General features: G+C 74.4%; 71 protein-coding genes, 3 pseudogenes and 1 riboswitch (2 of these 75 only partly in view). Of the genes and pseudogenes, 33 read left to right on the top strand and 41 right to left on the bottom strand.

What is annotated here, in order from left to right; translation table 11 throughout:
- Together FHX73_RS45770 and FHX73_RS47730 are read right to left on the bottom strand one after the other, a co-directional pair.
- Window positions 1-6,888, bottom strand: the 5' end (the start) of a protein-coding gene (locus FHX73_RS45770) for a type I polyketide synthase (protein WP_246214144.1). 14,106 nt of this gene lie to the left of the window's left edge; only the first 6,888 of its 20,994 coding nucleotides appear in the window; it begins with the start codon at window positions 6,886-6,888; its stop codon lies off the left edge, out of view.
- A gap of 30 nt (window positions 6,889-6,918) precedes the next feature.
- Window positions 6,919-7,575 (bottom strand): annotated as a pseudogene (locus FHX73_RS47730) (beta-ketoacyl [acyl carrier protein] synthase domain-containing protein); the annotation flags it as partial.
- A gap of 803 nt (window positions 7,576-8,378) precedes the next feature.
- On the opposite strand from FHX73_RS47730, the gene FHX73_RS38225 reads away from it, so the two are divergent.
- The gene (locus tag FHX73_RS38225; protein ID WP_145910644.1) at window positions 8,379-9,125 is read left to right on the top strand and encodes a thioesterase II family protein; all 747 of its coding nucleotides are present in this window, start codon (window positions 8,379-8,381) and stop codon (window positions 9,123-9,125) included.
- A 90-nt stretch (window positions 9,126-9,215) separates the two neighbouring features.
- Here the strand turns inward: FHX73_RS38225 and FHX73_RS38220 are convergent, their stop codons facing one another.
- The 3 genes from FHX73_RS38220 to FHX73_RS38210 form a co-directional block, all read right to left on the bottom strand.
- Window positions 9,216-10,001 carry a thioesterase II family protein gene (locus FHX73_RS38220; protein ID WP_145910643.1) on the bottom strand — a complete coding sequence of 262 codons (786 nt, stop codon included), beginning with the start codon at window positions 9,999-10,001 and terminating at the stop codon, window positions 9,216-9,218.
- 90 nt (window positions 10,002-10,091) lie between these two features.
- On the bottom strand, window positions 10,092-11,588 hold the full coding sequence (locus FHX73_RS38215; protein ID WP_170305269.1) for an AfsR/SARP family transcriptional regulator: 1,497 nt from the start codon (window positions 11,586-11,588) through the stop codon (window positions 10,092-10,094).
- A 902-nt stretch (window positions 11,589-12,490) separates the two neighbouring features.
- Window positions 12,491-12,955, bottom strand: a complete 465-nt coding sequence (locus FHX73_RS38210) for a MarR family winged helix-turn-helix transcriptional regulator (protein WP_145910641.1) — start codon at window positions 12,953-12,955, stop codon at window positions 12,491-12,493.
- 83 nt (window positions 12,956-13,038) lie between these two features.
- Here FHX73_RS38210 and FHX73_RS38205 point away from each other — a divergent pair, with 83 nt between their 5' ends.
- Window positions 13,039-14,550, top strand: coding sequence for an FUSC family protein (locus tag FHX73_RS38205; protein WP_145910640.1), 1,512 nt, complete (start codon window positions 13,039-13,041; stop codon window positions 14,548-14,550).
- Between the two features lie 34 nt (window positions 14,551-14,584).
- On the opposite strand, the gene FHX73_RS38200 is transcribed toward FHX73_RS38205, so the two are convergent.
- Window positions 14,585-15,880 carry a cytochrome P450 gene (locus FHX73_RS38200; RefSeq protein WP_145910639.1) on the bottom strand — a complete coding sequence of 432 codons (1,296 nt, stop codon included), beginning with the start codon at window positions 15,878-15,880 and terminating at the stop codon, window positions 14,585-14,587.
- 149 nt (window positions 15,881-16,029) lie between these two features.
- The gene (locus tag FHX73_RS38195; RefSeq protein WP_145910638.1) at window positions 16,030-17,529 is read right to left on the bottom strand and encodes an aldehyde dehydrogenase; all 1,500 of its coding nucleotides are present in this window, start codon (window positions 17,527-17,529) and stop codon (window positions 16,030-16,032) included.
- A gap of 295 nt (window positions 17,530-17,824) precedes the next feature.
- Here FHX73_RS38195 and hemE point away from each other — a divergent pair, with 295 nt between their 5' ends.
- A complete protein-coding gene (gene hemE, locus FHX73_RS38190; protein WP_145910637.1) occupies window positions 17,825-18,940 on the top strand; it encodes a uroporphyrinogen decarboxylase in 1,116 nt (371 codons plus the stop codon).
- A 77-nt stretch (window positions 18,941-19,017) separates the two neighbouring features.
- Here hemE and FHX73_RS38185 read toward each other — a convergent pair whose 3' ends face one another.
- The 3 genes from FHX73_RS38185 to FHX73_RS38175 form a co-directional block, all read right to left on the bottom strand.
- On the bottom strand, window positions 19,018-20,292 hold the full coding sequence (locus FHX73_RS38185) for a cytochrome P450 (RefSeq protein ID WP_145910636.1): 1,275 nt from the start codon (window positions 20,290-20,292) through the stop codon (window positions 19,018-19,020).
- A gap of 1 nt (window position 20,293) precedes the next feature.
- Window positions 20,294-20,494 carry a ferredoxin gene (locus tag FHX73_RS38180; RefSeq protein WP_145910635.1) on the bottom strand — a complete coding sequence of 67 codons (201 nt, stop codon included), beginning with the start codon at window positions 20,492-20,494 and terminating at the stop codon, window positions 20,294-20,296.
- 381 nt (window positions 20,495-20,875) lie between these two features.
- Window positions 20,876-21,145: a hypothetical protein gene (locus FHX73_RS38175; protein ID WP_145910634.1), complete on the bottom strand. Its 270-nt coding sequence runs from the start codon at window positions 21,143-21,145 to the stop codon at window positions 20,876-20,878.
- A gap of 544 nt (window positions 21,146-21,689) precedes the next feature.
- On the opposite strand from FHX73_RS38175, the gene FHX73_RS38170 reads away from it, so the two are divergent.
- Together FHX73_RS38170 and FHX73_RS38165 are read left to right on the top strand one after the other, a co-directional pair.
- Entirely contained in the window at window positions 21,690-21,890 is a 201-nt protein-coding gene (locus FHX73_RS38170) for a ferredoxin (protein ID WP_145910633.1), read from the top strand.
- A gap of 1 nt (window position 21,891) precedes the next feature.
- A complete protein-coding gene (locus FHX73_RS38165) occupies window positions 21,892-23,163 on the top strand; it encodes a cytochrome P450 (protein WP_170305268.1) in 1,272 nt (423 codons plus the stop codon).
- Between the two features lie 59 nt (window positions 23,164-23,222).
- Here FHX73_RS38165 and FHX73_RS38160 read toward each other — a convergent pair whose 3' ends face one another.
- Together FHX73_RS38160 and FHX73_RS38155 are read right to left on the bottom strand one after the other, a co-directional pair.
- The gene (locus tag FHX73_RS38160; RefSeq protein ID WP_145910632.1) at window positions 23,223-23,882 is read right to left on the bottom strand and encodes a hypothetical protein; all 660 of its coding nucleotides are present in this window, start codon (window positions 23,880-23,882) and stop codon (window positions 23,223-23,225) included.
- A gap of 38 nt (window positions 23,883-23,920) precedes the next feature.
- Entirely contained in the window at window positions 23,921-24,988 is a 1,068-nt protein-coding gene (locus FHX73_RS38155) for a porin PorA family protein (protein ID WP_170305267.1), read from the bottom strand.
- A 317-nt stretch (window positions 24,989-25,305) separates the two neighbouring features.
- Here FHX73_RS38155 and FHX73_RS38150 point away from each other — a divergent pair, with 317 nt between their 5' ends.
- The 8 genes from FHX73_RS38150 to FHX73_RS38120 all read left to right on the top strand — a co-directional run bounded on the left by FHX73_RS38150 (window position 25,306) and on the right by FHX73_RS38120 (window position 36,744).
- Window positions 25,306-27,051, top strand: coding sequence for a prolyl oligopeptidase family serine peptidase (locus FHX73_RS38150; protein WP_145910630.1), 1,746 nt, complete (start codon window positions 25,306-25,308; stop codon window positions 27,049-27,051).
- A 59-nt stretch (window positions 27,052-27,110) separates the two neighbouring features.
- Window positions 27,111-27,266 (top strand): hypothetical protein, encoded by a 156-nt coding sequence (locus tag FHX73_RS45220; RefSeq protein WP_170305266.1) that lies wholly within the window; start codon window positions 27,111-27,113, stop codon window positions 27,264-27,266.
- A 170-nt stretch (window positions 27,267-27,436) separates the two neighbouring features.
- Window positions 27,437-29,434 (top strand): RiPP maturation radical SAM C-methyltransferase, encoded by a 1,998-nt coding sequence (locus FHX73_RS38145; RefSeq protein WP_145910629.1) that lies wholly within the window; start codon window positions 27,437-27,439, stop codon window positions 29,432-29,434.
- Entirely contained in the window at window positions 29,415-30,071 is a 657-nt protein-coding gene (locus FHX73_RS38140; RefSeq protein ID WP_145910628.1) for a DUF5825 family protein, read from the top strand. Before FHX73_RS38145 ends, FHX73_RS38140 begins: the two co-directional genes overlap by 20 nt.
- A gap of 73 nt (window positions 30,072-30,144) precedes the next feature.
- On the top strand, window positions 30,145-31,365 hold the full coding sequence (locus FHX73_RS38135) for a cytochrome P450 family protein (protein ID WP_145910627.1): 1,221 nt from the start codon (window positions 30,145-30,147) through the stop codon (window positions 31,363-31,365).
- A complete protein-coding gene (locus FHX73_RS38130) occupies window positions 31,358-32,647 on the top strand; it encodes an MFS transporter (RefSeq protein ID WP_211786461.1) in 1,290 nt (429 codons plus the stop codon). The genes FHX73_RS38135 and FHX73_RS38130 overlap by 8 nt, the downstream gene beginning before the upstream one ends.
- A gap of 134 nt (window positions 32,648-32,781) precedes the next feature.
- Window positions 32,782-34,074 carry an ATP-binding protein gene (locus FHX73_RS38125; RefSeq protein WP_145910626.1) on the top strand — a complete coding sequence of 431 codons (1,293 nt, stop codon included), beginning with the start codon at window positions 32,782-32,784 and terminating at the stop codon, window positions 34,072-34,074.
- Between the two features lie 84 nt (window positions 34,075-34,158).
- On the top strand, window positions 34,159-36,744 hold the full coding sequence (locus tag FHX73_RS38120) for a glutaminase domain-containing protein (protein ID WP_145910625.1): 2,586 nt from the start codon (window positions 34,159-34,161) through the stop codon (window positions 36,742-36,744).
- Window positions 36,745-36,784: 40 nt separating this feature from the next.
- Here the strand turns inward: FHX73_RS38120 and FHX73_RS38115 are convergent, their stop codons facing one another.
- From FHX73_RS38115 to FHX73_RS38090, 6 genes are all read right to left on the bottom strand, one after another.
- Window positions 36,785-38,569 carry a vWA domain-containing protein gene (locus FHX73_RS38115; RefSeq protein WP_145910624.1) on the bottom strand — a complete coding sequence of 595 codons (1,785 nt, stop codon included), beginning with the start codon at window positions 38,567-38,569 and terminating at the stop codon, window positions 36,785-36,787.
- A complete protein-coding gene (locus tag FHX73_RS38110) occupies window positions 38,566-39,627 on the bottom strand; it encodes an ATP-binding protein (RefSeq protein ID WP_145910623.1) in 1,062 nt (353 codons plus the stop codon). The genes FHX73_RS38115 and FHX73_RS38110 overlap by 4 nt, the downstream gene beginning before the upstream one ends.
- A gap of 87 nt (window positions 39,628-39,714) precedes the next feature.
- On the bottom strand, window positions 39,715-42,651 hold the full coding sequence (locus tag FHX73_RS45215; protein ID WP_170305265.1) for a bpX6 domain-containing protein: 2,937 nt from the start codon (window positions 42,649-42,651) through the stop codon (window positions 39,715-39,717).
- Window positions 42,648-44,354 carry a hypothetical protein gene (locus tag FHX73_RS38100; RefSeq protein WP_145910622.1) on the bottom strand — a complete coding sequence of 569 codons (1,707 nt, stop codon included), beginning with the start codon at window positions 44,352-44,354 and terminating at the stop codon, window positions 42,648-42,650. The genes FHX73_RS45215 and FHX73_RS38100 overlap by 4 nt, the downstream gene beginning before the upstream one ends.
- Window positions 44,351-44,806, bottom strand: a complete 456-nt coding sequence (locus tag FHX73_RS38095) for a bpX5 domain-containing protein (protein ID WP_145910621.1) — start codon at window positions 44,804-44,806, stop codon at window positions 44,351-44,353. Before FHX73_RS38095 ends, FHX73_RS38100 begins: the two co-directional genes overlap by 4 nt.
- Window positions 44,803-45,987: an AAA family ATPase gene (locus FHX73_RS38090; RefSeq protein WP_145910620.1), complete on the bottom strand. Its 1,185-nt coding sequence runs from the start codon at window positions 45,985-45,987 to the stop codon at window positions 44,803-44,805. Before FHX73_RS38090 ends, FHX73_RS38095 begins: the two co-directional genes overlap by 4 nt.
- A gap of 97 nt (window positions 45,988-46,084) precedes the next feature.
- On the opposite strand from FHX73_RS38090, the gene FHX73_RS38085 reads away from it, so the two are divergent.
- The 5 genes from FHX73_RS38085 to FHX73_RS38065 all read left to right on the top strand — a co-directional run bounded on the left by FHX73_RS38085 (window position 46,085) and on the right by FHX73_RS38065 (window position 52,656).
- Window positions 46,085-49,033 (top strand): AfsR/SARP family transcriptional regulator, encoded by a 2,949-nt coding sequence (locus FHX73_RS38085; protein WP_145910619.1) that lies wholly within the window; start codon window positions 46,085-46,087, stop codon window positions 49,031-49,033.
- A 152-nt stretch (window positions 49,034-49,185) separates the two neighbouring features.
- Window positions 49,186-50,052 carry an aldo/keto reductase gene (locus tag FHX73_RS38080; RefSeq protein ID WP_145910618.1) on the top strand — a complete coding sequence of 289 codons (867 nt, stop codon included), beginning with the start codon at window positions 49,186-49,188 and terminating at the stop codon, window positions 50,050-50,052.
- Window positions 50,053-50,280: 228 nt separating this feature from the next.
- The gene (locus FHX73_RS38075; RefSeq protein ID WP_145910617.1) at window positions 50,281-50,757 is read left to right on the top strand and encodes a hypothetical protein; all 477 of its coding nucleotides are present in this window, start codon (window positions 50,281-50,283) and stop codon (window positions 50,755-50,757) included.
- A gap of 25 nt (window positions 50,758-50,782) precedes the next feature.
- Window positions 50,783-52,390, top strand: coding sequence for a glycosyltransferase (locus tag FHX73_RS38070; protein ID WP_145910616.1), 1,608 nt, complete (start codon window positions 50,783-50,785; stop codon window positions 52,388-52,390).
- Window positions 52,387-52,656 (top strand): hypothetical protein, encoded by a 270-nt coding sequence (locus FHX73_RS38065; protein ID WP_145910615.1) that lies wholly within the window; start codon window positions 52,387-52,389, stop codon window positions 52,654-52,656. Before FHX73_RS38070 ends, FHX73_RS38065 begins: the two co-directional genes overlap by 4 nt.
- Window positions 52,657-52,679: 23 nt before the next feature.
- On the opposite strand, the gene FHX73_RS38060 is transcribed toward FHX73_RS38065, so the two are convergent.
- The 3 genes from FHX73_RS38060 to FHX73_RS38050 form a co-directional block, all read right to left on the bottom strand.
- Window positions 52,680-53,216 (bottom strand): DUF2716 domain-containing protein, encoded by a 537-nt coding sequence (locus tag FHX73_RS38060; RefSeq protein WP_145910614.1) that lies wholly within the window; start codon window positions 53,214-53,216, stop codon window positions 52,680-52,682.
- Between the two features lie 168 nt (window positions 53,217-53,384).
- Window positions 53,385-53,660: a hypothetical protein gene (locus FHX73_RS38055; RefSeq protein WP_145910613.1), complete on the bottom strand. Its 276-nt coding sequence runs from the start codon at window positions 53,658-53,660 to the stop codon at window positions 53,385-53,387.
- Between the two features lie 32 nt (window positions 53,661-53,692).
- Complete coding sequence (locus FHX73_RS38050) at window positions 53,693-54,127, bottom strand: ATP-binding protein (RefSeq protein ID WP_170305264.1); 435 nt, start codon at window positions 54,125-54,127, stop codon at window positions 53,693-53,695.
- A 277-nt stretch (window positions 54,128-54,404) separates the two neighbouring features.
- On the opposite strand from FHX73_RS38050, the gene FHX73_RS38045 reads away from it, so the two are divergent.
- The 3 genes from FHX73_RS38045 (at window position 54,405) to FHX73_RS38035 (ending at window position 55,778) form a co-directional block, all read left to right on the top strand.
- A complete protein-coding gene (locus FHX73_RS38045) occupies window positions 54,405-55,268 on the top strand; it encodes a helix-turn-helix domain-containing protein (RefSeq protein ID WP_145910611.1) in 864 nt (287 codons plus the stop codon).
- Window positions 55,269-55,285: 17 nt separating this feature from the next.
- Window positions 55,286-55,495: a DUF397 domain-containing protein gene (locus FHX73_RS38040; RefSeq protein ID WP_145910610.1), complete on the top strand. Its 210-nt coding sequence runs from the start codon at window positions 55,286-55,288 to the stop codon at window positions 55,493-55,495.
- 79 nt (window positions 55,496-55,574) lie between these two features.
- The gene (locus FHX73_RS38035) at window positions 55,575-55,778 is read left to right on the top strand and encodes a DUF397 domain-containing protein (RefSeq protein ID WP_145910609.1); all 204 of its coding nucleotides are present in this window, start codon (window positions 55,575-55,577) and stop codon (window positions 55,776-55,778) included.
- Between the two features lie 53 nt (window positions 55,779-55,831).
- On the opposite strand, the gene FHX73_RS45210 is transcribed toward FHX73_RS38035, so the two are convergent.
- On the bottom strand, window positions 55,832-56,149 hold the full coding sequence (locus FHX73_RS45210) for a hypothetical protein (RefSeq protein WP_170305263.1): 318 nt from the start codon (window positions 56,147-56,149) through the stop codon (window positions 55,832-55,834).
- A gap of 316 nt (window positions 56,150-56,465) precedes the next feature.
- Between FHX73_RS45210 and FHX73_RS38025 the strand changes: the two genes are divergently transcribed.
- Together FHX73_RS38025 and FHX73_RS38020 are read left to right on the top strand one after the other, a co-directional pair.
- Window positions 56,466-56,840, top strand: coding sequence for a hypothetical protein (locus FHX73_RS38025; protein ID WP_145910608.1), 375 nt, complete (start codon window positions 56,466-56,468; stop codon window positions 56,838-56,840).
- Window positions 56,841-56,888: 48 nt separating this feature from the next.
- Window positions 56,889-57,551: a hypothetical protein gene (locus FHX73_RS38020; RefSeq protein WP_145910607.1), complete on the top strand. Its 663-nt coding sequence runs from the start codon at window positions 56,889-56,891 to the stop codon at window positions 57,549-57,551.
- A 100-nt stretch (window positions 57,552-57,651) separates the two neighbouring features.
- Here FHX73_RS38020 and FHX73_RS38015 read toward each other — a convergent pair whose 3' ends face one another.
- The 6 genes from FHX73_RS38015 to FHX73_RS45205 form a co-directional block, all read right to left on the bottom strand.
- Complete coding sequence (locus FHX73_RS38015) at window positions 57,652-58,158, bottom strand: flavin reductase family protein (RefSeq protein WP_246214140.1); 507 nt, start codon at window positions 58,156-58,158, stop codon at window positions 57,652-57,654.
- Window positions 58,155-59,288 (bottom strand): LLM class flavin-dependent oxidoreductase, encoded by a 1,134-nt coding sequence (locus FHX73_RS38010; protein ID WP_145910605.1) that lies wholly within the window; start codon window positions 59,286-59,288, stop codon window positions 58,155-58,157. The genes FHX73_RS38015 and FHX73_RS38010 overlap by 4 nt, the downstream gene beginning before the upstream one ends.
- A gap of 15 nt (window positions 59,289-59,303) precedes the next feature.
- Window positions 59,304-60,374 carry an LLM class flavin-dependent oxidoreductase gene (locus FHX73_RS38005; protein ID WP_145910604.1) on the bottom strand — a complete coding sequence of 357 codons (1,071 nt, stop codon included), beginning with the start codon at window positions 60,372-60,374 and terminating at the stop codon, window positions 59,304-59,306.
- The gene (locus FHX73_RS38000; protein ID WP_145910603.1) at window positions 60,371-61,747 is read right to left on the bottom strand and encodes an NtaA/DmoA family FMN-dependent monooxygenase; all 1,377 of its coding nucleotides are present in this window, start codon (window positions 61,745-61,747) and stop codon (window positions 60,371-60,373) included. The genes FHX73_RS38005 and FHX73_RS38000 overlap by 4 nt, the downstream gene beginning before the upstream one ends.
- Window positions 61,744-63,015, bottom strand: a complete 1,272-nt coding sequence (locus FHX73_RS37995; RefSeq protein WP_145910602.1) for an LLM class flavin-dependent oxidoreductase — start codon at window positions 63,013-63,015, stop codon at window positions 61,744-61,746. Before FHX73_RS37995 ends, FHX73_RS38000 begins: the two co-directional genes overlap by 4 nt.
- Window positions 63,016-63,178: 163 nt before the next feature.
- Window positions 63,179-63,316: a putative leader peptide gene (locus FHX73_RS45205; RefSeq protein ID WP_170305262.1), complete on the bottom strand. Its 138-nt coding sequence runs from the start codon at window positions 63,314-63,316 to the stop codon at window positions 63,179-63,181.
- Window positions 63,317-63,346: 30 nt separating this feature from the next.
- Window positions 63,347-63,460: riboswitch (SAM riboswitch) on the bottom strand.
- A gap of 229 nt (window positions 63,461-63,689) precedes the next feature.
- On the opposite strand from FHX73_RS45205, the gene FHX73_RS37990 reads away from it, so the two are divergent.
- A complete protein-coding gene (locus FHX73_RS37990) occupies window positions 63,690-64,439 on the top strand; it encodes a GNAT family N-acetyltransferase (protein ID WP_145910601.1) in 750 nt (249 codons plus the stop codon).
- 2 nt (window positions 64,440-64,441) lie between these two features.
- Here the strand turns inward: FHX73_RS37990 and FHX73_RS37985 are convergent, their stop codons facing one another.
- The 5 genes from FHX73_RS37985 to ccrA all read right to left on the bottom strand — a co-directional run bounded on the left by FHX73_RS37985 (window position 64,442) and on the right by ccrA (window position 71,202).
- Window positions 64,442-65,515 (bottom strand): LLM class flavin-dependent oxidoreductase, encoded by a 1,074-nt coding sequence (locus tag FHX73_RS37985; RefSeq protein ID WP_145910600.1) that lies wholly within the window; start codon window positions 65,513-65,515, stop codon window positions 64,442-64,444.
- A 44-nt stretch (window positions 65,516-65,559) separates the two neighbouring features.
- A complete protein-coding gene (locus FHX73_RS37980; protein ID WP_145910599.1) occupies window positions 65,560-66,594 on the bottom strand; it encodes a beta-ketoacyl-ACP synthase 3 in 1,035 nt (344 codons plus the stop codon).
- Window positions 66,591-68,492: a fatty acyl-AMP ligase gene (locus FHX73_RS37975; protein ID WP_246214139.1), complete on the bottom strand. Its 1,902-nt coding sequence runs from the start codon at window positions 68,490-68,492 to the stop codon at window positions 66,591-66,593. The genes FHX73_RS37980 and FHX73_RS37975 overlap by 4 nt, the downstream gene beginning before the upstream one ends.
- A gap of 71 nt (window positions 68,493-68,563) precedes the next feature.
- Window positions 68,564-69,784, bottom strand: coding sequence for a cytochrome P450 (locus FHX73_RS37970; protein WP_145910598.1), 1,221 nt, complete (start codon window positions 69,782-69,784; stop codon window positions 68,564-68,566).
- A gap of 68 nt (window positions 69,785-69,852) precedes the next feature.
- The gene (gene ccrA, locus FHX73_RS37965; protein ID WP_145910597.1) at window positions 69,853-71,202 is read right to left on the bottom strand and encodes a crotonyl-CoA carboxylase/reductase; all 1,350 of its coding nucleotides are present in this window, start codon (window positions 71,200-71,202) and stop codon (window positions 69,853-69,855) included.
- 380 nt (window positions 71,203-71,582) lie between these two features.
- Between ccrA and FHX73_RS37960 the strand changes: the two genes are divergently transcribed.
- The 5 genes and pseudogenes from FHX73_RS37960 (at window position 71,583) to FHX73_RS37940 (ending at window position 98,485) form a co-directional block, all read left to right on the top strand.
- Complete coding sequence (locus tag FHX73_RS37960) at window positions 71,583-79,994, top strand: type I polyketide synthase (protein ID WP_145910596.1); 8,412 nt, start codon at window positions 71,583-71,585, stop codon at window positions 79,992-79,994.
- Between the two features lie 4 nt (window positions 79,995-79,998).
- A complete protein-coding gene (locus FHX73_RS37955; protein ID WP_145910595.1) occupies window positions 79,999-84,912 on the top strand; it encodes a type I polyketide synthase in 4,914 nt (1,637 codons plus the stop codon).
- 50 nt (window positions 84,913-84,962) lie between these two features.
- Window positions 84,963-93,303: pseudogene (locus tag FHX73_RS46840) on the top strand (type I polyketide synthase); the annotation flags it as partial.
- Between the two features lie 297 nt (window positions 93,304-93,600).
- Window positions 93,601-97,545 (top strand): annotated as a pseudogene (locus tag FHX73_RS37945) (type I polyketide synthase); the annotation flags it as partial.
- A 55-nt stretch (window positions 97,546-97,600) separates the two neighbouring features.
- Window positions 97,601-98,485 carry a TIGR03621 family F420-dependent LLM class oxidoreductase gene (locus FHX73_RS37940; protein WP_145910593.1) on the top strand — a complete coding sequence of 295 codons (885 nt, stop codon included), beginning with the start codon at window positions 97,601-97,603 and terminating at the stop codon, window positions 98,483-98,485.
- Between the two features lie 78 nt (window positions 98,486-98,563).
- Here FHX73_RS37940 and FHX73_RS37935 read toward each other — a convergent pair whose 3' ends face one another.
- Entirely contained in the window at window positions 98,564-99,436 is an 873-nt protein-coding gene (locus tag FHX73_RS37935; protein ID WP_145910592.1) for a TetR/AcrR family transcriptional regulator, read from the bottom strand.
- 175 nt (window positions 99,437-99,611) lie between these two features.
- On the opposite strand from FHX73_RS37935, the gene FHX73_RS37930 reads away from it, so the two are divergent.
- On the top strand, window positions 99,612-101,057 hold the full coding sequence (locus tag FHX73_RS37930; RefSeq protein ID WP_145910591.1) for an MFS transporter: 1,446 nt from the start codon (window positions 99,612-99,614) through the stop codon (window positions 101,055-101,057).
- A 107-nt stretch (window positions 101,058-101,164) separates the two neighbouring features.
- Window positions 101,165-102,295 (top strand): LLM class flavin-dependent oxidoreductase, encoded by a 1,131-nt coding sequence (locus FHX73_RS37925; RefSeq protein WP_246214138.1) that lies wholly within the window; start codon window positions 101,165-101,167, stop codon window positions 102,293-102,295.
- Here FHX73_RS37925 and FHX73_RS47430 read toward each other — a convergent pair.
- From FHX73_RS47430 to FHX73_RS37895, 6 genes are all read right to left on the bottom strand, one after another.
- The gene (locus tag FHX73_RS47430; protein WP_145910590.1) at window positions 102,241-105,024 is read right to left on the bottom strand and encodes an AAA family ATPase; all 2,784 of its coding nucleotides are present in this window, start codon (window positions 105,022-105,024) and stop codon (window positions 102,241-102,243) included. The two genes, FHX73_RS37925 and FHX73_RS47430, sit on opposite strands and share 55 nt — an antisense overlap.
- Window positions 105,025-105,156: 132 nt before the next feature.
- Complete coding sequence (locus tag FHX73_RS37915; protein ID WP_145910589.1) at window positions 105,157-105,930, bottom strand: thioesterase II family protein; 774 nt, start codon at window positions 105,928-105,930, stop codon at window positions 105,157-105,159.
- Complete coding sequence (locus tag FHX73_RS37910) at window positions 105,927-107,744, bottom strand: dipeptide ABC transporter ATP-binding protein (RefSeq protein ID WP_145910588.1); 1,818 nt, start codon at window positions 107,742-107,744, stop codon at window positions 105,927-105,929. The genes FHX73_RS37915 and FHX73_RS37910 overlap by 4 nt, the downstream gene beginning before the upstream one ends.
- Window positions 107,741-108,586, bottom strand: a complete 846-nt coding sequence (locus FHX73_RS37905) for an ABC transporter permease (RefSeq protein WP_246214137.1) — start codon at window positions 108,584-108,586, stop codon at window positions 107,741-107,743. Before FHX73_RS37905 ends, FHX73_RS37910 begins: the two co-directional genes overlap by 4 nt.
- A gap of 4 nt (window positions 108,587-108,590) precedes the next feature.
- Window positions 108,591-109,673, bottom strand: coding sequence for an ABC transporter permease (locus FHX73_RS37900; protein WP_246214136.1), 1,083 nt, complete (start codon window positions 109,671-109,673; stop codon window positions 108,591-108,593).
- Window positions 109,670-111,319, bottom strand: coding sequence for an ABC transporter substrate-binding protein (locus FHX73_RS37895; RefSeq protein WP_145910586.1), 1,650 nt, complete (start codon window positions 111,317-111,319; stop codon window positions 109,670-109,672). The genes FHX73_RS37900 and FHX73_RS37895 overlap by 4 nt, the downstream gene beginning before the upstream one ends.
- Before the next feature lie 136 nt (window positions 111,320-111,455).
- On the opposite strand from FHX73_RS37895, the gene FHX73_RS37890 reads away from it, so the two are divergent.
- Window positions 111,456-112,331 (top strand): LysR family transcriptional regulator, encoded by an 876-nt coding sequence (locus FHX73_RS37890; RefSeq protein ID WP_145910585.1) that lies wholly within the window; start codon window positions 111,456-111,458, stop codon window positions 112,329-112,331.
- Between the two features lie 22 nt (window positions 112,332-112,353).
- On the opposite strand, the gene FHX73_RS37885 is transcribed toward FHX73_RS37890, so the two are convergent.
- The gene (locus FHX73_RS37885) at window positions 112,354-113,559 is read right to left on the bottom strand and encodes an acyl-CoA dehydrogenase family protein (protein WP_211786460.1); all 1,206 of its coding nucleotides are present in this window, start codon (window positions 113,557-113,559) and stop codon (window positions 112,354-112,356) included.
- A gap of 694 nt (window positions 113,560-114,253) precedes the next feature.
- Between FHX73_RS37885 and rph the strand changes: the two genes are divergently transcribed.
- On the top strand, window positions 114,254-115,343 hold the 5' portion of the coding sequence (gene rph, locus FHX73_RS37880) for a rifamycin-inactivating phosphotransferase (protein WP_145910584.1). It continues 1,547 nt past the right edge of the window; the window shows 1,090 of its 2,637 coding nt (coding positions 1-1,090); its start codon is at window positions 114,254-114,256; its stop codon lies beyond the right edge, outside the window.

Here is a 115,343-nt window from a genome sequence, read left to right as displayed (position 1 = left end):
GAGCTGCCCGGCCGAAGCCTCACGCAGCGCCAACGACCGTGCCTGTAGCACCGGTTCGCCGACGCCGTCGAACGCCGTGACCGAGACCCCACCGGGCCCGGCCGCGAACGCCACTCGCAGCTGGCGGGCACCGCTCGCCAGCAGCCGCACGCCCGACCAGGCGAACGGCAGCTCCGTCCCACCACTGCCGGCGGCCAGGAGACCGTGCAGGGCAGCGTCGAGCAGAGCGGGGTGCAGACCGAACCCGGCTGCGTCGGAGTCGACGACCTGGGGCAGCTCGGCCTCGGCGTAGACGGTGTCCCCGGCACGCCAGGCCTGACCCAGGCCCTGGAACGCCGGACCGTAGTTGTAGCCGCGCTGGGCGAGCCTCGCGTAGGCGTCGTCGACCGGAACCGGCTCCGCACCGGCCGGAGGCCAGACGACCAGCGGAGTCGGGACGGGCTCACTGCCGGCCGGAGCCAACTCGCCAACCGCGTGGCGAACCCAACTCCCCTCCCCCTCGCGGGAGGAGACCATGACGGTTCGCCGGCCACTGGCGCCGTCGCTGTCGCCGACCTGGACTTGGAGCTGCACGCCACCGGTGGTGGGCAGGATCAGCGGTTCCTGGAGCGTCAGTTCTTCCAGCACGCCGCAGCCGGCCAGGTCACCGGCGTGGACCGCGAGGTCCACGAAGGCCGTGCCGGGCAGTAGGACCGTGCCGTACACCGCGTGGTCGGCCAGCCACGGCATCGCCGTCAGCGACAGACGACCCGTCAGGACCAAGCCATCGCCCTCGGCCAGCCACACGGCGGCCGCCAACAGCGGGTGGCCGACCCGCTGCTGACCAGCCGACGAGGCATCACCCCGGCCAACGGCGGCCTTCGGCCAGTAGTGCTGGCGCTGGAACGGGTAGGTCGGCAGAGCGACCTTGCTCGCTCCGGCGGTCACCGTGGCCCAGTCCACCTCGACACCAGCCGCGTACGCGCCGGCCAGCGCGGTCAGCCAGCGGCCACGGCCGCCATCGCCGCGCTGCAACGTGGCCGCCGCCACCAGATCCCCGTCGGCCTGCGCGATCGCCAGGCCCAGCACCGGGTGGGGGCTGACCTCCACGAAGACGCGGTGACCCTCCTCCACGAGTTCGGCGATGACCTCACCGAAGCGGACGGTCTGGCGCAGGTTCCGGTACCAGTAGCCGCCGTCCAACTCGGCTGTGTCCAGCACGCGGGCCTCAAGCGTCGAGTAGAACGGCACCGAACCGCTGGTCGCGACCAGTCCGGCCAGGTCCTCGGCCAGACGCTCCTGAACCGCCTCAACGTGCGCGGTGTGGGAGGCGTAATCGACCGCGATCCGCCGCGCGCCCCGATCCGCGTAGGCGTCCACGAACTCGGTGCACGCCTGCGCGGCACCGGCCACCACAACCTGCCTCGGGCCATTGACGGCCGCAACCGACAAGTTCTGGCCCCAGCGGGAGATCCACTCCCCTACCTCGTCCAACCCGGCAGGAACCGACACCATCCCGCCCGTGCCGGCCAGCCCAGCCAACGCCCGGCTGCGCAACGCCACAACCCGCGCGCCGTCCTCCAACGACAGCCCGCCCGCGACACATGCCGCAGCGATCTCGCCCTGACTGTGACCCGCCACCGCGCCCGGCTCCACGCCGTACGCCCGCCAGAGCTCGGCCAGGCTCACCACCACCGCCCACGACGCCGGCTGAACCACGTCCACCCGCGCCAACAGCGCCGCATCGCCCAGCACATCACGCAGTCGCCAGTCGACGAACGGCGCCAACGCCCGCTCACAGCGCTCCATCGCCGCCGCGAACACCGGCTCCTCGTCCCACAGTTGCAGGCCCATCCCGACCCACTGCGCACCCTGACCCGCGAACACGAACACCGGCCGCGACACCGAGCCGGCAACCCCGGTCACCACACCGGGCGCCTCGTGGCGCGTTGCGGCAGCGCCCAGAGCCTCCAGCAGCTGGTCACGGTCCTCGCCGACCACCGCCAGGCGGTGCGAGAAGCCCGTGGTCCGGGTGGCGGCCAGCGAGAACGCCACGTCCTTGGCCGCAACCTCCGGACGGGCCGTCAGGAACTCCGCCAGCCGGCCCGCCTGCGCGGCCAGCGCCGCATCGGACCGCGCCGACAGCACCCACGCCACCGGGCCCGGCTCAGGCTCCACAACATCCGAGACGGGGGCGTCCTCGGCGGCCTGCTCAAGAATGACGTGCACGTTGGTGCCGCTGATCCCGAAGCCCGACACACCCGCCCGACGCGGGCCAGTCCCCGTCGGCCACTCACGCGGCTCGGTCAACAACTCGACCGCCCCAGCCGACCAATCCACGTGCGAGGACGGAGCATCCACATTCAGCGTCTGCGGCAGCTTCCCGTGCCGCATCGCCTGCACCATCTTGATCACACCCGCCACACCCGCAGCCGCCTGCGTGTGACCGATGTTCGACTTCACCGAACCCAACAGCAGCGGCCGACCCTCCGGCCGGCCCTGCCCGTACGTCGCCAACAGCGCCTGCGCCTCGATCGGGTCACCCAACGCGGTGCCCGTGCCATGCGCCTCCACGACGTCAACATCGCCCGGCTGCAACCCAGCGCTCGTCAGCGCGGCCCGGATCACCCGCTGCTGCGACGGCCCGTTCGGCGCCGACAGGCCGTTACTCGCACCATCCTGGTTGACCGCACTACCCGCGACGACCGCCAACACCCGGTGCCCACGAGCCCGCGCATCCGACAACCGCTCCAGCACCAGCACACCGACGCCCTCGCCCCAACCGGTGCCGTCGGCCGCCTCCGCGAACGGCTTGCACCGGCCATCGGCAGCCAACCCCCGCTGCCGCGCGAACTCGGTGAACATCTCCGGGTTGGGCATGACCGTGACGCCACCGGCGAGCGCGATCCCGCACTCCCCGGAACGCAGCGCCTGCGCCGCAAGGTGAATCGCCGTCAGCGACGAGGAACACGCCGTGTCGATCGACACCGCCGGCCCCTGAAGCCCCAGCGAGTACGCCACTCGACCCGACGCCACACTCGCCGTCGTCCCGGTGATCCCGAAGCCGCCGGCACCGTCCTGCTCGCCAACTCGGTATCCCAGCGCGGTGATTCCTGCGTAGACGCCGGTGTCGCTGCCACGCAGCGAACCCGGAGCGATCCCCGCGTCCTCCAGAGCCTCCCAACACGTCTCCAGCAACAGTCGCTGCTGGGGATCCATCCCCAGCGCCTCACGCGGACTGATCCCGAAGAACTCCGCATCGAAATCGCCGGCGCCTTCGAGGAAACCGCCCACCCGGGCGAAGGGCGCGCCCGCAGCACCGGAGTCGGAGCCGTCCAGGCGCTCCAGGTCCCAGTCCCGGTTCGCCGGGAAGCCCGAGATCGCGTCTGTCCCTGCGGCGATCAACTCCCAGAAACCATCCGGGTCTTCGACTCCGCCCGGGAACCGGCACCCCATACCGACGATGACCACCGGCTCCTGCATCAGCGCGACCGCGGCAGGCGCTTCCCGCAGGACCTCCTGCTCACCGGTCAGTTGCTGCCGCAGGTAGGCGACCAGCGCTGTCGGTGTCGGGTGGTCGAACAGGACGGTGGCGGGCAACTGCAGTGCGGTGGCCGTCTTCAGCCGGTTGCGGAGGTCGAGCGCGCTGTAGGAGTCGAAGCCCTGCTCACGGAAGCTCCGGTCGGCGTCGACGTCCTGCGGGCCGTCATGACCGAGCACCTCGGCGGCGAGGGTCAGGACCAGACGGGCGAGCTGGCGTTCCCCGTCGGCCCCCGACGAGCCGGTGGCCTGGGCGCCATGGTTCCGAGCCGGCGTCACCTCGTGGCGTGATCCGCCCAGGATGGTGGACCGCAGCTCATCGGTGAGGTCCGCGATGACGACGGATGCGTGGTCGTGTCCCACGGTCCAGGCAAGTACCTCGGCCAGGCCGTCCGGGTCGGTGTGGCGCAGGCCGTCGACGGCTCCGGTGCCGGAACCGTGCCAGGCGATGGCGGTGGCCGAGCGGCCGGCTGCCCGGCGCAGGCTCACCAGCGCGTCGGCGAAGGCACTGTAGGCACGCTGGTCCGCGTCCTGGTCGACCCCGAGCTGGGCGGCGGCGTGGGAGATCACGACGAACGCCGACAGCTCGCGGTCGGCGGCATGCTCGTGCAGGCGGAGCAGCGCCTCGATGTCCTGGTCCGGTAGGGCGATGACCGCGGTGGCGTCCTGGGGCAGGTCCGTTCCCCGGACGACCTCGGCGCCCGCGGCCGTCAGCCATCGGGTGAGTGCCGCGGTGAGCGGGCCGTTGTCGTCACCGGTCAGCAGCACCTTGCCGGTCGGCTGCCACGGCAACCGTGACGTGTCGGCGTCGATGGGTGCGACGCGCACCTTCCTGGCGAACACGCCCGCCGGGCGCAGTGCCAGCCGGTCCTCGCTGTACTGGCCGCCGAGCACGGCGCGCAGCAGGCCTCGGGTGGTGGCGTCCCAGGCGCGGGGCAGGTCGAGGCAACCGCCGCGGCCGGCCGCCATCGACGGCCGGTCCCAGATCGCGGACTGCCGCAGGTCGCCGGGCTGGTCGGACAACTCGGCCCGTACTGCCTCGACCGTGGCGTTCCACACCGGGACGCCGTCGATGACCGGCTCGCCAGGAGGAAGGAAGGAGACCACGCCGACGGCCTCGGGGTAGCGCGTACCCAGCAGGGCACCGACCTGTGACAGGTCGGTCTGAAGACGGTGGACCACGCCGCCATCGGCGGACAGCGCCTCCGCCACCTCGGCGGCGACCCTCTCATCGGCGAACCCCGGGGGGACGACGATCAGCCAGTTACCGCTGACCGCCGGTCGGATGTCCGCGGTCACCGGTTCCCATGCCACGCGGTACAGCTGCGAGTTGAACTTCGCACGGCTGCGCTGCCGCTGCCGCAGGCCGGAGAGCGCCGGCAGCAGCGATTCGACCACCGAACGCTCGGCGGTCAGGCCGAGCACTCCGGCGAGTGCCTCGGCGTCATTGCTCTCGATCGCCTGCCAGAACTCGCCATCGGCCGAGCCGCCGTCGTGGTCGGCGGCGACGGTGGCCTTCGGCCAGTAGGGCTGGCGCTGGAACGGGTAGGTCGGCAGCGCGACCTTGCTCGCTCCGGCGGTCAGCCCCGCCCAGTCCACCTCAACACCGGCGGCGTACAGTCCGGCCAGCGCGCGCAACGCGGTCTCGGGCTCGTCCTGGCCGCCGCGCAACGCCGGCACCCAGGTACCCGCGTCGTCGTCCGCCATCGTCGACAGGGCGCCGTCCGGGCCCAACTCGGCGAACACGCCGATGCCCTGGGCCCGCATCGCCTCCACCACGTCGTGGTGGCGGACCGTGTCACGCACATGCGCCACCCAGTAGGCGGGGTCGGTCACATCCGCGCCCGGCGTCCCCGACACCAGCGGGATCCGCGGCTCGTGGCAAGTCACGCCATCAAGGACCTGGGCGAACTCCTCCAACATCGGATCCATCAACGGCGAGTGGAACGCGTGACTGACCCGCAGCCGGCGCGCCCGCCCGCCCTGGTCCCGCCACACGCCGGCCAGCTCGTCCACCACGGACTCGACACCCGAAATCACCGTCTGCCGCGCACTGTTGACCGCCGCGACCGCCACACCTTCACGCCCGGCAACCAGCTCCGCGACCTGCTCCGCCGACGCATCCAGGGCAGCCATCGCACCACCGGCCGGCAGCCCCTGCATCAAGCGGCCGCGTGCCGCCACCACCGCACACGCGTCCGCCAGATCCCACACCCCGGCCACATACGCCGCCGTGACCTCGCCGATCGAATGCCCCGCCACACACTGCGGGACCACACCCCACGAGGACCACAACCGGAACAGCGCCACCTGCACCGCGAACAAACCAGCCTGCGCGAACACCGTCTGGTCCAACTCCGGACCACCGGCCGCAATCACCTCACGCAACGACCCCGGCAGCAAACCGTCCAGGTGCGAGCACACCTCGTCAAACGCCTGCGCGAACACCGGGAACGCCTCGTACAACCCCAGGCCCATCCCCACACGCTGCGAGCCCTGCCCGGAGAAGACGACAGCGACCCGGCCATCACCAGCAGCACCGCTCACCACACCCGTGGCAGCCGCAGCCAGACCCTCCAACAGCTGCTCACGGTCCCGACCCACCACCGCCAGGCGGTGCGAGAACGACGTCGTGCGCGTCACCGCCAACGACAACGCCACATCCCGGACCGCAACCTCCGGCCGCTCCGCCACGAACTCCGCCAACCGACCCGCCTGCGCAGCCAACGCCACATCAGAACGAGCCGACAACACCCACGCCACCGGACCCGCAGACTCCGACTCATCCAGGACAGGGACGTCCAGGACTGGCGCCTCGCCGACCACCACGTGGCAGTTGGTGCCGCCCATCCCGAAGGAGCTGACTCCGGCGACGAGCGGCCGGTCGGCCTGCGGCCAGGGCGTGGTGCTGGTCTGGACCCGCAGGTTCAGCTCGTCGAGCGGGATCTGCGGGTTCGGCTCACGGAAGTTCAGGCTGGCCGGGATCTCGCGCCCGCGGATGGCCAGTGCGACCTTGAGGAAGCCGGCGATGCCCGCCGCGGATTCGAGGTGCCCGATGTTCGTCTTGACCGAGCCGACGGCCAGCGGGCCGTGCTCGCGACGGTCCTGCCCCAGCGCGGCGCCGAGCGCGGCCGCCTCGACCGGGTCGCCGACCCGGGTTCCGGTGCCGTGCAGCTCGACGTACTGCACGTCCGCCGGCTGGAGGCCCGCGAGCTGGTGGGCGCGCCGGATGACGGCTTCCTGCGCCGCGCTGCTCGGGACGGTCAGGCCGTCGCTGGCGCCGTCGCTGTTGACGGCGCTGCCGCGGATCACGCAGTACACGGGATCGCCGTCGGCCACCGCGCTCGACAGGGGCTTGAGGACGAGCACGCCGCCGCCCTCGCCGCGTGCGTAGCCGTTGGCGCGGGAGTCGAACGTGAAGCAGCGTCCGTCCGGCGAGAGGCCGCCGAACTTCGCCTCCTCGGCCGCCGTCTCCTGGCTGATGCTGAGCTTGACCCCGCCGACCAGGGCGCTGGTGCACTCCCCGCGGCGCAGGCTCTCGCAGGCCAGGTGGACGGCGACCAGCGAGGACGACTGGGCGGTGTCCACGGTCATGCTCGGGCCGCTCAGCCCGAGCGCGTAGGAGACCCGGTTGGCGATCATGCCGCGCTGCAGGCCGGTGTTGCTGTGGGCCGTGATCGCGTCCGTGCCGCGCCCGCGCAGCAGCGCGGCGTAGTCGTCGCGGTTGGCTCCGATGAAGACGCCGATCCGGTCGCCGCGGACGTCGCCGGGCACAATGCCGGCGTCCTCGAACGCCTCCCAGCTCAGTTCGAGCACCAGCCGCTGCTGGGGGTCCATCGCGGTGGCTTCGCGGGGGGAGATGCCGAAGAACTCGGCGTCGAACCGGTCGACGCTCTCCAGGTAGCCGCCGAAGGCGGTGCCGGGCAGGGCTTCGCCCGCGCGCGGCCGACCGATCTCCTCCCGGTCGGCCGGCACGCGCGTGATCGCGTCGCCGCCGGTGCGCAGGAGCTGCCAGAAGGCTGCGAGGTCCGGTGCCTTGGGCAGACGGCATGACATACCGATGACCGCGATCATCTCGTCCTGCGCAGGAAGTCGTTCAGCGCCTGGCATGTCCATCCGTCCCCTGCGAAGAAGGAAATTAGCGTTCTCAGAAGGCCGTGAGCCTGTTGAAGCTGTGAGCCTGTTACCGCCGGCACCGTCCGCCGTGGCGGTGCCTCTGTGCCCGGGTCAGTGCCGATGTGCGCGCCGACCGCACCGCGCTCGGTCCCGGTGCCGCGGCTCGCTCGCACCGGTCGGCAGGGGGCCTGACGTCCGGGAGGGACCTGTGCCGGGTGCTCCGGCGGCACTGACGCGAAGAGCGCCGCGCGCCGGTCGCCCTCGACCCAGCCGCGGCAACTCGCCCCCCAAGACACGCGGCAGGCTCACCGGCCGATCTTCCAGTCCCTCATGGGAGGAAGCTCACCACGTGGGCGGACGGCCCGAAAATGACGCCGTTCCACCAGGCGCCCATCGGGAGGCAACCAGGTCATCCAGGCTGGGTGCCGATTCGGACAGCCGGCGCACGCCCAGGTGGGCGGACATGAGGATCCGGGCGGTCAGCGCCCGGGAAGTGCGGAGTTCCCGGTGGATGGAATCCCGCCATCCGGTGGTTCGCTCGCCGGGCCTGTTATCGTGGCGGACCGCCCGTCAACAACGGGGCCCGGCACGTCTGCTGGGCGCCGTGCCGGTGTTCGCCGGGGCGTACGCCGCCGCCGGGACCGCCGCCGGCCGCACGGCTGACCGTCGTTTCCTGACGGTCCGTGGGATCGAACCACCTACTCACACCCAGGCCCGACGCCAGTACTAGCACTTGGAGTGGCATGTCCGTCCTGTCCGTCGACGATGATCTGTGGTGCCGCCGCTACCACCCGTCCCCCACGGCCACGGCCCGCCTGGTGTGCTTTCCGCACGCGGGCGGCTCGGCGCCGTTCTACCTGCCCGTCGCATCGGCGCTCAGCCCCGCTGTGGACGTCATCGCCATCCAGTACCCGGGGCGTCAGGAGCGGCGCGCGGAGCAGCCGTTGACGGATGTGGACTCGTTGGCCGACCGGATCCACGACCTCCTGGTGCGGCAACCGCCGCTTCCGGTCACGTTCTTCGGCCACAGCCTCGGCGCCACCATCGCCTTCGAGACGGTGCGGCGGCTGGAGGCCGGCGGCAGTCCGGTGGCGCACCTGTTCGCGTCCGGCCGCCGCGCCCCGTCCGCGCACCGCGACGCGGCCGGCGTCCATCTGCGGGACGACGACGGCATCCTGACCGAGGTGCGCCGCCTGAACGGCACGTCCGCGAGCGTCCTCGACGACCAGGAGCTGATGCGGGCCGCCCTGCCGTCCCTGCGTGCCGACTACCAGGCGGCCGAGACCTACCGGTGCGCCCCGGACGCGACCGTCGCCTGCCCGGTCACGGTCCTGACCGGCGACCGCGACCCGGAGACGACGCTGCCCGAGGCCCACGCCTGGGAGAAGCACACCACCGGTACGTGCACCGTCCGCACCTTCCCGGGCGGGCACTTCTTCATCACGGCGCACGTGAAGGAGATCAATGCCCTGCTCAAGGAGCACTTCTGACGGTTCGCCAGGCTAGCTGGCCAACACCGCTACCGCCTCCGCGATGCAGCGGGAGGCGGTAGCGGTAACGCTGACGGAGAACGACGCGGCTCAGCGGCGCAGGCCGGTCCCCGTCGTGGCGGCGAGGCGGTCGGACACTACCGACACGACCCCGGCGATCTCCTTGACCAGGTAGAAGTGCCCGCCGGGGAAGACCCGGAACTCGAAGGCGCCGTCCGGCGCCTGCTGCTCCCAGTCCCTGACCTCCTCGACGCCGGCCTCCCGGTCCCGGTCCCCGACGAGCGCGGTCACGGGGCAGCGCAACGGGTCGCCCGCGACGTAGCGGTAGCGCCCCACGGCCGCGTAGTCGCCGCGGAGCGTCGGCAGCACCATCTCCCGCACTTCCGGGTTCTCCATCGCCCGGGCCTGCGGGCCGCGCCGCGAGCGGATCTCCGCGATGATCCCCTCGTCGTCGAGCAGGTGGTGCGTCTCCTCGCGCAGGCGGGTGGGGGCGCGCCGGCCGGAGACGAACAGGTGCGCTGGCCGGCCCGGGTGGTCCCGCTGGAGGCGCTGGGCGACCTCGAAGGCGAGCACGGCGCCCATGCTGTGGCCGAACAGCGACAGCGGACGGTCCAGTGAGCCGGTCAGCGCGTGGGCGATGTGGTCCGCCAGGGTGGGGATGTCCTCGATGCAGGGCTCGGCCCGCCGGTCCTGGCGTCCGGGGTACTGCACCGCGAGGACGTCCACGGTCGGCGCCAGCGCTCGCGCCATCGGCAGGAAGAAGGGGGCGGAGGCGCCCGCGTGCGGGAAGCAGACCAGGCGGTTCACCGCCTGGTCCGCCGGGGCGAAGCGCCTGAGCCACAGGCTCTCGTCACCCAGTCCGTCGTCGATTCCCATCCGGTCCCTCCTGGCGTTCCTGGCGTTCCTGGCGTTCCTGGTGCTTCTGGTGCTTCTGGTCGATGTCCTGGGCTGAAGCGGGGGCGGGGTTCACGCGCCCTCCGGCAGCGCCGCCCAGCCGTGCGCGGCGTCCGAGGGCAGCAGGACGCTGACGGTGACCTCGACCACCGCGTTCTCCGGTATGCCGCCCCCGCGGCGGCTGATCCTCTCGATCAGCGGGGAGGAGTGCTGCCCGCTGATGCCGGCGAGCAGCCCGCGCAGTTTCTTGAGCTTGTCCGGGCCTCCGATGAGCATCTTCACCCGGTCCGGCCGGTGCGGCTGCGGGAGGAGTTCGAGCGCCTCCCAGGCACCGTCGCCGACCCGCTCGTACCGCACGCAGCACTCGGTGGCGCGCTTGGTCTCCTCGCCGACCCAGACCTGTCCCGCCGGTGCGGCGCTGGCCAGTTGGAGGCAGCGGCCGACGACGGCGCTGTCGAGGGCGCGCAGGGTGCCGTCGCCGGGGCGGTAGCTGTGGATCGCGTCGGTGGACACGACCGCGACCTTGACCACCGCCGGCGGGACCCCGCCGTCGGCGGCGTCGCGGACGGACCGGACCCGGCCGAGCGCGGCGCGGATCGCCAGGGCGGCCTCGACGGCCCGGTCGGGGGCGTGGTCGGCGTCGTCGAACAGGATCCAGCTCACGGAGGCGATCCTGCTGATGACCACTCCGCCGTGGCGGCCGACCTCGCGGTCGACCGTCGCGGCCACCGTGTCGAACGCGGAGGCCGTCTCGGCGACGTCCGCCCCGGGCCCGACCTCGCCGACGACGGCCAGCACGGTGGCCAACTGCCCCTGGGGCAGCGGCACGTCGCAGCCGTCCGTCGGGACGAGCGCCGGGCGGCGGGGCTCGGCGGGCGGTTCCTCGGGCGGCGCGGCGGCCGGCACCGCCGGCTCGGCGGGGACGGCGGTCGGCCAGGGGACGCCCACGACGGCGTTGTCGCCGAGCGCGGGCATCTCACCGCCGTGCCAGTCCAGCCGCACGTCCTGATTGAGGATCAGGTGTTCGAGCTCCTGGAGCTCCCGGCTGGGCTCCAGTCCGTGGGCCTCGATCAGCGACACCCGGGCGCGGCGGTAGACGTCGAGCGCGTCCGACTGCCGGCCGCACCGGTACATCGCGAGCATCAGCTGTGCCACCAGGCGTTCGTGGGACAGCTCCCGGGCTGCGAACAGTTCGAGTTCCGCGATCACCTCGCGGTGCCGCCCGCAGGCAAGTTCGGCATCGAACAGTTCCTCGACGGCGACGACGTACGCGTTCTGGACCGCGGCGGCCTCGGGCCACGCGGTGCACGTCTCGGCCAGGTCGGCGAGCACCGGGCCGCGCCAGACGTCGAGCGCCTCGCGAAGCACTCGGCGTGCGGATTCCCAGTCGGCGTCGGCGGCGTGCGCGCGGCCCCGTTCGGTGCGTTGCGTGAACACGTTCAAGTCGATGCTGCCGGGTTCGACGCGCAGCAGGTATCCGGGCGTGTGGGTGAGGAGTACCGGCGGGTCGGCACTTCCGCCGTCACAGGCCAGCATTCCGCGCAGCGAGGAGGCCGCATTCTGCAGCATCTTCCGTGCGGTCGGCGGAATGCGGCCGTCCCAGAGGGAATCGAGCAGTTTGCTCGACGGAACGATCCGGTTCGCTCTCAGGAGCAGCATGCCCAGCATCGCACGCTGCTTGATCCCGCCGAGCGGCACCACCCTGTCCTGGGAAACCACTTCCAGTGGACCTAGGATATTGAACTGCAATTTGGCCTCCCGCCACGCGCGACGCAGTTCGTCCACAATTGGACAGGCCTGCAAGGTGCTCAGGAATCAATGGGCTGCAGGAATTCACGGACTACCGGGTTCGCTGAACTGCTGAGGGTTGTTCAGAGCGGGAGAAGTTGTCCTGCGGAGCCCTTGCCGACGCTATTGGCGGCAACGGACGAACGTATCTGGCACTGCGTCAGAGAACGGTGGTGGCCCGGGAACCGGTAGCGGTGGATTCGCGCACTTCACCGGTCGCCCCTGCCGCCGGGAATCTCACCCCGGCTCTTCGGCCTTCCCACCCGAGGACGTCACGGCCGCACCGGACGCTCGAATTGGTCTCGACCTGTGCGGGAAGCGTCGTCCGCGGCCGCGCCGGCACCGATCCCGTCATCATCCCCATCGTCCCCCGATCGCCGTCACCTGAGGTTACACGAGTGTGACGTGAAGATGAGGCGAATACGTGTCCGCATCGATCTTCTTGCGCTCCCTACCGCACCCCTCCCTTGCTCCCCTTCGGTACCCGCGGCAAACCTCGGGGCAGGCGGGAGCCATTGAGACAAGATTCACACCGGGGATGTCCGTGATATCGCCGGGGGAAGCTGGTTTGCCCACGTTTTCAGCCACACCCGGAATTCGGTAAAGCTTTGGTGTGGTTACTCACGGTCAAACAAAGCTGACTCGGCGTCGAACTCGGCGCCGGGTGCCCCGGGCGGGGCCCGTCAGGGGGCGGGCGCGCCGGCCTGCTCGTCCGGGCCGGCCGTGGCGGGGGCGTCGGCGAGTTGGTTGAGCAACTGGGCGGACAGGGCGAGCAGCTGCTGCTCGACCGGGCTGAGCGCGCCGAGGGCGCCGCCGAGCCAGGCGGCGCGCTGCGCGAGATCGTCGGACAGCGCCTGGGCGCCGGCGTCGGCGATCGAGAGGATCGAGGCGCGCCGGTCGGTCTCCGAGCGCTGCCGGGTGATCAGGCCGTCGGCCTCCAGCTCGGCGAACGTCCGGGTCAGGGCCTGGAGTTGCTGGTGCTCGGCGAGGGCCACGGCGCTGGGGGTGCAGGGCCCGTTCCGCCGCAGGTGGCCCAGCACGATGATCTTGTTCGCGGTCAGGGCACCGGGCGGGCGCTCGTGGCGCAGGCGGGAGCCCAGGCGGAGCAGGCCCTGGAGCAGGGCCTGGGCGCAGTCGTCGGTGTCCATCCTTCAATACTAAACCAGCATGTAGTATCAGCAGAACGGGGGCCCGGTAATCTGCGCAGAATCAGCAAGGCAGAGGGGTGAGAATGCTAACCAAAGTCTATTATTCGACGGTGGCGATGGTCGCCGTGCTGGGCTCCTTCTTCACGGCGGTGGAGATCGCGCGCCACGCCGCGGGGTACCCGGGGGCGGTGCTCGCGGTGCCGGCCGTGATCTTCGCGTTCACGGTGTCGCGCCGCCCCGGCGGTGAGCCGGTCCCGCAGAAGGTCATGGCGGCCGTCGCGCTCTCGGTGCTCGCGGGGGCGAGCGTCTGGCTCGGTGCGCAGATGGCCGGGCATCCGGTGATCGGCGGGGCGGTGTTCGTGGCGCTGATGGCGGGTTCGATATGGACCAGGCGGTACGGGGCGGCGGTCACCCGGCTGGGGGCGCTGGTCCCGCTGGCGCTGATCGCCGCCCTGCTGTCCGCCGGCACCAGCACGGGGCACCTGGTGTGGTGGCCGATCTGCGGCTGGATGGCGCTGGTGGGGTGCAGCGCCTTCGTGTGGGTCCGGGTGGTCCGCCTGGTCGCCGAGAGGCTGACCGGCCTTGCGGGTTCGCCGCCGGCGCCGGCCCCCGCCAAGCGGGCGGCGAAGCGCGCCGGGCTGTCGCCCCGCGACCGGATGGCCCTGCAGATGGCGGTGGCGCTGAGCGCCGCGTTCTCGCTCGGGCACCTGATGTTCGGCCAGCACTGGCAGTGGTGCGTGATCAGCGCGATGGTCGTCAGCCTCGGCCCGGTCGGCCGCGGGGACTTGGCCCTCAAGGGCGTCGAGCGCGGCCTGGGCGCGATGGCGGGCACGCTCGTCGCGGCCCTGATCGCGGCGGTTGCCGAACCCCACGGCACGACCAGCATCGTGCTGATCTTCGTGGTGCTGGCCGTGGCCACCACCCTGCGCACCTACAACTACGCCTTCTACGCCGCGGGCATCACGACGGCGCTGTCCATGTTCTACGCGTACTTCGGCCAGTCCCCCCAACACCTGCTGCTCATCCGCCTGCAGGCGCTGGTCCTCGGGGCCGTGCTGGCGGTCATCGTGGGCTGGTTCCTGGTGCCGGTGCGCACCGTCGACGCGGTGCGCGCCCGGCTGGGCGCGGCCCTCGCCGCACTCGCCGCGCTGCTCGACGCCCGCCGCGACGGGGCCTCCACCGCCAAGGCGCTCGCCGCGTTCGACGCCGCGGCCACCAACCTGAACGCCAGCGTCCGTTCGCACCGGCTGCACCGCAGGGCCACCCGGAAGCTGGGCGTGGCGCACGGGATCACGCCGGCCGACGCCGGCGAGGCGCTGCTCGCGGCCCGCGGCCCGGTGCACGCGCTGGCCGCGAGCGTGCCCGACCCGCGCGAGGATGCCACCGCCGAGACCGTCAAGCTGCTGCGCCGTGCGGTGTCGGCCCCGGCGAACCCCCTGCCCGAGTTGCCGGAGCCCGCCGCGACGGCGCCACTGGCCGATCTCGATGCCGCGCTCCGGCGGCTCGCCGCCGCGATCCCGGCCCTCGCCAGGCGCCGCCCGGTTGAGCCGGCCGGCGGCGGCGGGGCCCTCCAGCCGCCGGTGTCCGCCGCCTGACGCGGCACCAGCCCACCGCCCGGCTGACCTGCCGTCAGTTCGACGTGGTCAGCCGGAGGTGCTCAAGACCGCGCAGGACGGTGTGGGGCTTCCACACGGGCTCCTCCGTCATCCGGGACTCGGCGAGGACGGGCAGCAGGCTGCGCAGGGCGATGGCAGCCTCGGCGCGGCCCAGCGGGGCGCCCAGGCAGAAGTGGATGCCGTGGCCGAACGACAGGTGCCGGCGGGCGGGGCGGAGGAAGTCGAAGTCCTCCGGGTCCTCGCCGAGCGCCTCGTCGCGGTTGGCCGCGCCGAGCAGCATGAGGGCGCGCGCGCCGGCCGGGACGGTGGTGTCGCCGACCGTGGTGTCCTCCAGCGCGGACCGGACCAGCAGCTGGATGGGCGGGTCGTAGCGCAGCACCTCCTCGACGCACCGCTCGACCAGGTCCGGGTCGGCCCGCAGGGCGGCGAGCTGGGCGGGGTGGTTGAGCAGGGCGAGGACGGACCCGCCGATCAGGCTGCGGGTGGTCTCGTGGCCGGCGATGAGCAGCAGCCGGCAGGTGATGATGATCTCGTGCTCGGTCAGCGTGCCGTCCTCGTCGTGGACGTGCACGAGGGCGGAGACGAGGTCGTCGCCCGGTTCGAGGCGCCGCTTGGGGATCAGCGCGCCGAGGTACTCGTGGAAGCTGTCCCGGGCCGCGCGCATGGTGACGCGGTCCTCGGGCGTGATCAGGAAGCCGGGGTCGATGCTCCGGGAGAGCTGCTCGGACCAGGTCACCACCATCGGCCGGTCGGCCTCCGGGATGCCGAGCAGCTCGCTGATCACCCGGACCGGCAGCGGGAGCGCGAGGTCGCGGATCACGTCGAAGTCCGGGCCGAGCTCGCCCACCAACTCGGCGGTGATCTCCTCGATGCGCGGCATCAGCGCGCGGACGCTCGCCGGGGTGAGGGCGCGGGAGACCAGGCGGCGCAGCCGCGTGTGGTCGGGCGGGTTCAGCCGGAGCATGTTGCTGGCGTTGTCCTGGGCGGTGACCACGGCCGCGTCGGCGTCGGCGGCGCTGGCCGTCTCGGGGACGGCACCGGCCGTCGTCTCCGGGGCGGCGGGTGCCGGTCGGCCGGTGCCCCGCCACAGGCTGCGCAGCGGGCTGGCCTCGCGCGGGGCGTGGCCGAAGGCCGAGCTGCCGAGGACCGCCGCGCAGTCCTCGTAGCGACTGAACACGAACAGCTTCTCGTGCGGGCGGACGACCGACTGCCGCGCCCGCCACTTCGCGTATTCCGGGTACGGGTCACCGAGGCCGAAGAGAGTGGCGAGGGCCTGGAGTTCGTCCGGGCGGACCTCAAGGTCAGTCATCAGTGTGTCCCCGTCGGCTGTGCGGGCTCACGGGTGAGCCGGGTGGTCAGTTCGGTGAGGGCGGTTCGGTGAGGGCGGTTCGGTGAGGGCGGTTCGGTGCCGTCGGTTCGGTGAGCTTGTCGATCAACGCGGCGTCAGGGCGGGCACGGTCACAGGACGGTGTCCTCGTAGCCGGTCGGCCGGCCTTCGAGGATCACGGTCTTGGTTTCGAGGTAGGGCAGCAGTCCCTCGCGGCCGCCTTCGCGGCCGATGCCGGACTGCTTGAACCCGCCGAACGCGACGCCGAGGTCGCTGCGCAGCGCGTTGTGGCCGACGGTGCCGGAGCGCAGCTGCCGGGCGACCTCGCGGGCCCGGTCGGCGTCGTTGGTGAACACCGCCGCGTTGAGGCCGTAGATGGTGTCGTTGGCGATCCGGATCGCGTCCTGCTCGTCGGCCGCGGGGATGACGGACAGCACGGGGCCGAAGATCTCCTCCTGGGCGATGACCGAGCGGTTGTCGACGTTGCCGAACACGGTGGGCTCGACGTACCACCCGCGGGTCAGGCCCTTCGGGCGGCCGCCGCCGGTGGCCAGCGTGGCCCCCTCCGCGACGCCCTTGGCGATGTACCCCTCGACCCGGTCCCGCTGCCGGCTGGCCGCCAGCGGCCCCATCTGCGAGCGCGGGTCGAACGGGTCCCCGACGCGCACCCGGGAGAACACGCCGGCCAGGGCCTCGACCAGTTCGTCGTGCCGCGAGCGGCTGACCACGATCCGGGTCAGCGAGGAGCAGACCTGACCGGTGAGGAAGCACTCGGCCTGGGCGAGGGTGCGCGCGGCCGTGGCGAGGTCCATGTCGTCGAGGATCACGGCGGCGGACTTGCCGCCGAGCTCCAGCGTGCAGCGGGCCACCCGCTCGCCGCAGATCGCGGCGATGCGCCGGCCGGCGGCCGTCGACCCGGTGAAGGTGATCTTGTCCACCCGCGGGTCGCGCACCAGCAGTTCGGACACCTCGCGGTCGGCGGTGACGACGTTCAGCACGCCGGGCGGCAGGCCGGCCGCGGCGGCGGCCTCGGCGAGCAGGTAGCCCTCCCCCGGCGCCTCGGGCGCCGACTTCAGGATCACCGTGCACCCGGCGAGCAGCGCGGGGCCGACCTTGTTGGCGATCATGCCCATCGGGGCGTTCCACGGGATGATCGCACCGACCACACCGGCCGGTTCGCGGACCAGCAGGCCGAACTGTCCGCCGGCCGTCGGCTTGACCGGCTCCTCGAACGGGAAGGTGCGGGCCAGCGCGGCGTACCGCTTGAAGGCGGTCTCCGCGCCGGAGCCGGCGTTGGCCGCGAAGGTGTGCAGGACACCGGACTCGCGCGGCCAGATCTCGGCGATGTCCTCGCCGCGGAGCCTGAGTTCCGCGCCGATCGCCCGCAGGTACCCGGCCCGCTCGGCCGGCGTCAGGCGCGGCCAGGGGCCCTCGTCGAAGGCCTCCCGCGCCGCCGCGACGGCCCTGGCCATGTCGGCGGCCTGCGCCTGCGCGACCCTGAAGTAGAGCTCCTCGGTCGCGGAGTCGATCACGTCGATCATGGCGCCGGACGACGGCACCACCCACTGCCCGCCGATGAAGAATCGGTCCGTCCGACCGATCGGCGCCTCCGCGCGTCCCGTCAGGCTCATCCGGTCATCCTCCCGATCGCCGTCACGACGGCGCTCATGTTCGCGTGCGCCCGGCCGACGCGTAAATGGCGCTCCGCCTACGATCCGCCACTGCGGGGTAACTGGGACTTCCATCGCGGGGCGCGGCCCGTCCGGGGCCCGGGCGAGCTCTTGACTGACCGTCAACTGCCCGCCAATCGCCTGCCGGGACGGCCCATCGAGCTCTGCTACGCTGCCAACGGCCCCTGCCACAGGGGTCCGACGTCGCTACTTGAGTCCCGTGAACACCCGGGGCGATCCAACAGGATGGAACAGCGTGGACATCGGCATCCGGGAAGCAGTCGGTCCGAAGCCGGGGTCCGGCACCGTCCGGCCCGAGAAGCTGCTGCTGCGCGCACTCGCGGGTGAGCGCACCGAGCGGCCGCCGGTCTGGCTGATGCGGCAGGCCGGACGCTACCTGCCCGAGTACCACAAGGTCCGGGAGGCGGCCGGCGGCATGGTGGGGCTCTGCACCACGCCCGAGCACGCCGTCGAGGTCACCCTGCAGCCGCTGCGCCGCTTCCCGCTGGACGCCGCGATCGTGTTCGCGGACCTCCCGCAGGTCGCCGCCGCCCTGGGCCAGACCCTGGACTACCGGGTCGGCGAGGGGCCGGTGCTGACGCCGCCGGTGCGCTCGACGGCGGACATCGCCGAGTTCCTGAGCATCTCCCGGCTGCACGAGGAACTGGCCCCGATCTACGAGACGGTCAGTCAGCTGACCCGCGCGCTGCCCGCCGAGACGGCCCTGATCGGCTACGCCGGCGCGCCGTGGACCATCGCCACCTACATGGTCGAGGGCCGCGGCGGCGCCGCCTCCGAGCACTCCGTCGTCAAGCAGTGGGCGCTGAGCGACCCCGACGGGTTCCAGCCCCTGATGGACCTGCTGACGACCGCCATCATCCAGTTCCTCGGCCGGCAGATCGAGGCGGGCGCGGAAGCGGTCCAGCTGTTCGACAGCTGGGCCGGGGTGCTTCCCGACGTCCTCTTCGAGCGCTGGTGCGTCAAGCCGATCGCCGCCATCATCAGCGCGCTGAAGGCGCAGTACCCGCACGTTCCGGTCATCGCGTTCCCCCGGGGCGCCGGGCTCTCCTACAACGGCTTCGCCGAGGCGACCGGCGCCGACTGCATCGGCCTGGACTCCACGGTTCCCCTCGACTGGGCCGCGCGCACCCTCCAGCGCGGGCTGGGCCGTTGCGTGCAGGGCAACCTCGACCCCCAGCTGCTGATCGCCGGCGGCCCCGCGCTGCACGCCGAGACGGAGCGCATCCTGCGCGGCCTGAGCGGCGGCCCGTTCGTGTTCAACCTCGGGCACGGCATCGTCAAGACCACGCCCATCGAGCACGTCAGTGCCGTCGTCGAGCAGGTGCGCGCCTGGAGCTCGCCCACGGCGTAGGGCGGTACGCAAGTCGAGGGGCCCTGGGACCCGGCGCGAGCCGGGTCCCAGGGCCCCTCGACTTACTTGACCTGGTGTCAGCTGATGTGCAGCGGCAGGTTCAGCGGTCCGCGGGCCAGGCGCCCGCCCCAGACCACGCCGTCCGGCTCCTGGAGGCGGAACTCCGGGATGCGCTCCAGCCAGACCTCCAGCGCGACGCGCAGCTCCATCCGGGCCAGGTGCGAACCGAGGCAGCGGTGGATGCCCAGGCCGAACGCGGCGTGCCGGTTGCCCTCACGGTCGATGAGGACCTCGTCGGCCCGGTCGAACTGCGCCGGGTCGCGGTTGGCGGCCGGGTAGGAGAGCAGGATCCAGTCGTCGGCCTTCATGTCGACGCCGCGCCAGTGCATGTCCTCCTTCACCAGGCGGGACATGGTGACCGGCGCGAAGGCGCGCAGGAACTCCTCCATCGCGGTGGGCAGCAACTCCGGCTCGGCGAGCAGGCGTTCGCGGTCCTGCGGGTGCCCGGCCAGGTGCCACAGCGAGGAGCCGATCGACTTGGTCGTCGTGCCGATGCCCGCCGCGAAGAGCAGCAGCATCATGCTGATGATGTGGTTCGGGTCGAGCTTGCGGCCGCGCAGCTCCACGTTGAGGAGGTAGGTGATCAGGTCCTCGCGCGGGTTCTTGACGTGCTCCTTGATCTCCGCGAGCAGGAAGACGAACATCTTGCTCAGCTGCTCGACGTGCTCGTCCCGCGAGTCGAGGGCGTCTTCGCGGTTGATGTTCGAGATGAGCTCGCGGAACAGCTTCCGGTCGCCCTGCGGGATGCCGAGCAGGTCACCGATGACCTGCTCGGGGACCCGCTGCGCGTACTCCTCGGCCGCGTCGACGACGTCGCGTCCCTTGAAGCCGTCGATGAGGGAGTGGCAGTAGGCCCTCGTGGTCGGCTCCAACCGGGCCACGGCGGTCTTGGTGAACGCCGGCAGCAGCAGCTTGCGCGCGCCGTGGTGGAACGGCGGGTCGGAGGTGATGGGCGGGAGTTCGCCGATCGGCGCCAGGTTCTTCGGCGGCCGGAAGTTGCCGACGTTCACCGACCGCGAGGAGAAGTTCTCGGTGTCGTAGGCGACCGCCGCGATGTCCTCGTACAGGGTCGGCACCCACGCGCCGCCGAACCGGTCGGTGTGCGCGATCGGGCAGCGCTCCCGCAGGTCGTCCATGATCGGGAAGGGATCCTCGGCCCACCGCGGATCGAGGTGCGAGAAGTCCGTCGCCCAGTCGGTGACCGGGCCGGAGATCGTCTCGCCGCGGATGGTGTGGTACTGGTCCCGGTTCGGGTCCCGGAAGTCCTTGTTGAAGCGATCGTCGGCGGTCATCTCACGCCCCCTCGATCAGGGTGATCGCCCGCTCCGGGCAGCTCGCGACCGCGAGGCGGGCCTCGCGCTCCCCGCCCTGCGGCACGGTGCCGTCGCCGGACACGGTGCCGTAGCCCTCGACGTCCTCGTCGAACGCGCCGGGCGCGATGTCGTAGCAGCGGCCGTGTCCCTGGCAGCGCCCGGAGTCGATCTGTACTTTCACAGTGAACCGTCCCACTTGTCATGAGGCTGATCCGCATGGCCCCGTTCGGCCATCCTGCACGGCAGGCCAGCGGCGGCGGAGGTCTCCGGGAAGGCGATGACGCCCCGGCCCGGCGGGTTCGACGGGCGAACGGGCCCCATGGCGACGGGCGGTCCCCTCGGCATGCGGTCGAGCCGGATACCTGCGGTGTTCATGCTGCCCGGCATCGCCCGGCCACCGAAAGGGAGATCGGCCATCGCCCGGGCATCGCAGGGTAATTGAGTGCCCATTACGGGCGGGGTCGAGATGCAGAAACACGCCGTCGGCTGGGCGGACGGCGTGTCTCTGGGCAGCGGGGCCGTGGCTCCGCGGCGGGTTCGAACCGGTGGACGCGGCCCGCGCTCAGTCCGTTCCGGCGCCGACGGCCACCGGCTCCTTGGCCTCGGCCTCGGCGCCCTCGGCGCCCGCCGGCTGGGCCGGGACGGTGAGCTCGGAGACGCTGAGGTCCGTCACCTCCGCCACCGCCGCGAGGGCCGACTCGATGGCCTCGGCCAGCGAAGGGGACACGGCGTCATCGAAGTCCAGCTTCGTGACGGTGACCTCGGCGTTGGTCGGAAGCACGTCGGTGCCGAAGTCGGCAGCGCCGCCGCAACCCACCTTCAGGGTGGTCATCTCGTCCTCGGTAATCTCCCGGCTGAGAACCAGCGAGAACACATACCCCATTGACTGTCACCTTTTCATCTTCTGTGTCACGTCTTCTGTGTAACGCGGTATCGCGGAAACGTACTTCAGCAGGCGGATGTGTCGTCGGGGGGCGGTGTGCTCGCATCCGGCCGACCCTCGGGGATCACCATCACTTCGTCGTCGCCAGGCTCGTCGCGACCTCATGCTCGCCGGGGCCGCGCGATCGTGTAAAGGGTGGTCGGCCATCGCCCGGCCACTGCGGGGTAACTGGCGCGCGCCGCCGCCGTCACGGGCGCCGGCCTGCCCCCGATGGGCACTCAGTTACCCGGCGATGGACGGGCGATGGCCGACCTCCCTTTCCGCGACCGCTCGGTGCCAGGAAGCATGGACCGCGTCGGCACCCGGCCTGCGAGGACCCCGTGCTCGCGCGCGGGCCTCGGCATGGAGCTGATCGAACGGCCCGACGAGCCCGGCACGGCGAGTACGGCGAACGGGCGTGCAGATCGGTTTCACGACAAGGGGACGGTTCACTGTGGAAGTACAGATCGACTCCGGGCGCTGCCAGGGGCACGGCCGCTGCTACGACATCGCGCCCGGCGTGTTCGGCGAGGACGTCGAGGGCTACGGCAACGTTCCCGGTGACGGTTCGGTGCGGCCGGGCGAGGAGCGCGAGGCCCGCCTCGCGGTCGCCAGCTGCCCGGAGCGGGCGATCACCGTGGTCGAGGGGGTGTGACGTGGCCGTCGACGACCGCTTCAACAAGGACTTCCGCCACACCGACCGGGACCGGTTCCACGTCTCGCGCGGCGAGATCGTCACCGGCCCGGTGACCGACTGGGCGACGGACTTCTCGCACCTGGACCCGCGGTGGGCCGAGGATCCCTTCCCGATCATGGACGACCTGCGGCAGCGCTGCCCGATCGCGCACACCGACCGGTTCGGCGGCGCCTGGCTGCCGACCCTGTACGAGGACGTCGCGGCGATCGCGTACGACACCGACCACTTCTCCTCGCTCGGCACCAACCTGAGCGAGTTCCGGCCGCCGCGGGACCTGGCGCCGATCGGCGAAGCACCGCCCATCACCTCCGACCCGCCGTTCCACCACGGCGCGCGCAAGCTGCTGCTCCCGGCGTTCACCAAGACCGCCGTCGCCAAGCTCGAACCCGGCACGCGGGCGTTCTGCCACTCCCTCATCGACGGCTTCAAGGGACGCGACGTCGTCGACGCCGCCCACGACTACGCGCAGCAGATCCCGAGCCGCGTCATCGGCGACATGCTCGGCCTGCCGCCGGAGGACCGGCAGCGCTTCCACGAGCTCGCCACCAAGCTGGAGGGCGAGGGCAAGCAGTCGCGCGAAGAGCGCATCGAGCACATGGGCCGGGTGTTCATCTACCTGCTCGCGGAGGTCAACAAGCACGTCGAGCAGCCGCGTGACGACCTGATCAGCTACCTGCTCAATGCGGAGCTGCACGGCCGCAAGCTCGAACCGAACCACGTCATCGGCACCATCATGCTGCTGCTCATCGCCGGCATCAGCACCACCTACAGCGCCATCGGCACCTCCCTGTGGCACCTGGCCGGGCACCCGCAGGACCGCGAACGCCTGGTCGCCGAGCCCGAGCTGCTGCCGACCGCGCTGGAGGAGTTCCTGCGCGCCTACGCGCCGGTCACCATGGCCCGGCTCGTGAAGGACGACATGCACTGGCGCGGCGTCGACATGAAGGCCGACGACTGGATCCTGCTCTCCTTCCCGGCCGCCAACCGCGACCCCGCCCAGTTCGACCGCGCCGACGAGGTCGTCATCGACCGCGAGGCCAACCGGCACGCCGCCTTCGGCCTCGGCATCCACCGCTGCCTCGGCTCCCACCTGGCCCGGATGGAACTGCGCGTCGCCCTGGAGGTCTGGCTGGAGCGGGTCCCGGAGTTCAGCCTCCAGAACCCGGCCACGGTGGCCTGGGGCGGCACCCAGGCCCGCGGCCCGAAGACCCTCCCACTGCGCATCCGCTAGCGGCACCGGCCCGTTCCCGCCCCCGGGCGGGAACGGGCCGTCGTCCCGTCGAGCACCTGTCAGCCCGTCGGCTTCCGCCGCTCGCCCTCGGGGGTGAAGGTCACCGAGGCGCGGAACGGTCCCGGGCCGAACCGCACGGCGAGGAGCAGCGGTTGCTCGTGCTCGGGCGGCCACGGTTCGGCCCCGGGTCGGCTGCCGTTCCACAGGTGGAAGACCACCATCGGCTGCCGGGGATCCTCGGCGAGGTAGCCGAGGGCCTTCCCGTACAGGGGGTTGTTCCCACCGAACAGCACGGAGGGCGAGCCGAACTCCGCCGTCACGTCCGCCCAGGTCCGGTCCGCGGCGGCCCACTGGCGGACCCGGCCCGCGAGGGCCTCGTACGCCTCGCCCGTGAGCACGCGGTCCGGCTTGAGCCAGCCGCGTCGGTGCGCGAACTCCGCGTACACCGAGGCGATCTCGTAGGAGTCGGCCTGGGCGGGGAACAGGTCCTGGAGCGTCCCGGCGATGCCGATGGGGGTCCGGAGTCCCCGGTCGTCCCAGTCCCGCTGGAGCTGCGCCCACGCCTCGGGCCGGCGTTCCACGAACAGCAGGTGGTCGATCAGCACCCGCAGTGCCGTCTCACCCCCGTACATCCCGGGCCGGCGAAGGACGAGGTTGAGCCGGCCGACGAGGTGGGCGTGGATCTCCTCGGCGGCGGCGAGCGGAGTGGGAGGGGGCACTCGCACAGTCTTCCGCAGCGCCGCCGTCGTGCGGGGTGTCAGTTGTCCGATTCCCGGAATGAATCCGGCCCGGTGGTGGGTGCGGTGGGGCGGCGCCGGGTGGGGATGAGCAGGGCGGCCGCGATCAGCAGGGCGCCGAGGATGCCGGCGATGATCGGGATGATGGTGCCGACCCAGGAGATGGCGTCCCGGCCGTCCTTGGCGTCGTCGACGGCGGAGGAGACGGCGGCCGGGGTCTGCTGGTAGGTGGCGTCGATGACGGGGAGCAGCGGGACGAGGGTGCCGCCGGGGGCGGTGAGCGCGGCGGTGCGCTGCTGGACGCGCTTGACGTCGATCACGCTGCCGGTCTCGGGCTCCACCCAGAAGGTGTCGTTGCCCTGGAGGGTGTACGAGAGCGGTGCCGGGTCGCTGAGGGTCGGGAGCAGGGCCGTGAGCTTGGCCTGCTGATCGGGGGTCAGCTGGCCGAACTGGACGAGGAGTTTCAGGTCGCTCTGCGGCAGGGCCTTGGGCAGGCCGGCCAGCACCTGGCTGTCGGTGATCCGGGAGGCGGGCGTGGTGGCCTGGTAGACGTAGGTCTGCAGGCCGGAGCGCTGCTCCGAGTGGCTGTAGGTGACCGGGACGGTGGTCGCGGTCTCCGGGACCCAGCCGGTGTAGGTCTGCTTCCCGGCGCCGAACGGGAAACTGACGGTGAGGCCCTTCGCGTCGACCACCGACCAGCTGCTCGGGTGGTGGTCGACGGGTTCCAGGCTCTTGCGGTCCACCGCGTACTGCCAGGTGGTCTGCTCGACCGGGGTTCCGGCGGCGCGGGTGGTCCGGGCGTCGCTCACCAGGGCGGAGCCGCCCGAGGTCGCCACCACCTTGACGTTGCGGTCGATGGTGAGCGGGACGTTGTGCTTGAGCGCGCCCAGCAGGTTGCCCTGGGCGAGTGCCTGGCCGTCCAGCAGGGTGGTGAAGGTGCCGGCCAGCGGACGTTGGGCGTTGACGTCGTCGGGCAGCCGGTCCACGTAGCTGGGCGTGATCCAGAAGGCGGTCAGGAACGCGCCCGCGATCAGCAGGAGGCCGAGGAGCACGCTACCGGCACGGAGGGGGGTCGTCGGTCGTTGCATGTCGGCCAGAATCCTCGGCCCCGGGGCCCGTGTCCGGCACGAGCGGGGTGTTGGGGGCGGAACCGGCGTGCGGTTCAGCCATTCGGTCCCCCGGGGGCGGTGGCCGTGCGGTCGCCCGACCCCTCCCATGACATGTTTCAGCCAACTGTGTGCAAGGCGTACACACGTTCCCCGCCGGAACCTACAGTGGTCCCCGTTCACCTGACGCCCCGGCGGTCAACACGCCTCGTGCCGGGCGGAGTTCAGCGCAGCCGAAACCGACAGCGAGGGCAGCCCGCGATCCCGGGCCGCCCTGTCCCCAGCGGAGGGCCGGGTTCATGTCGCAGGCGCTCCAGGCCCCGGGTTTCGCCGCGCTGGCGCCCGGGCGCGCGGTCGAGACCCGGATGGTGGGCGGCCGGTGGCAGGCGGTCGCCTGGGACCTCGGGACGGGGCGCCGACGAGTGGTCACCGACCGGCCGCACGGGGTGGACCTCAGCGAGATCGAACCGGACGGCGCCCACCTGTGGTGGTTCGACGCCGACACCAGCGGCGAGGGCCGCTGGCGGCGGCAGCCGTTCACGGACGGCGGGCCCGTCGAGGCGCTGACCGGCCTGCCGCGCGGGCGCGCGTACGGCCTCGCCTTCGACCGGGCGGGCTCGCGCGCGGCGGTCGGCATCGGCGTCGGCGGCGCCTCGCACTGCTACCTCGGGGAGCCCGGCGGCGCGGGCCGACTGGTCGGCACCGCCCCCGGCTACCTGAGCCTGGCCGACCTCTCGCCGGACGGGCGCCTGCTGGCCCTGGGCGGCCGGCCCGACGGGCCCGACGCGGTACTGCTGTGGCCGACGGACCCGCCCGGCAGCGCCCCGGTGCGGCTGCCCGGCGGCAGCGGGCTGCGGCTGTGGCCGATCGAGTTCCGGCCGCAGGACGGCCCGGACCCCGAGCTGCTGTTGATCGCCGAGCTCAACGAGCAGTACACGGTGGCCATTTGGCGGGCGGACCGGGGGCTGCGCCCGCACCCGCGGCTCGCCTTCGCCTCGGAGATCTCGGTCGGCTGGTACGGCGGTGCCCGCGGCGTCCTGGTCCAGCAGGAGCAGGACGGCCGCAGCCGGCTGCTCGCCGTCGACCTCGACGCAGACTGGGACGGGCCGCGCGAGATCCCGACGCCCGGCGGCACCATCCACGATCTGTCCTGCGCGCCGGACGGCACCCTGCACTGCCTGTGGAGCCGCACCACCGTGCCCCCGCGCCCCCTGCTGATCCCGCCGGGCGGGCTGAGCGCAGACCAGGTCTCACCGACCGTCAACTCGCCGCACCCCGGCCAGCGTTGGACCTCCGGACCGGCCGGCCCGATCCACAGCTTCGTCAGCACCCCGCCCGGGCCGGGCCCGTGGCCGACCCTCTTCCTGGTGCACGGCGGCCCGGCCACCCACGACCGGGACTCCTACGACCCGAGCGTGGGCGCGCTGGTCCGGCACGGCTACGCCGTCGTGCGCACCAACTACCGCGGCTCGACCGGCTACGGCGCCCGCTGGCAGCGCGAGTTCGGCCACCGCGTCGGCCTGGCCCAGCTGGAGGACCTGGCGGCCGTCCGGGCCGCCCTGGTCGACGAGGGGGTCGCGGACCCCGGGCGCACCGGCCTGTGCGGGTTCTCCTGGGGCGGCTACCTGACCCTGTTGGGGCTGGGCGCGCAGCCGCAGTTGTGGTCGCTGGGCATGGCGGCGCACCCGATCGCCGACTACCCGGCCGTCTACCGGGCCACCACGCCCGCGCTGCGCGTCATCGACCAGGAGCTGTTCGGCGGCACCCCGCAGGAGGTGCCCGAACGGTACCGGGCCGCAAGCCCGTTGAGCTACGTGCAGCAGGTGCGCTCCCCCGTCCTGCTGGTCGTCTCCGAGGCCGACGAGCGGTGCCCGGCCGAGCAGGTGACGCGGTACGCGAAGGAGCTGGCACGGCTGGCGGTGCCGCACGAGCTGTTCTGGACGGACGGCGGGCACCGCAGCCGCCTGGCCGCCGACCACGACGCGGTGTTCGCCGCGATGCTGCGCTTCGCGGCGCACTGCTGGCCGACCCCGCCACCCCCCTGACCGCTCCGGTGCGGCCCGCCCCGGAGTGCCCGACGCACCGCGAGAGGAGGTGAATTCCCATGAAGCGACGCAGCGTTCAGAACGACCCGATCAGCGCTCCGGAGCGCGACCGGGGCGCGGTCATCGTGAACAGCTTCGCCCTCGACATCACCAAGGCCGCTCCCGTCAAGCCCGCCCTCAAGGGCGAGCGCAAGCCGGCCGCCGAGAGCAAGTAGGCGAGCGGTAGCCAGTCGAGCACCACGCAAGCATGAGCACCGCACGGCAGCGCGCAGCTGAGCACCGCCGCTCCGGAGCCACCGCCCCGGAGCGGCACCTCGGTCTCCCCCGACCGAGCCCGGCCGAGCCCGGCCGCCCCGGTCACACGTCCGTCGACGGAAGCAGGACCATGCGTATCGTTCTGGTGCACATGCCGTGGGGCGCGCTCGACATGCCGTCGCTGGCGCTGGGCATCCTGCGCGCGGCCGCCGAACGGGCCGGCCACCGGGTCGAGGTGCGCTACGCCAACCTGGAGTACGCCGACTGGGCGGCCGAGCACGCCGGGTTCGGCCTGGCGGACTACACCTACTTCTCCGAGCGGTCCTACTTCCAGGGCGCCGGGGACTGGGTGTTCGCCGGAGCGCTCTACCCGGACGCCGCCGAGCCGGACGCCACCGAGCAGGGCGCCCACACCGACCCGGGCCGCTACCCCGGCCTCGACCCGGCAGCGGAGTTCGAGGAGTACCTCCGGTTCCTCGCCGCCAACGGCGCGAGCCTGCAGGAGACCGAGCTGGCGCTGGCCACCCGCGCCACGGCCCCCGAGTTCATCGTCCGCCTGGTCGACTCGATCGCCGCGGACCCGCCCGACCTGGTCGGGTTCAGCACCACCTTCCAGCAGAACGCCGCCAGCCTCGCGGCGGCCCGCCTGCTCAAGCGGGTGGCCCCGCAGGTCCGGACGGTGTTCGGCGGCGCGAACTGCGACGGGCCGCAGGGGGCCGCACTGCACCGCAACTTCCCGTTCCTGGACTTCGTCGTGCGCGGCGAGGGCGAACTGGCCTTCCCCGCCCTGCTCGACCTGCTCGCCGAGCCCGCCGCCGGTGCGGCCAGGCCGGCCGGGCCGGCCGGCGTGCCCGGGCTGTGCTGGCGCGACGAGCACGGCGTCCCGCAGGCCAACCCGATGGCGACCCGGCCGCTGCCGCCCGCCGCGATCCTCACCCCGCGCTACGACGGCTTCTTCGAGCGGCTGGACGCCTCGGTGGCGGCCCGCTGGGTGGAGCCGAAGCTGGTCCTGGAGGGGTCCCGCGGCTGCTGGTGGGGCGAGAAGCACCACTGCACCTTCTGCGGGCTCAACGGCTCCTCGATGGAGTTCCGCTCCAAGCGGCCGGCGGACTTCCTGCACGAGGTGCTGTCGCTGGCCGAACGGCACCAACTGCTGGACGTCTACGTGGTCGACAACATCCTGGACATGGGCTACTTCGAGACCGTGCTGCGGCCACTCGCCGAGCTGCCGGTGGACCTGCGGCTGCACTTCGAGATCAAGGCCAACCTGCGCCGCGAGCAGTTCCAACTGCTGGGCGACGCGGGGGCGGTGCAGGTGCAGCCGGGCATCGAGAGCCTGAGCAGCCGGGTCCTGAAGATCATGGACAAGGGTGTGACGGGCTGTCAGAACGTCCGCGCGCTGCGGGACGCGCAGAGCGCCGGCGTCTCGGTGACCTGGAACTACCTCTACGGGTTCCCCGGGGAGCGGCCGGCCGACTACGAGTCGGTGCTGCGGCAGCTGCCGGCACTGCACCACCTGGATCCGCCGACCGGCGCGGGCCGCATCGTGATCGAGCGCTTCAGCCCCTACTTCAGCCGGCCCGAGCTGGGCTTCGAGCTCACCCGCCCGGCCTACCAGTACCGGGCCACCTACCGCCTCCCGGAGGGTGAACTGGCCGATCTGGCCTATGTGTTCACCACTGCTGCACGCGGCATCGACGAGGCGCTGGCGGACCGGCTGACGGCCGCGGTGGACGGCTGGCGCGCGCGGTTCCCGGACAGCAGGCTGAGCTACCTGGACACCGGCGAGCGGATCGTGCTGGCCAACTCCCGCCCCGGGTACGACTGGCGGGTGCTGGAGCTGACCGATCCGGTGGAGCTCGCACTGTTCCGGCTGCTGGACCAGCCGCGTTCGCCGGCTGCGCTGGCCGCCCGCCTGCCGGGCGGCGCAGCGACTGTCGCGTCGCTGCTGCCGCACTGGGAAGCCCTGGGGCTGCTCTTCCACGACGGGGAGCGCTGGCTGCAGGTGGCGGTCGAGTCCGACAACCAGGTGCTGATGCGGGTCGAGCACCGGCACGCGCCCACCGCCGCCGAGCCGGACCAGGCTCCCGACACCGGAAGGGGGCGCCATGTCGACGCGCTCGGCTGAGCTCGAAACACCCGCCCTGGAGGTGGAGTTGTGGCTCGACTACGACCCGGCGGTGCAGCGGCTGCCCGGCATCGCGCTCGGGGTGCGCGGGCTGCGCGCCCCGGCCCGGTCCGAGGTCACCGAGCTGCACCGGTCGGGCGTGCGCTGCGTGCGGCTGGTCGAGCCGGTCGCGCTCTGCCGCGACGCTCCCGCCGCGGCCGCGCAGGCGCTGCTGTTCGTCCGGGAGGCCACCAGCCAGGGGCTGGCCGTGCGTTGGCGCGCCCGCTGCGCGGACGGCTGCGCGGCGTCCGGCCTGTTCCACCACCTCTACCCGCCGCAGGAGGTGCTCGGCGCGCCGCCGGAGGTGGCCGCCCGCTGGCGGGACGGGTACTTCCCCAGCCGGTGCGTCTTCCGGCGCGGCCCCGGGTTCGTCGAGGTGCGCGACCGGCGGTTCGGCACGCTGGAGTTGTTCACCATCGACGATCCCGAGCACCTCGCCGAGATCGAGGCGCTGTCCGAGGGGGCCGAGGCCGGGCGCCTGCCGGCGGCCGTCCGCCGGGACTTCACGGAGGCCGGCCTGATCACCGAACAGGCGGGCCTGGCCTGGTGGTTGCCGATGCGGGTGCGCCGCTGGCCGTTCCCCTCGCTGACCGTCTGACCGTCCGACCGCCCGGCCACCGGACCCGTTCGGCCCGCTCGACCCGCTCGACCGTAGAGGAGAGGATTCCGCCATGACCACCGCGGTCGACGACGCCGACGCGCGCATGTCCGCCTTCATCCGCGACCCCTACCCGACGCTCGCCCGGATCCGCGAGGCGTCGCCGGTGTCGGTCGTGGAGTACGGCGCCGACCTGCCCGTCTGGATGGTGACCCGCTACCACGACGTCCGCAACGCGCTCGTCGACCCGCGCTTCGGCCAGGACGTGCGGCGCAGTCAGGCGATCGCGAACGAGCGCGGGGCCGGCCTGACCCTGGGCTCGGACGTCGTCCACATGCTCAACAGCGACCCGCCCGACCACACCCGGCTGCGCCGGCTGATCCAGGGGGTGTTCACCCGCAAGCGGGTGGAGGCGATGCGCCCGCTGGTCGAGCGGATCGCCGGCGGCCTGCTGGACGGCCTGCGCGGGCACCCGACGATCGACGTGGTGCGGGACTTCGCGTTCCCGCTGCCCATCATGATCATCTGTGAGCTGCTCGGCTTCCCGCCGGAGGACCTGCACTCCTACCGCACCTGGTCGACGGCGATCCTCACCCGCGGCAGCGGAATGTCCTTCGAGCAGGCGACCACCGAACTGAACGCCTACCTGCGGGAGTTGATGGCGCTTCGGCGGAGCTCGCCGCGCGAGGACATCCTGACCGACCTGGTGCGGGCCCGCGACGCCGGCGAGCTCACCGAGCAGGAGGTGTTCTCGATGGTCTTCCTGCTGCTGATCGGCGGCCACGAGACGACCGTCAACCTGCTCGGCACCGCCACCCTGGCCCTGCTCCACCACCCCGACCAGCAGGCCTGGTTGCGGGCCAATCCGGCGGCGATGGGCATGGCCGTCGACGAGTTCCTGCGCTACGAGTCGCCGGTGAGCATGGCGACCATGCGGTTCACCACCGAGGCGGTGGACGTCAGCGGGGTGGAGATCCCGGCGGGAGAGCTGGTGCTGGTCTCGCTGGGCGCGGCGAACCGCGACCCGTCCCGGTTCACCGATCCCGACCGGCTGGTGCTGGACCGCGACGACCCCGGCCACCTGGCGTTCGGACAGGGCCTGCACCGCTGCCTGGGCTCGTTCCTGGGCAAGTTGGAGGGCGAGGTCGCGCTCGGCGGGCTGCTGGAGCGGTTCGCCGGGATCGAGCTCGCGGCGGACGAGGCCACGCTGCCCTGGCGCAACACCTTCATGCTGCGCGGCCTGGAGTCGCTGCCGGTCGCGGTGACCGGCCCGACCGCGGTGCGCCGTGGCTAGCCCGCCCCGCACCGACGGTGCCACCGGGCAGGCCGGGCCCACGCCGCAACGGGTCGGCCCGCTGGGCCGGTTCCGGCCCCGGCTCAGCCTGCTGCCGCTGCGGGCCCGCGGCTTCCGCCTGCTGGTGATCGGCCAGGCGACCTCGGAGTTCGGCAACGCCTTCCAGGTGGTCACCCTCCCCCTGCTGGTCTACGCCTTCGGTGGCGGGGCCCGGCAGTTGAGCCTGGTGGTGGCCGCCTACGGGGCCGGCCGGCTGGTCGCCACCCCGCTCGGCGGGACCTGCGCCGACCGCTGGGGCGCCTGGCGCGTCATGATGGCCGCCGACCTCGGCCGGCTGCTCGTCACCGCGGCGCTCGCGGTGGTCGCCGCGCGCCACGTCGAGGACTTCTACCTGATCGGCGCGCTGGCCGGCCTGGTGGGGCTCGGCGCGGGCCTGTTCCTGCCGGCCGCCTGGGCCATCGCCCCGAGTCTGCTGCCCGCCGAGCAGCTGGGCGCCGGCAACGCCCTGAGCAGCACCGTCAACTTCGGTGCGGGGCTGGTCGGTCCGGCGGTGGCCGGGCTGGTGGTGGCCTGGCTGGCCCCGGCGGTGGCACTGACGGTCGACGCGGCCACCTTCGCCGTGTCGGTGCTGACCCTGCTGCTGATCGGCCGGGGCCCGTTCGCCGCCCCGGCGCCGGAGGTGGCCGGGCGGGCGGCCGTGCCGCGCAACTTCCTCGCGCTGCTGCGCGAGTCCCGGCTGCTGCGCAACGTGCTGACCGTCACCGTGGTCGCCAACCTCACCATGGGGGGCATGACCCGGGTGGCGCTCCCCACGCTGGCCACCCACGGGTTCGGGGCCGGGGCGATCGGGTTCGGCTCGCTGCTGGCCGCGTTCACCGGCGGCGCGCTGGTCGGCGGGCTGGTGGTCGGCGGGCTCACCGGCCTGCCCTCGCGCGGCCGCACCGCGATGACCTCGGGCCTGGTGATGGGGGTGGCCGTCGGACTCGTCCCGTTCACCGGCCTGTTCGGGGCGCTGGCGATGCTGGCGGTCGCGGGCGTCGCCAGCACCGTCACCAACGTGCTGGTGGTGACCGGCGTGCAGCGCAACACCCCGCCCGCGCTGCTGGCCCGGGTGATGGCGGCGATCACCTTCTGCGGGCTGGGCATCTTCCCGCTCTCGGTGATCGCCGTCGGCGCGGCCGTCGCCGCGTTCGGCAGCCGCGGGGTCTTCGTCGCCACCGGGCTGTCGCTGCTCGCGGCCTTCAGTTACGCCCTGACCAGGAGCGAGATGCGCGGGCTGTGAGCGCGGCGCCCGCGGGGAGGCGCCACCGCCCGTCCGTACGGTTCGCACACGGCCCGTTGTCCGGGGTGGCGCGGGCCCGTGCCGCCCGGCGCACCTAGGGTCACCGGAACCCAAACCCAAGGAGAGGGGCATCGGTGAACTGGCTGATCCACGACTACCGCGAGGACGACCTGGCGGCGGTCGTCCACCTGATCGACAGCACGGCCGAACTCGGGCAGGAGTCGGTGTTCTCGCTGGCGGAGTGCATCGCGGCGCTGACGGCGCGTCAGCCCGCGGTCGTCGCGGTACACGGCTCGGTGCCGGTCGGGGCGGCGCTGGCCCAGGTGGGGGGCGACCGGGCGTGGGTGATGCGGATCGCCATCCACCCGGCCTGGCGGGGCCGGGGGCTGGCCAGCGCGCTGCTGCGCGAGCTGGAACGGCGGCTGGTGGAGGCTCGGGTGCGGCGGATCGCCTACGTGCTCCCGCAGGAGGAGCTGCTGGGCGACGGGCTGCACAACGCCGGGTACGTGCGGCGCCCGGCGGTCGCCTACTTCGAGAAGACCGAGCCGGGCTCGGGCGGGTCGGCCGACGTGCTGACCGAGCTCGGCGGGCGGCTGCTGCCGGCCGGCCTGTGGGAGGCGGTGGCGGGGATGGCCGCGGAGAAGACGCTGATCGAGCGCCGCGTCGTGCTGCCGCTGGCCGAGCCCGAGCGGGCGGCCCGGCACGGCGTCCGGCCGCCGCGCGCGATCACCCTGTTCGGCCCGCCCGGCACCGGCAAGACCACCTTCGCCAGGGCCGTGGCCTCCCGGCTGGGCTGGCCGTTCGTCGAGCTGCTCCCCTCCCGGCTCGCGGACGAGGGCAGTCTGGCGGCCGGGCTGCGGGAGGCCTTCGCGCGGATCGCCGAGCTGGACCGGGTGCTGGTCTTCATCGACGAGGTCGAGGAGATCGCGCCGGTGCGGACCGGCTCCTCGGCGATGCACGGGGTCACCAACGAACTGCTCAAGCTGATCCCCGGGTTCCGGGAGCGCGACGAGCGGCTGCTGGTCTGCGCCACCAACTCGGTGCGGTCCCTGGACCCGGCGTTCCTGCGCCCCGGCCGGTTCGACTACGTGATCCCGATCGGCACGCCGGATCGGGCCGCCCGCGCGGCCATCTGGTCCCGCTACACCGGCCAGGGCGGCGAGGTGGACGTGGCGGCGCTGGTCGACGCAAGCGAGCTGTTCACCCCGGCCGACATCGAGCACGCGGCCCGGACCGCGGCGCAGGCGGCGTTCGAGCGCGACCTGGCCGCCGACGAGGGCGGACCGGTCGCCGACCAGAGCGACCCGTGCCCGGCGGGCGCGAGCACCGGCGACTACCTGGCCGCGCTCGCCCAGTGCCGACGGACCGTCACCGGCGAGATGGTCGAGGAGTTCACCGTCGACATCTCCTCCCACGCCCGGGTGTGAAATATCACGGGTGAGAAACGGCGCATCCCCAGGTACTCTCCAATTGCCACACGCCGCCATCACAATCGAGGGGAGCCCGACGGGATGTCAGGCGCCAAGGTCACCACCCCCGTTCCGCAGCTCAGCCGCCGCAGCCTGCTGCTCGCCGCCGCCACGACCGCGCTGGCCGGCAACGCGCTGGCCGGCGGGCTCGCCGCCACCCGCGCCGACGCCGCCACGCCCGGCGCCACGCCCGCCTTCACGCCGCTGCGCCCGCCGGCCGTCCCGCTCGCCGTCCGCTCGCCCTACCTCAGCACCTGGCAGGCGGGCGACAACCTGGCCGGCACCTGGTCCACCTTCTGGAACGGCCACGTCACCGCCTTCTGCGGGATCGCCAGGATCGACGGCACCGGCTACCTGTTCGCCGGCAACCCGCAGCAGTCGCTGATCAGCACCAGCATGACCCAGGTCTCGCTGCAACTGACCGCCACCCGCTCGATCTACACCTTCACGGCCGGCGGCGTCACACTGACCGTGACCTTCTTCTCCCCCGTCGACCTGAACAACCTGCAGCGCCAGAGCGTCCCGTTCAGCTACGTGTCGATGCAGGCGGTGGCCAACGACGGCGGGAGCCACTCGGTCCAGCTCCACCTGGACATCTCCGGCGAGTGGGCACACGGCGACATCACCCAGGCGGTGAACTGGGCACAGCAGCAGACCGCCAACGGGAACGTGGCGCTGACCTTCACGCCCACCAACCCGAGCGTGCTGGCGCAGAGCGGCGACCAGGCCTCCTGGGGCTCCGTGGTCCTCACCACCGCGGCCGCCCCGGGCGTCAGTTGGCAGATCGGCACGGACCTCACCGTGCGCAGCACCGCGATCTCCAGCGGCACGCTGCCCGGCACGGTGGACGCCAACCAGCCCCGGGCGATCGACAACTCCTGGCCGGTGCTCGGCTTCTGCCGCGACCTCGGGCCGGTGGGTGCCACCCCGTCCGCCGAGTTCGTGGTGGCGGTCGGCCACGTCCGCACCCCCGCGCTGAGCTACCTGGGCGGCAACCTGAACGCGTGGTGGTCGACGTACTGGCCCGGAACCAGCGGGTGGACGGACATGGTCGACTGGTTCCTGGCCGACTACGGCGCTGCGCTGTCCGCCGCGACGGCGCTGGACACCCGGATCCAGAACGACGCCACCGCGGCCGTCGGCGGCGGCTCGGTGGGCGCGAACTACGCGGCGCTGTGCGCGCTGGCGCTGCGTCAGGCGGTGGCCGGCACCGAGCTGGCCGCCCACGGCGGCTCGCCCTGGGCGTTCCTCAAGGAGATATCCTCCGACGGCAACGTCTCGACCGTCGACGTCATCTACCCGGCGCTGCCGCTCTTCCTCTACTTCTCCCCGAGCTACCTCCAGTTGCTGCTGGCCCCGATCCTCGCCTACTGCGAGCAGGGCGGCTGGCCCGAGCCCTTCGCGGTGCACGACCTGGGCTCCAACTACCCCGTTGCGGACGGCCACAACAACGGCAAGGAGGAGGACATGCCGGTCGAGGAGTCCGCCAACATGCTGATCATGTGCGCGGCGCTGCTCCAGCAGTTGGCCGCCACCGACGCGGCCGCCTTCGCCCAGGCGCACTACACCATCCTCAAGCAGTGGGCCGACTACCTGGTCGGCAACGCGCTGGACCCCGGCAGCCAGCTCTCCACCGACGACTTCGCGAGCCTGATCGTGCACAACGCCAACCTGGCGCTCAAGGGCATCATCGGGATCGGCGCGATGGGCATCGTCGCCGGCTTCGCCGGGAACACCGCCGACCAGGCGAAGTACGCGGCCACCGCGCGCGGTTACATCAGCCAGTGGCTGACGAACGCCCAGGACCCGAACGCCGCCCACCTGGACCTGGCCTACGGCTCGGCGAACACCTGGGGCCTGAAGTACAACGGCTTCGCCGACCAGTTGCTCGGCCTGGACCTGGTCCCGGCCGGCGTCGCCTCCCAGGAGGCCGCCTGGTACCAGGCGAACGCCGGCGGCTACGGGGTGATGCTGGACGGCAAGGGCTACACCAAGGCCGACTGGGAGCTGTGGACCGCCGCCTGGCTGCGCGACCAGGGCGCGATCCGCGACACCCTGGTCAACGGCGTCTACGCCTTCGCCGACACCAGCCCGCAGCGCGCCCCGTTCGGCGACTGGTACGACGTCAGCAGCGGCGCCAACAGGACGTTCGAGGCCCGTCCGGTGGTCGGCGGGGTCTTCAGCCTGGTGGCCCCGCGCACCGCCTCCGCGGTCTCCTGGCACCGGATCCAGAACCAGCACTCCGGCAAGCTGCTGGCCGTCTCGCTCCAGTCGCTGCTGGACAACGCCAACGTCACCCAGTGGTCGGACAACGGCAGTCCGGACCACCTGTGGACCGTGGTCGACAACGGCGACGGCACCGTGAAGATCTACAACCGGGCCACCGGCAAGCTGCTCGCGGTCCAGGACCAGAGCCTGGCCGACGGCGCGCTGGTGCGCCAGTACTACGACAACGGCACCCCCGACCACCTCTGGCGGCTGGTCGACGCCGGCGGCGGCTGGTCGAAGATCGTCAACGTGCACAGCGGCAAGGTGATGGCCGTTCAGGACCAGAGCCTGACCGACGGCGCCCAGGTGACCCAGTGGACCGACAACGGCTCGCCGGACCACCTCTGGCGCCTGGTCTGAGCCTCACTCAGGCCGCGGCCAGACCATGCTCGGGCCGCGCTCAGGCCAGCCGGAAGACCGGGCCGCGGGGGGTGAACGGCAGCCCCGCGGCCCGGGGCACCAGGTAGGCGTGCTCGCGGCGCACGCGCAGCACGTCGCAGTCGCCGTCGGTGATCACCAGGATCGGCGCCGCCTTCGGGAAGTCCTCGGCCCGCTCCAGCAGGTCGATCCCGGGCTGGAGCACGGTGCCGCCGCGGCCGCGGACCCGGACCCGGCCCGCGATCTCCGCGGTCGGCAGGAAGCCGGCGTCGTACGCGGCCGCGTCGCAGAACACCACCCGGGCGGCGGCCACTTCACGGGCCGCCGCGTACGAGGCGATCGCGCCCAGCGCCTTGCCGAGGAGTGGGCGGCTCATCGAGCCGGAGGTGTCCAGGACCACCCCGAAGGTGCACCGGGCCACCTCCTCCGGCGGGTGGTACCGCCCCGCGCGCGGGATGTCGGGGGTGGCGTGCTGGCGCCGGGACGGGCGGGCGTAGCTGCGCACCGGCTGCGGTGACGGCACGAACTCGTCGAACCAGCGGGCCAGTTGCGCGTCCCAGGGCAGCGGCGGCTGGGACAGCGCGCGGATCTCCTCGACCAGTGCGGCGGGCAGCAGGCCGCGTTCGCGCTGGTGCAGCTCGAACCCCTGTTGCAGGCCGCGGCGGTAGAACTCGTCGAGGTCCACGTAGTCGCGCGCCGGACCGACCGGTTCGCCCAGCAGGTCGCCGCGGCCCTTCCCGGCCAAGGTGGCGAGGCGCCGCATCCGGCGCTGGTCGCGGACGATCCGGTCGTACACCTCCTCGGCCGACAGGCCCTTGAGCGCGGGGTCGTGCAGCAGGCCGTCGGGCATCTCCCCGACGCCCATCTCCAGCAGCCAGCCGTTGATCACGTAGTCGGCGGCGACGTTGAACAGGTACGGGTCGCGCGCCCCGCAGCGCTCGCCGTGGCGCAGCGCGGCGTGCAGCATCTCGTGCGCCAGGACGAAGCGCCACTCCTGGTCGCTGTGGCGGACCAGCGGGTTGAGGTAGATCTCCCCGGCCTCGGCGTTCACGGCGGCGATGGAGATGCCCTGGGCCCGGGCGAGTTCGGCGTCCGCGACGAGGGTGATGCCGGCGGCGATCCCGCCGAGCAGCGGGTAGGAGGAGATGAACCAGTTGAGCGCCCTGGTCCACGGCCGGGTGGGGGCGGGCGCGCCGGTCAGCTCGTCGCGGCGGCCGCCGGCCACGTCCATGGCGGCGGACATCGTGCGGGTGAGCGCGGCGGCGAAGGCGGTGGTCCAGTCCTCCGGCGCCTGCCAGTTGCGGCGCCAGGCGACCAACTGCTGGTCCGGACGGCCGGGGCCGGCCGTGCCGGGCACGGCGGGCAGACCGTCGCGCCGCCAGCGCGCGGCGAGTTCCTCCTCGTCGCCGGCCGGGATGTCAGGCGGCAGTTCGAAGGGCGCGCGGCCGAGCGCGAAGGCCGCCTGGAAGCGGTGCACCACCGCGCAGCGGGCGGCGAGTTCGTACGGATCGGGCGCCGGGCGCGGGCCGTTCGCCGCCGGGACGTGGCCGAACCCGAGGTGGAGCAGGCAGTGCGCCAGCACCCAGGCCCACTCGGCCGGTTCGGCCCGCCGCCACGGGTTGGCGTGGACCGTGCCGTTGGAGTCGACCACCGCCCAACCGCCGTGCTGGTGGGCGGCGCAGGCGCGGTCCTGGCAGATGTTCGCGGTGATCGAGGCCAGCGCGTGGTTGCCGTGCAGGATCCGCCTCCCCTCGGCGAAGGCCTCGGCGGCCGGGTCCCGGACGGCCTGCTGCTGCGGCCTGCTCACCGGCGGGCCTCCACCAGGCGGGGCATGTCCCGGGCGGCTTCGATCAGGAACCAGGAGGGCAGCACCGGGTTGCCGTCCGACCCGTCCGCGATCACCGTCTGGGCCACCTCGACCGAGATCTCGGCCAGCTGCACCAGCAGCGTCTTGGCCCGGTAGGCCGTCTGGCGCACCGAGTTGGAGGCGTGCTCCTTGCGCGCCGGGAGGTCCTTGACCAGCCGGCCGCGGAAGCTGTCGGCCAGGTAGTAGAGCAGGTCGCGGTCCTGAAGGCGGTGCGGCCAGCGGGCGTCGCCCTTGAGGATCGCGTCCAGTCCGTAGGAGTTGCGGACGATCTTGGCGTAGCCGCAGAACGCCACCGCGTGCTGCGGGGTGAGCAGGCCGTGGGCCAGCACCTTGAGGGTCTCCTCCGTCGGCGCACCGAAGGAGTGCAGTGCGTCGGAGAGCATGTGCCAGGCCCGCGGGGTGGAGAACGGCTCCTCGGTCTTCGGCGGCGCGCTCCACAGGTGGTCGGGCCGGTCGGTGAGGTGGTCCACGATCCACGGGTGGATCCCGTTGCCGGCCGCCCAGTTGAGCCAGTCCGCGGCGCTGGCCCGCAGGTGCACGTGGACCAGCCGGTTGACCAGCGCGGAGGCCATCGGCCGGGCCAGCGCGCCGTCGGTCGCCCGGTTGCCGGCGCCGATCACGATCGATCCCGGCGGCAGGGAGTAGGAGCCGATCCGGCGGTCCAGGATGAGCGAGTAGAACGCCTTCTGCACGTCGGGGGTGGCCGCGTTCAGCTCGTCCAGGAAGAGGCAGTACGGCTCGTCCCGCGCGATCGACTCCGGCGGGCAGAACCGGGAGCGGCCGTCCGGGGTGATCTGCGGCACCCCGATCAGGTCCTCGGGGGCCAGCTGGGTACCGATCAGGCTCACGCAGTCCAAACCGAGCGAGTCGGCGAACTCCCGCACCAGTGAGGACTTTCCGATCCCCGGAGCGCCCCAGAGGAACACCGGCCTGACGGTGGCCAGCCCGAGCAGCAGCTCGGGAACCTGGGACGGCGAAACGGTGACGGACCCCTGCACGGCACTCCTCTGATCGGCTGGTGCCGCCAGTCTGGACGCGGGGCCCGATGGTTGCATCCGAATATCGGCCCACCCCGGACCTGACGGTCAGTCAGCTGCCAGGCGCAGGTTGGCGAGAACCCGGGTGCCGCCCGCGCTGAGGGCGACGAGGCGGCCGTCGCGGTGCCAGAAGGTCGCCGTGCCGCCGTGGTGACGCAGGCCGAACCCGCCCGGGTTCGCGGCGGGGAACCGCAGCCGGGCCACCGTCGCGGAGCCCCGGCCGGTGCCGAGCGTCAAGGTGGTCGCGCCGTCGCGGGTCTTGGTCACCAGCGCGTACCGGTCGGCATCGGCCAGCAGCACGTGGGCTTGGCCGTCCGCGACGGCGGTCCGGATCCGGCTCTGCTGCTGCTCGCCACCGCGCAGCAGTTCCGTCCGGTCCGGGCTGAGGGTCAGCGTCGTGCCGTCGGCGAGCACCGCGTCGGGCGGCGGGGCGTCCGCCAGCGGCAGCCGCGAGCGCAGCTGCCAGCCCGGCAGGTCCCAGCGCCACCGCTCCAGCAGCGCCCCGGTGGCGACCACGGCGCTGCAGCTGCCGGCGGTGCGGGCGAGCGGGCCCACCGGCACGGAGCCGTCGCCGAGTTCACGCCAGACCACCGAGGGCTTGGGCGCCAGGGTGTCGAGCACGGCGATGCCGTTCTCGTCGACCGTGATGAGCAGCCGGCCGTCGAAGGAGGGCGGCAGGTCGCGGACCCGCAGGGTGGTCCACGGCCGGACCCGCCGGGTGGCCAGGTCCAGCCGGGCGATCTCGCTCGCCTGCCCGTGGCGCGCGACCAGCAGGACCGTGCCGCCGTGGTCGGCGACCACCAGGCGCTCCGCCGGGGTGTCCCAGCGAGCGCGGACACGGCCGTCGGGGGTGAGCAGCCGCACGCCCGCCTGGCCGCAGGCGACCAGCACCGAGCCGGACTCCAGGGCGACCGCGTCGCGCAGCGGCAGGCGGCCCGGCTCCGGGTCCGCACTGACCGTCAGCGGCCCGGCGGGCGCGGCCGGGCCGGGCTTCGGCGGACGCAGGTCGGCGGCGGCGAGCGGGTCGGCCCGCTTCAGCAGGGCGTAGAAGAGCGCGCGCCCGGTGCGGGCGTCGAGGTCCGGCTCGAAGCCCCGGTCCCGGACCAGGGCCCGGGCCGCCGCGGTCGCGACCTCGCGGTCCAGCGCCGGATCGCTGCCCGGCAGGCGGCCGAGCGCGGCCGCCAGCTGGGCCCGCTCGGCCCGGCCACCGGGCTCCCGGCCGTCGAGCAGGGCCAGGACCAGCGGCGCGCACGCCCGGCCCGCGCCGAGCGCGAGCAGGTGGGCGAGCGAGCGGGCCCGGGTCGGGCCGCCGAGCGCGACGCCGTCGCGCAGGTCGCCGGCGATCAGCGGCCGCAGGTGCTCGTCGGGCCAGGCGGCCTCGACGGCACCGGTCCGGTCACCGGCCGCCTGGCAGGAGCGCACCCAGGCCGTGCGCAGCTCGCGGGCGGTGTCCTGGTCGATCTCCGCCAGTCGCCGCACCGCGGCCGCGAAGGCGCCGTGCTGCTGGGCGATGCGCACGGCGCGGTCCCGGTCGCCGGCCCGCCACCACAGCCGGACCAGCCGCTCGGGGTCGAGCTCGCGGCCCTCGGCCAGCTCGGCGGCGGCGCGGTGGCGGCCGTGCCGCTCCAACAGGGCGACCGCCTCGGCCGGCGCGACGAGCAGGTCCGCCAGCAGGAAGGCCGCCTCCTCGATCCGGCCCTCCCGCTCCAGGGCCGTGGCCGCCTCGCGGTAGACCTCGGTGAGGTGCTGATGGACCGTCTGGTCGGACAGCGGCGAGGCCGGGCCGCCCGGGGTGCGGTGCGGATCGGCCCGGAGTTCGCCCGTGCGGCGCTGCGGCAGGGCGAGCGAGAGCCAGGACGTCTGCTCGGCGTCGGCGCCCGAGGCCGAGCCGAGGGCGATGGCGTTGCGCAGCGCGTCCTCCCAGCGGCGCTGGTGGAAGGCGCGCGACAGCTCCCGCAGGTAGCGGGCGTGGCGGCCGCGCACCACCTGGCCGGCCGGGCTGCGCAGGGCGAGCGCGGCGAGCAGGCCGGTCACCGGCGCCCACGCGGGGCGCCGGGGGCGGCCGGGGGTGCGGGACTTGCGGAAGAGGCGGAACTTGCCGGTGCTGCGGGCGGTGCCGGGGTTGGACGAGTTGCCGGTGGTGGGCCCCTTGACGGACCTGGACCTGGACCTGGACTTGAACTTGGACTTGAACTTGGACCTGGTTCCGGCTCCGACTCCTATGCCGGGGAATGCGAGGACGAGCCCCGCCACCAGCACGAACATCACGGCCGCGGTCACCACGGTGAGCACGGGGTTCAGCCGGGCGGACCGGCCGAGCGCGCCGGCGGCGATGGCGACCAGGAAGACGATGCGCCGCACCCGCAGCGTGCCCACCGGTGCGCCGAGCTGCGGCCCGCCCTTGCGCCGGCCCCTGGCAGCGGCGGGCCGCACCCCGGCCGCCGCCCGCAGGTCGGGCCGGGGGCGCTCCAGCACCGCGTCGAGGACCGGCTCCGGGTCCGGTGCGGCGTCCAGCGGCATGAGCTGACGGATCGTCAACTCGTCGAGGGCGAGCCAGTCGGCGGGCCGCAGGCGCGGCAGTGCGGCGAGGTCGTGGCGTTCGAGCACGCCCCGGTGACGGCGCACCAGGTGGCCGGCCTCGGCGCTCTCGTCCTGGGCGTCGAGCGTGCGCAGCGCGCCGCCCCGGGCGAGCAGGGGCAGGCCGGGGGCGCGGTCGGCGCGCACCTGGACGGGGTCGGCCAGTTCCAACAGCCAGGATCCGCAGGGGAGTTCGAGGAGCCTGGCGCCGTCCTGCCAGTGCCGCAGCACCCGCTGCGCGGCCTCGTCGGCGCCGATCGACGGGACGTCCAGCACGAAGCCGGCGGCCGTCACCTCGGCCCGGTGGAGCCCGGCCGCCGTACCGCTCGCGTTCACGTTCGCGGTCGCCTTCACGTTCGCGGTCGCATTCATGTTCGCGGTCGCGTTCACGTTCGCGTTCACGGTCATGTCGTGCTTCCGATCTGCAGGTGCACCTGGCCGGTGAGCGCGTCGCCGACCAGGATCCGGCCGGGGTGCGGCTCGGTGGCGACCAGCGGCATCGCGGGGTGGACGGCCGGTCGGCCGGCCCCGCCGGACAGCCGGCTGAGCGTGCGCGTGCCGTCGGGCCGGACGCTGCGCAGCACCAACCCCATGGCGGAGCAGGTGATCAGCGCGACGGTGTCGCCCTGCTGGACCAGGCCGACCACCTCGGCACCGGACGGGACGAGCACCTCGGCGTCCCCGCCGTGGCGCCGCCGGATCCGCCAGCGCTCGCCGTCCTCCGCCCAGGCGACGGCGTCCTGGGCGAAGACCAGCCCGGCCGCCCGTTCGACGGCCTCCGGGAACTCCCCGCCGTACAGACGGGGTTCGCGCGTCCAGTCGAACCCGGCCGGCCCGTCGGCGGCGACGCACGGGCCGGTGTCCGCCACCTCGCCGGTCGCGGCGATCGACCACCACCGGCCGGCCAGCGGCACCGAGAGCAGGCCGTTCTCGTAGGTCAGCGGGAGCACCGGCCGCCGGAGCAGCGCGTCCAGCCGCGCGCGGTCCAGGCCGAACCGCGCCAGCGGGACCGGTTCCCAGGACGCCGGGGAGAGCGGTCGGCCGATGACGTGCGCCAGCAGCCCGTCAGGCCTGGCCAGCAGGACGATCAGGCGGCGCCCGATCCGGGCGGCCGCGACGACCGGCCAGCCGAAGCCGTGGGTGCGCGGCCGTCCCGGCCGCAGCGCGCTGCCGGAGCTGAAGGCGGTCACCACCAGGTGGGCGGTGGTCGCACCACGGGCCACCAGGGCCGGCGCGAAGCTGTTGAAGACGGGCAGCCGCGCCGCGTCCACCGAGGCCGCCCGCTGCTGCGGGGCCCGCCGGAACTCGGCGCCGCGCAGCGCCCGGACGGCGATCTCCGGTGCCGGGAGCGGGAGTTCGACCGTCGCGGCGTCGAGCTTCACCCGCACCCGGGTCACCCCGGCCGCGCTCCAGCCACCGGGTTCGGCGGTGAGCGTGCGGCGGTGCCCGGGCAACTCGGCGGCAAGGCCGGGGGTGGTGAGCAGCCAGGCCTCGTCGGGTGCGTCCAGCGCCGCCCGGGCGTCGGTGACCGAGGTGGCGTCCGGTTCGGTGTCCCGGCGGGCGTCCAGCCAGTGCCGGAACAGCGCGGCCGGCTCCCCGGTCAGCCAACTCCCCGGCGGATCACCGAGGATGCTGACCACCAGCTCCGACCCCCGGACGGCGGCCCGGCGTTGCAGCACCACCAGGGCGGCGAGCTGCACCAGGCGGACCGCACCCGCCGCCCCCGGGCCGGTGTCGACCAGCACGGCGAGCCGGCCGCGCCGGCTGGTCCGGCGGAACTCCGGTGCGGTGTGGAGCAGTTCGCCGCTGAGGTGGCGGCGCAGGAACTCCTCGGGCAGCTCGTCGGCGAGCAGCCACTCGGAGGGCAGCAGCTGGTCCGGTCGGCCGGTCCGGCTCAGGCCGCCGTAGCCGTCCGGCTCGCCCTGCTCGGCGGTGCGCGGTTCGCGCTCGGCGACGAGGCGGTCGATCCGGCGCACCATCGGGCCGATGGCCAGGGCCAGGGCCGGGGTCAGCGCGGACAGCCCGCCGGCCCAGGGGGCGAGGCCGGCCGGCAGCAGCCTCGGCGACGCGGCCGTGGCGGGCGGGCCGGCCGTGGTGGCCTGGGTGGTCATGCGCTCGCGTCCTCGTCGAGACCGGTCACCCGGTCGAGCGCGGCCGGGTCGGCCGGGCGGGTCGGCAGCTCGGCGACCAGCGCGGTGCCGGGCAGCAGGACGACCAGGTGGGGAACGTCCGATGACGGTGCGTCAGCTGACGCCGCGTCGGGCATGAGGGCCTCCCGCCAGAGCGCGGCCGCCGGCCAGGGGCGGGCCGTGGTCGGGACCAGCACGCCGCCGTCCCAGCCGAGGTACCGCACGCCCTCGGCCCACGGCAGGTCGTCGGGCTCGCCGAGGACCACCAGGGTCCGCCGGTCGGCCACGGCACGCAGCCGGGCTCCCGAGGTGAGCCGTTCCCGGGTGGCGCCGGCCAGCGCGCGGGCCGCCGGACCGCACCCGGCCACGCCGGCCACCGCGAGCGGCGGCTCCCGGCGCTCCCAGCGCAGTCCGGTGCGGGCCGCCCCGGTCACGAACGGACCGCGGTCACGAGTCGGGCCCGTATGCCGGCCAGCCGCTCGGGCAGGTCGGCGGGATCGAAGGAGGCGTCCACCTCGCGCAGGGTGGCCTCCAGGCGCAGGCGCAGGTCACGGGCATCGTGATCGTCACCGCCGTCACCGCCGTCACTGCTCTCGCGGCCGGTCGCCGTCGCGAACTCGGCCAGCAGCGCGTCGCCGACGCGGGCGAGGCGCTCGCCGCGGGCCCGGGCGCCCCGGGACAGTTCCTCCGCGGCGTACACCAGGCTGCGGTTGGCGGCCTCGCCCACCAGGTCGGCCAGGGTCTCCCGGGCCAGCGCCTGGGCGTCGGCGGCCGGCGCGATCAACGGCAGCACCCACAGGTCGCCGGCGGTCGCCGTGGTCCGCCCGTCGAGCGCGGCGGCCGCGGCGATCAGGCGCTGCGCCCGCACGACGCGGCGGTCGCTGAGCGGCACGCCCGCGCCGCGCAGCCGCCGGACGGCGGTGGCGACCACGGGTGTCACCCGGTCCAGCTCGCAGCGGCGGGCGGCGGCCGCGAGGCGGTCGAGTTCGCCGAGCAGGCCGGGCCCGGCCGGCGGCTCGGGCGCGGGCCGGCGGCCGGCCTCAAGCAGCTCCTCCAGCCGGTCGTCGGGGACGGGCTCGACGAACAGCCGGGCCAGGAAGCGGTCGGCGAACGCCTCCAGCGCGGGGTCCTCGGGCAGGCCGTTGGCCGCGCCCACGCACACCCGCAGCGGGCTCGCGAGGACGGTCCGGCCGCGCCGGAAGACCCGCTCGTTCAGCAGGCCGAGCAGGGTGTTGAGGATGGCGGTGGAGCCGAGGAACACCTCGTCGAGGAAGGCGACCTCGGCCTCCGGCAGCATCCCCTCGGTCTCGAACTCGACCCGTCCCTCGCGCAGTCGGCGCAGGTCGACGGGGCCGAACAGCTCGTTGGGCTCGGTGAAGCGGCCGAGCAGGTACTCGAAGTACCGCCCGCCGAGCTGCGCGGCGACCCGCCGCACCACCTCGGACTTGGCGGTCCCGGGCGCGCCGACCACCAACAGGTGCTCCCCCGCGACGGCGCACAGGGCGACCACCTCGGCGAGCACCTCGCGGTCCACCATCCCGGCCCCGGCGACGGCCACCGCCTCGCCGACCCGCTTCGCATCGGCCGCCAGGGCCGCGTCCCACTGCTCAGTCACAGGAACAGGAGTCTAAGCGCGCAGGTCACGGCCGGTTCGACCGGGTACCCGGCGACTGTAGGATCACCGCAACAATCCGTGTCCTGGAGCTGGAACGATGAGCGAGCGTCCTGACCCCGTGCGATTCAACCTGCTGGGGCCGGTGAACGTCACCCTCCCGGACGGCAAGGTCGTGCTGCCCCCCGACGGTCCGCGCGCCGCACTGGTGATGCTGCTGGTGAACGCGAACCGGGTCGTGTCGGTGGAGCAACTGGCGTCGGCGGTGTGGGGCGCAACCCGGCCGTCCACCGCCACCGCGAGCCTGCGCAACCACGTGCTCCGGCTGCGCCGGATGCTCGGCGACGAGTCGGGGCTGCGGCTGCGCACCGTGGCGCCGGGCTACCTGCTGACGACGGCTCCGGGCGAGCTGGACACCGACGAGTTCGTCGAGGGCTGCCGGCTCGGCGCGGACCAGTTGCGCGCGGGTGAGCTCGCGACCGCGAGCCGGACCCTGGCCGGCGCGCTGGAGCTGTGGCGCGGCGAGCCGTTCGCCGACCTGCCGCCCGACGCGGACGGCGCCGCACGGGTCCAGGAGCTCGACGAGACCCGCATGACGGCCTGGCAGCACCGGATCGAGGCCGACCTCGGGCTCGGGCGGCACGGGGAACTGGTGGCCGAACTGCGCGGCCTCACCCGGGCCCACCCGCTGCGGGAGGCGCTGCACGGACAGCTGATGCTGGCGCTGTACGGCGCCGGTCGCCAGGCCGAAGCCCTCGCGGTGCACCAGGACCTGCGCAAGCGTCTGGTCGCCGAGCTCGGGGTCGAGCCCTCCGCGCAGGTCACCGAGCTCCAGCTGCGGATCCTCGCGGCCGACCCGACGCTGCTCGAACCTGCGAAGCCCGCGGCGCGGCGCGGCACCCCAGCCCCGGCTCCAGCACCAACTCCGGCCCCGCCCGGCTACACCCCCCGCAACAGCCTCCCCCGGGACGTCGCCGACTTCACCGGCCGGGTCCCGGAGACCGACCGCCTGCTGGCGGCCGCGGCCGCCCCGGCGACCAGCGCCGTCGTCATCTCCGCGATCGACGGGATGGCCGGGGTCGGCAAGACCACGCTGGCCGTCCACGTCGCCCACACCCTGGCCGACCGGTACGCCGACGGCCAGGTCTTCATCGACCTGCACGGCTTCACCCCCGGCCAGACCCCGCTCGACCCCGGCACCGCGCTGGCCCGGCTGCTGCGCGCCGTCGGGGTGGCCGAGGAGGCCCTGCCGGCCGACGCCGAGGAGCGTGCGGCGCTGTGGCGCAGCACCGCCGCCGAACGCCGCCTGCTGGTGGTGCTGGACAACGCCGTCGACGCCGCCCAGGTCCGCCCCCTGATCCCCGGCTCCCCCGGCAGCCTGGTCCTGGTCACCTCGCGGCGCCGGATGCCCGCGCTCGCCGGGGCCGGGGCGCTCTCCCTGGACGTCCTCGAACCGGCCACGGCCGTCGCCCTGTTCGGCCAGATCTGCGGCCCGGACCGGATCGCCGGCCAGCACGAGGACGTCGCCGAGATCGTCCGGCTCTGCGGCTACCTGCCCCTGGCGATCCGGATCGCCGCCGCCCGCCTGGCGCACCGCAGCACCTGGACCCCGTCCCACCTGCTGGCCCGGCTGCGGGACCGGATCAGCCTGCCCACCGAGCTCCGGTCCGAGGACCAGAGCGTCGCCGCCGCGTTCGCCGTCTCCTACGACGCGCTGACCCCCGATCAGCAGCGGCTCTTCCGCCTGGCCGGCCTTCACCCGGGCGACGCCTTCTCCGCGTACGCCCTGGCGGCCCTGGCCGACCTGCCGCTGGCCGACGCCGAGGACCTGGTCGACGAGCTGCACGACCACCACCTGGTCATCGAGCGCTCCCCCGGCCGCTACACCTTCCACGACCTGCTGCGCCAGCACGCCCGCGGCCTGGCCGACGCGGCGGAGCCGGAGGCCGACCGGCAGGCCGCGCTGGACCGGCTCCTCGCCTACTACGCCCACACTGCGGCGGCAGCGGCGGACATCCTCTACCCGCACGAGGCGAACCGGCGTCCGCATCCGCCGAAGCCCGGCACGCCCACCGACCCGCTGGGCGGCACGGAGAGCGCCCGGGACTGGCTCGACACCGAGCTGACCAACCTGATCGCCGCCGGCACCCACCCCGTCGCGGCCGTCACGCGGCACAGCAGCGACCTGTCCGGCGTCCTCGCCCGCTACCTGGACCACTACGGCCACTACAGCGCCTCGCTGACCCTGCACACCGCCGCCGCCGCGGCCACCACGGCCACCGGCGATCTGGCCGGGCACGCCACCGCCCAGACCAACCTGGCGGGCTCGTACTGGCTGCTGGGCCGCTACCCCGACGCCGTCGACTGCTTCCAGGCCGCGCTGCTCGTCTTCCGCGACCTCGGGGACCAGGCCGGGGAGCGCCGGGTGCTGACCAACCTCGGCGCGACCTACTCCCAGCTGAGCCGCCATCAGGAGGCGATCGACCACTTCACCTGGGCGATGGCCGCCTACGAGGCGGCGGGCGACCGCGCCGGCCAGGTGATCGTGCTGAACAACCTCGGCTCCACCTGCGAGCAGCTGAAGGATTTCGAGCAGGCGGCGCAGTACCACCGGCAGGCCCTCGCGCTCGCCCGGGAGGTCGGCGACCACATCACCGAAGGACGGGCGCTGGCCAACATCGGCATGACGCTGCACCAGCTCGGCCGGCCCGCCGAGGCCGCGGAGATGCTGCACCAGGCCCTGGCGATGGCCACCGACGCCGGCGACCGGACCCGCCAGCAGCTCGCGCTCAACGGACTCGGCGACGTCGAACGCGCGACGGACCCGGCCCGGGCACTCGCCCGCCACCAGCAGGCCCGCGAGATCTGCGCCGCGATCGGCGACCGGTTCTCCCTGGCGGGCTGCCACCTGCGGATCGGCGACGACCACCGGGCGCTGGGCGATCCCGCCACGGCCCGGGAGCACTGGGAGCAGAGCGCCGCGCTCTACACCGAGCTGAACGCGAGCTCCCAGCTCGCGACGGTCCGCGGGCGGCTCGACGGGGCCTGATCGTGCGCCCGCCGAGCCCGGCCCCGAGCCGGCCCGCATGGTGTGGCCCGAGCGGGGAAGGGTGCCTGGTGGCCGGCCCGCGGCTGCGGCGGCGGACGGCCGTGATCCCCGTGCGTCCAGCGCGGTCAAGGCATGTGGGAAGAGGAACCTCTGTGAGTACTACTCCCGCCCCCGCGGCGGCCTCCGGCACCTTCCCGCTCGGTGGCGACCTGCCGGTGCACCGGCTCGGGTTCGGCGCCATGCGGATCACCGGGCCCGACGTGTGGGGCGAGCCGAAGGACCCCGAGGAGGCCGTGCGGGTGCTGCGCCGCACGGTCGAGCTCGGGGTGACGTTCATCGACACCGCGGACTCCTACGGGCCGGACGTGAGCGAGCAGTTGATCCGGCGGGCGCTGCACCCGTACGCGGCCGACCTGGTGATCGCCACCAAGGGCGGTTTCACCCGCTCCGGCCCCGACCGGTGGGAGCCGAACGGCCGGCCCGATTACCTGCGTCGGCAGGCCGAGTCGAGCCTGCGCAAGCTCGGCGTCGAGCGCATCGACCTCTACCAGTTGCACCGGATCGACCCGCAGGTGCCGGTCGAGGAGTCGCTGGGCGAGCTGGTGCGGCTCCAGGAGGAGGGGAAGATCCGGCACATCGGCCTCTCCCAGGTGTCGGTGGCCGAGATCGAGCGGGCCCGCGCGACCGCCGAGATCGTCTCTGTGCAGAACCTCTACAACCTCGCCGACCGCAGCTCCGAGGACGTCCTCGACCACTGCGAGCGCGAGGGCCTCGCCTTCATCCCGTGGTTCCCGATCGCCACGGGCACCCTGGCCGCCGCCGGCGGTCCGCTGGCCGGGATCAGCGCCGACCACGGCGCGACGCCCTCGCAGCTGGCGCTCGCCTGGCTGCTGCGGCGCTCGCCGGTGATGCTGCCGATCCCGGGGACGTCGTCGGTCGCGCACCTGGAGGAGAACGTCGCGGCCGCCTCGGTCGAGCTGTCGGACGAGGAGTTCGAGACCCTGGCGAAGGCGGTCTGACCGAACCGCGCGGCGTGCGGGACGGGTTGGGCGGGCAGCCCGCGAACCCGTCCCGCACGTGGGGCCGGTGGGCGAACGCGGCTCCGAGCGCAGTGGTCACCCATTGGGACGAAGAGGGCGACCGGAGTCCGCTATGTCCCGATTGCCGACTGCGACCCGGTGGGCCGTTCGGCTGAGATGACACCGAGCAAACCGACGGGGCGTCATCCAGCACGGAGGCCGGGCCACATGGGATTCGCGGGAAGCAAGTTCGCCAAGGTCGCGACCGTCGCGATCAGCACGGTGTCGCTCGGGGTGATCACCGCCTCCGCCGCCACGCCCGCGATGGCCAAGCCGCCCGTCTGCGGCGAGGTCGACTGCCCCAGCCTGGTGCCGACCCACCTGGGGGCCAGTCAGGCCACGCTGAACGTCACGCAGATGCAGCTGGAGAACCTCTCCGCGACCGCCACCGAGGCCATCACCGGCCGGCCGCTGGTCGGCGCGCTGATCGAGTTCTTCACCACCGACGGCCGCAAGCTGGGCTCCGCCTACACCGGCTACGACGGCAGCGCGGGCATCAGCGCCTCGGAGAACTTCGGCCCCGGCACCGTCCAGGAACTGCTGAGCGGCTACAACGCCGTGCTGGTCGGTGACGGCGTGCACGCCACGGCCTCGGCCCACGGGGCGATCACCATCGGCACCGACTGCGCGAGCAGCGCCCCCTGACGGCGACCGGGAGTCGGAGCGAGCGATGACGACGACGGATCCGGTCGGCACGGCAGGCACGGCTGACGAGGTCGACGAGGTCGGTACGGTCGACGAGGTCGGGCTGGCGGCGCTGCGCGAGCTGGTGGCCGCGCCCGGCGACCGCTTCCGGCAGCGCCCGGCCCCGGGAGCGGCCCAGGAACACCGCACCCTCACCGTGGGCATGGCGACCTACGACGACTACGACGGCGTGTACTTCACCGTGATGAGCCTGCTGCTCTACCACGCCGAGGTCATCGACCGGATCAACATCCTGGTCGTCGACAACCACCCCACCGGCCCGCGCTCCTGGGCCCTGAAGCAGCTGGAGCAGCAGGTCCCCCAGCTGCGCTACGTGCCCTACGACCGCCGGGTGGGCACCGCCGCCCGCGACCGGATCTTCCGCGAGGCCGCCTCCGACTGGGTGCTGTGCGTCGACTCGCACGTCCAACTGCCGCCCGGCGCCCTGGCCGCACTGCTGGACCACATCGACGCGCACCCCGACAGCGACGACCTCCTCCAGGGCCCGCTGGTCTCCCCGGACGGGCGCAAGGTGTCCACCCACTGGGAGCCCCGCTGGCGGCAGTGCATGTACGGGGTCTGGGGCACCGACCCGCGCGGCACCGACCCCGCAGCGCCGCCCTTCGAGATCGGCATGCAGGGCCTGGGCGTGTTCGCCTGCCGGACCGCCGCCTGGCCCGGCCTCAACCCCGCCTTCGCCGGCCACGGCGGCGAGGAGGGCCACCTCCAGGAGAAGTTCCGCCGCGCCGGCGGCCGCACCCTCTGCCTGCCCGCCCTGCGCTGGACCCACCGCTTCGACGTACCCGGCGCCACCACCCGCACCCAGGACTGGTACCAGCGCCTGCGCAACTACCTGATCGGGTTCGACGAACTCGACCAGAGCGCGGACGAGGCCCTCGAACACTTCGCCTCCCTGGTGGGCGGCGCCCTCGTCCGACAGGGCCTGGCCGACTACCGGGCTGAGCGGAACAACCCGTTCACCGCCTTCGGGGGCATCACCTGCATCAACCTCGACGCGCGCCCGGACCGCTGGCAGGCCATGGAGGGCCGGCTGGCCGCCCTGGGCATCCGCCCCGAACAGGTCCACCGCCAACCCGCCTTCGCCACAGCCGCCAACCACCACATCGGCTGCGCGCTCTCGCACCGCGAGGCCATCCGGCAGGCCCGGATCGACGGCCTGGAGAGCGTGCTGGTGCTGGAGGACGACGCCGTCTTCCTCCCCGGCGCCGTTTGGGTGCTGCGCCGCGCGCTGGCCGAACTCGAAGGGAGGGAGTGGTCGTTGCTCTACCTCGGCGGCGCCGACTGGGGCAAGACCTTCCCGCGCCCCGAGGGCTGCCACCACCTGGAGACCGTCACCGGCGTGACCACCACCCACGCCATCGCCTACCACCGGAGCGCCTTCACTCGTCTGCTCGACGAACTGCCCGACACCGTCGAGGAGATGACGACCTGGATCCAGCGCAACACCGCCATCGACCAGTACCTCGCCCGCTGGACCCGACCCGACTGCTACCGCACCGTCCCGGTCATCGCCGCCCAGGCCAACCAGATCGAGCTGGTCGCCCCCGACCTGCGCGACCAGTTCACCCCATGACCCCGACCGCCCGCCGCGACCAGGTGCGCGTACTGGAGCTGCCGGACGGCCGACTGGCCGTCTACGACGAACGCGCCGAGCAGGGCCACGTGTTGAGCCCACTGTGCGCTGTCGTCTACCGCCTGGCCGACGGCACGCTGCCGCTGGCTGGGCTCACTGCTGCGGCGGCCCGGGTCAGGCCGGAGGCCGACACGGCGTCAGTGGAGCTCGCCCTCGCGGCGCTCGACGCGGCCGGGTTGGTCGAGGCGCCGCCCGACGGCGCGTAGGGCGGCACGGGAAAGGGCCCGCCTCAATCGGCAGCCACACCGTCACGGCGCAGGACGCGCTTCAGGACCTGCTGGACGTCGTCCTGGACCGCCGCCAGCAACTCGGCACCGAACACGCAGAGCGAGTGCTCCCACGGGTGCCCGAAGGTCCCGAACCGAAGGTCCTCCGCAAGATGGACGGTGTAATCACCATCCGGGTACGGCCCGAACGGCCACCCCGCCCGCGAGCGCCCCTCGACCACGGCAGGCAGGAACACGTCCCCCACCGGCAGATCCGGACGGACCCGGTAACAGGTGTGCTGCCAGTCCAGCACCCACAGCCCCTCCCCCGGCTCACTGCAACCGGCGAGCCCGTCCTGCACGACGTCGACCAGGCGATCGAGCTTCCGGTACCCGGGATCGTCATCAAGCGCGTCAAGACTCCAAGTGATCGACGGCGCCGACTCTTTGATCCCCGGGAAGACGGACATGCTGGGCCGGAAGCCGAACTCCGCATCGAAGCGGTTCCAGATGTCGGCATACTCGGTCCCGGTGAGACGGCGAACGGGTTCGTTGGTCATCGGATGAACCTATCCTCGCGGAGCCCAGTGCTGCTGACTCACAGTCGAGAACAGCACACCCGCCAAGCGCCAGGATGAGGACGGCACGCCGACCACCGCGGTCACCGAGCCCAGGCGGCCGAATGACCGCCGGGGCCGCGTTCCGCGCCGTCGCCACGAAGGTCGGGTCTACGGTTCCACGGACGGCGCACACCACACGCGCAGCAAGTGCTGCTGGGAGGAACCGGGGAGGACGAAGGAGAGTGCGAGGTCGCCGTCCCGCGCCAAGGCGCGTGCGACGTGGTCGGCAGCGTTCTCGCGGGTGAGGTAGTAGCCGAACCAGTCATGCTGGAGGTCACCGAGCGGCAGGACCTGCATCGCCCGCCAGAGGGCGGCGAGGGCCTCGGGCAGGCAGGGGAAGGCCGCCGGGAAGGTGACCCCGGTCAATTCAACGACGACCGGCACGGGTTCTGGTTCGGCGGCAGGCGGCATGGCAGTCACTGCGCAGGCTCCGCACCGCCGGGCGTCGGGCCGACAACGGCCCAGACCCTCTTGCCGACGCCCTCACGGGGGCTGCAACCCCACTCGCGAGCGAGCTGATCGACGATCAGCAGGCCACGGCCCGCCTCCTGACCGATCGTCATCGGGCGGACCAGGGGCTCGGTGCTACTGGCGTCCTCGACGGCGATGTAGAGCCGCTCGTGGTCGACCTCGAAGCCGGCCCAGATCCGCTGACCGGGGACGGTGCCGTGCTGCCAGGCATTGGTGACGAGCTCACTGACGAGCAACTCGCCGACGTCAACGAACCGGAGGCCGCCGGCCACGCCCGCGAGCAGGTCGCGCAGCCTCCGGCGCGCGAGGGCGGGCGCACGCTTGCTGCGGGGGAGCCAGCAGGTGGCGGTGAGTGGCAGGACGAGGAGGTCGTTGGGCATTTCGGGCATGGTGCAGCTCCCGACTGAGTGCGGCTGGATGAAGTGAGCGCCGTGAGCACCGGGAAGTCACAAGCGGCCGAGGCCAGGCAGGGCAAGGCCAGTTGACGAACCAACATGCTCACTTGAAGTGACACGTGTTCAACAGTTGGTAGCCTGCTCCCACTCGCACCTAAAGTGCAACCCGCACTTCAGAAGTGTCCCCGAAAGGCTGACGGAAGTTGGATCTCCTCTGTTGGGAGGGAGGAGACTGATCCCCGATCGTCAGGGAGGTGCGGACATGCCCGCAGACCAGAGTCCAACCGTGCGCCGCCGCCGTCTCGGGGCGGAGCTACGTCGCCTTCGAGAGGAGGCGGGCTTGACCGCAGAGCAGGTGGGTGTCGAACTGTCCTGCCACGCCTCCAAGATCGGCCGGATCGAGAACGGCCGCAGCGGCGTCCGAGCACTCGACCTGCGAGAGATGCTCAGCCTCTACCGGGTGACGGACGCCAAGACCCGTGACCAGCTGACCGGACTCGCCAAGGAGAGTCGGAAGCGCGGCTGGTGGCACGTCTACAACGATGTGTTGTCCCCGACCACGGCCGAGTTCCTCAGTCTGGAAGCATCGGCGAGCCAGATCCGGAGTTACGAGCCGATCCTGGTCCCCGGTCTACTCCAAACCGAAGACTATGTGCGAGGCCTCATGAAGGGCGGACGCGCCGGATCGTCAGCTGAGGAGGTCGAAAAGCGAGTTCGCCTCCGGATGGAGCGCCAGGCACGCTTCTTGGCAGCAGATCCACAACAGCTCTGGGCCGTCATCGGCGAAGGCGCGCTCCGCAAGAGGATCGGCGGCGCGGAAGTGATGCGAGGTCAGGTACAGCGCCTGCTGCTTGCCTGCGACCAGCCCAGCGTGACGCTCCAGGTGCTCCCGTTCGAGGTGGGCGCGCATCCAGGGGTCGAAGGAGCCTTCACCGCTCTGTCCTTTCCAGAGCAGGACGAACAGGACGTGATCCTCATCGAGGCGATGACGAGTACCCTCTACTTGGAGACCGAACAGCAGGTCAGCCGCTACAAGTTCGCGTTCAACCACATCCGCGCGGCTGCCCTCGCCCCGGCGCAGTCCCAGGAGTTCCTGGAACGAATGCTGCACGAACACTCGACGTGATGAGATTGAGGTACGCGATGACCGCCCCTGACTTGCCCCATGGCCGCTGGTTCAAGAGCAGCTTCAGCGGGACCGAAACCAACTGTGTCGAGGTCGCGGACGGCTTCGCCGGCATCATCCCCGTGCGGGACAGCAAGGACCCGAGCGGCGGGGCGCTCGTCTTTCCTGCCAAGTCGTGGGCGACCTTCGTCGCAGGGCTCAAGGCGGGCGAGTTCGGGGCTTCCTGACGCAGGTGCACGCGGTGAGGGCGGCGAAGCTTGCGGGCAGCGTGGTCGGTTCGATGGGTGATTCGATCAAGGAGTATCGGTGAGCAATCGCGCGGTCTTCGACTTCCGCAAGAGCAGCTACAGCGGCTCGCAGGGCGAGTGCGTGGAGGTGGCGCTGAATGTGCCCGCGCGGACGGCGGTTCGTGACTCCAAGGACTCGGCGGGACCCTTGCTGGTCTTCCGCTCTGACGCGTGGTCGGCCTTCGTCGCCGACGTCAAGGCCGGTGATCTGCCCGCCCGCTGATCGGCGTGCGGATGTGTGCTGCCCCGGCCGGGGCAGCACACGTGGCTCCGCCGCTATGCCGACGGGGCGGCGCAGTGGATCTGGACCTTGGCGTTCCAGCGGACCGGCTGGCCGACTGCCACGGTGGGCCAGAGCTGCTGGCTGGTCGTGGTGCACTCGGTGGACGGGAAGCCCTGGGTGTTGGCGTAGTTGTAGACGGCGTTGGTGGCGTTGTTGAGGGCGGCGGTCTGGGAGTAGAAGGCCCAGCCGGTGGCGTAGTAGTCCCCGGTGGTGCCGGGGGCGGCCTGGGCGGAGGCGGCGGGGGCGAGTCCGACGAGGAGTAGTGCGCCGGCGGCGAGTGAGGTGCCGAGGACGCGGTTGAGCGTCAGCATGGGGGGTCCCTTCCGGAGTGCGGACTGTGCGGCAGGTACCTTGGCAGCCCGGCCGCCGGGCCGTCATCGTCGATCACCGTCCGAGCGGCTCTTTGGCGTGATCCGACTCCGCTTTGGCGCAAGCCCGTTGGATCACAGCGGGTCTCCCCCGCCGAAGCTCCGACTACTTCTTCGACCGTAGCTTTACGCGAGTTTACAAACGGCAACCTTGAGTCCGGTCCGGCCTGCCAGGCACAGTCAACTCGCGCTCGTCAGCGCCAACTACCCACTGGTGTACGGAACTTGCGTCCGTACCCGGACCAAAAGAGGGAGTCCGATGACCAGGTCCGCCGCACGCCTCGCCGCTCCGCTGCTCCTCGCACTGGCCGCCTTCGGCGTCGCCACCCCGGCGCACGCCGACACCACGCTCACCGCCGGCTTCGGGACCGGAGCCTGCACGGACGACGGCTTGATGCCGGGCAAGGTGAACGTCGACGAGTTCGACTGCAGCGCCTGGGCCAGCGGGGGCACCGGCAGCTACACCTACGCCTTCAGCGGCGTGGTCAACGCCACCTTCCGTGGCTACATGAGCCCTGACGACGGTTGGGGCATCTGCAACCTGGGTCAGCACACGACCGTCGAGGTCACCGTGACGGACTCCGCAGGCGACACCGCGACTGCCCAGACCAGCTTCCTCTGCGGCGAGCTCTAGAGATCCCGTCAACCGGGGCTGACGGTCTTTCGGGTCGGGTGCTGTTCAATGCTCGCCATGAACGTTCACGATTTGGTGCCCAGGTTGGCCGAGCCGGACGTCCTGCGGGCCCGCTGCCGGGCGCTGGCGCTGCTCGACTTCATGCTCGCCGAAATCTCTCCGAGATATGACTACCAGTCGAACTGGCGCCCAGGGGTGGACCTGGCCACGATGGACGACGGCTCCGGCGATCTGTACGGGATCGTCTTCGATCCGGCCGGGGTCCTCCTCTACGGCTTCGCCTACGAGAGCGATGCCGCGCGGGAGCGGCCCCGGGCCCATTGGCCCGGGTTGCTGGACGAACTTCCGGCAGGGTTGGCGCACTACCCGGCAGACCCGGAGCTGCAGTCCGACGGGTTCTTCGAGGCGACGGTGTGCGCATGGCGCGAGGCCGGCGCCTCCGCGTGGCAGTGCGGGCCGGTGGTGTTCGCCGACGGCGAGTCCGACGGAGCGGGTTGGCTGTTCGGGGTGCTCGCGGACGGCAGTACGGAGGCCGTCAGCAGGAATGCCGAGGGCTTCCACGAACGACCCGTCAATCGCGATGCCGTAGCCGCGATCCTGGCGGGCAGCCCGCTGACGCGCTGGACGGTCGCGGCGCTTGAGCCTGCGCTGGACTTGGCGGCGAGTGCTGCTTACGCCCGCGAGATCGGGCACTCGGTGGCGGACATCTGACCGCTGCCTGCACGGAGCAATACGGTGGCCTGGCCGGCGTTGCCGACCGGGCCACCGTCTCCAGGCCGCCGTGCCACTCGGCGTGGCCGGCCGTCTCAGCTCACTGGCCTGCGAGCCGGTGGAAGCGGCTCGCCTGGAAGACCAGGGGCGGGACCGCGTGGTCGGCGGCGAGGTCGTGGATCCGCAGCAGCACGATGTCGTGGTCGCCCGCCGGGACGATCCGGTCGACGGCGCACTCGAACCAGGCGCTGGCGCCGTCGATCAGCACCGCACCGTCGGCGGTGCCGCGCCAGGACAGGCCGGCGAAGCGGTCGCCGTCGCGGGCGGCCAACTGGCGGCAGGCGCGGTCCTGGTGGGCGGCGAGGACGCTGATGCCCAGGCGGGCGCGGTCGCGCAGCAGGGGCCAGGTGGTGGAGGTGTGGGCGACGTTGATCGAGGCCAGGGGCGGGTCGAGGGAGACGGAGGTGAACGAGCTGGCGGCCAGGCCGATCGGTGTGCCGTCGTCGGCCAGGGCGGCGACGGCGGTGACGCCGGTCGGGAACGTGCCGAAGGCGTGCCGGAGTTCGGCGGGGCCGAGGGTCGGCCGGGCCTCCTGGATCGCGGTCATCGCCGGCCCCATTCCTCGGCCAGGAGCTGGTAGGAGCGCACGCGGTCCTGGTGGCGGTGGGTGATGGTGGTGATGATCAGCTCGTCCGCGCCGGTGGCGTCGCGCAGCGTCTCCAGCTGGTCGGCGACCTGGCGGGGCGTGCCGACGAACTGGGTGTCGACCCGGTCGGCGACCAACGCCCGGTCGGCTTCGGTCCATTGGTGCGCGCGGGCCTCGTCGGGGGTGGGAAACGGGATCGCGCCGTCGCCGCTGCGGATGCTGCGCACCCACGGGGCGTAGCCGGTGGCGAGTTCCCGGGCGGTGGCCTCGTCCTCGGCGACCACGACGTCGGCGGAGACGCTGACGTGGGGGCGGTCGAGTTCGGCGGAGGGCTGGAAGGCGGCCCGGTAGCCCTCGGCGGCCTCCAGCACGGTGGCGGGGCTGACGTGGTAGTTGGCGGCGAACCGCAGGCCGTGCTCGCCGGCCACTTCGGCGCTGATGCCGCCGCTGCTGCCGAGGATCCACACCTGGAGTGCGGCGCCCTCGCCGGGCACGACGTGCGCCTCGGTGCCGTCGGCGGTGGTGTAGGTGCCGGCGAGCAGGGCCAGGATGTCGGCGATCTGCTCGTCGTAGGGCTGGGATTCGGCGCCGGGCAGCTGGAGCAGCTTGTGGTGCAGGGCGAAGCGCGGGTGCCGCAGCAGCTGCTCGTAGGAGAACCGGGCGGGGATCCGCAGGCCGCCGGGAGTGCGGCCGTCGACCACGGGCGTCGCGCCGACCAGGGCGGGTTGCCGGGCGCTGCCCGGCGCGGAGCGGCCGCCGGAGCGGCCGAGGCCGAGGTCGAACCGGCCGGGGTGCAGCGCGTCCAGCAGCCCGAACTCCTCGACGGTGGCGAGCGCGGTGCGGTGGCCCAGTTGGACGGCGCCGGCGCCGAGCCGGATGGTGGAGGTCGCGGCGGCGGTGAGCGCGAGGACGACGGCGGGCGAGGTGCCGGCGACGCCGGGGTTGAGGTGGTGCTCGGCGAACCAGTAGCGCGCGTAGCCGAGTTGTTCGGCCTGCCGGGCCAGGTCGATGCTGTTGCGCAGGGCCTGGGTCGCGTCGGAGCCGGAGGATATCGGGACGAGGTCGAGGACGGTGAGCGGGGTGTCGGCCATGGGGTGGTTCCTTCGTCAGTGCGCGGTGGGGGTGGCGGCCGGGCCCCACGTCCACGGCGGGTCGGGGATCTCCCGGCGCAGTGTGGGGGCGATGTCGGACTGGAACAGCTCCAGGCTGTCCCGGTGCTGGGTGTCGGTGAGGCCGGAGGCTTCGGCGTGCAGGTGCAGGACGCTGTGGCCGAGTTGCTCGTGGTAGCGGTGCACCTTCTCGATCACCTGTTGCGGGCTGCCGATCAGGGCGGAGCTGCGCTCGACGAAGTCCTCCAGGGTCTGGAAGACCGGGTCCAGGCCGAGTCGCTTCTGCAGGGCCAACTGCCCTTCGAAGACCGGCCGGTAGTCGGCGAGTGCCTGCTGCGAGGTGGGCGCCGCGTAGTAGCCGGCGGTGCCCGCGCCGACCGTGGCCAGGGCCGGGTCGTGGCCGTGGTGGGCCCAGCGCTCGCGGTAGTGGCGCACGAGTTCGGCGTAGGGCTCGATCGGGTTGGTGACGTTGGCGGAGAACAGCGGGTCGCCGTAGCGGGCGGCGAGCTCCACCGACTCGCGGCTGGTCGCGCTGCCGTGCCAGACCCGGACGGGCTGCTGGAACGGCCGGGGCCACACCTCGGCCTCGGTCAACTCCGGTCGGTAGTGCGGGGCGTAGGTCACCTTGTCCTGCCGCCAGATCCGCCGGAACAGCTCGTAGGACTCGGCGTTGCGGTCCCACTGCTCCTCGGGGCTGACCTGGAAGAGCTCGCGCTGGGCGGCGCCGTTGCCCTTGCCGATGATCAGTTCCAGTCGACCCTGGGAGAGGTGGTCGAGGGTGGCGTAGTCCTCGTAGGCGCGGACGGGGTCGAGCAGGCTGAGCGTGGTCACCGCCGTGAAGAGCCGGATCCGGCGGGTCAGGGCGGCGAGGTGGCTGAGCACCACGGGCGGCGAGGAGGAGATGAACGGGCGCTCGTGGCGCTCGCCGACGCCGAAGCCGTCGAAGCCGAGCTCCTCGGCGAGCAGCGCGCTGTCGATGACCTCCCGGAACCGCTTCTGGGTGGACCCCAGTTCACCGGTGACCGGGTCCGGCGCGTGCACGATCAGGGTGATGGCGAGGAACTTCACGAGTGCACCTCCACCGTGCCGCGGGCCGGGCGGCGGGCGCCGAGCCCGAGGTGGTCGCGCAGGGTCTCCCCCGCGTACTCGGTGCGGAACACCCCGCGTTCCTGGAGCAGCGGGACGACGGTGTCGGCGAACTCGTCGAGGCCGCCCGGGGTCAGGTGCGGCACCAGGATGAAGCCGTCGCTCGCGTCGGTCTGGACGAACTCGTTGAGCTGCTCGGCGATCCGGGCCGGGGTGCCGATGAAGGTCTGACGGCCCGTCACCTCGATGATGAGCTCGCGGGTGGAGAGCTTCTTCGCCTCGGCGATGGCCCGCCACTCGGCGGCGACCTCCAGCGGGTCGCGGTGGTGGCGGACCGAGGCCCGGCCCTGGGCGACGGTGTGCTCGCCGACCAGCGGGTCGATCGCGGGCAGCGGTCCGTCGGGGTCGTGGTCGCTCAGGTCGCGGTTCCACAGCTGTTCCAGCAGCCGGATCGCGGTCTGGCCGCTGACCTGCTGACGGCGGATCAGGTCGGCCCGCTCCTGCGCGTCGGCGTCGGTGTCGCCGAGCACGAAGGTGACGCCGGGCAGGATCTTCAGCTCGTCGTGGGAGCGGCCGTAGCGGGCCAGCCGGCCCTTGACGTCGGCGTAGAAGGCCCGGCCGGCCTCCAGGGTGCCGTGCCGGCTGAAGATCGCGTCGGCCGCCGAGGCGGCGAACTCGCGGCCGGCCTCGGAGTCGCCGGCCTGGAAGATCACCGGTCCGCCCTGCGGGCTGCGCGGCACGTCGAAGCGGCCGGTGATGTCGAACTGGCTGACGTGGTGGTCGAACCGGCCCGGGTGCGGCTCGCGCAGGAAGACCCCGCTCTCCTTGTCCGCCACGATCTCGTCGCCGCGCCAGGAGTCGAACAGCTCCCAGGTGGCGGTGAGGAACTGCCGGGCGCGGTCGTAGCGGTCCGGCTGCGCGAGGAAGCCGCCGCGGCGGAAGTTCTCGCCGGTGAAGGCGTCCCAGGAGGTGACCACGTTCCAGGCGGCGCGGCCGGCCGAGAGGTGGTCCAGTGAGGCGAACTGCCGTGCCACCTCGTAGGGTTCGTTGAAGGTGGAGTTGATGGTGCCGGCCAGGCCGAGCCGGTCGGTGACGGCGGCGAGGGCGGCCAGCACGGTGAAGGTGTCGGGCCGGCCGACCACGTCCAGGTCGTAGATCTCACCGTTCTGCTCGCGCAGCCGCAGGCCCTCGGCCAGGAACAGGAAGTCGAACTTGGCGCGCTCGGCGGTGCGGGCGAGGTGGACGAAGGAGCTGAAGTCGATCTGGCTGCCGGCCGCCGGGTCGCTCCACACCGTGGTGTTGTTGACGCCGGGGAAGTGCGCGGCGAGGTGGATCTGCTTGACGGGCTTGCTCATCGCGCGGTGGCTCCTTCGGCTCCGACGAGGTCGGCGGCAGCGGCAGCACCGGCTGCTCCAGCAGCAACGCCGGCGTAACGGTTGGCGGGGCGGGGCAGACCGAGCAGCCCGCGCAGGGTGCCGGCCTCGTAGGCGGTGCGGAAGGCCCCGCGGCGCTGGAGCTCGGGCACCAGGCCTCGGGTGATCCCGGTCAGGTCGTGCGGCAGGGCGCCGGGGCGCAGGCGGAAGCCGGTGAGCCCGGCTTGCTGCCATTCCTGGAGCAGGTCGGCGAGTTGGGCGGGCGTGCCGGTGAAGACCCGGGCGTCGCTGGTGTACCCGGTGCCCGCCAGCCGGTCCAGCCGCAGCTTGCGGTCGGCGGCGGCGCCGGGCTGCTCGTCGAGGAAGACCACCAGGTCGCCGAAGACGTGCAGGGGCTGCTCGGCGCGGCCGGCGGCGGCCTGGGCGGCGCGGATCTCGGCGACGATCGCCCGGGCGTCCGCGGCGTCCTGCGGGGTGGTGAAGCCGAGGTCGGCCGAGCGGCCGACCAGCCGGAACGGCTCGCCGCGGTGCGCCAGGGCGGCGACCACCGGCTGGCCCTGCGGCGGACGCGGGGTGATGGACGGGCCGCGCACGCTGAACCGGCGGCCCTCGAAGTCGATGTAGTGCAGCTTCGCGCGGTCGACGAAGCGGCCGGTGGCCACGTCGCGGATCTCCGCGTCGTCCTCCCAGCTGTCCCAGAGCCGGCGCAGCACCTCGGTGTAATCCTCGGCCTCGCCGAAGAGGTCGCGCAGCAGCTCCTGCCCGACCGGCGTGTCCAGGTCCTCGATCCGCAGCTCGGGCACGGTGCGGCGGCCGAAGTGGGCGGCCTCGTCGACCCGGCCGGACACCTTGAGCCGGATGCCGGCCCGGCCGCCGCTGACGTGGTCGAGCGTGGCGATCGCCTTGGAGAGGTGGAACGGCTCGGTGTGGGTCGCCACCGCGGTCGGGACCAGGCCGATGTGGCTGGTCAGCGGCGCGATCCGGGCGGCGATCAGCACCGCGTCCAGCCGGCCGCGCACCTGGTCGGTGCGCCCGTCGGGGCGGAAGGGGTGGGTGGACTGGAGGCTGAGCGAGTCCTCGATGGTCACCAGGTCCAGCAGGCCGTGCTCGGCCTCCGCGACCAGGTCGGCCCAGTAGCGCGCGGTGAACAGGGCCTCGGGCCGGGCGTCGGGCTCGCGCCAGGCGGCCGGGTGCCAGCCGGCGCCGTCGAGGGCGACGGCCAGGTGCAGGGGTTCTGGGGTTTCGGGCATGGGGAACCGCTTCCGGGTCGAAGAGGTGGTCGTTGACGGGGCGGGACGCGGCACGCCCGACACGGCTGCCGGCCGGGGCCGGTGCGGTCAGGACGGAGGAGGTGCGGTGACCCGGGTCAGACGGCGGAGCGCGGCACTGCGGTGGGCCGCACGGCGCGAGGCGCTAGGAGGCGGGACAGAGTGCGGTGGTCACGCGCTGCAGGTCTATGTGGAGCCGCGCGTACGACGTGGTGACCCGGCAGCGGGCCTTGACGGTGACCGGGGCGGTCCGCAGCGCGAGGGCCTGTCGCACTCCCGTCATCTCCGTCCCCCTTCGGGTCGCACCGTTTCGAACTCGCGCTTGCGGTGCCGCCGTTCGGCACCGCCCGGTCCTCACCTGGGGCACCCCGCCGCGTGGGAGGGTTGCCGGTCAGCAAGCCAGGGCTTGACGCTGACACTCATGACCTTGATGCACCGTAACCCGACAGTGTCGTCCGGCACAATCCCCGCCGGATGACGGACGATCATCGTGGCGCCACGCCGGTCCCGTGCGTCACTGCTCGTCAACCGACGCACTCCGGACCGGGGTTGACACGGCGTGAGGGTCGTGGATCTCATGCTCCGGGCGGTCGTTGACATCCGCCGCGCAGGGCTCCTAGCTTTGCTCGAACGTCCCGATGGGAGACCTCCCGACCATGTCCACCAGCGTCCACCCGCCGCAGCCGTCGCAGCCTCAGCCGACCGCCGGCGGGATCGCGCCCCACCCGCTCGACAACCCCGCCTGGGCCGCGCTCACCGGCCCGCACCTCCGGTTCGCCGAGCGGGTCGGCCTGGCCGCCCGCTACCGCGCCGACGTCTCGCCGATCACCGCGCTCGCCGACCCGGCCGATCCGCGCGCCTGGGCGGACCTCGCGGCCCTGGTCGGGCCGGGCAACCTGACCTCCGTCGGCGGGGAGATCACCCCGCCGTCCGCCGACTGGCGGATCGAGGAGTCGGGCCGGCTCGTGCAGCTGGTCGACACCGCGCTGCGGGCCGAGCCCGACCCGGAGGCGGTCCGGCTCGGGGCGGCGGACGTGCCCGAGATGCTCGACCTGGTCGCCCGCACCCGGCCGGGGCCGTTCCTGCCGCGCACCGTCGAGCTGGGCGGCTACCTCGGCATCCGGCAGGACGGCCGACTGATCGCCATGGCCGGCGAGCGGGTGCGCCCGCCCGGCTGGACCGAGATCAGCGCCGTCTGCACGGATCCGGAGCACCGCGGCCGGGGCCTGGCCACCCGGCTGGTCCGCGCCGTCGCCGCCGGGATCAGGGAACGCGGCGACACGCCGTTCCTGCACACGGCCGGCACGAACACCGGGGCGATCCGGCTGTACGAGTCGATCGGCTTCACGCTGCGGCAGACCAGCTCGTTCCACCTGCTGCGCACGCCCGGCGCACCGCCCGCGTAGTCTCACCTCGGCTCGAACTTCCTGAGCAGCGGCAGCAGTTGGTCGCCGATCCGGGCGATCTCCCGCTGGTAGGGCGTGTCGGAGAGCACGAAGTGCGTCACCCCGAGCTCGCGGTAGCGCAGCAGCGCGTCGGCGACCTCCCGGGCGGAGCCGACCAGCCAGGTGCTGCCGGCCCCCGCCCCGCCGTAGCGGCCCGGCGCGGTGTAGAGGCAGCTGTCCAGCACCTCGCCCCGGTCCACCAGGTCGAGCAGGCGGCGCTGGCCGACCGCACCGCGGCGCTGCGCCGCCTCCGGGTCGTGCGCGCCCTGCCGCGCCATCCGGGCCACCTTCTGCTCGGCCGCGCGCCAGGCCTGCTCGCTGGTGTCCCGCACCACGGTGGTCACTCGCAGCCCGAACTCCAGGGGCGGGTGCGGGCGTTCGAGGCGCTCGCCGAGGGCACGGAGCCGGGCGATCCGCTCGGCCACGCCGTCCAGCGGCTCGCCCCAGAACAGTTGGACGTCGGCCTCGCGCGCCGCCACCTCCTCGGCGGCCGGGCTCGCACCGCCGAAGTACAGCGGCGGGTGGCGCCCCTCCTCGGCGCCCCACGGGCGGGGCCGGAGCGTGGAGTCCGTCACCCGGTAGTGCTCGCCGTGGAAGGTCACCCCGTCCTCGCCCCACAGCCGGCGCACCAGTCGCAGGAACTCCAGGGTGCGCGCGTAGCGGCGGGACTGGTCGAACTCACCGTCGCCGTAGGCCGCCGGGTCGTCCAGGCCGCTGACCACGTTGACCAGCACCCGGCCCCGGCTGAGCCGGTCGAGGGTGGCCGAGGCCGCGGCGAAGTTCGCCGGGTGCCAGTAGCCGGGCCGCACCGCGATCAGCGGCTTGAAGGTGGTGGTGCGGGCGGCCAGAGCCGCCGCCACCGTGAAGGTGTCGGGCCGGCCCCAGCCGGTGCCGAGCAGCGCGCCGGCCCAGCCGTGCCGCTCGACCGCGAGCGCGAGCTCGGTCGAGTGGTCGAGCGTGTCCCAGTCCTCGCGCACCTCGTCGCCGCGGTGGCCGGCCTCGACCGTGTTCGGGATGTACCAGAGGTGTTCGCCCATGTCGGCCTCCCCTGTTGCTCGTTGACTACCGGTGGTGGGCCCGGTCACGGCAGCACGACCACCTGGCCCGCGTACGCCAGGCCCGCACCGAAGCCCACCAGCAGGGCCAGGCCGCCCGGCTCGACGGCGCCCTCGCTGAGCAGCCGCTCCATCGCGAGGGGCACCGAGGCGGCCGAGGTGTTCCCCGCCTCGGCGAGGTCCCGGGCCACCGCGACGTGCTCGGGCAGCTCCAGCGCCTTCACGGCCGCGTCCACGATCCGCAGGTTCGCCTGGTGCGGGATGAACGCGGACAGCTGCGCCGCGCCCACCCCGGCCGCCGCCAGCGCCTCCCGGCCGACCTCCGGCACGGTCGCCACCGCCCAGCGGAACACCGCCTGACCGTCCATCCGCATGGTCGGCCAAGCCCGGCGCGGCTCGGTGTCGGCCTGGCGGGCTGCGGTGCCGGCCGGCCGCAGCTCCGTCCACGGGCCGGTGTGCGCGATCGCCGCCGCGCGCGAACCGTCCGAGCCCCACACCACCGGCCCGATCCCGGGCGCCTCCGCCGGCCCGACCACCACCGCGCCGGCGCCGTCGCCGAACAGGAAGGCGGTGCCCCGGTCGGTCGGGTCGATGATGTCGCTCATCCGCTCCGTGCCGGCCACCACCACGTGCCGGCTCTGCCCGGAGCGGACCAGTCCGTCGGCCAGCGCGAGGGCGTGGCAGAAGCCGGCGCAGGCCGCGCCCAGGTCCATCGCGCCGGCCTCCGGCGCGCCGATCTGGTGCGCCAACCGCGGTGCTGCGGGCGGCGACTGCTCCAGGTTCGACATGGTCGCCAGGATCACCGTGTCCACCGAGTGCGGCGGCACGCCCGCGTGGGCCAGCGCCTTGAGCGAGGCCGCGGCGGCCATGGCCACCAGGGTCTCGTCCGGCGCGGCGAACCGGCGGGTGGCGATGCCGGAGCGCCGCCGGATCCACTCGTCGCTGGAGTCGATGGCCGGCGCCACCTCGTGGTTCTCCACCACTCGGCTGGGCCGGTAGGCGCCGACGCCGAGGATCCGCGCGCCGCCGACCGGCGCCGGTGCCCGCAGCAGCCCGGTCACCGCCCGGCCTCCACCCGCTCGCGTGGCGCCGCGGCCTGCGCCGCCCCGAACTCGCCGTCCAGGTAACGGCGTCGGGTCTCCCGGCGCTGCACCTTGCCGCTGGAGGTCTTCGGCAGCGAGCCCCGGCGCACCAGCACGATCTCGTCCGCCTCCAGGCGCTGGCTCTCCTGCACGGCGCGGCGGATCCGCTCGCGCAGCTGCTCGCCGCCGCCGCGCAGCGTCCGGCCGTCCGCCTCGACCACCAGGACCAGGCGCTCCGCGCTGCCGTCGTCGGCGGAGAACGCCGCCGCGCAGTTCGGGTGCAGGCCCGGATCGGCGTTCTCGGCGGAGAGTTCGATGTCCTGCGGGTAGAAGTTGCGGCCCTGACGGATCACCACGTCCTTGATCCGGCCGGTGACGAAGAGCTCCTCCCGGTGCCAGAAGCCGAGGTCGCCGGTGCGCAGCCAGCTGCGCTGCTCGGCGCGGTCGGCGCGGCGGGCCCGGAAGGTCTGCTCGGACTCCTCGTCGCGGCCGTGGTAGCCGGCGGCGACGCACGGGCCGCTGACCCAGATCTCGCCGACCCGACCGTCCGTCAGGGTGGCGCGGGTCTGCGGGTCGACGATCCGCACCAGGCTGTCGCCGACCACGCCGCCGCAGCCGATGCTGGGGACCACGGCGCTCCCGGCCTCGGATTCGGTGTCGGCCTCGGTGTCGGCCGCCTCGGCGTCGGGGGCCGGGGCCTCGACCGCCCGCCCGGCCCGCAGCTCCTCGGCGGAGAGCCACAGCACGGTCGGCAGCCGGTCCTCGGGGCTGCCGGTGGCCTTGAGGGTGTTCTCGGCCAGGCCGTAGCCCGGGCACATCGCCTCCGGGCGGAACCCGGCCGGGGCCAGCGCCCGCTCGAAGGACCTGATGGTCTGCCAGCGCACCGGCTCCGCCCCGTTGGCCGCCACCCGCCAGGAGGAGAGGTCCAGGCCCGGCGCGAAGTCGCCGTCCGCGACCGCGCGGGCGCACAGCTCGTAGGCGAAGCTCGGCGCGGCGGCGTGGGTGCCGCGGAACCGGGAGATCGCCTCCAGCCAGCGCGCCGGGCGGCGGACGAACGCGTCCGGGGCCATCAGGTAGGACGGGATGCCCGACCAGAGCGGCAGCACCACGCCGAACAGCATCCCCATGTCATGGAAGAGCGGCAGCCAGTTCACCACCCGGGCGTCGCCCCGGGTGGGCCAGAGCCGGTCCGTCTCGTCCACGTTGCTGCCGAAGTTGGCGTGCGTCACCCGTACGCCCTTCGGCGTGCCGGTCGAGCCCGAGGTGTACTGGAGCAGGGCCAGCTCCTGCGCGCCGATCGGGCGCGGCTGCCAGCCGGCGAGCACCTCGGGCGCCTGCCGCTCGGCGGCCGCGGCCAGCGAGTCCGGGTCGTGCAGGGTCAGCCCGGCCAGCTCGGGCAGGGTGCCGAACCGCTCCTCCAGGTCGCGCTTCACCTCGGGGGTGGTGAGCAGCACGGTCGTCCCGGCGTCGTCGGCGATCTTCCGCAGCCGGTCCAGGCCGCGGGCGCGCGACGGCACCTGCACCGGCGCCGCCGCCACGCCCGCGTACATGCAGCCCAGCAGGTCCGCCACGAAGCCCAGCCCGGACGGGTGCAGCAGCACCACGCTGCGCCCGCCCAGCCCGAGCGCGGTCAGCCGCGCCGCGACCTGCCGGGCCCGCAGGTCGAGCTGGCGGTACGTCAGGGTTTCGGCGACCTCCTCCCCGTTGCGCAGGAAGGCGTACGCCAACTCGTCCGGCTGCTCGGCGCTGCGCCGCGCGAGCACCTCGGGCAGGCTCGGCAGCGCCGCAGGAACGCTCGGCAGTGCCTCGGGGAGGCTCGGCGCCTCGGAAGGGCTCGGCAGCGCGCTCGGCGCGGCACCAGGAACGCGATCGGTCATGGCAGGCATCCTCGATATCGCTAAGAGCGGGCGGGGCGGGTCCGGGCGGACGGGTCGGGCGGTCCTGGGTCTCAGGCCGCGACCAGGCGCACCGGAAGGTGGGTGAGGCCGTGGAACTGGTACGAGCGCAGCCGCCGGGCGGGGCCGGCCGGCTGGAACTCGGCCACCCGCTCGACCAGCGTGCGGAACATCAACTCGACCTCCAGCAGGGCGAGGTGGCGGCCGATGCAGAAGTGCGGGCCGCCGCCGCCGAAGCCCAGGTGGGGGTTCGGGTCGCGCCCCACGTCGAAGGTGAACGGGTCGTCGAACACCTCCTCGTCGCGATTGGCCGAGGTGAGGTGCGCCATCACCTTGTCGCCCGCCCGGATCAGCTGCCCGCCGAGTTCGACGTCGGTGACCGCCGTGCGCCGGAACACCTTGGTCGGGGTCTCCCAGCGGACGATCTCCTCCGCCGCGGTGGTCACCAGCGACGGGTCGGCCTTAAGGCGCGCCCACTGCTCCGGGTGCGCCATCAGGGCCTGCACCCCGCCGGCGATCGCGTACCGGGTGGTCTCGTTGCCCGCCACCGCGAGCAGCACGAAGAAGGCCTGGAACTCGCTCTCGGTCAGCTCGTTGCCCTGGGCGTCGGCGCTGACCATCCGGGAGACGATGTCGCCCGCCGGACAGCCGCGCCGCTCGGCGCCCAGCACGGCCGCGTACTGCCCCATCTCCTGCGCGGCCACCCGCGCCGCCCGGGCGCCGCCCGAGTCCGGGTCGGCCTCCCCGGCCACGCCCTTCGACCAGGCGAACAGCTTGTGCCGCTGGTCCCGGGGCACGCCCATCAGCTCGGCGATCACCACGATCGGCAGCTCGGCGGCGACCTGTTGGACGAAGTCGCCGCCGCCGGTGCGCAGCGCCTCGTCGACGATCCGCTCGCACTCGGCGGCGATGCGGTCGCGCAGCTGCTCGATCATGCGCGGGGTGAAGCCGCGGTTCACCAGGCTGCGGACCCGGGAGTGCTGGGGCGCGTCCTGGTTGATCATCATCATCCGCTGCATCCCGATGGCCACCTCGTCGTACTCCATCGGCTGGGCACCGGCCAGCTCGGAGGAGAACAGCTCGGGCTTGCGGGCGATCCAGGACACGTCCGCGTGCCTGGTCACCGCCCAGTGGCCGGTGGGCAGTTGGGGGTCGGTCTGCCAGTACACCGGGGCCTGGGCCCGGAGCACGGCGAAGTCGTGGTGCGGGGGCGTGGGGACGTACCGATCCGGGTCGAACACGTCGATACCGGTCGGGACGGTGTGCGAGGTCATCCAATGCTCCTCGGACGGCAGCGGTCGGCGGCGCTGCGGGTGGGCGGCTCGGAGGTGGTGACGGTCGGTCAGCCGACCAGGGCCGGTCCGCGGTCCTCGGCCAGCGGGCTCAGCCAGTCCTCGCCGAGCCGGGCCCGGGTCGCCGGGTCGGTGACGCCGAGGCCGGGGCGGTCGGCCAGGCAGAGCACGCCCACCTTGCCGGTGTGGCCGTTGGTCTGCACCAGTCGGGCGGCCTCGCCGATCTCCGCCAGCGGGTAGACCCGTGACACCACCGGTGCCAGCAGGCCGAGTTGGTAGAGCCGCATCATCTCGGCGGCCTCGGCCAGGTTCATCCCGTGACTGCCGATGATGCGCTTCAGGTTCATCCAGAAGTAGCGGTTGTCGAAGGTGTGCTGGTAGCCGGTGCTGGAGCCGCAGGTGATCACCGTGCCGCCGCGGCGGGCCACGATCACCGAGATGCCGAAGGTGGCCTTCCCGACGTGGTCGAACACGACGTGCGGGTCCTCGCCGACCTGCTGGCGGATCGCCCGGCCCAGCCGCTTCGCCAACTCCACGGTCTCGCCGGTGGATTCGGGGGCCCGGCCGATGCCGATCTCCTCCCGGTTGATCACCACGTCGCAGCCGAGCCGGCGGACCAGGTCGGCCTTGTGCTCGGAGTTCACCACCCCGACCGGGATGCCGCCGCCGTTCTTCACCAACTGCACGGCGAACGCGCCGAGTCCGCCGCTGGCGCCCCAGATCAGCACCACGTCGCCCTGCTTGATCCGGGCACCCCGGTCGCTGACCAGCATCCGGTAGGCCGTGCCGCCGCACAGCGGGATGCTCGCCGTCTCCTCCCAGGTCAGGTGCGGCGGCTTGGCCACCAGCTGGTTGGCCCGCACCACCGTGTAGTGCGCCAGGCCGCCGAAGTTGGTCTCGTAGCCCCAGGCCTTCTGGTCCGCGCCGAGCATGCCGTCGGAGTGCGTCACCGGGTCCTGGTCGTCCACCACCGCGGTGCTGACCGCGACGTGGTCGCCGACCTTCCAGCGCCGCACGCCGGCGCCGGTGCGCACGATCACGCCGGCCGCGTCGGAGCCGATCACCTGGTACGGCTGGTCGTGCCGCGCGGTGTAGCCGCCCGCGCGGGCGTAGCGCTTGAGCGCGTCGAAGGTCGACACCGGCTCGAAGGTCGCCGACCAGACGGTGTTGTAGTTCACCGAGCTGGCCATCACGGCCACCAGCACCTCGTCCGGCGCCAGCTCCGGCAGCGGCACCTTCCCGACGCGCAGCGAGCGGCGGACGTCCTTGTCCGCAACACCCTGAAACATCGAGACATCTTCTTGTCGCAAATGCGCGGCGGTGTAATCCTGCGGCAACGCAAGACTCGCCAGCTCCTCCGCCGGCGCGTCCCGCAGGACCGCCTCGGTCAGCTCATCCACCTGAATTCCCCTCACCCCGGAAGACGGTTGTCCGGACCTTCTCAATGGTCGTCGCCGACGCTACGCGAGCACCTTCCGGACTGGGAACCCCTAACCCTCCCGACCCCCTGACGATCGATTAATCAGCAGGTCAGAGGCCATCATTGGATCCCCGAGGCAGCTCGCGACCCCAGTCGGGCGCGACGCCCGGGCCGACAGTTAGGGGTGGACCGGAAAACCCGCGGACGCGGATACTTCCAGGACGCGCACCGATCCGGACGAACACCGCACGGAATTCCGGGCCGGACTCCACTCGGAACGAATTGTGAGCGGCCGGGGAATTCCCGGCCGAATCGCCGGACGTCAACGCCGAACACTGCTGAAGGGGTGTCACCGCCACCATGACGAGCCAGGAACAGCGACCCGCCCCCGGAACCGGGACACCCGGGCTGCCGCCCACCGCGGTCGCCGTGGTCGGCCTGGCCTGCCGGCTGCCCGGTGCCCCCTCCCCCGACTCCTTCTGGACCCTGCTCGCCGAGGGCCGCAGCGCGATCGGCCGCCCGGCCGCCGAGCGCGGACTGGACCCCGGGCTGCCGCCCGCCGGGTACCTGGACCTCGTCGACCGCTTCGACGCCGACTTCTTCGGCCTCTCCCCGCGCGAGGCGGCCGAGACCGACCCGCAGCAGCGCCTGCTGCTCGAACTCGGCTGGGAGGCCCTGGAGCACGCCGGGATCCTGCCCGCGGCCCTGCACGGCACCCGCACCGGGGTGTTCGTCGGCGCGATGGCCCACGACTACCGGCTGCTGAGGAACCGTCAGGACGCGCCGCCGGCCTCCCGGCACACCCTCACCGGGCTCGGCCACGGCCTGCTCGCCAACCGGATCTCCTACACCCTGGGGCTGCACGGCCCCAGCCTCACCGTCGACACCGCCCAGTCCTCGGCGCTGGCCGCCCTGCACCTCGCCCACCGGGCGGTGCGCGACGGCGACTGCGAGCTGGCGCTGGCCGGCGGCGTCAACCTGATCCTGAGCTCCGGGAGCACCGTCGAGGCGCGGGAGTTCGGCGGGCTGTCGCCGGACGGGCGCAGCTACGTGCTGGACGCCCGGGCCAACGGCTACGCCCGCGGCGAGGGCGGCGGGCTGGTGCTGCTCAAGCGGCTCGACCGCGCCCGCGCCGACGGTGACCCGGTGCACGCGGTGATCCTGGCCAGCGAGACCAACCACGGCGGCGCGGCCGACGGGCTCACCGTGCCCAGCGCCACGGCGCAGCGGGAGCTGATCCGGCTGACGCTGGGGCAGTCCGGGGTCGCGGCGGCGGACGTGCAGTACGTGGAGCTGCACGGCACCGGCACTCCCGTCGGCGACCCGATCGAGGCGGCGGCGCTCGGCGAGGTCTACCGGGCGGCGGACGGCGGCGGGACGAGGCAGGAGGGCGACGCACTGCTGGTCGGCTCGGCCAAGACCAACGTCGGCCACCTGGAGGGCGCGGCGGGCATCGTCGGGTTCCTCAAGGCCGTGCTCAGCATCCGGCACCGGCAGGTCCCGGCCAGCCTGAACCACCACACGCCCAACCCGCGGGTCCCGCTCGACCGCCTGGGCCTGCGGGTGCCCGACGCCCTGGCCCCCTGGCCCGACCCGGAGCGCCCGCTGATCGCCGGGGTGAGCTCCTTCGGCATGGGCGGCACCAACTGCCACGTGCTGCTGACCGAGGCGCCCGCCACGGCCGACGCGCCGGCCGACGACGCCACGACGCCCGTCCGCCCCGGCGGGGTGGCCTGGCCGCTGTCCGGACGCACCGAGGCCGCGCTCCGCGCCCAGGCGGCCCGACTGGCCGAGCACCTCGACGCGCAACCGACCACGGAACCGGCCGACTTGGCCGACCTGGCCGAGGAGGCCCGGGTGGCGGTCGCGCTGGCCACCACCCGCACCCGTTTCCGGCACCGGGCCGTACTGCTCGGCGAGCACCGGGCCGAACTGCTGGACGGTCTGCGGGCGCTGGCGGAGGGGGCGGCGAGCCCCCGGACCGTCCTCGGCACCGCGCCCGCCGGGCCGACCGGCGGCCTCGCCCTGCTGTTCTCCGGCCAGGGCAGCCAGCAGGCCGCCGCCGGGCGCGAACTGTACCGGGCGGTGCCGGAGTTCGCGGCCGCGCTGGACGAGGTGACCGCCGCGCTCGACGCCCGCCTGGACCGGCCGCTGCGCGACCTGCTGTTCGCCGAACCGGACTCCCCCGAGGCGGCGCTGCTCGACCGCACCGAGTACACCCAGCCCGCGCTGTTCGCGCTGGAGACCGCCGTCCACCGGCTCGCCGAACAGCGCGGCCTGCGGCCCGCGTTCGTCCTCGGCCACTCCATCGGCGGGATCAGCGCCGCGCACGCCGCCGGGGTCCTCGACCTGGCCGACGCCGCCACCCTGGTCACCGCGCGGGGCCGGCTGATGCAGGCCGCCCGGGCCGACGGCGTGATGACCGCCGTCCAGGCCGGCGCCGACGAGGTCGCGCCGCTGCTCGACGCCTACGACGGGCGGGTCTCGCTCGCGGCGGTCAACGGGCCCGAGGCGGTGGTGCTCTCCGGGGACGCCGAGCCGGTGGCCGAGCTGGCCGCCCGGTTCGCCGAACAGGGCCGACGGACCCGGACGTTGCGGGTCAGCCACGCCTTCCACTCGGCCCACATGGACAGCGCGGTGGCCGAGTTCCGCCGGATCGCCGCCGGGCTGCGCTACCGGGCGCCGCGGCTCACCGTGGTCTCCGACGTGACCGGCCGGGTGGCGGGCCCGGACGAGCTGGGCTCGGCCGACTACTGGGCCGAGCAGATCCGCCGCCCGGTCCGCTTCCACCAAGGGGTGCTCACCCTGGCCGAGTTGGGCGCGGGCGGGTACGCCGAGGCCGGCCCGGGCCAGGTGCTGGCCTCGCTCGCCCGGCAGACCCTGGCGACCCGCCCGACCGCCGACGGCCTGCGCCGCCCGGTGGTCCCGCTGCTGCGCGGCGGCGACGCGGAGCCGGCGAACCTGCTTCGGGCGCTCGCCGAACTGCACGTCAACGGAGTGGAGTTCGACTGGTCCGCAACCCTCGGCCGGCCCGGCGGCGCCCGGGTGGCGCTGCCCGGCTACGCCTTCCAGCGCGAGCGGTACTGGTTCACCGACGCCCCGCAGAGCACGCCCGCACCCCAGACACCCCAGACACCCCGAGCCGCCCAGGCCGCCGGGCTGCCGCAGGTGCTGGCCGCCGTCGCGGCCGTGCTCGGGCACCAGGACACCGCCCGGGTGGACGCCGACCGGTCGTTCCGGGACCTCGGCCTGGACTCGCTCGGCGCGGTCGAGTTCAGCGAGCGGCTCAGCTCCGCCACCGGGCGCGACCTGCCGGCCACCCTCACCTTCGACCGCCCGACCCCGCGCGCGGTGGCCGAGTACCTCGCCGAGGAGGTCGGCGCCTCCGTGGCGGCATCCCAGGTCCGCCACGCCTCGGACGAGCCGATCGCCATCGTGTCGATGGCAGGCCGGTTCCCCGGCGGGGTGAACTCCCCGGAGGAGCTCTGGGAGTTGGTGCGGGAGGGCCGGGACGCCATCGGCGCCTTCCCGACGGACCGCGGCTGGCCGCAGGAGCTCTACCACCCCGACCCGGCCGAACCGGGGCACAGTTACACCCGTGAGGGCGGGTTCCTGTACGAGGCCGGGGAGTTCGACGCCGAGTTCTTCGGAGTCTCGCCGCGCGAGGCCGCCGCGATGGACCCGCAACAGCGGCTGCTGCTCGAAGTCGCCTGGGAGTCCCTGGAGCGGGCCGGCATTCGGCCCGCCGACCTGCGCGGCACCCGCACCGGCGTGTACGCGGGCCTGACCCAACTCGACTACGGGCCCCGGCTGCACGAGCCCGCCCCGGGCCACGAGGGCCACCTGCTGACCGGCAGCACGATCAGCGTCGCCTCCGGCCGGGTCGCCTACACGCTCGGCCTGGAAGGCCCGGCCGTCACCGTCGACACCGCCTGCTCCTCCTCCCTGGTGGCCATCCACCTGGCCGCTCAGGCCCTGCGCAGCGGCGAGGCCACCCTGGCCCTGGCCGGCGGCGTCACCGTGATGTCCACCCCGGGCATGTTCACCGAGTTCAGCCGCCAGCGCGGCCTGGCCCCCGACGGCCGGTGCAAGCCCTTCTCCGCCGACGCGGACGGGACGGGCTGGGCCGAGGGCGTGGGCGTGCTGGTGCTGGAGCGGCTCTCGGACGCCGAGCGCAACGGCCACCAGGTGCTCGCCGTGATCCGCGGCAGCGCCGTCAACTCCGACGGCGCGTCCAACGGCCTCACCGCGCCCAACGGCCGGGCGCAGCAGCGGGTGATCGCCGAGGCGCTGCGCCGCTCCGGCCTGACGGCCGGTGAGGTGGACGTCGTCGAGGCGCACGGCACCGGGACCACGCTGGGCGACCCGATCGAGGCCGCCGCCCTGGTCGAGGCCTACGGACGCGACCGCACCGGCGAACCCCTGTGGGTCGGCTCGCTCAAGTCCAACGTCGGCCACATGCAGGCCGCCGCCGGCGTCGGCGCCATCATCAAGACCGTCGCCGCCCTACGCCACGGCATCCTCCCCAAGTCGCTCCATTCCGACGAACCGTCAACCCTCGTCGACTGGAACGCCGGCATCTCCCTCCTCACCACCGAACGCACCTGGCCCGACCTCGACCGACCCCGCCGAGCCGGCGTCTCCTCCTTCGGCATCAGCGGCACCAACGCCCACCTCATCCTCGAACAAGCACCCGCACCCGCCACGCTTGAGGAGCCGGAGCTCGACCTTCCGCTGATCCCCTGGGTGCTCTCCGCCCGCACCCCGGCAGCCCTGCGCGCCCAGGCGGCCCGCCTGCTCGAAGCGAGCACCACCGACCACGTCAGCACGGCCCGCGCACTGGCCGCCACCCGCACCCACTTCGAGCACCGCGCCGTCGTCACCGGCACCGACCACCAGACCCTGCGCACCGCCCTCACCGCCCTCGCCACCGGCGAGACCGCCCCCACCACCGAAGCCCACACCAACGCCCGCACCGCCTTCCTCTTCACCGGCCAGGGCAGCCAACGCCCCGGCGCCGGCCACGAGCTCTACCAGACCCTCCCCGCCTTCGCCGCCGCCCTCGACGACGTCACCAAAGCCTTCGAACCCCACCTCGAACACCCCCTGCACGACATCCTGTTCGCCGCACCCGACTCCCCCGAAGCAGCCCTGCTCAACCGCACCGCCTACACCCAACCCGCCCTCTTCGCCCTGGAAACCGCCCTCTACCGCCTGGTCCGGACCGTGCTGCCCGCGCCGGACTTCGTGGTCGGCCACTCGATCGGCGAGATCGCCGCCGCGCACGTGGCCGGCGTGCTGACCCTCGACGACGCGGCCGCCCTGGTCGCCGCCCGGGCCCGGCTGATGGACGCGCTGCCCGAGGGCGGCGCGATGGCCTCGGTCGAGGTGCCGGTGGCCGAGGTCGAGGCGGAGTTGGCGCAGTGGTCGGGCCGGGTCGCGGTGGCCGCCGTGAACGGCCCGCGCGCCACCGTGGTCTCCGGCGAGCTGGAGGCGGTCGAGGAGGTGGTGGCCCGCTGGCGCGGCCGGGGCCACCGGGCGGCCCGGCTGCGGGTCAGCCACGCCTTCCACTCCCCGCTGATGGCGCCGATGCTGGCGCAGTTCCGTGAGGTCGCCGAGGGGCTGGCGTACGCCGAGCCGCAGCTGCCGGTGGTCTCGAACGTCACGGGTCGGATCGCCGAGCCGGGCGAGCTGACCGATCCCGGGTACTGGGTGCGGCACGCCCGCGAGGCGGTGCGGTTCCACGACGGGCTGACGGCGCTGCGGGCGGCCGGGGTCCGCCGGTTCATCGAGATCGGGCCCGACGCGGTGCTCAGCACCCTGGCGCAGACCGCGCTCGCCGAGGACGAGGACGAGGCCACCTTGGTCGTCCCGACCGTGCGGCGCGACCGCGCCGAGGTGCCCGGCCTGCTCGCCGCGTTCGCGACGCTGTTCGTCGACGGCGCGGAGCTGGACTGGCCCGCGCTGCTGGGGCGTTCGCCGCTGCCGGTCGCACTGCCGAGCTACCCGTTCGAGCACCGCCGGTACTGGCTGGACGCGCCCGCCGTAACGTCCGCCGGGGCGACCGGGCACCCGCTGCTGTCCGGCGAGGTCGAACTCGCCGACGGCGGTGGCGCGGTGCTGACCGGCCTGGTCTCGCTCCGCGCCCAGCCGTGGCTGGCCGACCACGCCGTCGGGGGCACGGTGCTGCTGCCCGGCACCGCGCTGGTCGAGCTGGCGCTCCGGGCCGGCGAGTCGGTGCGCTTGCGGGCGCTGGACGAACTCACCCTGGAGGCGCCCGCCGTGCTGCCCGAGCAGGGCGCGCTGCGGCTCCAGGTGGTCGTCGGCCCCGCCGAGGAGCAGGGCGCGCGCCGGGTGACCGTGCACTCCCGGCCCGACGGCGCGGACCCGGCCGAGCCGTGGACCCGGCACGCCTCCGGCACGCTGGCGGCGGGCTCTGCCGACTCCCCCCAGCAGCAGGCCCCCACCTTCGACCCCGACCCGACCGGCGCCGAGCGCTTCTACGCCGAACTCGCCGCCGAGGGCTACGGGTACGGGCCGGCCTTCCAGGGCGTGACCGAGACCGGCCGGGCCGGCACCGAGTTGCACGCCGAGCTCCGCCTGCCGCCGGAAGTCGACCCCGCCGGCTTCCTGCTCCACCCGGCGCTCTTCGACGCCGCCCTGCACCCGCTGGTGAAGGGCCGGGGCGACCAGGGCGGCGGCCGGATCGCCCTGCCGTTCGCCTGGTCCGGGGTCTCGCTCGGCCCGGCCGCCCCTGCGGCGGCGGCCCGCGTCCGGGTGGTGCCGACCGGGCCGGAGAGCGCCCGGCTGGAGCTGACCGCTGCCGACGGCGGGATCGTCGCGACCGTCGCCGAACTGACGCTGCGTCAGGTCGAGGCGGCCCGGCTCGGCGGCTCGGAGGCCGCCGTGGCCCGGGACCTGCTGCGGGTCGACTGGCAGCCTGTCGAGCGGGCACCCTCGGCGCCGACCCTGTCGGTGGCCGTACTCGGCACCGCCGAGCCGGAGTTGACGGACGCTCTGCGGGCCGCGGCGACGATCCGTGAGCCTGCTGACAGCGAGGCCCCGGACGTGCTGCTGGTCCGCGCGCCGAGCGGCGCCGACGAGCCGTTGGGTGCCGCGCACGCGGCCGCCCAGGCGGTGCTGGCGACGCTGCAGGAGGTGCTGGCCGACGACCGCCTGGCCGGCACCCGGATCGTGGTGCTCACCGAGGGCGCGACCGAGGGCGGCGGGCCGCAGGCACTCGCGGCCGCCACGGTCTGGGGCCTGGTGCGCTCGGCGCGCAGCGAGCAGCCCGGGCGCCTCACCCTGCTGGACCTGGACGGCACCGCCAAGTCGCTGCGCGCGGTGCCCGCCGCGCTCGCCCTGGACGAGCCCGAACTGGCGCTGCGCGACGGCAGCTTGACGGTGTCCCGGCTGGTCCGGGCGACGGCCGCCGCCGGGGCACCCCGGGCACTGGACCCGACGGGCACGGTGCTGATCACCGGCGGCACGGGTGCGCTCGGCGCGCTGCTGGCCCTGCACCTGGCCCGGACCGGGCAGGCGAAGCGGCTGCTGCTGGTGAGCCGGCGCGGCCTGCTGGCGCCCGGCGCGACCGAGTTGGCGGAGCAACTGGCGGCGCTGGGTGCGGAGGTGACCGTGGCGGGCTGCGACGTGGCCGACCGGGCGGCGCTGGCCGACCTGTTGGCGCAGCTCCCGGCCGACCGCCCGCTGACCGCGGTGATCCACGCCGCGGGCCTGCTGGACGACGGCGTGCTCACGGCCCTGACGCCCGAGCGGCTGGCCGCGACGCTGCGGGCCAAGGCCGACGCCGCCTGGCACCTGCACGAGCTGACCCGGGGCGCCGACCTGGCGCGGTTCGTCCTGTTCTCCTCGGTGGCCGGCGTGCTCGGCACCGCCGGGCAGGCCAACTACGCGGCGGCCAACGCCTTCCTGGACGGCCTGGCCCGACACCGGCAGGCGCTCGGCCTGCCCGCCACCGCGCTCGCCTGGGGCCTGTGGTCGGGCCCGGGCGGCATGGGCGACCGGCTGGACGAGGCCGGCCGGTCCCGGTTCGAGCGCCTCGGCCTGGCCGCGATCGACGCCGAGCGCGGACTCGCCCTCTACGACGCCGCGCTGACCCGGCCGGACGCGGTGCTGGTGCCCGCGCCGACCATCCCGGCCGTGCTGGAGAGCCAGGCCTCCGCCGGCCGGCTCGCCCCGATCCTGCGGGCCCTGGTCCGCCGGCCGTCCGGCGCCGGTCCCGACCGGGCCCGCGCTCCCCAACGCACGGCGGGACTGGCCGAACGGCTGGCCGGGCAGCCCGTCGAGGCGCAGACCGCGCTGGTCGGCGAGTACCTGCGCGGCAAGGTCGCCGCGGTGCTCGGCCACGCCCCGCAGACGCTGAGCGAGAGCCGCGGCTTCCTGGACCTCGGGGTGGACTCGCTGACGGCGGTCGAACTGCGCAACCAGATCGCCGCCGAGACCGCGCTGCGGCTGCCGCCCACACTGCTGCTGGACCACCCGACGATCGGCGAACTGGCGCAGCACCTGCGGAGCTTGCTGGCCCCCGAGCCGGCCGCCCCGGGGGCCGACCGGCTCCGTGCGGACATCGAGCGGCTGGCCGCCGCACTGGCCTCGCTCGCGGACCCCGAGCGCGGCCCGCTGCTGGCCGACCTGCGCAACCTGCTGGCCCCGTTCGACCCGGTCCACGGCGACCTGGACGCGGCCACCGACGACGAGATCTTCGACCTGATCGCCACTGAGTTCGGCATCACCGGAAGCGAGGAGGACTGAGGCGATGAGCACCACGACGGAGGAGAAGCTGCGCGACTACCTCAAGCGCGTCACCACCGAGCTGCGGCAGAGCCACCGCCGGTTGGGCGAGCTTGAGGCCCGGGAGTCCGAGCCGATCGCGATCGTGTCGATGGCGGGCCGGTTCCCCGGCGGGGTGAACTCCCCTGAGGAGCTTTGGGAGTTGGTGCGGGAGGGCCGGGATGCGATCGGCGCCTTCCCGGCGGACCGCGGCTGGCCGCAGGAGCTCTACCACCCGGACCCGGAGAAGTCCGGCCACAGTTACACCCGCGAGGGCGGGTTCCTGTACGAGGCCGGGCAGTTCGACGCCGAGTTCTTCGGCGTCTCGCCGCGCGAGGCCGCCGCGATGGACCCGCAGCAGCGGCTGCTGCTCGAAGTCGCCTGGGAGTCCCTGGAGCGGGCCGGCATCCGCCCCGCCGACCTGCGCGGCACCCGCACCGGCGTGTTCGCCGGGGTGATGTACCACGACTACGGTTCCCGGTTCCGGCGCGCGCCGGAGGAGTTGGAGGGGTACCTGGTCGTCGGCAGCGCGGGCAGCGTGGTCTCGGGGCGGATCGCCTACACGCTCGGCCTGGAGGGCCCGGCCGTCACCGTCGACACCGCCTGCTCCTCCTCGCTGGTGGCCATCCACCTGGCCGCTCAGGCGCTGCGCAGCGGCGAGGCCACGCTGGCGCTGGCCGGCGGCGTCACCGTGATGTCCACCCCGGCGACCTTCGTGGACTTCAGCCGGCAGGGCGCCAACTCCCCCGACGGCCGGTGCCGTTCGTTCGCGGCCGGGGCCGACGGGACGGGCTGGGCCGAGGGCGTCGGCGTGCTGGTGCTGGAGCGGCTCTCGGACGCCGAGCGCAACGGCCACCAGGTGCTCGCCGTGATCCGTGGCAGCGCGGTGAACCAGGACGGCCGCAGCAGCCAGCTGACGGCGCCCAACGGCCGGGCGCAGCAGCGGGTGATCGCCGAGGCGCTCCGCCGCTCCGGCCTGACGGCCGGTGAGGTCGACGTCGTCGAGGCGCACGGCACCGGGACCACGCTGGGCGACCCGATCGAGGCCGCCGCCCTGGTCGAGGCCTACGGACGCGACCGCACCGGCGAACCCCTGTGGGTCGGCTCGCTCAAGTCCAACGTCGGCCACATGCAGGCCGCCGCCGGCGTCGGCGCCATCATCAAGACCGTCGCCGCCCTACGCCACGGCATCCTCCCCAAGTCGCTCCATTCCGACGAACCGTCAACCCTCGTCGACTGGAACGCCGGAATCTCCCTCCTCACCACCGAGCGCGCCTGGCCCGACCTCGACCGACCCCGCCGAGCCGGCGTCTCCTCCTTCGGCATCAGCGGCACCAACGCCCACCTCATCCTCGAACAAGCACCCGCGGCGGCAGCCGTCGACCAGCCGGCCCTGGACCTGCCCGTGGTGCCCTGGGTGCTGTCCGGCCGCACTCCGGCAGCCCTGCGCGCCCAGGCGGCCCGCCTGCTCGAAGCGAGCACCACCGACCACGTCAGCACGGCCCGCGCACTGGCCGCCACCCGCACCCACTTCGAGCACCGCGCCGTCGTCACCGGCACCGACCACGAGGCCCTACTCACCGCCCTCACCGCCCTCGCCACCGGCGAGACCGCCACGACAGGCGAGGCGCTCAGCAACGCCCGCACCGCCTTCCTCTTCACCGGCCAGGGCAGCCAACGCCCCGGCGCCGGCCACGAGCTCTACCAGACCATCCCCGCCTTCGCCGCCGCCCTCGACGACGTCACCAAAGCCTTCGAACCCCACCTCGAACACCCCCTGCACGACATCCTGTTCGCCGCCCCCGACACCCCCCAATCAGCCCTGCTCAACCGCACCGCCTACACCCAACCCGCCCTCTTCGCCCTGGAAACCGCCCTCTACCGCCTGCTGGAGTCCTGGGGCGTGGTGCCCGACCGGCTCGCCGGGCACTCGATCGGCGAGATCACGGCCGCGCACGTGGCCGGCGTGCTGACCCTCGACGACGCCGTCACCCTGGTCGCCGCCCGCGCCCGGCTGATGGACGCCCTGCCCGAGGGCGGCGCGATGCTGGCGGTGGAGGCCGACGAGGAGCAGGTGCTGGCCGAACTGGCGGAGCTGGACGGCGTGGTGGCCGTCGCCGCGGTCAACGCGCCCGGTTCGACGGTGGTTTCCGGCGCGGAGGCTGAGGTGCTGGTGCTGGCGGACCGGTTCCGCGCACTCGGCCTGCGGGTCAGCCGGCTGCGGACCAGCCACGCCTTCCACTCCCCGCTGATGGAGCCGATCGCCGCCGAGTTCGCCCGGATCGCCGCCGCCCTGCCGCACCACCCGCCGCGGATCCCGATCCGCTCCGCCCTCGACGGCGAACTGTTCGACGCGACCCGCCCGTTGACGTCGGAGTACTGGACGGCGCACGCCCGGCAGGCGGTCCGCTTCCTGGACGCGGCGCGCGGGCTGGCGGCCGACGGCGTGACCGGCTACCTGGAACTCGGCCCGGACGGCGTTCTCACCGCCCTCACCAGGGCGGCCCTGGACGGTGACCCGGACGACTCCCGGCCCGAGCCTGCGGTGGCCGCGCTGCTGCGCCGCGACCGTCCCGAGCTGGAGACGCTGCTCGCCGCCCTCGGCACGGTCCACGCCCGGGGCACGGCGGTGGACTGGACGGCCGTGCTCGGCGGCGTCCCCGGCACGGCGGACGGACTGCCGACCTACGCCTTCCAGCACGAGCGGTACTGGTCCGAGGCGCCCGAGGACGAGGCCGGTGCGGCGTCCGCGCCCGGCGAGGAGGGCTTCTGGTCGGCGATCGCCCGGCAGGACGTCGCCGCCCTGGCCGAGCTGCTGCGGGTCGAGGGCGAGGCCGAGCGGTCGGCGCTGGGCGCGGTGCTGCCCTCGCTGGCCGGATGGCGCGCGGCGCGCGAGCGGGACGGCGAACTCGACGGCTGGCGCCACCAGGTGGCGTGGCGTCCGGTGGTGGAGGGCGAGCCGGCGGGCTCGGCCGGCCGCTGGCTGCTCGCCCTGCCCGGGGCGGGCGGGCTCGGCCCGGCGGAGGCCGAGCGGGTGGCGATCTGGCGGGAGCTGCTGGCGGGCGCGCTGGCGCGGGCCGGTGCGGCGGTCGACCCGATCGAGGTGGCGCCGGATGCCGACCGCGCGGAGCTGGCCGAGGTCCTGGCCCGCACCGCGCGGGCCGGGGACGCACCGGTGGCGGGCGTGCTCTCGCTGCTGCCGCTGGCGTCCGCGCCGGTCGCGGACCGTCCGGCGGTGCCGGGCGGCCTGGCGGGCACGCTGACGCTGCTCCAGGCGCTGGAGACGGCCGGGATCGAGGCGCCGCTCTGGTCGGTGACCACAGGCGCGGTCGCCACCGGGCCCGGCGATCCGCTGGCCGAGCCGACGGGTGCGCTGGTCTGGGGCCTCGGGGTGGTCGCCGCCGCCGAGACCCCGCTGTGGGGCGGCCTGCTCGACCTGCCCGCCGAGCCCGGCGGGCGCGCCGCCGCCCGCGCGGTGCAGGCGCTGCTCGCGAATGGCGCGGAGGCCGAACTCGCGGTGCGGGCCGAGGGCCTGTTTGCCCGTCGGGTGGTCCAAGCGTCTAACACTGAACTGACTGACCCCCAGAAGCTCCCCGCACCGCGTGGCACGGTGCTGATCACCGGCGGCTCCGGCGCCCTGGCCGGGCACACCGCCCGCTGGCTGGCCCGGCGCGGCGCCGAGCACCTGCTGCTGGTCAGCCGGCGCGGCGCGGCGGCCCCCGGGGCCGCCGAGCTGGCGACGGAGCTGACCGGGCTCGGTGCGGGCGCGGTGAGCTTCGCGGCGGCCGACGTGGCCGACCGCGAGGCGGTGGCCCGCCTGCTCGCCGAGCTGCCGCCGGACCTGCCGCTGACCGCCGTGGTGCACACGGCGGCGGTGCTGGACGACGCCACGCTGGGCGAGCTGACGGTGGCCCAGCTGGACCGGGTGCTGCGGGTGAAGGCGCTCGGCGCCCGCCACCTGGACGAGCTGACCCGGGGGCTGGACCTGGAGGCGTTCGTGCTGTTCTCCTCGGCCGCCTCGCTGACCGGACTGCCCGGGCAGGGCAACTACGCGCCCGGCAACGCCTACCTGGACGCGCTGGCGCTGCACCGCCGGGCCGCCGGCCTGCCCGCCACCTCGATCTCCTGGGGGCTGTGGGCGGGCGAGGGCATCGCCGCCCCGCAGGCCGCCCGGCAGAGCCGGCGCAGCGGCTACCTGCCGATGGATCCGGACACCGCCCTGGCCGCGCTGGACCGGGCGCTGGCCGAGGAGACCCCGCACCTGCTGGTCGCGGCGGCCGACTGGCCGGCCCTCGCGGCCGTGCGCCCCCACCCGCTGCTCGCCGAGCTGCTGCCCGGCGCGGGCGCGCCTGGCGGCGCCGCCGAGCCCGCGGGCGGCGCGGACCCGGGCGCCGGGCTGCGGGCGGAGCTGGCGCCGCTGGCAGCGGCGGACCGCGCCCGGCAGCTGCTGCTCCGGGTGCGCGCCGAGGCCGCCGCGGTGCTCGGCCGGCGGGACGGCGACACCGTCGCCCCGCAGCGCGGCCTGCGCGACCAGGGGTTCGACTCGATCGCCACGGTGGAGCTGCGCAACCGCCTGGGCCGGCTGACCGGCCTGCGGCTGCCCGCCACCCTGGTCTTCGACCACCCGACCCCGCAGGCCCTGGCCGAGCAGCTGCTGGACCGCCTGGGCCTGCCCGGCCCGGCCGGCGCCGGGGCGGGCGGCGCACTGCTCGCCGAACTCGACCGGCTGGAACCGCTGCTGGCCGCGCTGGAGCCCGACGACCCGTCACGTGACGAGGTGTTGGACCGGCTCGGCGCCCTGGCCGGCGTCCGGCGCGGCTCCGCGCTGAGCGAGGGCCTGGCCGCGGCGAGCGACGACGAGCTGGTCGACTTCATCGGCCGGGAACTCGGCATCTCCTGACCCTCACCGGTCCTGCCACACGAACAGCCGCCCCTACGAAGGATGGAACCTTGAACGACGGCCGGATGCGGTACCTCCTGGAACGGGTCACCGCCGAACTGCACGAGACACGCCGCGAGTTGCGCGAGGCGAAGGAGCGCGACAGCGAGCCGGTGGCGATCGTCGGCATGGCCTGCCACTTCCCCGGCGGGGTCGACTCGCCGGAGGACCTGTGGCGGCTGGTCGCCGAGGGCGGCGACGCGGTCGGCGGGTTCCCGACCGACCGGGGCTGGGACCTGGACTCGCTGGTCGACCCCGACCCGGACCACCCGCGGACCTCGTACACCGGCAACGGCGCCTTCCTGGCCGCGCCCGGCGACTTCGACGCCGACTTCTTCGGCATCTCGCCGCGCGAGGCGCTGGCCAGCGACCCCCAGCACCGGCTGCTGCTGGAGACCGCCTGGGAGGCGTTCGAGCGGGCCGGCATCCGGCCGGGCGAGCTGCACGGCTCCAACACCGGCGTGTTCGTCGGCACCAACGGCAACGACTACCCGCCGCCGGCCGGCACCGCGCCGGAGGAGCTGGAGGGCTACCTGGCGGTCGGCAACGCGGCGAGCGTGGCCTCCGGCCGGATCTCCTACAGCCTGGGCCTGGAGGGCCCGGCGGTCACCGTCGACACCGCCTGCTCCTCCTCCTCGGTGGCGCTGCACCTGGCGGTGCGGGCGCTGCGCTCCGGCGAGTGCGACCTGGCGCTGGCCGGCGGGGTGACGGTGATGACCACCCCGTCGATCTTCGTCGAGTTCTCCCGGCAGCACGGGCTCTCGCCGGACGGCCGGTGCAAGGCGTTCGCGGCGGGCGCGGACGGCACCGGCTGGTCGGAGGGCGTGGCGCTGCTGCTGGTCGAGCGGCTCTCCGACGCCCGGCGCAACGGGCACCGGGTGCTGGCCGTGGTCCGCGGCACCGCCGTCAACCAGGACGGCGCCTCCAACGGCCTGACCGCGCCCAACGGCCCGGCCCAGCAGCGGGTGATCCGCCAGGCGCTGGCCGACGCCGGGCTGGCGACCGGGGAGATCGACGCGGTCGAGGCGCACGGCACCGGCACCCGGCTCGGCGACCCGATCGAGGCGCAGGCCCTGCTGGACACCTACGGCCAGGGCCGGGACGCCGAGCGGCCGCTGTGGCTCGGCTCGGTCAAGTCGAACCTGGCGCACACCCAGGCCGCGGCCGGCGCGGCCGGCATCATCAAGATGGTCCAGGCGCTGCGGCACCAGGTGCTGCCGCGCACCCTGCACGTGGACGAGCCGACCCCGCACGTGGAGTGGGAGTCGGGCGCGGTCCGGCTGCTCACCGAGGACCGGGCCTGGCCGCGCGGCGAGCGGCCGCGCCGGGCGGGCGTGTCGGCGTTCGGGGTCAGCGGCACCAACACGCACGTGATCCTGGAGGAGGCGCCGCCGGAGCCGGACGCGGAGCCGGCGGTCACTGACGCTCCGTCAGGCCCGGTGGCGTGGACCCTGTCCGCCCGCACCCCCGAGGCGCTGCGCGCGCAGGCCGCCGCGCTGGCGGCCCGGGTGCGGGCCGAGCACGAGCGCGCGGAGCCGGCGGCGCTGGCCGCGCTGGGGCACGCGCTGGTCGCCGAGCGCACCGCGTTCGAGGAGCGCGCCGTGCTGGTCGGCCGGGACGCCCCCGAACTGCTCGCCGCGCTGGACGCGTTGGCCGCCGGGGAGCCGTCCACGGCGGTGCTCGGCCGGGCCGGCGCCGACCACAAGGTGGTCCTGGTGTTCCCCGGCCAGGGCGCCCAGTGGCTCGGCATGGCCGCCGAACTGCTGGACACCGCACCGGTGTTCGCCGAGCAGATCGCCGCCTGCCAGAAGGCCCTGGCGGAGTTCGTCGACTGGTCGCTGGAGGACGTGCTGCGCGGGCGCGAGGGCGCGCCCGGCTACGACCGGGTGGACGTGGTGCAGCCCGCGCTGTGGGCGGTGATGGTGTCGCTGGCCGCGCTGTGGGAGTCCTACGGGGTGCGCCCGGACGCCGTGGTCGGGCACAGCCAGGGCGAGATCGCCGCCGCCTACGTCGCCGGGGCGCTGACCCTCCAGGACGCGGCGCGCGTGGTGGCGCTGCGCAGCCAGGCGATCGTCGAGCTGGCCGGCACCGGCGGCATGGCCTCGGTGCCGCTGCCGCGCGAGCGGGCCGAGGAGCTGATCGCGCCCTGGGGCGAGCGGCTGTCGGTCGCGGTGGTGAACAGCCCGGCGGCGGTGGTCGTCGCGGGCGAGCCCGCCGCGCTGGACGAGCTGGTCGCGCTTGGCGAGCGGGAGGAGCTGCGGATCCGCCGGGTGCCCGTCGACTACGCCTCGCACTCCGCGCCGGTCGAGCGGATCCGCGCCCGGCTGGCCACCGCGCTCGCCCCGGTCGCCCCGCGCACCGGGCACACCCCGCTGCTGTCCTCGGTGACCGGCGACTGGCTGGACACCGCGCAGTTGGACGGCGCCTACTGGTACACCAACCTGCGGCAGACGGTGCGCTTCGAGGAGGCCGTCCGGCGGCTGCTGGACAGCGGCCACGGCGTGTTCGTCGAGGCCAGCCCGCACCCGGTGCTGACCGCCGCCGTCCAGGCCACCGCCGAGGACGCGGGGCGGCTCGACACCGTCGCCACCGGCTCGCTGCGCCGCGACGAGGGCGGGCTGACGCGCTTCCTCGGCGCGGTCGGGCAGGTCGCGGTGGCCGGCGTGCCGGTCGACTGGACGCCCGCGCTCGGCCCGCGCCCCGCCGCCCGGGTCGACCTGCCGACCTACCCGTTCCAGCGCCGCCGCTACTGGCTGGAGCGGCGCGCCGACCGGTCGGGCGACCCGCTCTTCCTCGGGCTGCGCGCCGCCGAACACCCGCTGCTCGGCGCCGTGTTGCAGCCCGCCGAGGGCGGCGGGGCGACCCTGACCGGGCGCCTGGCCGTGTCCACCCACCCGTGGCTGGCCGACCACACGGTGCTCGGCCGGACCATCGTGCCCGGCACCGCCCTGGTCGAGCTGGCCGTCCGGGCCGGGGACGAGCTCGGCCTGCCGGTGCTCGACGAACTGGTGCTGGAGGCGCCGCTGGTGCTGCCCGGGCAGCAGGCCGTCGAGGTGCAGGTGACGGTCGGCGCCCCCGACGCCACCGGGCGGCGGCCGGTGGCCGTGCACGCCCGGGTGCAGCACGAGCGTGCCGAGGCGGCCGACTGGCAGCGGCACGCGCACGGCGTGCTCGCCGCGGCGTCCGACGGCGAGGCCCGCTGGTCGACGGCCGGCACCGCCTGGCCGCCGGCCGGGGCCACCGCCGTCCCGCTGGACGGCCTCTACCAGCGGCTGGCCGACGCCGGGCGCGACTACGGGCCGCTGTTCCAGGGCCTGCACGCCGCCTGGCGGCTCGGTGACGAGCTGTTCGCCGAGATCGCGCTGCCGCAGCAGGAGCAGGCCGACGCCGCCCGCTACGGGCTGCACCCGGCGCTGCTCGACGCGGCCTTCCACGTCGCCGAGTTGACCACCGCCGGGCCGGCGGGCGAGGGCGTGCCGCTGCCGTTCGCCTGGAGCGCGGTGCGGCTGCACGCGGGCGGCGCGACCGCGCTGCGGGTGCGGCTGCGCCCCGGCGCCGGTGACACGGTGGTACTGGACGCCACCGACCCGGCCGGCGCGCCGGTGCTCGCGGTCGGCGCGCTGGCCTCCCGGCCGGTCGTCGCCGCCCAGCTGGCCGACCCGGCTGCCGGGCTGCCGCTGCACGTCGCCGGCTGGGCCGAACTCCTTTCGGCCGAGCCCGAGTCCGAGGTGTGGGCGGTGCTCGGCAGCGACTCGCTCGGGCTCGGCGCGGAGCTCGCGGCCTACCCGGATCCGGCCGCCGTGGCGCGCGCGGTGGCCGAGGGCGGCGCCGAGGCGCCCGGCACCGTCTGGCTGCCGGTGGTCGCCGACGGCACGGGCACCGTGCCCGAGCGGGCCCGGCAGGCGCTGCACACGGTGCTGACGGTCGTTCAGGAGTGGCTCGCTGAGCCCGAACTGGCGGACCGCCGGCTGGTGGTGGCCACCACGGCGGCGGTCTCCGTGGCCGGCGAGGACGTGGACCCCGCGCTCGGCCCGGTCTGGGGCCTGCTGCGCTCCGCCCAGGCCGAGCACCCCGACCGGCTGCTGCTGGTCGACCTCGACGACGCCGCCGAGTCGCGGCGCGCCCTGCCCGGCGCGCTCGCCGCCGCGACCGCCGCTGGGGAGACCCAGCTGGCGCTGCGCGGCGGCACGGCCCGGGTGCCCCGGCTGACCGCGCTGCCCGCCGCACCGGCGGACCAGGGCGCGGCTCGCCTGCTCGACCCCGACGGCACGGTGCTGGTGACCGGCGGCCTGGGCCTGCTAGGCCGGCTGGTGACCCGCCGACTGGTCGTCGAGCACGGTGCCCGGCACCTGGTGCTGGCGGCCCGCCGCGGGGCGGACACCCCCGGCGCGGCCGAGTTCCTGGCGGAGCTGGCCGAGCTCGGTGCCGACGCCACCGCCGTCCCCGTCGACGCCGCCGACCGGGAGGCGCTGCGCGCCGTGCTGGCGGGCATCCCCGCCGACCGGCCGCTGACCGCCGTGGTGCACGCCGCCGGCGCGCTGGACGACGGCCTGGTGACGGCACTGGACCCGGGCCGGCTGGAGACCGTGCTGCGGCCCAAGGTCGACGCGGCCTGGCACCTGCACGAGCTGACCCGGGACGCCGAACTGTCGGCCTTCCTGCTGTTCTCCTCGGCGGCGGGCGTGCTCGGCGTCCAGGGGCAGGCCAACTACGCGGCCGCGAACGCCTTCCTGGACGCCCTCGCGGTGCACCGGCGCGCCGCCGGGCTGCCCGCCGCCTCGCTGGCCTGGGGCCTGTGGGCGGACGGCAGCGACCTGACCGGTCACCTGGGCGGCGCCGACCTGGCCCGACTCGCCCGGCAGGGCGTGCGGCCGCTGACGGCCGATCAGGGGCTGGCGCTGTTCACGGCCGCGGTCCGCAGCGGCCACCCGCTGCCGGTGCCTCTTGCGCTGCGCGCGGACGCCGATCCGGCGCTGGTGCCGCCGGTGCTGCGCGCGGTGCTGGCCCGGCCGCAGCGCGCCCGGCCGACCGCCGGTGGCGCCGGCACCACCGGCGGCGAGGGCGGCCTGGCGGGCCGGCTGCGCGGCCTGGACGCCCGGCAGCGGCAGGCGGAGCTGCTCGCGCTGGTGCGCCGGGAGGCCGCCGTCGTGCTGGGCCGCACCGATCAGGACGGGGTGGCGCCCGACCGGGCGTTCAAGGAGCTCGGCTTCGACTCGCTGACCGCCGTGGAGCTGCGCAACCGGCTGACGGCGGCCAGCGGCCTGCGGCTGCCCGCCACCCTGGTCTTCGACCACCCCACCGCGCTGGCGCTGGCCGCCGAGCTGGACGCCCTGCTGCCGGGCGGACAGCAGCGCACCGCCGAGCTGCCGACCGTGGCCGGCGGGCGGCCCGACGAGCTGGACCCGGTGGTCATCGTCTCGATGAGCTGCCGCTTCCCCGGCGGGGTGAGCACCCCCGAGCAGCTCTGGGAGCTGGTCGACGCGGGGCGGGACGCGATCACCCCGTGGCCCACCGACCGCGGTTGGGACAACGAGTCGCTGTACGACCCGGACCCGGACCGGCCTGGCCACACCTACACCCAGTACGGCGGGTTCCTGCACGACGCCGCCGAGTTCGACCCGGCCTTCTTCGGCATCTCGCCGCGCGAGGCGCTGGCCACCGACCCGCAGCAGCGGCTGCTGCTGGAGACCGCCTGGGAGGCCTTCGAGCGGGCCGGCATCGACCCGGCGGGCCTGCGGGGCAGCCGCACCGCGGTCTACACCGGCGTGATGTACAACGACTACGCGGGCCGACTGCGGGAGCTGCCCGAGGAGTTGGAGGGCTACCTGCACAACGGCAGCGCTGCCAGCGTGGCTTCGGGGCGGATCTCGTACGCCTTCGGGTTCGAGGGTCCGGCCGTCACGGTGGACACCGCCTGCTCCTCCTCGCTGGTCGCCCTGCACCTGGCCGCGCAGGCGTTGCGCTCCGGTGAGGCCGATCTGGCGCTGGCCGGCGGGGTGGCCGTGATGGCCTCGCCCGCCGGGATGGTGGCCACCTCGCGGCACCGCGCGTTCGCGCCGGACGGGCGGGTGAAGGCGTTCGCCGCCGGTGCGGACGGCACCAGTTGGGCGGAGGGGGTCGGCCTGCTGATGCTGGAGCGGCTCTCCGACGCCCGGCGCCACGGGCACCCGGTGCTGGCGGTGGTGCGCGGCAGCGCCGTCAACCAGGACGGCGCCTCCAATGGCCTGACCGCGCCGAACGGGCCCGCCCAGCAGCGGGTGCTCCGGCAGGCGTTGGCCGCCGCCGGGCTGACCCCGCAGGAGGTGGACGCGGTGGAGGCGCACGGCACCGGCACCCAGCTGGGCGACCCGATCGAGGCACAGGCGCTGCTGGCCGTCTACGGCCCGGACCGGCCGGAGCAGCAGCCGCTCTGGCTGGGCTCGTTGAAGTCCAACCTGGGGCACACCCAGGCCGCGGCGGGCGTCGCCGGGCTGATCAAGATGGTCGGCGCGCTGCACCACGGCCGGCTGCCCGCCACCTTGAACGTCGACGAGCCGGCTCCCGAGGTGGACTGGGGCACGGGCGGCGTGAGGCTGCTGACGGAGCGTCAGGAGTGGCCGGAGACCGGCCGGCCGCGCCGCGCGGGCATCTCGGCCTTCGGGGTGAGCGGCACCAACGCGCACGTGATCATCGAGCAGCCGCCGGCGGCCGAGCCGGCCCCGCAGCAGCCGAGCGACGGTCCGCTGCCCTGGGTGCTCTCCGCCCGGACGGCCGGCGCCCTCGCCGAGCAGGCCGGCCGACTCGCCGAGCACCTGGCCGAGTCCACCGAGGCGCCCGCCGACCTGGCGCACACCCTGTTGGCCGGCCGGGCCCGGTTCGAGCACCGCGCCGTGGTGGTGGCCGCCGAGCCGGCCGCCGCCGCCACCGCCCTGCGCGCCCTGGCCGCGGGCGAGCCGGCCGCCGAGCTGGTCCAGGGCCGGGCCGACGGCGCGCCCCGCACCGTGTTCGTGTTCCCCGGCCACGGCTCCCAGTGGGCCGGCATGGCCCGTGAACTGCTGGACAGCGCACCGGTGTTCGCCGAGCGGATCGAGAGTTGCGCCCGCGCCCTCGCGCCGCACCTGGACTTCGACCTGCTCGACGTGCTGCGCCAGCGCGACGGCGCGGCCCAGCTGGAGCGGGTCGAGGTCGCCCAACCCGCGCTGTGGGCCGTCCTGGTGGCGCTCGCCGCGCTCTGGGAGTCGTACGGGCTGCGGCCGGACGCCGTGGTCGGGCACAGCCAGGGCGAGGTGGCCGCGGCCACCGTCGCCGGGGCGCTCACCCTCGACGACGCGGCGCTGATCGTCGCCGCCCGCAGCCGGATCCTGGCCACCCTGGTCGGTCGCGGCTCGATGGCCTCGGTCGCGCTGCCGCTGGCCGAGGCCGAACGGCGGCTCGCCGCCTGGCCGGACCGGCTCGCGGTGGCCACCGTCAACGGCCCGAACGCCGTGGTGGTGGCCGGCGAGGAGGCGGCGCTGGACGAGCTGGTCGCCCAGTGCACCGCCGAGGGCGTGCGCGCCAAGCGGCTGCGGGCCGCCACCCTGGCCGGCCACTCCCCCGTGATCGACCAGGTGCGCGAGGAGTTGCTGGCCGCGCTCGCGCCGGTGCGGCCCGGCCCGGCGCACCTGCCGATCTGGTCCACCGTCACCGCCGAGCCGATCGAGGGCGGCGAGCTGGACGCCGCCCACTGGTACCGCAACCTGCGCCAGACGGTGCGCTTCGCGCCCGCCGTGCAGCGCCTGGCCGAGGCGGGCCGCACCCTGTTCGTCGAGGTCAGCCCGCATCCCGTGCTCACCGGCGCGATCCAGGACACCCTGGAGGCGGGCGAGTTCGCCGGCGCCGCGATCGAGACGCTGCGCCGCGACCAGGGCGGCCTGGACCGCTTCCTGCTCTCGGCCGGCGCCGCGCTCACCCAGGGCGCGCCGGTCGACCTCGGCGGGCCGCTGGCCGGCGCCCGCTCGGTGCCCACCGCGCTGCCGACCTACCCGTTCCAGCGCCGCCGCTACTGGCTGGACGTCGAACTCGGCCCGCTCACCACGGCCTTGGCGACCGGCATCGGCGACACGGACGAGCCGGCGGACGGCGCGCCCGGCGAGCGGCTGGCCGCCCGGCTGGCCGGACTCACCGCCGAGGAGCGGCGGGCCGAGCTGCTCGACCTGGTGCGCCGTCAGGCGGCCGCCGCGCTCGGCCACGCGGATGTCGAGGAGGTGCTCGCCGAACGGGCCTTCCGCGACCTCGGGTTCGAGTCGCTGACCGCCGTCGACCTGCGCAACCGGCTGGCCGCCGCCACCGGCCTGCGGCTGCCCGCCACCGTGGTCTACGACCAGCCGACCCCCGCGGCGATCGCGGCCCACCTGGACGAGCAGCTCGCCGCCGGCGGCCCCGAACTGCCGCAGCTGCTCGACCTGTTGGAGCGGTCCCTGCCCGGTACCGCCGAGGACCGGCGGGAACTTGCCGCGCGGCTCGCCGCACTGGCCGCCCGGCTCGGCCCGGACGGCGAGTCCCGGCTCGTTCCGGACGACGCGCCGGACGAGGAGCTGGACCTGGCGAGCGCCAGCGACGAGGAGCTGTTCGCCGAACTCGACCGTGCCCGGCCCGCCGCCGGCACCGCAACCACCGGAAGGAGTGGCGACGATGGCCGATGAGGAGAAGCTGCGGCAGTACCTGCGCCGCGCACTCGCCGACGTGCGCGAGGCCCAGCGCCGCCTGGAGCAGGTCGAGTACCAGCGCAGCGAACCGGTCGCCGTGATCGGCATGGCCTGCCGGCTGCCCGGCGGCGCCGACTCGCCCGAGCAGCTGTGGGAGCTGCTCGGCGCGGAGCGCGACGCGATCGGCGAGTGGCCCGCCGACCGGGGCTGGGACGCGGACGCGCTCTACGACCCCGACCCGGCCACCCTGGGCACCAGCTACGCCCGGCACGGCGGGTTCCTGCTCGACGCCGCCGAGTTCGACGCCGCGTTCTTCGGCGTCTCGCCGCGCGAGGCGCTGGCCACCGACCCGCAGCAGCGGCTGCTGCTGGAGACCGCCTGGCACGCCCTGGAGCACGCCCGGCTCGACCCGGAGGGGCTGCGCGGCAGCCGGACCGCCGTGTTCGCCGGACTGACCGCGCAGGAGTACCACACCCGCCCCGGCGCGGTCCCCGCCGAGCTGGAGGGCCACCTGGGCATCGGCAACCTGGCCAGCGTCGCCTCCGGCCGGATCGCCTACACCTTCGGCTTCGAGGGCCCGGCCGTCACGGTCGACACCGCCTGCTCCTCCTCGCTGGTCGCGCTGCACCTGGCCGTGCGCTCGCTGCGGGCCGGCGAAAGCGACCTGGCGCTGGCCGGCGGCGCCACCGTGATGTCCTCGCCGACCGGCTTCATCGAGTTCTCCCGCCAGCGCGGCCTCTCACCCGACGGCCGCTGCCGCTCCTACGCGGCCGCCGCCGACGGCACCGGCTGGGCCGAGGGCGCCGGACTGCTGGTGCTGGAGCGGCTCTCCGACGCCCGGCGCAACGGGCACCGGGTGCTGGCCGTGGTCCGCGGCACCGCCGTCAACCAGGACGGCGCCTCCAACGGCCTGACCGCCCCGAGCGGACCGGCCCAGCAGCGGGTGATCCGCCAGGCGCTGGCCGACGCCGGGCTCACCCCCGACCGGGTCGACGCGGTCGAGGGCCACGGCACCGGCACCACCCTCGGCGACCCGATCGAGGCGCAGGCCCTGCAGGCCGTCTACGGCGCCGGACGGCGGGCCGAACGCCCGCTCTGGCTCGGCTCGTTGAAGTCCAACCTGGGCCACACCGCGGCGGCGGCCGGCGTCGCCGGGGTGATCAAGATGGTGCAGGCGATCCGCCACGGCAGCCTCCCGCGCACCCTGCACGTGGACGAGCCGACCCCGCACGTCGACTGGGCGCAGGGCGGCGTCCGCCTGCTGACGGAGCGTCAGGACTGGCCGGACACCGGGCAGCCGCGCACCGCCGGGGTCTCCGCCTTCGGGGTGAGCGGGACGAACGCGCACGTGATCCTGGAGCAGGCCGACGAACCCGAGGAGGCACCGCCTGCGGAGGTCGGCGGTCCGCTGCCCTGGGTGCTGAGCGCGCGCTCCGAAGGGGCGCTGCGGGCCCAGGCCCGGCAGGTCGCCGAGCTACTGCGCGGCGAGGGCGCGCCGGACCCGGCGGAGCTCGCCTGGTCGCTGGCGGCCCGCCCCCGGCACCCGCTGCGCGCCGTGCTGGCGGCCGCCGACGGCGCCGAGGCCGCCACCCGGCTGGCGGCCTTCGCCGACGCGAGCGGGCCGCTCGCCCCCGCCGCCGGCGGTCGGACGGCCTTCCTGTTCACCGGCCAGGGCAGCCAGCGCCCCGGTATGGGCGCCGACTTGTACCGTCAGTACCCCGAGTTCGCGCGGGCTTTCGACGCCGTCACCGCCGAACTCGACCGCCAGCTGCCGTTCTCGGTCGCCGACGCCGTGCTGCGCTCGGGCGACGCCGAGCTGCTGAACCGCACCGAGTACGCCCAGCCCGCGCTGTTCGCCCTCCAGGTGGCGCTGCTGGGGCTGCTCGACTCCTGGGGCGTGCGCCCGGACCTGGTGGCCGGCCACTCGATCGGCGCGCTGGCCGCCGGGTACGCCGCCGGGATGCTCGAACTCACCGACGCCGCCGCCCTGGTGGCCGCCCGCGGGCGGCTGATGCAGCAGCTGCCGCCCGGCGGGGCGATGGCCGCCCTGGAGGCGGCCGAGGACGAGGTGGCCGCCGAACTCGACGGGTACGGCGGGGCGGTGGGCCTGGCCGCGGTCAACGGGCCGCGCGCGGTGGTGGTCTCCGGCGAGGAGGCCGAGGTCGAGGCGGTCGCCGCGGCCTTCCGGGCGCGCGGGCGCCGGGCCACCCGGCTGCGGGTCAGCCACGCCTTCCACTCGCACCGGATGGATCCGATGCTGGACGAGTTCCGCACCGTGCTGAAGGGCCTGGCGTTCCGGCAGCCGCACACCGCGATGGCCTCCGACCTGACCGGGCGGCTGGCCTCGGCCGCCGAACTGGCCGACCCGGAGCACTGGGCCGCGCACGCCCGGCAGCCGGTGCGCTTCCTGGACGCCGTGCGGGCCCTGCGGGCCGAGGGCGCCACCCGCTTCCTGGAGCTCGGCCCCGACGGCATCCTCACCGCGCTCGCCGGCGACGCGCTGGCCGCCGAGGAGCCGGCGCAGCGCCCCCGCCCGGCCGTGCTGGCGGCCGCCCTGCGCCGGGACCGGCCGGAGCCGCAGACCCTGCTGGAGGCCGTCGGGCGGCTGCACGCGGCGGGTGCGCCCGTCGACTGGGCCGGCCCGTTCGGTCAGCTGACGCCCCGTCGGATCGACCTGCCGGGCTACCCGTTCCAGCGGACCCGGTTCTGGCTGGACTCCGAGGTCACCCGCGCCACCGATCCGACCCGCCCCGCCCTCCCCGCGCCGCACGCCGCCGAGCGGGCCGACTGGGCGCACCGGCACGCCGAGCTGGACGGCCCCGAACTGCTGGACGCCGTGCTGCTGCTGGTGCGCACCGAGGCCGCCGCGGTGCTCGGGCACGCCGACCCGGGCGCGCTCCCCGCCGAGGCGGCGTTCGTCGAGCACGGCTTCGACTCGCTGACCTCCGTGGAGCTCGGCGGCCGGCTGTCCGCCACGACCGGGCTGCGGCTGTCCGGCGCGCTCACCATCCACCACCCGGATCCGCGCGCCCTGGCCGAGCACCTGCACGGCGAGCTGCTCCGCCACCGCGGCGCCGGCGCGCCCGCCCCGGCGGAGCCGCTGGCCGCGGTCTACCTGGAGCTGTGCCGGGCCGGGCACATCCCGGCCGCCACCCAGGTGCTGGTCTCCGCCTCGGAGCTGCGCACCCCGTTCGACAGCGCGGAGCGGGCCGGGCACGGCCTGCCGCCGGTGCTGCTGGCCGAGGGCGCGGGCCCGCTGCCCCTGGTCTGCTTCCCCGCGCTGACCGCGCTCTCCGGCCCGCACGAGTACGCGCGGTTCGGGCAGGCGCTGGCCGGCCGGCTGACCGCGCACGCGCTGCCGGCCCCCGGCTACCGGCCGGGCAGCGCGCTGCCCGACTCGGTGGAGGCGTTCGTCCGGCTGCAGGCCGACGCCGTGCAGGAGCTGTACGGGGAGCGGCCGTTCGCGGTGCTGGGGCGCTCGCTCGGCGGGTGCGTGGCGCACGCCGTCACCGCCGAGCTGGAGCGGCGCGGGGTGCGGCCGGCCGGGCTGGTGCTGGTCGACTCCTACCCGATGGACACCGGCGAGGTGCCGGGCATGGAGTGGTGGATGCCCGCGATGATCAACGGGATGCTGGACCGGCTCGGCACCCAGGACCTCACCCTGACCGACACCGGCCTCACCGCGATGGGCGCCTACCTGCGCACCTTCGGCCCCTGGCAGCCCGAGCCGGTCACCACCCGCACCCTGCTGCTGCGCGCCGACCAGCCGCTGCCCGGCACCGTGCGGCGGCCCGGCGGCCCCGACTGGCGCGCCTTCTGGCGCCTGCCGCACGAGAGCGCCGACATTCCCGGCGACCACTTCTCGGTGCTGGAGGACCACTCCGGCAGCACCGCCGACGCCGTCGAGCGCTGGCTCGCCGAGCTGACCTGACCTGACCGTCCCGACTGACCATCACCACCCGTAACCCGCTCAAGGAGTAGAGACAATGACCCGACCGTTCCGCTTCGGCCTCGGCAAGCTGGCCATCCCCGACGACGCCGAGCAGTGGCAGCAGGTGTCCAAGGAGGTCGAATCGCAGGGCTACGACGTGCTGCTGGTGCCCGACCACCTGGGTCGGACCGCGCCGTTCCCGCCGCTGGTGGCCGCCGCGGCCGCCACCAACCTGCGGGTGGGCACGCTGGTGCTGAACACCGGCTTCTACCACCCGCCGCTGCTGGCCCGCGAGATCGCCACGGTGGACCGGCTGACCGGCGGCCGGCTGGAGATCGGCCTCGGCACCGGTTACGTGCACGCCGAGTTCGAGGCGCTCGGTCTGGACCCGGGCACGCCCAAGGACCGGGTGGACACGCTGGAGCGCACCGTGCTGGAGCTGCGCCGACTGCTCGCCCAGCCGGACCACGTGCCGGCCGTGGTGCAGGACCCGCTGCCGCTGCTGATCGCGGGCAACGGCAACCGGGTGCTGCGGCTGGCCGCCCGGCACGGCGACATCGTGGGCTTCATCGGGATGCGCTACGACCCGACTGCGGCCGGCGGGCTGCGGCTCATCCCGCGCGCCGAACTCGCCGACCGGGTCGCCTACTTCGACGGCGTGGTGGGCGAGCGGGCGGCGCAGGTGGAGAAGAACCTGCTGCTCCAGGCGGTGATCGTGACGGAGGACCGGGACGCGGCGATCCGGCACGTGGCCGCCACCCAGCTGCCGGTGCCGCTGACCGAGCTGGAGCAGACGCCGCTGCTGCTGATCGGCACGGTGCAGCAGATCATCGACCAGGTGAAGGAGCTGCGGGACAGCTTCGGCTTCTCCTACTTCACCGTGATGGACATCCACCAGGAGGCGTTCGCGCCGGTGGTCGAGGCGCTGGCCGGCACCTGAGACGGTCGCCCGCTGCGGAGCGTGACAACCTGGGTTGTCACTCGGTCGAGCCGGGCGACCGCTCACCCGACTGACAACCTAGGTTGTCGCCAGGGAGTCCGCCTCCTCGGTGCGCGGCCAGCGCTTGCGGGCCGCCTGCCGGCTGATCCCGAGCAGCTGGCCGACCTCGCCGTAGGAGGCCCCGCCCGCCAGCGCCTCCCGGGCCAGCCGGTCCACCTCCTCGGCGGCCGCCAGCCGGGCCGACTCGGCGGCGGCCAGCCCGGCGAGCGGACCGGCGGACCCGTGGTCCACCGACATCCCGCCGGCCGACATCCCGCCGGCCGACATCCCGTCAGCAGTCGCCCCATCGGCGGTCGCCCCGCCGCCCGAGGCCGCGTCAGCGGCCAGCAGCGGCCGCAGGCACGGCCCGAGCAGCTCGACCAGCCGGGCGGCCGGGGCGTGGTCGACCTCGGGCACCCGCAGCAGGTAGCGGGCGACCAGCAGGCCGAGCACCACGGCCCCCACCAGACTCGCCCGCAGCTCCACGTCGTCGCCGGTCAGCGCGTCCGCCACGGCGCTGTCGCCGGGGTCGGCGACCGCGCAGCGCACCGCCTCGGCGGCCTGCGGGTGGGTGAGCATCGAGCGCAGCACCGGCATGCTGCGGTCGGGGCGGCCGTCGATGTCGGCCAGCACGTGCGCCAGCAGCCGGTCGCCGAGCTGGTCGGCGGGCCCGCCGAGGGCGCCGCCGAAGCTGAGGCCGATCTCCGAGACCGCGTCGAACAGCTGCTCCTTGGAGCCGAAGTGCTTCATCACCAGCGCCGGGTCCACCCCGGCCCGGTGGGCCACCGCGCGCACCGTGGTCTGCTCGTAGCCGAGTTCGGAGAACAGCTGGCGGGCGGCGGCCAGGATCGCCTGCCGGCTGCGGGTGCGCCGCTCGCCGCGCCCCACCGGCGCCGGGTCCGACTCTGACATGCCGCCTCCTCGTTTCCGTGCACGTCGTTTCCGTGCACACCGACCGCGGTGCCCGCAGATTCGTTCAACGCATGTTGACCCAATCCGCGCTCATCCCTACCATGAAACAGTCTACAAGCGTCGACCGCGGCCGTTCCCTCGACGCTGCCCCGTCCCATGCTCAAGGAGCCCGGTCATGACGACCCAGGACCAGCCATCCGTGGCCGAGCCACCCACCCCTGCCGCGCCGGCGGCACCGACGCCCAGCCGGGCCGGCTCGCTGGCCCTCGCGGTGATCGTGACCTGCCAGTTGATGGTGGCCGTCGACGGCAACATCGTGAACATCGCGCTGCCCCGGATCCAGTCCGGCCTCGGCTTCTCCCCCGACGGCCTGGCCTGGGTGTTCAGCGCCTACTCGCTGGCCTTCGGCGGGCTGCTGCTGCTCGGCGGGCGGGCCAGCGACATCCTCGGGCGCCGGCGGATGTTCGTCTGGGGCCTGCTGCTGGTGGTCGTCGCCTCGCTGCTCGGCGGGCTCGCCCCGAACCCCGCGCTGCTGATCGCCGCCCGGGCCGCCCAGGGCGTCGGCTTCGCCTTCGCCGCGCCCGCCGCGCTCTCGCTGATCGCCGTCACCTTCAAGGAGGGCCCAGAACGCGCCCGGGCGCTCGGCGTGTTCTCCACCGTCGCCGGGCTCGGCATCACCATCGGGCTGATCCTCGGCGGCCTGCTCACCACGCTCTCCTGGCGCCTGGTGTTCTTCGTCAACGTGCCGATCGGCCTGGCCGCCGTGTTCCTGGCCACCCGTCAGCTCGCGGAGACCGAGAAGCACCCCAGCCGCCCGGACGTGGTCGGCGCGCTCACCTCCACCGCCGGCATGACCGCCGTGGTCTACGGCCTGATCAACGCCTCCTCGGCGGGCTGGGGTTCGGCCACCACCGTGGTCGCCCTGGTGGTCGGCCTGCTGCTGCTGGCCGGCTTCGTGGTCACCGAGTCGCGGGTCGCCCAGCCGCTGATCTCGCTGCGGCTGTTCGCCCAGCGCGCCCGCTCCGGCGCGTACGCGATCTTCCTGCTGCTGTTCGCCGCGATGGGCGGCACCTACTTCCTGCTCTCGCTCTACGTCCAGGACGGCCTGGGCTTCCACCCGCTGACCGCGGGCCTGGCCTTCCTGCCGATGGCCGTCGCCCAGTTCGGCACCGCTCGCAGCGCCGCCAAGCTGATCCCCAAGTACGGCGCGAAGACGCTGATCGTCACCGGCGCGGCGCTGATGCTCGCCGACAGCCTGTGGCTCGCCGCCACCGGCCCGCACAGCGGCTACCTGACCGGGCTGTTCGGCCCGCTGGTGCTGCTCGGCGCCGGACTCGGGCTCGGCTTCGTCCCGCTCAACATGACCATCCTGGCCGGCCTCGCGCCCAAGGAGACCGGCTCGGCCTCCGGGCTGCTGCAGGCCGTCCAGCAGATCGGCCTCTCACTCGGCGTCGCGGTGCTCGCCACCCTCTACGGCGGCTCGCTGCACGGCGCCCAGCACCCCGACCGGGCCCAGCTCGCCGACGGCCTGTCCACCGCCGTGGTCGCCGCGGCGGCGTTCAGCGGCGTCGCCGTGCTGCTCGGCCTGCTGGTCATCACCCGGCCCCGGCCCAAGCCCTGACGGGTCGTCACCCGCCCCGACCCGAGCAAGCCCCGACGGGTCGCCGCACGTCACCGGTGCGCCCGGGCCCGACCCGGGCGCACCGTCCTGAGAAAGGCACGCACCCCGTGAGCACCTCGCAGCACCTGCACCTGGCCGCCGCCCTCGACGGGGCCGGCTGGCACCCGGCGGCCCGCCACCAGCCGCAGGCCGCCCCGCGGCCGTTCACCCTCGACCACTGGGCCGGGCAGGCCCGGCAGGCCGAGGACGCCCTGCTCGACTTCGTCACCGTCGAGGACCCGCTGTCGCGCGCCCCCGGCCCCGGCGAGGAGCTGGACCGCCGGCTCGGCCACACCCTGCACCGGCTGGACGCACTGACCCTGGCCGGCGCCCTGGCCGCCCGCACCACGCGGCTCGGCATCATCCCCACCGTCGTGGTCAACACCGTCCAGCCCGCCCCGGTCGCCAAGGCGATCGCCACCCTGGACCACCTGAGCGCCGGCCGCGCCGGGCTGCGCACCCAGCTCAGCCCCACCAAGCCGATCCCGCTGGAGGTGCTCTTCACGCCCGAGGTGCAGGCCCAGCTGCGCGGCAGCTTCGACCGGGCCGCCGACCTGGTCAAGGTGGTGCGGGCGCTGTGGGACGGCGTCACCGAGGAGCGGGCGCTGGCCGAGCTGGTCCCCGGCCGGTTCGCCGGCGCCGACAGCGCGGGCGACTGGGAGTTCTCCCCCACCGCCTCCACCGCGCCCCGCCCGCCGCAGGGCCACCCGGTGGTCTTCACCCTCGCCCACATCAGCATCCCGTGGCGCTACGGCGCCCAGGCCACCGACGTGGTCTCGGTGACCCCGCACGACCTCGACGAGGTGCGCGCGGCCGTCGCCGAGATCCGCGAGGAGCAGCAGGCAGTCGGCCGGGCCGGGCAGAGGGTGCACGTCTTCGCCGACCTGCTGGTGCACCTGGACGCCGAACCGGGCGCGGCCAAGGCCCGGCGCGAGCGCCTGGACGAGGCGCTGGGCGCCGAGCACGCCTCGGACACCCTGGTCTTCACCGGGACCCCCGCCGAGCTCGCCGACCTGCTGCAGGACTGGCAGTCGGCCGGGCTCACCGGCTACCGGCTGCGCCCGGCCAGCACCGCGCACGACCTGCCGGCGATCGCCACCGGCCTGGTCCCCGAGCTCCAGCGGCGCGGCGCCTTCCGCACCGGCTACGCCGAGGACACCCTGCGCGAGCGGCTGGCCCTGGGCACCGTGGCGCCCTGAGCACCCGTCGGCCGGGCGGCGCGCCGGGGTGCGGTGTGCCGCTCGCCGGCCGGGGCGCCCAGCGAACGCGCCAGCTCGGCCCGGCCCTTGACCCGCAGCTTGCGGTAGGTGTGGGTCAGGTGCTGCTCGACCGTGCTGACGGTGATGAACAGCCGCTCGGCGATCTCCCGGTTGGAGTGGCCGGCCGCCGCCAGCTCCGCGACCCGGCGCTCGGAGGCGCTGAGCCCGGCTGGGTCGTCCTCCTCGGCCACGCCCTTCAGCCGGGCCAGCAGCGGCACCAGGCCCAACTCCTCGGCCCCGCCCAGCGCCTGGCGCAGCGCCTCGCGGCCGGCCGGCCGCTGCCCGGCCGCCAGCAGGGCCTCGCCCAGCTCGGCGAGGGCCCAGGCGAGTTCCGCCCGGTCCCCGCAGTCCTCCAGCAGCTCCACCGCCTCCCGCAGGAGTTCGATCCGGCGGGCCGGATCGCAGGCGGCCAGCACCCGCAGCGTCAGGCCGCGGGTGCGCGGCCGCCCGGCGCCCGGGTGCCCCAACTGGGCCAGGGCCAGCGCCCGGGCCTGCTGCGGGCGGCGCAGCGCCAGCAGCGCCCGGGCCGCGTCGGAGCGCCAGGGCAGGAAGGAGGGCAGGTCCAGGCCCCACTCCTCCAGCAGCCGCCCGCAGCGGGTGAAGTCCTCCAGGGCCGCGTCCGCGGCGCCCGTCGCCAGCCGGTGCCGGCCGCGCGCGTGCAGGAACTGCGCCCCGTACCGGGTGCGGACCAACCGGTCGGGCAGTGCCGGGAGTTGCCGCTCCAGCTCGGGCGCGGCGCCGAGCGCGGCGGTAGCCAGCATGAGGGCCGAGAGCGGCGCGCCCAGCCACACCCCCCAGCCGCTCGGCGGGAGCAGCTCCAGGGCCTGCCGGGCGAGTTGCTCGGCCGCCGAGGCCTCGCCGAGCCGCACCTTGATCTCCGCCATGGTGGCGGTCAGCAGGGCCTGCCAGACCGGGATCCGCCGGGCCGTCACCTCCCGCAGCAGGCCCGCGCACCACGGCGCGGCCAGGTCCGCCCGGTCCGCGTACACCAGCACGTACAGGGCGGACTGCAGCGAGCCGTAGGTGGTGTCGTCCAACGGCGTGGTGCGCAGCACCAGTTCGGCGGTGCGCAGGTCGTCCGGGGTGCCACCGGAGCGCAGCACCCGGGGCAGCGCCAGGGCCGAGCGCTGCTGGGGCTCGCCGGCGGGCAGGCCGGGCGGCGGCGCGGGGTGGCCGGGCGGCACCAGGTGCGGCGCGATCGCCCGCAACTGCTCCAGCGAGCGGGTGAGTTCGTCGCGGTCCGCGGCGTCGGCCGGGGCCAGGGCGGTCAGCGTGCCGGCGATCTCGGCCTCGGTGCCGTGCCAGCTCAGCATCCGCACGAAGCCGGTGCGCTGACGGTCCGTCATCTCCACCTGCCCGTGGGCCAGCGGGCGGATCAGCCGGTAGGCGGCCCGCGGGTCGGTGCGGAACCGGACCACGCCGCGCAGCAGGGCCACCTCGGCCTCGCCCGGCGCGGCCGCGGCGGCCAGCGCCAGGCAGGCCTCGGCGAAGGCGTGGTCGTCGCGGCGCAGCGCCGCCCGCCCGGCGTCCAGCAGCACCGGCAGGGCCCACGGGCCGGTGGCGTCCCGGGCTGCCAGCAGGTGCGCGGCGACCGACTCCGCCGCCGCGCCGGACTCGTACACCAGGCGGGCGGCGCGCAGGTGCCGGGCGGTGCGCTCGGCCTCCGGCAGGCCGTCGAGCACCGCCCGGGCGACCGCCGCGCCGCGCAGCCGGCCGTCGGCGACCAGCCCGGCCGCCTCCAGCGCCGCCAGCGCCTCCGGGGCCGGCCCGCCCAGCAGCTGCGGCAGCAGGTCGGTGGAGCCGGACTCGGCCAGCACCGCCAGCGCCCGGGCCGGCTCGGCCGCCCCGGCCCCCACCCGGTGCAGGCAGGCCCGCACGGCCAGCGCGAACGCCGGGCCGGGCACGGGCCGCGCCGACGGTCCGTCAGCCGCGCAGTCCTCAGCGAGGGCGCGCAGCAGCAGCGGGTTGCCGCCGGTCAGCTCATACCAGGAATGCAGCCAGGAGGACGGCAAGGCCGCGGGGACTCCCAGCAGCCCGGCCAGCAGCTGCGCGGTGCCGCGCTCGCCGAGGCGGTCGGCCCGCAGCCGGGTGAGGTGCGGCAGGCGCAGCAGGGCGGTCCACCAGTCGCGGTCGGCGCCGGAGTCGCTCGGCGGGTCGGGCTCGGTGACGACCAGCAGGACGGGGGCGGTCGGGGACCAGGTGGCCAGGTGGATCAGGGTCTGCCGGGACTCCGGGTCGGCGTACCGCAGGTCGTCCACGGCCAGCACCAGCGGGGTGCGGGCCGCCAGGTCGTGCAGCAGCAGCCAGAGTTCCTGGTCCACCCGCAGCGGCACCCGGCCGGTGCCGGGCGGGTCCGCCTGGCACTGCTCGGCGGCTCCCGGCAGGTCCAGCAGCGCCAGCGCCGCCGCCCGCTCCTGCGGCGGCAGCCCGGGGCTGCGCAGCAGCTGGTGCAGCACGCCGAAGCGCACGGAGCGCTCCGCGCAGCGGGCGGTCGCGGTGAGCACCAGGGCGCCGCGGGCCTCGGCCGCCGTGCCGAGGGCGCGCAGCAGTTCGGTCTTGCCGCAGGCGGCCGGGCCGGTCAGGGTGAGCGTGCCGCCCCGCCCGCCGAGGCAGTCGTCCAGCAACCGTTCGAACCGATCCAGCTGGGTGTCGCGTTCGACAGGATTCACGTCTGCTCCCCCGTTGTCACGGCCGGGGCGCTTCGGCTTCGTCGCCCGCCCCGGTGGTGTCGTTCTCTGTTCCGCCGTCCGCCGGACCGCGCTGTCCGCCGGAGTGGCCGCACCGGTCGGGCCGGGGCGGTGTCAGGCCGGGCCCCCCGGCCCGGCAGCGGGTGCGGTGCTCAGCCGCTCGGTCAGCAGGGCGGTGATCGCCGCCCAGTGCTCGGTGAGGAAGAAGTGCCCGCCGGTGTACTCGTGCACCTCCACCGGTCCGGTGGTGTGCCCGGACCAGGCGGCCGCCTCCGCCGGGGTGACCTTGTGGTCCCGGTCGCCGGTCAGCACCGTGACCGGACAGTCCAGCGGCGGGCCCGGCCGGTGCCGGTAGGTCTCCACCGCCCGGTAGTCGGCCCGCAGCGCGGGCAGGATCATCGCGGTCAGCTCCGGGTCGGCGAGCAGCGCGGGCGCGGTGCCGGACAGGCCGGCGAGTTCCGCGAGCAGCGCGGCGTCCGGCGCCCGGTGCAGGGCGCGTTCGGCGCGCGCGGTCGAGGGGGCGCGCCGCCCGGAGGCGACCAGCACCCGCGGGCCGTGGCCGGTGCGCTCGGCCAGCCGCCGGGCGGTCTCGTAGGCGACCAGGGCGCCCATGCTGTGGCCGAGCAGCGCGGGCGGCTCGGGCGACCACAGCGGCAGCAGCACCTCGGCGAGGGCGTCGGCGAGTTGTCCGACGTCGGTGATCGCCGGCTCGCCCCGGCGGTCCTGCCGGCCCGGGTACTGCACGGCCGAGACCTCGACGTCGGGGCCGAGCGCGGCGGAGAGCGGGAACCAGAAGTTCGCCGAGCCGCCGGCGTGCGGGAAGCACACCAGCCGGGCCGTCGCGGCCGGGGCGGGGTGGTAGCGGTGCAGCCACAGCTCCTCGCTCATCCGACCCGGCTCCCGTCCGCCATGGAGCTCAACAGGCTCCTGGTGTAAGGGTGTTCGGGGTGGTCGAAGACCTCGTGCACGTCGCCGGACTCCACCAGCTCCCCGTCCTTCAGCACGATCAGCCGATCGCTCATGTGGTGCACCACTCCCAGGTCGTGCGAGATGAACAGCAGCGCCAGGCCCAGCTCCCGCTGCAACGAGACCAGCAGGTCCAGCACTTGGGCCTGGATCGACACGTCGAGCGCCGACACCGGCTCGTCGCAGACCAGCAGCCGGGGCTCGGTGGCCAGCGCCCGGGCGATCGCCACCCGCTGGCGCTGCCCGCCGGACAGCTGCGCCGGGCGGCTCTGCCGCACCGCGGCCGGCAGGCCGACCTGGTCCAGCAGTTCCGCGATCCGCGCGTCCCGGGCCGTGCCGCGTGGCAGGCCGGCGGCGGCCAGCGCCTCGCCGAGGATCCGGCGCACGTCGTGGCGCGGGTCGAAGGAGCTCAGCGGGTCCTGCTGCACCAGTTGCAGCAGCCCCCGGCGTGGGCGGCGCTGACGCTCCGTCAGGCCGCTCCAGGGCTCCCCGGCGAAGGCCACCGCGCCGGCGTCCGGTTCGAGCAGGCCGAGCGCGATCCGCGCGACCGTGGTCTTGCCGGAGCCGGACTCGCCGACCAGGCCGAGCGTCTCGCCCGCCGCGACAGCGAACGACACGTCGCGCACCACGTCGTGCGCGGTGCCGTCGGGGGCGCGGTAGGTCTTGGAGACGCCGGCCACCTCCAGCAGCACCGGCCGCTGCGGGTCACCCGACGCGGGCTCGGCGACGCTGGTGGCCGTAGTGGCGACGGCGAGCGGCAGCGCCCGGTCCGGGTACCAGCAGCGGGCGCCGTGCCCGGCCGCGAGGTCGCCGGCCGCCGGTTCGACGGCCGGCAGCTCCGCGCGGCAGCGGTCGTCGGCCAGCGCGCAGCGGGCCGCGTACGGGCAGCCGTCCGGCCCGGCCGCCGGGCGCGGCGGCTGCGGCACCGCCAGCGGCAGGCCCTTGCGGGCCCGGCCGGGCACCGCCGCCAGCAGCGCCTTGGTGTACGGGTGCCGGGGCTCGCCGAGCACCTGCTCGGCCGGGCCCTGCTCGACCACCACGCCCGCGTACATCACCGCCACCCGGTCCGCCAACCGGCCGACCACCGAGAGGTCGTGACTGATCAGCAGCAGTGCGGTGCCCTGCTCGACCAGCTCGCCCAGCAGGTCCAGCACCTGCGCCTGCACGGTGGCGTCCAGTGCGGTGGTGGGCTCGTCGGCGAGCAGCAGCTCGGGGCCGGCCGCCAGCGCGGAGGCGATCAGCGCGCGCTGGCGCAGCCCGCCGGAGAGCTGGTGCGGGTACTGCGCGGCCCGGCGCTCGGGCTCCGGCACGCCGACGTCCGCCAGCAGCTCCAGCACCCGCTCGCGGGCCTGGGCACGGGTGACCGGCAGGTGGGTGCGCAGCGCCTCGCCGATCTCGGCGCCGACGGTGCGCAGCGGGTCGAGCGAGACCAGCGCGTCCTGGAGCACCAGGCCGATCCGGCGCCCGCGCACCCGCTGCCACTGGCGCTCGGTGAGCGCGGCGAGGTCGAGGCCGTCGAACTCCAGCCGGTCGGCCCGGACCCGGGAGTGGCGTCCGGTCATGCCAACCAGGGTCCGGGCGGTGACGCTCTTGCCGGAGCCGGACTCGCCGACCAGGGCCAGGCACTCGCCGCGCCGCAGCGCGAGCGAGACGTCGCGCACGACGCCCGGGCCCGGGCCGAACGCGACCCGGAGGCCTTCGACGGCGAGGAGCGGGGCGGGCGGGTTGCCGGTCACAGGGCCCTCCGGGTGAATCGCTGCTGGAGGTGGCGGCCGACCACGGTGACGGCCGCCACGGTGACGGTGACGGCCGCGCCCGGGAACACCCCGAGCCACCAGGCGGTCTCCAGGAAGCTGCGGCCCTCGGAGAGCATCGCGCCCCACTCGGGGGACGGCGGGCGCGGGCCCAGGCCGAGGAAGCTCAGCCCGGAGGCCGCGATCAGCGCGGTGCCGAAGCCGACGGTGGCCAGGGTGAGCAGCGGCGCGAGCGAGTTGGGCAGCACGTGGCGCAGGATCAGCCGCCAGCGCGGCACGCCCAGCACGACCGCCGCCTCCACGTACCCGGAGCGGCGCACCAGCAGGGCCTCGGAGCGCACCATCCGCCCGTAGCCGGGCACCAGGGCCAGCCCGATGGCGAGCACCAGGTTGCCGGTGCCGGTGCCCAGCACGGCGATCACCAGCAGCGCCAGCAGGGTGGCGGGCAGGGCCAGCAGCACGTCGGCGGCGCGCATCAGCAGCTGGTCGGCGAACCGGCCGCCGAGCGCGGCGGCCAGGCCCACCACGGCGCCGCCGACCACCGCGATCACGGTGGAGCCGAAGCCGAGCGCCAGCGCGGGGCCGGCGCCGTGCACCAGCCGGGAGAACACGTCCCGGCCGAGCTGGTCGGTGCCCAGCAGGTGGGCCGAGCCCGGCCCCTGCAAGGCGTTGACGGGGTCGGTGGCGGTCGGCGACAGGCCGGTCAGCAGGTCGGGGAAGAGGCCGGCCAGCAGGATCAGCAGCAGCACCGCGCCGGCCACCAGCACGCCCGGGGGCGGCAGTTGGACGCGGCGGCGGGCCTGCGGCACGGATGTCGTGGTCACCGGATCACCTGCTCCCGAGTCGGGGATCGAGTCGGGGGTCGAGCACGGTGTAGAGCAGGTCGACGACCGCCGAGATCACCACGAACAGCAGCGCGGACAGCAGCACCACCCCGATCACCACCGGCACGTCGCGGCTGTTGACCGCCGAGAGCACCAGCGAGCCGACGCCGGGCCGGCCGAACACCGACTCCACCAGCACCGTGCCGCCGAGCAGCGAGCCGGTCAGCCAGCCGGTCAGGGTCACCAGCGGCACCGCGGCATGGCGCAGCGCGTGCCGCGCCACCAGGGTGGCGCGGCCCACACCGCGGGCCCGCACGGTCACCGCGAACGGCTGGCCGAGCGCCGCCTCCAGGCCCTCCCGCAGCACCTGGGCGAGGGTGCCGGCGAGCGGCAGCGCCAGGGTGACGGCGGGCAGCACCAGCGCCGCCACGCCGTCCGCGCCGGCCACCGGGAACAGGTGCAGCTGGAAGGAGAAGGCGGTCAGCAGCACCAGGCCCAGCCAGTAGGAGGGGGTGGAGACGGCGATCAGCTCCCAGACGCTGGTCAGCGCCCGCAGCGCGGGCGGGCGCCCGGCCGTGGCCACCGCCGAGAGCACGGCCAGCAGCAGGGCCAGCAGCACGGCGGAGAGCGCCAGTTGGACGGTCGGGCCGAGCTGTTCGGCGATCAGGTCGGTGACCGGGCGCTGCAGTTGGTAGGACTGGCCGAGGTCGCCGCGGAGCAGGCCGCCCAGGTAGTGCAGGTACTGCACCGCCACCGGCTGGTCGTAGCCGAGCTGGTGGCGGATCATCTGGCGCACCTCGGGCGAGGTGGTGGTGGCGGGGCCGAGCAGGGTGGCGACCGGGTCGCCCGGGATCAGCTGCAGCGCGGCGAAGGCCAGGGTGGCGGCGCCGAACATCACCGCGACCGCGCCGACCAGGCGCCGCAGCACCGCCCGCAGCAGCCCCGGCAGGCGGGCCGGGCGGCCCGGCCGGGCCGGGCCGGCCGCCGCCGGCTCGGCCCCGCCGGGCGCGTCGACCCCAGCGACCCTGCCGGCCCCGCCGGTCGAGTCGGTCGAGTCGGTCCCGCTCGTTGCTTGACGCGGCGTCACGGCGTCCGCCAGGCGTCGTAGAAGTCCAGCCAGGTGTCGGAGTCGTAGCCGAGTCCGCCGACCTTCGTCGAGACGCCGGTCAGGGCGACCGGGGTGTACACCGGCACCACCACGGCCAGGTCGATGGCCCGCGCCTGGGCCTTCTGGTAGACCTGCTGACGCACCGTCGGGTCCAGCGTGGCCCGGCCCTGGTTGGTGAGGTCGTCGAGCTGCTGGTCGGGCAGGAAGGTCGCGTTGATGCCGCCCTTGGCCGGCGCGTCGGCCGAGTTGAGGAACTGCCAGAGCACGTCCGGCTCGAACCGGGTCCAGGACAGGTCGACGATGTTCGCCTTGCCGCCGTACACCAGGGTCGAGTAGGCGCCGACGTCCAGCGAGGGGCGGACCACCTCCACGCCGATCTTCTTCAGGTCGGCCTGGATCGCCTGGCCGAGGATGTCGCGGTTCTGCTGGGTGGCGTTCGCCGACAGCTGCGGCCACTGCAGGCTCAGCCGGTGCCCGTCCTTGGTGCGGTAGCCCTCGGCGTCACGGGCGGTCCAACCGGCCTGGTCCAGCAGCTGGTTGGACAGGTTCTGGTCGTAGGGCCAGGAGTTCTCCAGCGCCTTGTCGTAGCCGGGGGTGGTCGCCGAGATCGGGCTCCAGGCGCGCGGGAACTGGCCGAACTCGACGGTCTTGACGTCCAGGTCGAGGTCGATGCCGCGCTGGACGGCCTGCCGCACCCGCTGGTCGTCCAGCGGCGCCAGCGAACCGTTCAGCCACAGGTTGTAGTTGCCGCCCGGCTCGGACTGGCCGAGCAGTTTCACCGCCGGGTTCGCCTTCACCGCCGCCACGTTCTGCGGCGGCACCGCCTTGGCCACCTGCACCTGACCGCTGTTCAGCGCGCCCACCCGCACCGAGGCGTCGGGCAGGAACCGCACCACGATCTTGTCCAGGTGCGCGGGGCCGGTGTGCGCCGCCGTGGCGGGCGCCCAGTCGTAGTCGGGGTTCTTCTCGAACACCGCCTCCTGACCCTTGCTGTAGCTGACGAACTTGAACGGGCCGGTGCCGACGTCCGCCGGCCCGCCCTGCCCCAGCTTCGAGGTGTCGCCGGCCAGCGCCTTGGGCGAGTAGAAGCCCAGGTAGGTGGTGCTGGCCGCCTGGAGGAACGGCGCCGACGGGGTGCCGAAGTCCACCCGCACCGTGTACGGGTCCAGCACCTCCGTCCCGGTGTACGAGCCCAACAGGCTCGCCGCGTACTGCGACTTGGTCTGCTTGGCCACGATGCTGTCGAAGTTCGCCTTCACCGCCGTCCCGTCGAACGGCGTGCCGTCCTGGAACTTGACGTCCTTGCGCAGGTGGAAGGTGAAGCTCTTCAGGTCCGGCGCCGCCTCCCAGGAGGTCGCCAGCCAGGGGTGGAACTTCCCCTCGGCGTCCTCGGAGACCAGCGAGTCCAGCACCTGCCGCTGCAACTCGGCGGTCAGGTCCTGGGTGGAGACGTGCGGGTCCCAGGAGACCGGCTCGGTGTCCACCGCATACGTCAGGGTGCCGCCCGCGACCGGTTTGCCCGCGACCGCGGTGGCGCCGCCCTGGCCGCCGCAACCGGCGAGCAGCAGGGGGCCGGCGACGGCGGAGGCGAGGACCCGGGCGAGGCCGGGTCTGAATACGCGCATGAGTACTGTTCCTATCCGACTGGTGTTTCTGTTTTCCACGTGCTTCTGTTTCCGCGCATTGCGTCTTCGTGTCGCCGCCGACGAGCGGCCGTGCCGGGCCAACCCCGCTGAGCTGGAACGCTGTTAGGCTCGGAAGGTGACGAGAACCCTGGACATCGCCGTACTGCGCAGCATGGTCGCGATAGCCGAGAACGGCGGATTCCACCGCGCCGCGGGCGCGTTGGACATCTCCCAATCCGCCGTCAGCCAGCACGTCCGGCGGCTGGAGCGGATCATCGGGCGGCCGCTGGTGGAGCGCCACGGCCGCGGCATCCGGTTCACCAGCGACGGCGAGGTCGCCGTCACCGAGGCCCGCCGGGTGCTCGCCGCGCACGACGAGGCGCTGGTGCGGCTCGGCCTCGCCGAGACCGACCACCCCGGCTACCTGATCGGCACCACCGAGCACGCCGCCGAGGGCCTGCTGCCGGTGATCAGCCGCACGCTCGGCACCGAGTGCCCCGGCCAGGCCGTCCGCTTCCGACTCGACCGCAGCACCGCACTGCACGAGGCGATCGACCGCGGCACGGTGGACGCCGCCGTGTTCATCGGCAACCCCGGCCACCGGCAGAGCGTCCAGGCCGGCGAGGTGCGGCTGTCCTGGTTCGCGGCTCCCGAGTGGCGGGTGCCCGACCGGACGGCGCCGATCCCGCTGGTCGCCATCGACGGGCCCTGCGTGCTGCGCGACCGCGCGACCGCCGCCCTGGAGGGCGCCGGACGCACCGTCACCGTGATCGCCGAGGCCGCCCAGTTCACCGGCGTGGTCAGCGCGGTGCGCGCGGGGCTGGGGATCTCCCTGCTCGCCGACCACGGGCCGCTGCCGGCCGGACTGGTCCGGATCGGCGAGCTGCCCGAGGTGCCACCGGAGCGCCTCTACCTGCGCCACCGGCCGGGAGCGCCCTGGCCGTTGACCCGGGCACTGCGCACCGCGCTGGACTCGCTGGGTCTGCCCGATCGGGCAGACCGGGCGGCCTGACGTCACATCAGGTGATCGACCGTCACTCGAACTGGCGCAGGTAGTCGTTCAGCCTGGCCGTGCCGATGCCGAGCAGCGCCGAGTCCTCCTGCGGGGCGTGCACCCCGGCCGCCTGCACGTCCCGGAAGATCCGCTCCAGCGGGTTGTCCTGGGAGAGCGCCCCGCTGCCCAGCAACCGCACGGCCAGCTCGACCGCCCGGGTCAGGTCGCGGATCACCGCCACCTTCGCGGACAACGCCTCGTTGGCCGTGACCAGTTCGCCCCGGTCCAGCCGGCCCGCGATCCCGAGCACGAGCTGCTCGGCGGTGGACAGCAGCACCTCGATCTCGCCGAGCACGTGGCGGAACCGCTCGCCGGTGGCGATCGGCCGGCCGAGGTGGGTGGGCACCTTGGTGACGCCGGTGTGCAGCACGAAGTCCTGGGCCGCCCGCGCCGCGCCCAGGTAGAGGCCGGCCGAGATCAGCAGCACCGAGTTGGCGTGGTCCGGGTCCGCCTCCGGGCCGGAGGGCCGTCCGGTGGACTGGAGCGGTCCGTCGAACCGGATCAGCTCCTCGGGCCCGACCTCGACGTCGGTGAACACCACCTCGTGGCTGACCGTGGACCGCATGCCCAACTGGCGCCAGGTCGGCAGGATCTCGATCCCGGGCGAGCCGCCGGGCACGACGAAGATGGCCGTCTGCGGCACCGCCTCGTCGGTGGTGGCCCAGAGCAGGAAGTAGCTCAGCCCCTCGGCGCCGGTCACGAAGCGCTTGCGGCCGGTGATCGCCCACCCGTTGGCGGTGCGCCGGGCCACCGTGCCGCCGCCCCGGCCGGTGTCGGGCTCGGCCCGGGCGTGGTTCAGCAGCGTCGGGCCCTGGGTCGACTCGGCCAGGATCCGGCGGTAGAGCGCCTCGGGCCAGGGCCGGCCGCCCTGCAGCGCGTGCGGCACCAGCGTCATGCAGGCGATCAGGGCCACCGAGGTGTCGCCCCGGCCCAGCGCCAGCAGGATCCGGGCCAGGTCGGTGAAGCCGACCCCGGGCCCGCCCCACTCCGCGCCCACCGTCGCGGTCAACAGACCGGCGTCGTGCAGGAGTTGGATCGCCGCGTGGGGGAACTCACCGGTCCGGTCGTAGTGCGCGGCAGTCTTCGCCAGCGCCTCGGTGATCTCGTCCAGGCGGTCGAGCTGGGGCTTCGGCAGCTGGAGCCCGCCCTCGGCGGGCGCGGCGACGGTGCTGGGTGGGCTGGTCATGGCGGTTCCTTGAGGTCGTGGTTGGTCAACTCGTCGGCTCCGTGGCACGTGGGTCGGGCCGCGGGGCGGCCCGGTGCGAGCCCGGTGGGGATCGGCTCGGCGGTACTTCGGCTCGGGCGCGAGTCGGCCTGGTGGGGCGTCAGCGCAGGGTGGACGGCCGGTCGGCGGGTGGCCCCGGCCGGTTCGGACCGGGCGGCACGGCACCGGCCCGGTTCGCGGCCGGGTGGCGCCGGCGGACCGGTGGGCCGGGGAACGGACCCCGGGCCGGTCCTACGGACCGGCCGACGGGCGGCGCGGGCGTCGGCTCAGCGACAGCTGGCCGAGACGATCAGACCGAAGTCGACGATGCGACGACAGGTCAGCAGCGGCATCGGCGCGGGGGACAACCGCGGGCAGGCGAGCAACCGGGCCGGCTGCCGGCCCCCACTCTTCGCACTCGCGTTCCCGAACATGTAGTCGAGCATGCACGGTTCGGCGGGCCCGCGTCCACACCCGACTTGCGATCGGAACCGAACACCTGCGCTTATCAGTCGCTCGGTTCGGCGCAAAAAACAAGGCAAGGAGAACCGGCTCCCTGCCACTCTCAACCTATAGCGCACCGGGGGGCTTGCCACAAGACCCCCGTCACGTCGCATTATCGTCGGCCTAGGCCCTCCAGCCTGCGGTGACAGCGGAAAGAGCGGAAGAAGTCGCGATGGTCGAGCAGTACGTGGTGGACCTCCAGGAGGTCGACGGGACGCAGGTCGCCCTCGTCGGCGGCAAGGGCGCGCAGTTGGGCGAGCTGACGCGGATCGAGGGCGTCCGGGTGCCGGACGGCTTCTGCGTGACCACCGACGCCTTCCGGCTGGTCGTGGCGCAGGCGCCCGCGCTCGACGAGCAGCTCGACCGGCTGTCCCGCACCGACCCGCAGGACCGGGAGGCGATCCGCACGCTCAGCGCACGGGTCCGCCGCACCGTCGAGGAGCTCCCCGTCCCGGCCGAGCTCGCGGCACAGGTCACCGGCGCGCTCGCCCGGCTCGGCGACGGCACCCCGTGCGCCGTGCGGTCCAGCGCGACCGCCGAGGACCTGCCGACGGCCTCCTTCGCCGGCCAGCAGGACAGCTACCTGAACGTCACGGGGCCGGCGGCGGTGCTGCGGCACGTCAGCCGGTGCTGGGCCTCGCTGTTCACCGAGCGGGCGGTGGGCTACCGCCGCCGGGCCGGCCTCGACGACCGCGCGGTGCGGATGGCCGTGGTGGTGCAGCGGCTGGTGCTCCCCCGCGCGTCCGGCGTGCTGTTCACGGCCGACCCGGTCACCGGCGACCGGATGCTCGCCACCGTGGACGCCGGGCTCGGCCTCGCCGAGGCGCTGGTCTCCGGGCTGCTGGACCCGGACCGGTTCGCGGTGCGGGACGGCGAGGTGGTCAGCCGGACGGTCGCCGCCAAGGAGCGCGCCGTGCGGGCCCTGCCCACCGGTGGCACCGGGGAGGTGACGGTCGATCAGTGGCTGCGGGAGCAGCCGGCGCTGACGGACCGGGAGGCGGTGCGGCTGGTGGAGCTCGGGCGGCGGATCGAGGCGCACTTCGGCCGGCCGCAGGACATCGAGTGGTGCCTGGCCGAGGACGGCTTCCGGATCGTCCAGAGCCGGCCGATCACCACGCTGTTCCCCGTGCCCGAGCGCGCCGACCGGGAGAACCGCGTCTACGTCTCGGTCGGCCACGGGCAGATGATGACCGATCCGATGCGGGCGCTGGGGCTGTCGATGTGGCAGCTGACCGCCATGGTGGCGATGCACGAGGCGGGCG

The organism is Kitasatospora viridis (assembly GCF_007829815.1).
GTDB lineage: Bacteria > Actinomycetota > Actinomycetes > Streptomycetales > Streptomycetaceae > Kitasatospora > Kitasatospora viridis.
The sequence above is the reverse complement of the archived record's forward strand: the minus strand, read 5'-3'. Positions and strand labels throughout refer to the sequence as shown.

Coding starts and splice junctions, on each gene's coding strand:
- FHX73_RS38225 (WP_145910644.1), top strand. CDS start 8,379: ATGTCCGTCCTGTCCGTCGACGATGATCTGTGGTGCCGCCGCTACCAC.
- FHX73_RS38220 (WP_145910643.1), bottom strand. CDS start 10,001: ATGGGAATCGACGACGGACTGGGTGACGAGAGCCTGTGGCTCAGGCGC.
- FHX73_RS38215 (WP_170305269.1), bottom strand. CDS start 11,588: ATGCTGCAGAATGCGGCCTCCTCGCTGCGCGGAATGCTGGCCTGTGAC.
- FHX73_RS38210 (WP_145910641.1), bottom strand. CDS start 12,955: ATGGACACCGACGACTGCGCCCAGGCCCTGCTCCAGGGCCTGCTCCGC.
- FHX73_RS38205 (WP_145910640.1), top strand. CDS start 13,039: ATGCTAACCAAAGTCTATTATTCGACGGTGGCGATGGTCGCCGTGCTG.
- FHX73_RS38200 (WP_145910639.1), bottom strand. CDS start 15,880: ATGACTGACCTTGAGGTCCGCCCGGACGAACTCCAGGCCCTCGCCACT.
- FHX73_RS38195 (WP_145910638.1), bottom strand. CDS start 17,529: ATGAGCCTGACGGGACGCGCGGAGGCGCCGATCGGTCGGACGGACCGA.
- FHX73_RS38185 (WP_145910636.1), bottom strand. CDS start 20,292: ATGACCGCCGACGATCGCTTCAACAAGGACTTCCGGGACCCGAACCGG.
- FHX73_RS38175 (WP_145910634.1), bottom strand. CDS start 21,145: ATGACCACCCTGAAGGTGGGTTGCGGCGGCGCTGCCGACTTCGGCACC.
- FHX73_RS38155 (WP_170305267.1), bottom strand. CDS start 24,988: ATGCAACGACCGACGACCCCCCTCCGTGCCGGTAGCGTGCTCCTCGGC.
- FHX73_RS38150 (WP_145910630.1), top strand. CDS start 25,306: ATGTCGCAGGCGCTCCAGGCCCCGGGTTTCGCCGCGCTGGCGCCCGGG.
- FHX73_RS45220 (WP_170305266.1), top strand. CDS start 27,111: ATGAAGCGACGCAGCGTTCAGAACGACCCGATCAGCGCTCCGGAGCGC.
- FHX73_RS38145 (WP_145910629.1), top strand. CDS start 27,437: ATGCGTATCGTTCTGGTGCACATGCCGTGGGGCGCGCTCGACATGCCG.
- FHX73_RS38140 (WP_145910628.1), top strand. CDS start 29,415: ATGTCGACGCGCTCGGCTGAGCTCGAAACACCCGCCCTGGAGGTGGAG.
- FHX73_RS38135 (WP_145910627.1), top strand. CDS start 30,145: ATGACCACCGCGGTCGACGACGCCGACGCGCGCATGTCCGCCTTCATC.
- FHX73_RS38120 (WP_145910625.1), top strand. CDS start 34,159: ATGTCAGGCGCCAAGGTCACCACCCCCGTTCCGCAGCTCAGCCGCCGC.
- FHX73_RS45215 (WP_170305265.1), bottom strand. CDS start 42,651: ATGACCGTGAACGCGAACGTGAACGCGACCGCGAACATGAATGCGACC.
- FHX73_RS38100 (WP_145910622.1), bottom strand. CDS start 44,354: ATGACCACCCAGGCCACCACGGCCGGCCCGCCCGCCACGGCCGCGTCG.
- FHX73_RS38085 (WP_145910619.1), top strand. CDS start 46,085: ATGAGCGAGCGTCCTGACCCCGTGCGATTCAACCTGCTGGGGCCGGTG.
- FHX73_RS38075 (WP_145910617.1), top strand. CDS start 50,281: ATGGGATTCGCGGGAAGCAAGTTCGCCAAGGTCGCGACCGTCGCGATC.
- FHX73_RS38070 (WP_145910616.1), top strand. CDS start 50,783: ATGACGACGACGGATCCGGTCGGCACGGCAGGCACGGCTGACGAGGTC.
- FHX73_RS38065 (WP_145910615.1), top strand. CDS start 52,387: ATGACCCCGACCGCCCGCCGCGACCAGGTGCGCGTACTGGAGCTGCCG.
- FHX73_RS38060 (WP_145910614.1), bottom strand. CDS start 53,216: ATGACCAACGAACCCGTTCGCCGTCTCACCGGGACCGAGTATGCCGAC.
- FHX73_RS38050 (WP_170305264.1), bottom strand. CDS start 54,127: ATGCCCAACGACCTCCTCGTCCTGCCACTCACCGCCACCTGCTGGCTC.
- FHX73_RS38045 (WP_145910611.1), top strand. CDS start 54,405: ATGCCCGCAGACCAGAGTCCAACCGTGCGCCGCCGCCGTCTCGGGGCG.
- FHX73_RS38040 (WP_145910610.1), top strand. CDS start 55,286: ATGACCGCCCCTGACTTGCCCCATGGCCGCTGGTTCAAGAGCAGCTTC.
- FHX73_RS45210 (WP_170305263.1), bottom strand. CDS start 56,149: ATGCTGACGCTCAACCGCGTCCTCGGCACCTCACTCGCCGCCGGCGCA.
- FHX73_RS38025 (WP_145910608.1), top strand. CDS start 56,466: ATGACCAGGTCCGCCGCACGCCTCGCCGCTCCGCTGCTCCTCGCACTG.
- FHX73_RS38020 (WP_145910607.1), top strand. CDS start 56,889: ATGCTCGCCATGAACGTTCACGATTTGGTGCCCAGGTTGGCCGAGCCG.
- FHX73_RS38015 (WP_246214140.1), bottom strand. CDS start 58,158: ATGACCGCGATCCAGGAGGCCCGGCCGACCCTCGGCCCCGCCGAACTC.
- FHX73_RS38010 (WP_145910605.1), bottom strand. CDS start 59,288: ATGGCCGACACCCCGCTCACCGTCCTCGACCTCGTCCCGATATCCTCC.
- FHX73_RS38000 (WP_145910603.1), bottom strand. CDS start 61,747: ATGAGCAAGCCCGTCAAGCAGATCCACCTCGCCGCGCACTTCCCCGGC.
- FHX73_RS37995 (WP_145910602.1), bottom strand. CDS start 63,015: ATGCCCGAAACCCCAGAACCCCTGCACCTGGCCGTCGCCCTCGACGGC.
- FHX73_RS45205 (WP_170305262.1), bottom strand. CDS start 63,316: ATGACGGGAGTGCGACAGGCCCTCGCGCTGCGGACCGCCCCGGTCACC.
- FHX73_RS37990 (WP_145910601.1), top strand. CDS start 63,690: ATGTCCACCAGCGTCCACCCGCCGCAGCCGTCGCAGCCTCAGCCGACC.
- FHX73_RS37985 (WP_145910600.1), bottom strand. CDS start 65,515: ATGGGCGAACACCTCTGGTACATCCCGAACACGGTCGAGGCCGGCCAC.
- FHX73_RS37975 (WP_246214139.1), bottom strand. CDS start 68,492: ATGACCGATCGCGTTCCTGGTGCCGCGCCGAGCGCGCTGCCGAGCCCT.
- FHX73_RS37970 (WP_145910598.1), bottom strand. CDS start 69,784: ATGACCTCGCACACCGTCCCGACCGGTATCGACGTGTTCGACCCGGAT.
- FHX73_RS37960 (WP_145910596.1), top strand. CDS start 71,583: ATGACGAGCCAGGAACAGCGACCCGCCCCCGGAACCGGGACACCCGGG.
- FHX73_RS37955 (WP_145910595.1), top strand. CDS start 79,999: ATGAGCACCACGACGGAGGAGAAGCTGCGCGACTACCTCAAGCGCGTC.
- FHX73_RS37940 (WP_145910593.1), top strand. CDS start 97,601: ATGACCCGACCGTTCCGCTTCGGCCTCGGCAAGCTGGCCATCCCCGAC.
- FHX73_RS37935 (WP_145910592.1), bottom strand. CDS start 99,436: ATGTCAGAGTCGGACCCGGCGCCGGTGGGGCGCGGCGAGCGGCGCACC.
- FHX73_RS37930 (WP_145910591.1), top strand. CDS start 99,612: ATGACGACCCAGGACCAGCCATCCGTGGCCGAGCCACCCACCCCTGCC.
- FHX73_RS37915 (WP_145910589.1), bottom strand. CDS start 105,930: ATGAGCGAGGAGCTGTGGCTGCACCGCTACCACCCCGCCCCGGCCGCG.
- FHX73_RS37895 (WP_145910586.1), bottom strand. CDS start 111,319: ATGCGCGTATTCAGACCCGGCCTCGCCCGGGTCCTCGCCTCCGCCGTC.
- FHX73_RS37885 (WP_211786460.1), bottom strand. CDS start 113,559: ATGACCAGCCCACCCAGCACCGTCGCCGCGCCCGCCGAGGGCGGGCTC.